Below are 115,343 nucleotides of genomic sequence, written 5' to 3' on the forward strand. Positions count from 1 at the left end.
CGGTAAAGTAGAGCGCTTCTGGCGTACGCTTAAGGAAGACCTGATCGAGGACACTGATTTCGACAGCCTCGAAGAACTTGAAGACGAACTCCTGCAATACCTGGTCTACTATAACTGGGAAAGACCTCACCAAGGTATTGGTGGAAAAAGACCTATTGATATGATCACCTTAAACAACACAAAATAAACCTGCTACCTTGTCATCGAATTACTAAACCCTTACAATTGCGAGCGTAGCGAAGGACCTATTCTATTTTCAAGGTGTAAAGGCCTGTCAGTCTGAGCTTGTCGAAGACTTGTGCGGAGAGGCCTTTGCCCGCTATGCTTCGACAAGCTCAGCATGACAGCCTTTTTTAACAACGTCATTTCCCCTTCAGAATCCCCGGATTTTATTACTCAGGGTGACAAATCAGGGTTTATGCTACTGCAGCAGCTTATCCATTTTAGGATACAGGGTGCCATCGCCCGGTCCGGGGCTATTATTATCAGCAATTTTACCGGCCGGATCAACGAGGTAATAATGAGGTATACCGTTTACACCGTAAGCGGCAACCATCGGGTTTTTTACCCATCCTTCAGCAATCAGATTAACACCATGAAGGTTTAATTCCTTGAGCTTTGCTTTCCATCCCTTTTCATCACTATCCACACAAATGTTTATAAATACAATGTTTTTGTCTTTATATTTTTCATGCAGTGCTGGTACATTATTTTTAATATCATAAATACATGGTCCGCAGCCCACACCCCAAAAATCAATATATAGGGTTTTGCCTTTAAAACTGGTCAGCGAAACCATTTGCCCCGCCTCGTTCTTCAGCTTAAATGCCGGCGCCGGCGATCCCGGCTTTAGGCGCTGCACATTTGCATAAAACTTTTTTAAAGTATCAGCATAATAAGGCGTTTCTACTTTGGTGATAAAATCTTTATATACAGCGCTGGTTTCATCAAATGAGTAATGGGCAAAACTAAACATGATTGATTTGGTAATAAACCAATCCCTGATTTCTGTAATATGAAAATTGATTAATCCGATATAATAATCCTGCCAGCTGTATGAAGAGTTTAAGATTTTAGTATTGTTATTCATTGGGCTCCAGGAAGATATAGGGTTTGCAAACCTCACGTAATCAAAAATAAATTCCCGGTATACAGAGCTTGATCTGTAATTAAGCTCCGATTCTGTTTGATAAGCCTTTTTATCTTTCAAAATGGAAATCATATCACTGTTTGCTGACGGATGCAGCAATGCTAATTCATAAGCCGGCAATAAGCGGCGAGCTCTTAATAGCCCGGTATACTTAAAATATATATCCACAGCCATCTTTTCTGTGTTGATATAAACACCCTCTTTCAGCAGCGTTTCAATTTCCTGGTTATACAGGGCATTAATTTTCGAAAATATTTCTGCATCAGCCATCCTGGGGACGCTATACAACGATTGATTTAATTTAGAAAACTCATCGATGTAAAGTTTGGAGAGCATGATCTGGGTTTGAATGTCATGGTTCCTGTCGCCTTTTGAAGCTTTAATGGTTAATGACTTTTCTACATCGTTTGCATCCCAGTTAATGTCGAGGGTGTCATTGTTTTTAAAAAAGAGCGGTATCCCCCAATTTCCAATTCTCAAAAAGGCATCTTCGTAGTACCCCGTAATAGGGAGCTTTTTTGAAAAATCTCCATTTTTATCAACCAATACCGAAATGGTTGAAAACTTCAGATACTCTTCTGTTGAAAGGTCCCAGGTGCTAATATTGTTGTTTTTAATGTGACCCTTAAGCACAACAAAGCCGCCGTCGGTATTTACGTTAGCATTTTGTGCGGCCAGATTTAGTGAAATTGATGTAAAGAGCAGAATTAGTAAGTATTTCATGATAAGGCAGGTTATTGAATAATACATCGGAATAAACAGTTTTATAAATTTAATTTTACAAAACCACAACGCTAATTATTTTATTAACGTAATGATGATGTATCCATTAATTCCAAAAACTAAAGTTAAAAAAATCAACCATGAAAAAACTTATTCTTTTCACACTATTTATCTGTCTTAGTGCTTTTGCTTTTGGTCAGCGCAAGGTAGTTTGCTGCAGTAAACCGTCGGCAACAAGGCAATTTGCCATGCTGGCATCCAGTCCTACATTTCGTATGGCGCATAAAAATCCGCTGCCTGTACGTTTTCAAAGTGCCGTTGGTACTTCTATAACCTATAAAACTGCCGATGGCAAGGAGTCAACAGCCTGGCTGCTTAAAGCTAAAAAAGCAACCAATAACTACATCCTGGTCATACATGAATGGTGGGGACTAAATGATTTTGTAAAGCGGGAATCAGAAAAAATATATAACGATCTGGGCAATGTAAATATAATTGACCTTGACCTTTATGATGGTAAAGTAGCTACTACCCGTGAGGATGCCGGCAAATTTATGCAGGCAGTAAGTGAAGACCGAGCAAAAGCCATTATAAACGGTGCAATTGCTTATACCGGCGCTAATGCACATATTGCCACTATTGGCTGGTGCTTTGGTGGTGGCTGGAGTTTGCAAACCAGCATACTGGCCGGTAAAAAAGCGGTTGGCTGCGTAATGTATTATGGCATGCCCGAGCAGGATGTTAACCGCTTAAAAACATTAAATGCTGATGTGTTAGGAAATTTTGCCAATAAAGATCAGTGGATAAACCCAAAGGTTGTTGCCAAGTTTGATGCTGATATGAAAAAGGCCGGTAAAAAAGTTTACCTGCATCAATATGATGCAGATCACGGTTTTGCCAACCCAAGCAACCCTATTTATGACAGCAATGCAACCAAAGATGCTTACGCCAACACAATTACTTTTTTAAAAGCACGTTTAAAATAAACAAAACGCATTTATGTTATGTTATACCGGGCAGATTAATCCCTGCCCGGTTTTTTTGTAACATTGCATAAAATTTACTTTGACTACTTCTACCAAAAAAATAATCTCTGTATCGCTCAAAGCCGCCGTATTGGTAATGGCTGCATGGTATATATATCACCAGTTCTACAAAAAAAACAACGATTTTAAGCAGTTTGAAGCTTTAACAAGCAAAATAAATACCACACATGTGTTAATAACCATGGGTATCGTAGTGTTATTGATGGTAGTTAACTGGTTGTTGGAGGCATTTAAATGGCGTTATCTGACCAAAACGCTGGTTAATATTACCTTGTGGGAATCTATCGAGGCTGTTTTTTGCGGTCTTACCTGGGCTATTTCAACGCCCAACCGGGTTGGGGAATATGGCGGGCGGGTAATGTTTTTGCCAAACCGAAAGCGCATTCATGGGGTGTTTGCTATGGCAGTAGGTGCCTTTGGCCAAATCATTATGACAAATCTTTTAGGGTTAATTGCTATAATTTGGTTTGTTGATGTCTACATTCCGGTAAGTACATGGTTGTTTGGTCTCATCATCCTGATATGTGCCCTTACTTTAGCCGTATTGCTGATATTTTTCTTCCATATTAAATGGCTGGTGAATTTGCTCGACAGGATTGGTTTCCTGAAAAAATATCACAAGTTTTTTGAAATTATGGGCCGCTATAAAACCAATGAACTGATGCGCGTGCTTGGTTTTAGCATGGCCCGCTATGTTACATTTACGGTTCAGTATTGCATTGTATTCCACCTGCTTATCCCGCAGTTCGCATTTTTTCCGATGGTGATGATGTTGTTTGTGTATTTCTTTATTACATCGGCAGTGCCTTCACTTGATCTGCTTGATGTGGGTGTACGCAGTTTTACCGCCTCACATTTATTCGCTTATGTAACCGATCAAAAAATAGCTGTTATAGCCGGTGTGTCATCAATATGGCTCATTAATTTAATTATTCCAGCTATTTTAGGATCTTTATTCGTTTTTAAACTCAAATTCTTTGATCGCACTGCATAGTTTTATTTCGCTATTTTTAACAGGTATTTATCTACTATTATTAATTTACCTGATACGCGGATGGGCCAACGTAAAAGTTACCACCCCTAAAATTACCTCCTTCCAAACAAAGGTTACCGTATTGATAGCCGCCCGCAATGAGGAAGAAAGGATCAGTTTAACCATTGATGATGTTTTGGCACAGGATTACCCCAAACACCTGCTGGAAGTGATCATTGTTGACGATCATTCTACCGATAATACCGCTGCCATCATTAGCAGTTATGCAAACCAGGGGATAAAGCTGCTACAACTGAATGAAGCGCGAGCGCTAAACTCCTATAAGAAAAAGGCCATTGCCGAAGCAATTAAGTTATCAACCGGCGAACTGATGGTAGCTACTGATGCTGATTGCCGTATGGGGCCGGCATGGTTATCATCTATTGTGGGGTATTATGAAACAAATAACCTGGTTATGATATCATCGCCGGTAACTTATTTTGAAGAGCGGTCAATATTTGAGCTGATGCAAACCCTGGAGTTTGGTTATTTGATAGGCATTGGGGCGGCATTTATTGGTAACGGCAGGGCATCAACCTGCAACGGGGCAAATTTTGCTTATCGTAAAGATGTATTTTATGAGGTTGGGGGCTTTAAGGGTATTGATGATCTGGCATCGGGCGATGATGAATTGTTGTTGCAAAAGGTTGCGGAGCGCTATCCGGGTAAAATTGGCTTTTTAAAGCAAACCGAAGCTATAGTTTATACCCATGCCAAGCACACGTTGCGGGAGTTTATGCAGCAAAGGAGGCGCTGGGCATCAAAATCAACAAAATATAAAGATAAAAAAGTAGTGGCCTTTGGAATATGCATCTGGCTGTTTAATATTTCGTTACTGGTAAATGCCACTTTGGGCTTTTATGACTTTTACTTTTTTAAACTTTTTTTGGTTCAGTTTTTATTGAAATACTTGTTCGAGATCATTTATTTGCTACCCATAACCGCGTTTTTTAAACGTACCTACCTGGTTAGCCTGCTCATTTTGCTTATACCTCTGCACATTGTATATTTTGTAGTAATTGGCGTAATGGGCAATAATCACAAATACTTGTGGAAGGGCAGGGTGGTGAAATAACAAGTGTTTGTAAAAGATTACCTAACGCCCTTGTAAATTGTGCCTATTTAAGCGATATTTAGCCAAAAAGAACTATTAACTCTTGGCAGAACTCACCCCATCAAAACGCACCTGGTATGCTTTTAAGCGCAATAAAATTGCCATTGGCGGACTTGTTTTCATTATACTTACCCTGCTTATAGCTATATTGGGTTATTTAATAATGCCCGACCAATCTCCTCATGCCAATAACATGACCATACAGCTGAGCATTAAAAAGCCCGGGACCTCATTTATGATGCTGCACATTAGGAAAAGTGAACCGGTTGATACGGTCGGATTTTTCGAAAAAATGCTTTTTGGCCAACCTTCCTTTTACCGCGACATCCCCATCACAGGGTATCATTTTGCACAGGACTCTATTTATGTGAATGAATATATTGGCGACGAAGACAAGCCCGAAAAAAAAGGCTATAATATTTTTGAAGTGGTGAACGGGGTTAAGCCACGCTATCATTACGGTTCAGTTTTATTAAACCCCGGAATTTCGATCAATAAAAGCAACGAAATATACCAGCGCTTTACCAATAAAATTAAAGCTGACCAAATAAGTACCCGAACTTTTTGGCTGGGTACTGATATTTATGGGCGGGATATGCTGAGCCGTTTACTGTTAGGTACCCGGATATCGCTGGCTGTTGGGCTCATGTCGGTTATGATTAGTATGTTGCTTGGGGTAAGCATTGGTGCCATTGCCGGATACTTTGGCGGCTGGATTGATGCCTGTTTAAGCTGGTTAATGAACATATTATGGTCATTGCCCGCACTGTTGCTGGTTATAGCCATATCATTTGCATTGGGTAAGGGTTTATGGCAAATATTTATTGCCGTGGGCTTATCCATGTGGGTTGAGGTGGCGCGTTTGGTACGCGGACAGGTAATGAGTCTGAAGCAGGTTGAATATATTGAAGCCGCCAGGGCGCTGGGCTTCAATAATACGCGCATCATCACCCGGCATATTTTACCTAATATTACAGGACCTATATTGGTACTGGCATCCTCCAATTTTGCATCGGCGATATTGCTGGAAGCGGGGCTTAGCTTTTTAGGGTTTGGGGCGCAGCCGCCCATGCCAACCTGGGGCGGTATGATCAAAGAACATTATGGTTATATTGTCATGAACTCGGCGTACCTTGCCATTATTCCGGGATTGGCCATTATGTTACTGGTTTATGCTTTTAACCTGGTTACTGTTGGCCTGCGCGATGCCTTCGATATAAAATCACAAAGTACACGCATTTGAAAATATTTTTTTTACTTTAGTCAGACCACAATAACAAATGCAGTATATAGACGATAGTTCTGGCGAAGACGAATTAATCAGGCTGTTGCTCAAAAGACAGTCGGAATTAAATTCTCTATTGGAGATTACCAGGGCCATTAATAAAAACACCGCCACTCCTATACTGATACAAATGCTCGAAGTGATTCTGCAAAGTTACCTTCAGGTGGGCAAGCTTCGGTTTTTAATTGAAAAAGAAAATAAGTTTGTTTGTATATCTAAATATGGCGGCGATATCGAGTCGGCTGTTTTACTGAACAGGGCCTGTAACAAACTAAATAAGATCAAGTCGCCCATCTCTATATCAGATCATCAGGATCCTTTACTCTCCAAATACAATTATTTTATCCCCATATATCATAAAAGCAAAGCCTTAGCCTACGCCCTCATCGGTGATTTTAATACATCGGGCGAAATGCTTAACAACGATCTGAACTTTATACAAACGCTGATGAATGTGATCATTGTGGCGTTGGAGAATAAAAAGCTATTTCGCGAACGCTTACAATCAGAACGTTTTCAACGCGAAATGGAGCTGGCCGTTGAGGTGCAAAATATGCTGATCCCCTTAAGAATGCATAAGGATGACAGTGTAGAGATAGGGGCAAAATATCTGCCGCATCAAAATATTGGCGGTGATTATTTTGATTTTATACGGCTTAATGAAAATGAGTTTTTATGGTGTATTGCCGATGTATCGGGCAAAGGGATATCGGCCGCTTTACTCATGGCAAACTTTCAGGCCAGCTTGCATGCCTGGGCCGCGGTTGAGGATGACCTGACCAACATTATTGACCGTTTGAATAAAATAGTACTGAGCAATACCAAAGGCGAAAGATTTATAACCTTGTTCCTGGCCCGTTATAACGAAAAGAAACGCAAGCTTAATTATATTAATGCGGGGCATAACCCTACCATTTTGTATGCCAACGGCGAAGCTATCCCGCTTAAACTGGGCACCACCATGATAGGTGTTTTTGAAGATCTGCCATTTTTAAACGAGGGCGAAATAGATATGGAACCAGGAAGCCTGATACTTAATTATACCGATGGGCTGATGGACTTTGAATCGACAAGTACAAAGGTGTGGAACGAAGATAAGTTGCTTGATTTTGTAAAAGCAAATGGCCACCTATCGCCAGATAACTTTAATGAAGCGCTTTTAGAGCATTTGAACCACGTGTTTAAAAGCAAACCCATTGACGATATTACCCTGCTCACTTTAAGGATATTTTAATATAGTATCAAGTAGCGAGTATCAAGTATCAAGACGGTTTCATTTTTTTATCCCCCTTTAAAAATCTTGATACTTGATACTCGCTACTTGATACTTTCCTGTATTTCTTATATTTGMCCATATGTTATCAGCGAGGTATCAGCATGAATTTATTGAGGCGGGATGTGATGAAGCCGGACGCGGTTGCCTTGCCGGACCTGTTTTTGCAGCTGCAGTAATACTCCCTCATGATTTTGACCACCATTTGCTTAATGACTCTAAACAGGTAACCGAAGAACTACGGTATCAGTTGCGTATCGAGATAGAACAAAAGGCTGTTGCCTATGCCGTAGCATCTGTTGATAATCTGGAGATTGATGAGATCAATATTTTGAATGCCTCGTTCCTGGCCATGCACCGGGCTATAGCAAAGCTTAACCTAACACCGCAGTTTTTAATTATTGATGGTAACCGCTTTAATAAGTACCCCAATATTCCGCATGAATGTATTATTCAGGGCGATGGCAAATATTTCAGCATAGCAGCAGCATCTATACTGGCCAAAACCTATCGGGATGATTACATGCTGCAGATTGCAGCCGAGCACCCGGAGTATGACTGGCATACCAATAAAGGCTATCCAACTATTAAACACCGTGAAACGGTTTTAAAAATGGGTTTTACGCCATATCACCGTAAAACTTTCAGAGTAACAGACCCTCAGCTAAGTATTTTTTAAAGATACTTTGATTACGGCTTTCTGGTTGGTATTTTTGCACCCAAACCAAGCAACCATTGAAAATTCTTATTTTAACCCACCGAGTGCCATTTCCGCAGAATGGAGGCTACGCCATTGTGGTATATAATACCATAAAAGGATTGGTTGCGCTTGGACATGAGGTATCATTGGCGGCACTTAATGCCAAAAAATATAATGGCAGCATACAGGAAACCACTGATGATCTGATTGCCAAAATAAATTATACATCTTATAATATTGATATCAGCATATCGATGTTTGATGCACTGGCAAACCTGTTCAACAAAAAAACAAATGATATTGACCGGTATTATGACGCGGAGTTTGAAAAACTACTGATACGCGAATTACGGCAAACCACTTATGATGTTATCCAGTTTGAGGGTTTGTTTGTAACGCCTTATTTAACAGCTATACGCAAACATTCAAAAGCCAAGCTGGTTTATCGCTCCCATAATATTGAGCACCAGGTATGGCAAAGGCTGGCACAACAAAAAAGTGATTTGTTTAAAAAATGGTACCTGCGCTTGCTGGCCAGGCGTGTAAAGGATTATGAACTGCAGCAGCTCAATAAGGTTGATGCTATAGCGGCTTTTACTATTGAAGATAAAAACACGATCCTGTCATACGGTACCAGCATCCCTGTAGAAATATTTCCGGTAGGTATTGATCTTACTCAGTATAAACCAGATTTTAGTAAAACAGAGTTTCCGAGCTTGTTTTTCCTGGGTTCGCTGGATTGGCTGCCCAATCGTGAGGGCATTGAGTGGTTTATTGATAATTTTCATAAAGACCTTACCGATGGAGACCTACGGGTAAAGTTTTACGTTGCCGGCCATAACATTCCCGAGCGGTTTGATGATTACGAGGTGATGGGCAAAATATTTATTCAGGGCGAGGTTGATGATGCTTTTGAATTTGTAAACAGCAAGGCCATCATGATCGTTCCGCTTTTATCGGGCGGTGGTATGCGTGTAAAAATAGTTGAAGGTATGGCCATGCAAAAATGTATCATATCAACATCGCTTGGGGCCGAGGGTATAAATTTTGAAAACGGTACTAATATCATCATCGCCAATAACCAGGAAGAGTTTTATGATGCCATTGTGCGCTGTATTACTGATGAAGAGCATTGCAGGAATATTGGTTTAAATGCACGAAAACTGGTTGAGAAACACCACGATGTAAATAATGTAGCCCTTAGCCTGGTGGAGTTTTATACCAGACTTACATAACCGGCTCACCAGTTTTGTTAATCCCTCAAAATTCCGGTCAGAATAATTACTTTTGCGCCAATATAAGTTGATGATGAAACCATCATGAGCTACCGCTTATGATAGCTTCATCTCCGTTAAAAAACAAATTATTTTGATGAAAAACACGGCCTTAACCGATATACATATTAAAACAGGCGCCAAAATGGTGCCGTTTGCCGGCTATAATATGCCCGTACAATACGCAGGGATAAATGCAGAACACGAAACCGTACGTAAAGCAGTTGGTGTTTTTGATGTAAGCCACATGGGCGAATTTATTTTAAAAGGCGACCATGCCCTTGACCTGATCCAAAAGGTTACCAGCAATGATGCTTCAAAGCTGTATGATGGTAAGGTGCAATACTCCTGCCTGCCAAATGAGGATGGCGGTATTGTTGACGATCTGTTGGTTTATCGTATTGACGAAAAAACCTATATGCTGGTGGTTAACGCATCAAATATTGATAAAGACTGGAACTGGATAGCAAAATACAATACCTGGGGTGTTGATATGAAAAACATATCAGACCGTACCTCGTTACTGGCCATACAGGGGCCAAAGGCGGCCGAAGCTCTGCAAAGCTTAACCGATGTTGACCTGGTATCAATGGAATATTACACGTTCAATAAAGGGAAATTTGCCGGTGTTGATAATGTGCTGATCTCGGCAACAGGTTATACCGGTGCCGGTGGTTTCGAGATATATTTTGAAAACCAACATGCCGAACACATTTGGGATGCCATTTTTAAAGCCGGTGAATCGTTTGGCATAAAACCAATTGGCTTAGGCGCCCGCGATACCCTACGCCTTGAAATGGGTTTTTGCCTGTACGGTAACGATATAGACGACACTACTTCGCCGCTGGAGGCTGGTTTAGGCTGGGTAACCAAATTCAACAAGGACTTTACCAATTCTGACGCTTTGCAGGCCCAGAAACAAGTTGGTGTAAACCGCAAGCTGGTAGGTTTTGAAATGATTGATCGCGGCATTCCGCGTCATGATTACCCCATTGTTGATGCAGATGGTAATGATATTGGAAAAGTAACTTCAGGAACACAGTCATACTCTTTACAAAAGGCCATTGGCCTGGGTTATGTAAAAAATGAGTTTGCCAAAGAAGGCGCCGAAATTTACATCAGCATTAGGGATAATAAAGTAAAGGCCAGGGTTGTGAAGCCACCTTTTTATAAAGTCTAAGCCCCCCTAACCCCCTGAAGGGGGAACTATAAACAATAGTTTATTCTTCTTTTTGTTATTTAAAAATATGTCTAAAAATATCGAACAACAAGTCGGCCGGGCGGCTCATGTTTGCCTAACCCCTGCGTTGATACCACTGTACAAGGTGGAAGAATACATTGTAGTGATCATTGATATTTTCAGGGCAACATCATCTATATGTTATGGTATTGAAAACGGTGCGGAGGCTATTATCCCGGTATCACAGGTTGAGGAGTGTTCCGCGTATAGAGAGAAAGGGCTGGATTACCTTTTGGCAGCGGAGCGCGACGGAAAAGTAGTGGATGGGTTTGATTTTGGCAATTCGCCATTTTCATACACTGCCGAAAAAGTTGCCGGCAAAACCGTGGTGCTTACTACCACCAACGGCACTCACGCGCTGCATTTATCGCGCAGCGCAAAAAAAATTGTTATCGGATCGTTTTTAAACCTTACAGCTTTGAGTGCCTGGTTAAAAACACAGCATGAAAACATACTGCTGGTATGCGCCGGCTGGAAAAACAACTTTAATCTGGAAGATACTCTGTTTGCTGGCGCCGTTATTGAGCAGCTAAAAGCAGAAGGTTTTGAGTTGGATGATGCCGCCATTGCTGCCAATGATCTTTTTCAGCTGGGTAAAGGTGATATTGATGAGTACCTCAAAAAAACATCGCACGGCGAGCGAATGAAAAAATTAGGTATTGAGAAAGATATAACTTTTTGTCTGCAGGTTGATATCACAACCGCAATCCCCGTTTTACAGGGAGAGCGGCTGGTGAAGCTGGTTTAGGTAAGGTTCTTTAAAGAATAATCACATTATTGTGAGGAACGAAGCAATCTCTAAACAGGCAAGTCGGGTATGCAGGGTCTAAACTGTTCTATTCGCCCTGTATAGCATAGAGATTGCTTCGTACCTCGCAATGACGTACTGAAGTAATGGACGTAATTACTCCACCTTTTTCACTCTTCTTGTTCTTCTCCACTTTTTAAACAGCCAATAGGCTACCAGCATCATAATAATAACCGGCCATATCGTGATCACACCAAAAAACAAGCTTTGTAAAATGTTCCAGCCATTGGCCAGGGCGGTTTTAAGTTTATAACCCAAGCCGGTACCCTTATCTGCTTTTTCTACATGTTGGGTGTAAAAAGTAATCTCCAGCGAACTGTAGGCAACTTGTTTGTTCAGGTAATTTAATTGTCCCTGTGTCGATTCAATATCACTGCGGATCTCGGTAAGTTTATTTTCAATTTCCAGCAGGTCCGAGATCTTTGTCCCTCTTTTCAGCAATTCGAGATACCGGTTTTCCAGGATCTTTTTATTATCAAGCCTTGTTTTTATGTCGATATACCGGGTGGTAACATCTGTGACAGATATGTTTTTGCTATCAATCTTATCTGCTGATGCTGAAACAGAATCAACCAAAAAATCAAAGTATTTAGCCGGGATGCTTATTTTTAAATTATACTCTTTTCGGTTAGCATCGCTATTGGTCGATTGGTTATCCTCGTCAACATAACCGCCATATTTTTTGAGCGATTGCAGGATCCTTTTGCGGGTGGCATTAATGTTAGCGGTTTCAAACTCAATAGAGCCGTTTTTGATGATCTTTTTTGTCGTGTCACGTACCTGGTTAGCATTATTAGTATAACCATTTCCCTCCGCCTTATCAGCTACAGCATAACTCTGCGATGGAGGTGCTTCTATTACCTCATTATCTGGCTTTACAATAGGTGGTGAGAACTTGACCTGTTCAACTTTGTTATTATTTTGTTCAGTGTTTTTGTTTCCGCAAGCCGAAAAGGTCAGCAACAAAGTAAAGGGGATAAGATAAGCTTTCATAATAAGGCATATTAGTTATACTGTATAAACGAATGTTGCCTTATTAAATTGTGTTTATTTTAAATTGTACAGAATTATATTTTGTTAAATTGTTTTATTTAAAATATAATTTCAATAAAGCATCATTTCAGTTTCTCATTATTCCGGTGCCGGTCGGCATCACGGATGCTTTTCTTTTCCATATTTTTCTCCAGCGCATCTGTAAGGTCAATTCCGGTTTGGTTAGCCAGGCATATCAGTACAAACAATACATCCGCCATTTCATCGGCCAGGTTAACCTCGGTATCTGATTTTTTAAATGATTGCTCGCCATATTGCCTCGCCATTATGCGGGCCACCTCACCCACCTCTTCCATCAAAATGGCCGTATTGGTGAGTTCGTTAAAATACCTGATACCCATGGTTTTTATCCACTTATCTACAAGATGCTGCGCTTCTTTAATTTCCATAATTATTTAAAAGAATTTGCACTAATTACACGAATTTTATCGAATTACACTAATTAATGCCGTGTAACTAATAGCTGATTGTTTAAAAGATTACTCTTTGGTGGTTTAGTGATGGGGCTCCAAAGTTTATTACCATCCCCAAACGTAAGCCCGATGCTTTCAGATAATTTAAAGTTTGTTTGATATAAGGTTCACCAATATAACTGCCAATTTTTATTTCGAGTATAATAGTATCATATATTACAAAGTCGGCTATGAAAAAATGCTTTAATTTCTGGTCTTTGTAAATAATGGAGAAAGGCTTTTCCCTAACAAAGGGAATTTCTAACTTGATAAACTCAAGCTCCAATGCATCTTTATAAACGGCTTCCTTGAACCCGTGCCCTAATATATTATGCACTTCAAAGCAAGCCCCGATTATTTTATAAGACTCCTCTTTAAATAATATATTAGCCATAGGAATTAAATTGATTGGTGTGTATTTTTCGTGAAATTCGATATCATTCGCGAGACTTCGTGTCTATTATTATGGTTACTGGCCCATCATTTACCAGACTGATCTTCATATCGGCTCCAAATATTCCGGTAGCCACTTTTTTGTTTGTTAGGCCTTCTAATACTTTTATCATTTGCTCATACATCGGTATGGCCTTATCAGGCTTTGCCGCACGAATGAACGACGGACGGTTACCCTTTTTGGTTTGGGCAAACAGGGTGAACTGTGATATCAGCAGGATATTGCCGTCAACATCGGCCAGTGCTTTGTTCATCAGGTCATTTTCATCGCCAAAAACACGCATGTTAACCATTTTATTGGCCAGCCAGTTTAGGTCGTCATCGGTATCGTCATTTTCAATACCCAATAAAACCAGGAAACCAGTCTTGATTTCGCCGGTTATTTTGCCATCAACCGTGCAGCTTGCTTCCGAAACGCGTTGTAATACAGCCCTCATAAATAATTATTTAAGCACTAATTAACAGGAATAAGGTCGAATTTCACGAATAAAACATGAAATCATTCAGATTCGTGTCAATTCCATCGCATTAGTGAAATTCGTGGCTAAAATTTGTGCCTATTTCATTAAGTTCGCAACCGCTATTATGCTTTTTAATTAATAGGGATAAAATGACAACTAAAAAAGGCTTTACTACCACCATTTTACACTCCGACCGTTTAGGTAAACCAGAACATGGTTCATTACATAAACCCATACATACTTCGGTAACCTATGGGCATGAGGATGTACAGGACCTGGTTGATATTTTTCAGAATAAGAAAAAAGGCTACGCCTACTCACGCCAGGGCAATCCAACCATTACCGCTTTAGAGCAAAAGGTAACGCAGATGGAGAAGGGATTAGCGTCCATTGCTTTTTCAACAGGCATGGCTGCAATTTCGGCTACGGTAATGGCTCTTATAAAGCAAGCTGATCATGTTGTTGCCAGCTCATTTTTATTTGGCAACACCCGCAGTATATTTCAAACTTATATTGACATGGGCTTAAATATCACTTTTGTTGATGCTACCGATGTTGAAAACGTACGTAACGAAATTAAAGAAAATACCAGGATGGTTTTTGTGGAAACCATTGCCAACCCAGCAACCCAGATTGCCGATCTGGAAGCCATAGGCGAGCTTTGCGCGCAAAAGGGCATTATATATATGGTTGATAATACCATGACATCACCCTACCTGTTTAACCCGGTTGATGTAAAGGCAGGCTTGGTAATTAACTCATTAACCAAATATATTGGCGGCCACGGCAATGCGCTGGGCGGCAGCGTTACCGATACCGGCTTAATTAACTGGACGGTATACCCTAACATATTTGAAACCTTTAAAAAACAGGTAAAGCCCGAAACGCTGGGTCTTACTCAAATTCGTAAAAAAGGACTGAGGGATTCAGGTGGTACTTTATCGCCCGAGGCAGCTCATTCTATAGCGGTAGGTGCCGAAACGCTGGCCCTGCGTTTGGAACGCTCTTGCGACAATGCTTTGGCTTTAGCACAGTATTTTGAAGCTCATCCACTCATAAAAAATGTATTTTATCCCGGCGTTAAGAGTCATCCGCAGCATGACAGGGCGGCTAAACTGTTTAAGAAATTTGGCGGATTAATGAGCATCGAGCTTGATGAAAGTGTTGATTGCCTCACTTTTTTAAACAAGCTTAAACTGGTTGTAAAATCAAGTAACCTGGGCGATACCCGTACGCTGGCTATCCCGGTAGCACAAACTATATTTTTTGAGCTGGGTGCCGAAAAGCGCGCCGAAATGGGCATCCCCGAAACCATGATCCGCCTGTCAATAGGTATCGAAGATTTGGATGATCTGATGGAGGATTTTAAGACAGCTTTAGGCGAATAACTGCTATAGGATTTGTAATCCCGGAGGTAAAAAATATTTCTGATCGGGATAGGGGTTGTCACGCATATTATTGTAATATAGTATATGAAAACCAGCAAACCTATCTTGTGCACCATTTTGATTTGCCTTACATGTGCTTTGGCTTTAAATAAGGCCAAAGCACAGGCTAAACCCGATTCCCTTACCAACAAACTGCAACAGGCATTTGCGCAGGATAGCCTCCCCGGCATGTATGTGACCATGACCGATGCCAATAAAGCAACCTACCAGCATGGTTTTGGTTATGCCGATATTGCCAATCATATTCCCTATTCTGCCGGGACCATTCAAAACATTGGCTCAGTAAGTAAAACTTTTATAGCGGTTGCGCTGATGAAGGCTATTGAGTTGAAGTATTTTACTTTAGAAACCGACATTAACGAGATACTGCCTTTTAAAGTAGCTAACCCTAATGACCCGGATGGTAAAATAACTATAAGACAATTAACCGATCACACATCAGGCATTATTGATAACCCGGAGATTTATCATTACAGCTATCGTTTTTACCCGAAGCTACGGGCGTATGACAGCACCTCAGTAATGGTCCTGAATAAGATGGGCTTTGGCGAAAAATTAAAAGACACTACTTTAACTCAATTCTTTTACAATTATTTATCGCCACAAGGCAAATATTACAGTAAAGCTAACTTTGGCCAAGGTCCGGCAGGGGGCATATCATCGTACAGCAATATCGGTTCGGCGCTGGTTGCCTATCTCATCGAGATCAAATCGCACCTCTCCTACGCCAATTTTACAAGAAAATATATCCTGAAGCCATTAAGGATGGATCACTCCAGCTGGCATATTCCTGATATAAATTTAAAAGATCACGCCAAACTGTATCTCGATCAAAAAAGCTGGTTCCCGTTATATGATCTTACTACCTATCCCGATGGCGGATTGAAAACCTCAGCTGCGGATTTAAGCCGGTATCTGATGGCCATTAGCAGTCATGACAAAAAGCTCCTGACCGAAGCATCATACCAGGCTATGTTTACCCCGCAGTTCAGCAAAGAGCATCCGCCGAAAGACATCAACTTAACCTATCGTAACAAAGGAATTTTCTGGAACCTGTACACTAACGGCACCATTGGCCATGACGGCGATGACCCGGGTGTGGGCGCCTATTTGTTTTTTAACAAGGCTACAGGTAAGGGCGGGTTGTTTCTTTGCAATAAATATTTGCCCAATAAACAGGCTATAGTTGATGTACTGGTGCAAGAAGCGGCAAAGTAGAAGCCCTACAGCAACATAAAAAACACCTGTCATGCTGAACGCAGTGAAGCGCCTATTCTGCGATATGCCTACTCAATAATAGATCCTTCGTTCCTCAGGATGACAACTAAAAAAGGGGGAGATGCTGCTACGCTCTCGTATCATTCCCATTATAAATGCTCAAATAGCTTTCATAGCGCGATAGCTCTATTTCACCTTCTTCCAGTGCTTCTAACACGGCGCAGCCAGGTTCGTTAATATGGCGGCAGTTGTTAAAGCGGCACTGGTTCATGCGTGAGCGCATCTCAGGGAAAAAGTGGCTGAGTTCCTGTTTTTCTATATCGATAACACCTAATTCACGGATACCGGGGGTGTCAATAATAAACCCACCTTGTGGCAGTTCAAACATTTCGGCAAAGGTAGTGGTGTGCATACCCTTATCGCTCCACTCAGATACCATGTGTGTGCGCAGATCCAGACTGGGCAACAGGGAATTGATCAGGCTTGATTTACCTACCCCGGAATGGCCCGAGAACAGTGTCACCTTATCTTTCAATAATTCCTGCACCTGATCAATATTAGTTCCCTCCAATGCCGAAACCTCAAAACATGGATAACCAATTTTTTCATATATGGCTTTATAATCGGCCAGTATCTCCAGGCCTTCATCGCTAAACAAATCGAGCTTGTTAAAAATAAGGCGGGCCGGTATATCATAGGCTTCGGCGGTAACCAAAAAGCGGTCGATGAAACCTAAAGAAGTGCGTGGCGAGGCCAAAGTGACTACCAGTAATGCTTGGTCAAGGTTTGCGGCAATGATCTGGGCCTGTTTGCTCAGGTTAATAGCCTTGCGGATAATATAATTTTTACGCTGACGTAAATTGGTGATCACACCATTTTCACTATCCGGCTCCATTTCAAAATCAACCACGTCGCCAACGGCAACAGGGTTGGTGGTGGTGATACCCTTCATCCTAAACTTCCCTTTAATGCGGCAATCTATCCGTTGCCCATCGGGGGTTTGTATCTGGTACCAGCTTCCGGTTGATTTGGTAATGAGTCCGTGCATAAGGAGTGCAATTTAGGAAAGTTAACAGGTATTGAAAAAATAAAACATTTTTAGCTTGCTTATTAGAAAAATATCTATTTACTTTGTCGACATTAAAATATGATACTTAACAACACCATTATTACATCAATTATTACCATCGGCAAAGTTACCGGAGGAAGATAATCGTATGGTGTAAAACATAAAAAGAAACCAAATGAAAGCCTTCCTCCGCAAAGAGGAAGGCTTTTTTGTTTAAATAGCCTCACCCTGCCCTCTCCGAAGGAGAGGGCCCTGGGAATAAATAGTGAAGTCCTCTCCTTTGGAGAGGATTTAGGTGAGGCCAACCGGGGAATATTTAAAATATTGATACTAAACTATAAATGAAAGTTCTAAAATTTGGCGGTACATCGGTAGGATCAGTTGCCAGCATCCAAACCCTTTTAAACATCCTGAGTGATGAGGTTAAAAACGAAGAAAAACCGGTAGTTATACTATCAGCAATGGGTGGAGTAACCAACTTGCTGGCATCAATGGCCGAGGATGCCGCTAACGGCAGTGATTTTACCGCAGCGTTAGCTGAGCTGGAAAAACGCCATTTTGATGTGGTGAAAAACCTGCTCACGGTACAAAATCAAAACCCCGCCTTTACCCGTTTAAAAATTCACTTTAACCAGTTAGAAGAATTATTGCAGGGCGTATTAACCCTAAGGGAACTTACGCCAAAAACACGCGACCAGGTTTTAAGCTACGGCGAGCGCTGCTCAACTATTATGGTGAGCAAAATTGCGGCACAGCATTTTAAAGAGGTGCTTTTTGTTGATGCATCAGAAGTAATAAAAACCGACAGTGCCTTTGGCCAGGCAAAGGTAAATACCGAGTTGTCTGAGCTGTTGATCCGCAACCTTTACGAAGCAAATAAAGGCAAAATGCTGTTTGTAACCGGGTTTATTGCAGGTAACGATGTTGGCCAAACCACTACCCTGGGCCGTGGCGGCAGCGATTATACCGCTGCTATATTTGGTGCTGCGCTTAACGCCAAAGAGATCCAGATATGGACAGATGTTAATGGCATGATGACCGCCGACCCGCGTATGGTGAAAAAGGCATTCTCACTAACTGAGCTTACTTATACCGAAGCTATGGAGCTTTCCTACTTTGGCGCCAAGGTGATCTATCCGCCAACCATGATCCCGGCTTTTCTGAAAAAGATYCCTATCGTGATCAAAAATACTTTTGAGCCGGAGTTTGAGGGCACCGTGATCCGTCACGATTGCAAGGCATCGGCACTGCCTATTAAAGGAATTTCCTCTATCAATAATATCAGCATCCTCAATTTAGAGGGTAGTGGCATGGTGGGTAAATCGGGCTTTAGTGGCCGGTTGTTCTCATTACTGGCCCGTGAGCAGATCAACATCATCCTCATCACACAGTCGTCATCAGAGCACAGCATCACCTTCGCGGTACAGCCACAGGATACTGAAAGAGCTAAGCTGGTGATTGAACAGGAATTTGAACTGGAGCTGCTGGCCAAAAAGCTGGAGCATTTAGTGATCGAAAAAAATCTGGCCATATTAGCCGTTGTAGGCGAAAATATGAAACAAACCCCGGGCATGTCGGGCAAGTTGTTCCATGCACTGGGCCGTAACGGGGTTAATGTGAGGGCTATCGCGCAAGGCTCGTCTGAGTATAATATATCGGTTATTATATCGGCAAATGATCTTTCAAAAGCGTTGAATGCCGTACATGATGCCTTTTTTGTGCAGCTTACCAAAACCCTGCACGCCTTTTGCCTGGGTACCGGCAACATCGGTAAAACATTGTTTAACCAGTTGAAGGCTCACAGCGAATATTTAAAGGATAATAATGGCATACAGGTTAAAATTGCCGGTGTGAGTAATACCCGCAAAATGACTTTTAACAGTGATGGTATTTCTTTAGATACCTGGCAGGATGATCTGCAGGCCTCACCTTATGTGGCCGATCTGCAGGGGTTCATTAACCGGATGAAAGAAATGAACCTGCCTAATTGTGTGTTCATTGATAATACCGCCAGTCCGGTTCCGGTAGGCTTTTATGAGGAAGTTTTTAAAGCCAATATCTCCGTGATCACCTGTAATAAAATTGGTAACTCGGGCAGTTATAAACAGTATAAAACTTTTAGGGATACTGCGCGCAGCCACGGGGTTGATTTCTTTTACGAAACCAACGTAGGTGCCGGTCTGCCGATCATCAATACATTGAAAAACCTGATGAACAGTGGCGACAGGGTGCAACGCATCGAGGCCATTCTGTCGGGAACCATATCGTTCATCTTTAATAACTTTAAAGGCGATGCTAATTTCCATGATGTGGTAAAAGAGGCACAGGAAAAGGGTTATACCGAGCCCGATCCGCGGGATGATTTGAGCGGTAAAGACTTTATGCGTAAAATGCTGATCCTGGCCCGCGATGCAGGTTACCAAATGGAAGAGGCCGACGTGGAGATTGAAAGCGTATTACCCAAAGCCAGTTTAGAAGCTAAATCTGTAGAAGATTTTTATGCAACGCTTAAAACCGAAGATGCTCACTTTGCTAAGCTAAAAGAGCAAGCTGAAAAGGATGGAAAAGTGTTACGCTATATTGGCAAGCTGGAAAATGGAAAAGTGACCATCACACTGCAAATGGTTGATGAAAATCACCCGTTCTACATGCTGTCGGGCAGCGATAACATTATATCGTTCACCACCGACAGGTATAGGGAACGTCCGCTGGTTGTAAAAGGCCCCGGTGCAGGCGCCGAAGTAACCGCCGCCGGTGTATTTGCAGATTTGATAAATTTGGGAGCGAATTAAACCAGGCCCATAAGCCCCCTAACCCCCTAAAGGGGGAACTATAGTTTGATAACCCCCTGACCCCCCAGAAGGGGGAGGAATAATTTGATATTAAAAAAATGGAAGATAATAAAATACAAGAAGTAAAAGCCGCTCCACAGATAGCACCCCCTTTAGGGGGCGGGGGGGGCGTCGGCGCAGGTATTCACGTTTTTGCTCCGGCCACCGTTGCCAATGTGGTTTGCGGTTTTGATGTGCTGGGTTTCGCTGTTAATGAACCGGGCGATGAGGTAATCATGCGCGTTACCAATAAACCAGGCATCACCATCAGTAAAATTACCGGCGATGACGGACGTTTGCCGCTTGACCCTGCAAAAAATACCGTGAGCGTGAGCGTACAGCATTACCTGCAAAGCGTTGGCCGTGCAGATATAGGACTGGATATTGAGCTGCACAAAAAAATGCCTATAGGCAGTGGACTGGGTTCCAGCTCGGCCAGTACAGTTGCGGGCTTGTTCGCCATAAAAACCTTATTGGGCGATGATGCTGACCCTGCCAAACTGTTGCCATTTGCCATGAAAGGCGAGGAAATGGCCTGCGGGCATGGTCATGCGGATAACGTGGCTCCTGCCCTTTTAGGGGGCTTTGTGCTGATACGCAGTTATGAACCACTTGATGTGGTACGCCTGCCGCATCCGGCCGGATTGTATTGCGCCATCGTTTTCCCTGATGTGGATGTGCCAACACGTGAGGCCCGCCAGATCATCCGGAAAAACATACAGATGAAGGATGCCGTGACCCAATGGGGTAATATTGCGGGCTTAGTGAGCGGTTTGTTTATGCAGGATATTGACCTGATAGGCCGCAGCATGAAAGATGTACTGGTTGAGCCGGTGCGCTCCATGTTGATCCCTGATTTTTATAAAATGCGCGAAATGGCCATGAGTATGGGTGCGGTAAGTTTTGGCATATCAGGCTCTGGTCCGTCGGTTTTTGCGTTTACTAAAGACGAAGAAACAGCAAGGCTCATTACTCAAAAACTACAGCAGCATTTAACCGGTCTTAACATTGGTTCAAACACCTATGTGTCTACCATCAATGATGCAGGGCCTAAGGTGATAGGGTAAGTAGCCCAACCCAACCCTCCCCTAAAGGGAGGGGGCTTTAAAAATAAAAAGTAAAAGAAGAGGAGTGTCACCCTGAGCTTGTCGAAGGGCGCGTGTAGAAGCCTGCCCACCGTGCTTCGACAGGCTTAGCATGACAGCCAATTTTGTCATCCTGAGGAACGAAGGATCTAATCGCCGAATAGATGCTTCAATACGTTCGGCATGACAAGTTAAAAAAGTAAAAATTAAATAAATCCGAAATCGAAAATCCGATATCCGAAATCAAAATGAAACTTTACAGTACCAACAATACCTCATTACAAGTATCCTTTAAAGACGCGGTTTTTAACAGTATGCCGCAGGATAAAGGGTTATATATGCCCATCAGCATCCCTCGTTTAGATGCGGATTTTATCAGCAATTTAGATAAATACACCTTGCCCGAGATCGCTTTCCACGTAGCTAAAAACCTATTGGGTGATGCCATGCCCGAAGCTGATCTGAAAGCCTTGATCGATGATGCTATCAACTTCCCGGCTCCTGTTGTAAAATTGGATGAGAACGTTCATGTACTGGAACTTTTCCACGGACCGTCATTGGCATTTAAAGATTTTGGCGCCCGTTTCATGAGCCGGGTAATGAGCTATTTTTTAGAGGATGGCGAAAAACAACTGGACGTGCTGGTAGCCACAAGTGGTGATACTGGCGGCGCGGTGGCCCTGGGCTTTTTAGGTGTACCTAATACCAGGGTAACCATATTATATCCTAAAGGCAAGGTAAGCGGTGTGCAGGAGCAACAGCTCACCACCAACGGACAAAATATCCGCGCGCTGGAAATTGACGGTACTTTTGACGATTGCCAGGCGCTGGTTAAGCAAGCCTTCACCGATGCGGAGCTAAATGAGAAATTCCGTTTAACATCGGCCAACTCTATTAACATTGCGCGTTTGGTGCCGCAAACCTTTTACTATTTTAATGCCTATGCGCAGTTGTTAAGGCAAGGTGTTAAAAAAGTGATCTTCTCGGTTCCGAGTGGAAACTTTGGTAACATTGGTGCTGGTTTACTGGCCTGGAAAATGGGCTTGCCTGTTGAAAAATTTATAGCGGCAACCAATGCTAATGATACTGTTCCTGAGTTTTTAAAAACCGGCGTTTATCAGCCTAAGCCATCTGTGGCCACCCTGTCAAATGCGATGGATGTAGGCAATCCAAGCAACTGGGTGCGCATTGCCGACCTGTTTAAGGAAGATATGGCTAAGCTTAAAGAGCTGGTGGTTGGTTTTAAATACAACGACGAAGAAACTGTAAAAGCCATTAACTGGGTTTTTGATACCTATGGTTATGTAGTTTGCCCGCATACCGCCATAGCCTGGCAAGCCTTAACTGATTATCAGCATGATCATAGCAGTGCAGATACTGCAGGTGTATTTTTATCAACCGCCCATCCATGCAAATTCCCGGATGTTTTTAGTGAGGAGATCAGCGCTAAAATTGAAATACCAGAGGAGGTTAATGCACTGCAGTCAAAAACAAAGCTTTCTGTTCCATTAAGTAAGGATTTTGATACGTTTAAAGATTATTTATTGAATGCTAAATAAGGGTGGTTATATTTATATTTGGTCGGCGAAACCTGTCATACCATGTTTAACAAAAATATAATCATCCTGTTCAGCCTGCTTATTGTTGTTTCCACCTCATGTAGCCGCGAAATGAAATTTGACCGGGATAAATGGGATTACGGCGACGGCTTAATCTTTCCTAACCGGGATAAGATGCTGAACGACCTGCTTCAGAACCAGAAATTGAAGGGCCTGAAATATCAGCAGGTAATTAGCCTGCTCCACAGGCCTCAGAGGGCCGATTCAACCATGATGTATTATGAAATTGTGAGCCAGCTTGACCTTGGCAGCAAAAAGCCTAATAAAAACCTTATTCTTTACCTGAACAAAGATTCGGTGGTAACCGATATCAAAGTTGTAGAAAGCAGTAATAAGAAATGATCAACACAATAATTTTTGACCTGGGTGCAGTTTTGATCGATTGGAACCCGCATTACATGTACCGAACTATATTTGATGACGAGCAGGAAATGAAAAACTTCCTGGCCAGTGTTTGCACTTCAGACTGGAACGAGGAACAGGATGCCGGTCGCTCATTGCAGGAAGGCACAGAAATACTGGTAACACAATTCCCGGAACATGAAACCAATATTCGTGCATTTTATGGCCGCTGGGAAGAAATGCTGGGCGAACCTTTTCACGGCACTGTTGATATCCTGCGTCGTTTAAAAGCCGGCAACCAATATAAAATATATGCCCTTACCAATTGGTCGGCCGAAACTTTTCCGGTGGCTTTGCAGCGGTATGATTTTCTGAGCTGGTTTGATGGTATTGTAGTTTCAGGAGCCGAAAAGATGCGTAAGCCCGCTCCTGAGTTTTACCAGATCCTGCTTGATCGTTACCAGGTAAACCCACAGGAAGCCCTGTTTATTGATGATAACTACCGCAACGTGCTGGCGGCCGAAAAGGCCGGCATTAAAACCATCCATTTTTCATCGTCAGAACAGTTGGAAAAGGAATTGGCAGAACTTCATGTTTTGTAAAACAAGTCTAAAAAGTGTATAATTCATAATGCATGGTGCTATGTCCCATACTTTTTGCTGTACACCATATTTTGTATATTGACCAGGATTTAACTGACTTTACCTATTAACCATTATGAGATCTTATCACAAAATACTTTTCGTTGCAGGCGCTATGTGCCTGGGCGTATTTCAGGGATTTTCACAATCAGTAAACAGTACCGAAAATTTGCCAAAAGATTATTTGAGCAAAGAGTTTCACGCCGGCCGGCGGCAGGCGCTGCGCAACCTGATGCCGGCTAACTCGGTTACGGTGATCTTTTCGTACCCCGACCAGGTTTTTTCAAATGATGTAAATTACGTTTATCACCCCAACCCCGATCTTTATTATTTTTCGGGCTATAAAGAACCCAATGCGGTGCTGCTTATTTTTAAAGATGTGCAGGCCGATGGCGATAGTAGTTACAACGAACTGTTTTTTGTACGCCACCGGGACCCACAACGCGAGCAGTGGACCGGCAGAAGGCTTGGGATTGATGGTGTTAAAGCCCAGTTAGGTTTTAAGCGCGTTTATAACAGCGAAGCTTTCGTGAATTTTCCGATTGATTTTAAAAAGTTCAGCGCTGTATTTTATGACGAAATGCCCGAGGATGTTACCGGTGATGGCTCGGCAGGTGAATTAAAGAACCTGGTAAATGCCTTTAAAAGTAAAGCCAATATCCCTAATATAGATAGGCAGTTAATGGGCGATCTGAGCCTGATCAATAAACGTGCTATGCCCGGTAACCTGGCACGCATCATCAATTATTTAAAACCAAAACTTGATAAAGAAGCCTATAAAAACAGCGCCATTATACAGGAGTTGGTAAATAAGCCTGATTCTGCAACCCTGGTTGATGTAAAGGCAAAGATCAATGCAAGTTTTTCGGGCATATCAAATTATAATAACTATACCAATACTTTACGGGGCATAAAAACACCGGAAGAACTGGTGCTGCTAAAAAAATCTGTAGAGATATCAAGCATCGCTCATGCCGAAATAATGCGGTCTATTAAACCCCAGATGTCTGAAAGGGAACTGGAGGGCATTTTCATGTATGTGCATAAAAAATATGGTGCCGAGGATGAAGGATATCCACCAATAGTTGGCGCGGGTGCCAATGGATGTATTTTACATTATGAAGAAAACAGCGCGACCAAACTGGATAACCAACTTACCCTGATGGATGTTGGCGCCGAATATCATGGCTACTCGGCGGATGTAACCCGTACGGTGCCCGCCAACGGAAAGTTTACTGACGATCAGCGTGCTATTTACCAGCTGGTATATGATGCACAGGAAGAGGTTTTTAAATTATGTAAAGAAGGAACTCTTTATGCCGAACTGGAAAAGAAATCAGAACAGGTGCTGGCCGCCGGCCTGATCAAATTAGGTATTATAAAGGATGCATCAGAAGTTAGAAAATATTACCCGCATGGATGCTCACACCATTTAGGGCTTGATGTACATGATAAGGGCGGTTACGATGGTAAGCTGAGCGCCAATATGGTAATTACCGTTGAGCCTGGTATTTATATTCCGGCCGGCAGCCCCTGCGACAAAAAATGGTGGAATATTGGTGTCCGTATTGAAGATGATGTACAGATAGGTAAAAACGGCGGCACAATTTTATCAATAGATGCACCACGCAAATGGCAGGATGTAGAGAAAATGGCAGCTGATAAAAGTATTTTTGATAATGCCCGTTTTCCGGAGTTGAAGTAAAAACAAAAACAATTTGTCATCCTGAACTTGTTTCATGATCTCTCTGGACAAGCCAGCTGCAATGTTGTACAACGCTGCATATGGGGTGCCGAAACAAGTTCGGCATGACAAAAGGGTAACAACAAAGCCTTCCTGATATATCATCAGGAAGGCTTTGTTACAAATAATCCGGAATTTAAACCCCTATTTAATCCGGCCGTTCAATTCCGAAAGCGGCATGGTAACCATGCGGCCAATTGGCTTTTTGCCCCTGTAAGTTATTACCCTAAGTGTGGTAGCATCTTTTGGCGCATCAATTGGTTCGGTATATTTTGGATAAAACCTGTCAGGGAACGAATTGTCAAAGCTGTAATAAACGTCCAGCCCCTCTACCTCATTGGTCAGGGTGATCTTCAGGGTTTTATCCGCGTTGCGGATAGCATCGAAAGATGGGTCATAAACGCTTGGTGCATATTTTGTCTCGGCCACATCAAAACGGTTAAACTGTTTTTCTACCTTACCAAAAAAGTAGTTCCAGTTCTTCTTCTCCTTCGGCGACCATACCGACTCGGCAATGGCCATACCCCTTGGCCAGGTCATATATTCAGCCTGGCGAATGTTGTAAACCTGCTCCGTCCATAAATTAGCCTGGCCGCCTTTAATCAGTTTGGCGTCAACACTGTCGGGTACCGGCTCAAACTCGTAGGTTTTATTTAAACGTAATGTAGCATAAATGTGGGTTTCATTCACGCGGTCGCTTTGCATATAATCAAGGTAAGCAAAAGTTGTAGGGCTCATTATCACCTCGTGGCCCATTTTGGCAGCTTGAATGCCACCTTTAATGCCTCTCCAGCTCATAACCGCGGCATTAGGACCTAAACCACCTTCAAGAATTTCGTCCCAGCCCATGAATTTTTTGCCTTTTGATTCCACTATCTTTTCCAGGCGTTTCTCAAAATAACTTTGTACTTCCTGTTGATCTTTCAGGTTTTCCTTGGTCATGAGGGCTTTAATTGCATCACTTTGTTCCCAAAAGTTTTTGGCACACTCATCGCCGCCCATGTGGATGTATGGGAAAGGGAATAACTGGGCCACTTCGGTTACTACCTTATCTAAAAACGCATATACATTCTCGTTGGCCGGGCATAAGGTATTATCAACAATGGCCTTATTATGCGGGCCGCTCCAGTCCATAAATGGCTCACCAGAGTTAACTACATATTTATCGGCCCCCGGAGTACAGGAAAGTTCCGGATAGGCTACAACCGCGGCAAGGCTATGTCCCGGTACATCAATCTCGGGCAATATATCTACAAATCTGTCTTTGGCATATTGAACCAATTCTTTAATGTCATCCTGGGTATAAAAACCGCCGTAGTTACGCGGTTCATCAGCAGCAGGCGGGGTAAATGTACCAAACTGGCCTATCTTTTTAACATTAAGGGCTCCTACGGTGGTTAGCCTCGGCAGGCTTTTGATCTCCACACGCCAGCCTTCATCGTCGGTTAAATGCAAGTGCAGCAGGTTAAGTTTATACTTCACCATAGCATCTATATATTGTTTTACTTCGGCCTTGGTAAAAAAGTGGCGGGCTACATCAAACATTAACCCTCTCCAAGCAAATCTGGGATAATCAGTAATTTCCACACAAGGCACTGCCCATTTTACATTTTTAACCGGTTCTATGCTTTCAATCTCTGTAGGCAGTAACTGCATCAGGGTTTGCACCCCATAAAACAAGCCGGCCGCTTCATTAGCTCTTATCACTACTTTTTTTGCTTTTACCGATAATTTGTACCCCTCCTTACCGATCAGGGTGTCCACCGTTTTATTCAGGATCAAACGGATAGATGCGGTTGGAGCAACACTTTTTATGGTAACCAATGAACCAGGCGCTGTAGACAGTTTCTTTTTAAGATAAGCCGTTACCGGGGTAAGTTCAGGCAGTGCACAGGCCTCCACAATAACATTTTTAGGTAGCACAAACTGGCCCGCAAACCGGGCAGCTTTTACCGGTTCAGGAATAATGGATAAGCCGCTTTGGGCAACCTGGCCAAATGATAAAAAGTGCACAAGGCAGCAACATAGCAATAAGGATAATTTTTTCATAAAGAGGGTTATAGTTTATTGGAAACGTTATGCAAATTAAACTTTTTAAATAATATTAAAAAGTTGCAGACTAAATTTTGTTCTTTTATATTGCATATAAATACATCCCGTATTTGCGCCCCTGCAAAATATACCTGATCGTATTAACCAATTATTCATTTACCAAACCTTGATGCATAAACCTATGGCAACAGACAGAAGAAAATTTTTAAAGCAATTTGGCACCTCAGTTATTCTTACTTCGGCATCGCTTACCAGCCTGGCCGCAAAGGAAGAACATGAAAAACGGATACTACAGGCCGAAAAACGGATCAGCTCTAATGATAAGATCAGAATAGCCACCATAGGCATGGGCATTATGGGTTTTAATGATACACGGGCGGCCCTAAGCGTTCCGGGTGTTGAACTGGTGGCTTGTGCCGATCTGTATAAAGGCAGGCTTGACCGGGTTAAAGAACTTTATGGTAACAATATTTTTACCACTGCTGATTATAGGGAGATATTAAACCGCAAGGATATTGATGCCGTAATAGTAGCCACCAGCGATAACTGGCATACGCCTATATCTATTGAGGCCATGCGCAAGGGCAAAGCGGTTTACAGCGAAAAGCCCATGGTGCATCACATCAGTGAAGGACTTAAAGAAATAAAGGCGCAGCAGGAAACCCAGGCTGTTTTTCAGGTAGGCAGTCAGCGGGTAAGCAGCATTGCCTTTAAAAAAGCGCAGGAACTGTACCAGGCCGGCGCTATAGGAAAGATCAACTCGATCGAGGCATCGTTCAGCAGGCAAAGCGCATTAGGGGCGTGGCAGTATACTATACCGCTTGACGCCTCTGCACAAACGGTAGACTGGGATCAGTTTCAGGCCAATAGTAAAGAGAAGCATGCTTATGACAGCAACCGTTTTTTCAGATGGCGCAATTATCGCGAATATGGTACAGGTGTAGCCGGCGATCTTTTTGTACACCTGCTTACAGGCATCCACTTTATAACCGGCTCCAAAGGACCCAACAAAATATTTTCGATTGGCGACCTTGACTACTGGAAGGATGGGCGCAATGTGCCTGATGTAATGAGCGCGGTAATCTCCTACCCTGAATCACCTGAGCATCCGGCTTTCCAAACCACCTTGCGGGTTAATTTTGTAAGCGGCGAGGGTGAGCGCTCCACAACCAAAATAGTAGGCTCTGAAGGTGTTATTGATATGAGCGATGGCGGAGGCTTTACCATACGTAAACGTAAAATGCCGGTAGCCCCGGGTTATGGTGGATGGGATTCATTCGAAACTTATCCCGAAGCCATGCAGAAAGCCATTGTGGAGGATTATAATAAAAAATATTCTGCAGCCGACCGGCAGGCGCCCAAAATGGATGATGTTATTTATCGCGAACCTGAAGGCTACAATGATTCCAACGAACATTTTGCCAATTTTTTTGATTCCATGAAAACTGGAAAACCCGTGGTTGAGGATGCTGTATTCGGTTTCCGTGCCGCCGCACCTTGCCTGGCCTGTAACGATAGTTACTTTGAAAACAAGGTTATTAAATGGGATCCGGTAAATATGAAGTTGGGGTAAAAGGATAAAGGTCAAAGGCGAAAGGTAGTTTGTCACTAACAACTATTTTATCAAAGCATGTTGTTGGTGACAACACTATAGGTGTTGGGAAGAAATAAAAAGAAAGCTTGGGCCTAGTGCGATTCCTTCCTTGGGGAAGGGGGAGGTAGGGGTTTATTGAACATTACAGGTTTAATCGCACGTATAAACCCCTCCCTGCCATTTCACAATCCACGGCACCCCTCCCAAGGGAGGGAATATATACTGCAATTACAATCTTCCGAACACCTATRGTGACAACACCAACAACGGCGGAAATAATCAATTGGCTTTAAACTCGGCTGATTGGGCGATATAATCGCCCATCCATATTAAACACTCGTCATAGACGAGCGCAAGTTGGTCACAAATTGGTAAATGTGGGGACAGTGCGATTCCCTCCCCTGGGAGGGGCAGGGAGGGGTTTAACCAGCGATGAAACCCCTCCCTGCCATCACACCAGCCGCAGCACCCCTCCCGAGGGAGGGAATAAAAGAACGCTCAACAAAAAAGGCTTTGGAAAATCTCCAAAGCCTTTTTATTATATAGACGATCAATCTTGATTAAGCACCATGTTGTTCTTCGTGAATTTCTTCTTCGCGGAATAATTTAGCGCTGAAGTAATCATTATTCATACGGGCAATGTTGGTCAGCTTAATTTCTTTAGGGCATTCTGCTTCGCAGGCGCCGGTATTGGTACAGTTACCAAATCCTTCTTCGTCCATTTGAGCTACCATAGATTGTGCACGACGATAACGCTCAGGCTGACCTTGTGGTAACAGGCCTAATTGAGTAACCTTAGCCGAAACAAATAGCATAGCCGATGCATTTTTACATGCTGCAACACAAGCGCCGCAACCAATGCAAGTAGCAGAGTTAAACGCCTCATCGGCTATTACTTTAGGGATAGGGATAGCATTACCATCAGGTACACCACCGGTATTTACCGATACGTAACCACCAGCCTGCTGTATCCTGTCGAACGCAGAACGATCAACTGCCAGGTCCTTTATTACCGGGAATGCTGATGCACGCCAAGGCTCGATGGTAATGGTTTCGCCATCGTGAAAGGTACGCATGTGTAACTGACAAGTAGTAACCGCGCGTTTTGGCCCATGGGGGTGCCCGTTAATATATAAAGAACACATACCGCAAATACCTTCGCGGCAATCGTGGTCAAAGTGTATAGGCTCATCACCCTTAAGGGTAAGGCCTTCGTTAACAACGTCAAGCATTTCCAGGAATGACATATCGGGCGAAATGCTTTCGGCCTTGTAAGTCACAAATTTGCCCGCTGTTTGAGCGTTTTTCTGGCGCCATACTTTAAGCGTCAGGTTCATATTTCCGTTACTCATCTTTTTTGAGATTTAGTATCAAGTATATAGTATATATGGTATCAGGTAGTTAGTATCAAGTATCAAGACTTTTCTGGCAAGTATCTTAAAACAAATGCAGCTGTCTTGATACCTGATACTATGTACTTGATACTACTTAAGCATAATTACGTTGTGATAAATGTACCGATTCAAATACCAATTGCTCTTTGTGCAATACTTCGGGTTGGTTTTCACCTTTAAACTCCCATGCTGCAACAAATGCAAAATTCTCGTCATCGCGTTTTGCCTCACCGCCTTCTGTTTGTGATTCTACCCTGAAGTGGCCACCACATGATTCACGGCGCATTAAAGCGTCATCAACCATCAGTTCGCCCAATTCAATAAAATCGGCAACACGGCCGGCTCTTTCAAGCGAGGCATTCACCTCTTCATTTTCACCAACTACTTTGGCGTTCTTCCAGAAGTCTGCTTTAAGGGCTTGTATCAGTCCTTTGGCTTTTGTCAAGCCCTCTTCGGTACGGGCCATGCCGCAATATTCCCACATGATGTGGCCAAGGTCGCGGTGGTAAGCTTCGGCCGTTTTGGTGCCGTTTAATGCCAGTAATTTATTTACGTGGTCAATTACTTCCTTCCTGGTTTGTTCAAAAGCAGGGTGGCTGGTATCAACCTTTTTAGGGCCGATGGTAGCCAGGTAATCGCCAAGGGTATAAGGGATCACAAAGTAACCATCAGATAAGCCCTGCATTAAGGCAGAAGCACCTAAACGGTTAGCACCGTGGTCACTGAAATTACACTCGCCCAAAGCATAAAGGCCTGGTACGTTGGTGCTCAGGTTATAATCAACCCAAAGGCCGCCCATGGTATAGTGTACGGCAGGGTAAATACGCATAGGTTGTTTGTATGGGTTTTCGTCGGTGATCTGGATGTACATATCAAACAGGTTACCATACTTGGCTTTAACGGTTTCTTCGCCAAGGCGCTTAATGGCGTCGGCAAAGTCAAGAAATACAGCAAAACCCGATGCGCCTACACCACGGCCATCCTCAACCATTTCCTTAGCGTTACGTGAAGCCACATCGCGCGGAACAAGGTTACCAAAGGCAGGATATTTACGTTCCAGGAAGTAATCCCGGTCGTCTTCTTTAACCTGATCAGCCTTCAGTGTGCCTTTGCGTAATTGCTCGGCAATTGCAGCTGTTTTAGGTGCCCAAACACGTCCGTCGTTACGTAACGACTCAGACATCAGCGTAAGCTTGCTCTGGTGATCGCCGCTTACCGGGATACAGGTTGGGTGAATTTGGGTATAGCAAGGGTTGCCAAAGAATGCACCACGTTTATGGGCTCTCCAGGCAGCAGTAACGTTTGACCCAATGGCATTGGTTGACAGGTAGAAAACGTTGCTGTAACCACCGGTACATAATAACACCGCGTGGCCCGCATGTGTTTCGATGGCACCGGTGATCATATTACGGGTAACAATACCCTTGGCATGACCATCAATGGTAACCACATCAAGCATTTCGGTACGGGTGTACATCTTTACTTTGCCGGCATGTATCTGGCGGTTTAACGCAGAGTAAGCACCTAAAAGTAATTGTTGTCCGGTTTGACCGCGGGCGTAAAACGTACGGGATACCTGCGAACCACCAAATGAGCGGTTATCTAACAAGCCGCCATACTCGCGTGCAAAGGGAACACCTTGTGCTACACACTGGTCAATTATATTTACCGATACCTCGGCAAGGCGGTACACATTGCCTTCGCGGGCACGGTAGTCACCACCTTTAATAGTATCATAAAACAAACGGTAAACGCTATCGCCATCGTTCTGATAATTTTTTGCCGCGTTGATACCTCCCTGCGCGGCAATAGAGTGCGCACGGCGGGGACTATCCTGGAAACAAAAAGATTTTACGTTGTAACCCAACTCGGCCAGTGAAGCCGCGGCCGAAGCTCCTGCCAAGCCCGTACCTACAATAATGATATCGTATTTACGCTTGTTGGCCGGGTTAACCAGCTTCAGGTTAAATTTATGCTTGCTCCATTTTTCGGCTAATGGGCCTTGAGGAATTTTAGCATCTAAACTCATTTCTTATCTAATTTTATATTTAGTGAGTAGTTTAGCCCCCTAACCCCCTAAAGGGGGAACTCTGAAAGCTCCCCCTTTAGGGGGCTGGGGGGCTTATTTGTGTGCAAAAAAGTAGTATACCGGCATAAGGGCAAAAAGAAACGGAATAATTACCGCGAAAAACCAGGTGCCAATAGCATATACTACAGGCGTATACTTACGGTGTACCCAGCCCAGTGTGCGGAAAGCACTCTGAAAGCCATGCAGCAGGTGGAACGATAACGCGCCCATTGCTATTACATATAAAATTACATACCAGATATTACCAAAGGTGTGTGACACACGTGCGTGCAGGTCTTTCACCCTTACTATTTCCACATTGTTTTCGGTAGAAACGGAGTGGTTGAAATCGGCAGATACAGGAGTGTAGGCCGACTCCGTAGTTTGACCCGTAGCCAGGTCTGTACGGTACTCCTTAAAGCCAACCTCATTGGTGTATTTGTATTTAAACCAGAAGTCGCCCATGTGGATAACTATAAACAGGAACAGGATAGAGCCTAACAAGCCCATGTTTTTTGATGACCAGCTGGCATCTGACTTGGGTTGCACTGCGTAACCTACCGGGCGCGCTTTGCGGTTTTTAACGGTTAAGATAAGTCCGTATAACGCATGTACCGCGATACACAGGTACAAAATCCACGCAACAACCTCAATAGGCGGAAAATGTGTTAAAAAATTGGCATATACATTAAAGCCAAAACCATTGTCGTTGCTAAACAGCAACAGGTTACCTCCTACGTGTACGATAATAAAAGTACACAAAAACAAGCCTGTTAAAGCCATGATCAGCTTTTTTCCCAGCGATGAGTTAAAGGTTTGTTTAAATTCGCTCATTATGAAATAGATTTATTTTAGGCAAAAGTATTTATTAAATGCCAAAAGATAGAAATGCAATTGGCTTATTGACCGTGAAAAGGCTATTTAGAATCAATCTAAGAAATTGCATTCAAATTACACAGTATTTACAGTGTAATACCTTATATATTAAAGGTGTAATTAATCAATAGCGATCACTTTATCCTTTAAAACAGCGAATATTTTGTCGGTTAACCGGCTGCGGATAGCAACCTTGCCGGTGAATTTACCAAAAGACGGCAGTACGGCCTGCTTGCTGCTAAAAGCAAAACAAGGCAGTGTAATTGACTGCCTGCCCCGGCCGCTTAAACTAACCCCCGGATGGATGTGCCCGCAAAAAACGTAACCAGCGGCATGTTGTAACTGTATATCGGGTAGTGGATGGTGCAGCATGAGGAAAGGGCCAATTAACAATTCATCATACAGTTCGATATTTAGTTTTTGATAATGGCTGTCGGCAATAATATCATGGTTGCCCCTGATCAGGATGATCTGCAGGCTGGGGAACTGACTGCGCCAAAGGATGAACCAATCCCAATCATTATTCATATCGCTATGGAACAGGTCGCCAAGGAACAATAGTTTTTCGGGGCGGTATTCACTGATCAGGTCCGACAGGGTTGCCAGGTCACTTTGTTCCATATCCCGGGGTACTGCGATGCCTGCTTTGCGAAAGTGCCCTACTTTGCCAAAATGAACATCGGCAATAATTAATGCCTTTTGCTGTTCCCAGAAAATTGCTTTTTGAGGGAGTAATAAAAGGTTTTGCCCGAGTAAAGTGAATGGAGTTGCCGCACTGATCATCATAAGCGGTAAAGTTAAAAATTTATTTTTTGGAGATGTATGTCCCTGCCTTAACGGGATGTTTACACCAGTGTTTTAACAGACTGTAGCATTGGCTTTAAATTCTTCGTAATATTATAAACACCAAACTCATGAAATCACAAAGCCTTATTATTATGCTATTTGCCGTGGCGACTTTAGCGGCCTGCAATAAAGATAATGCCACCCCTGTAAAATTAGAAGGTACCTATACAGGTACATTTACCTCTTCAAGTGTTAATGCAGCCAACGGCACCGTTAAAGTTGTAATTTCAGGTAAAACATATCAGGCTACATTAAATACCTTTATGACAATTGGGAGCCACGGCAGCTATACCGTAAATAACAACCAGCTAACTTTTCAGGATAGTTTAGTTCATACAGCTAATTTTGACTGGGGACTTTTATTGAATGGGACCTATACACAAATTACCAAAGGCGATAGTTTGATCCTGGAAAAAAAAGGCGAGAGCTATAGTTATATGTACCGGCTGAAAAAGCAATAGACCGTTTCAGGTATATTTCCGGGATATTGAACATCATAAATTTCTTCTTACTTTTACGGCAACCAATATGGTTTTACATGAGTAATACCTTTAACAGACCCATCCGTGTATTAGTTGCCAAAGTAGGGCTTGACGGGCACGACCGCGGCGCACGCATTATTGCTACCTCCCTGCGCGATGCCGGGATGGAAGTGATTTATACAGGCCTGCGCCAAACGCCCGAAATGGTAGTGAACACCGCCTTACAGGAAGACGTGGATGCCATAGGCATATCCATATTATCGGGAGCCCACATGACCGTTTTCCCCAAGATCATTAAACTAATTAAAGAAAAGCAAATGGATGATGTACTGCTTACCGGTGGCGGCATTATCCCTAATGATGATATGCTGTCGCTAAAACAATTAGGTGTTGGCGAGCTTTTTCCGCCCGGAACCAATACGCAGGATATTGTTGCTTATATTACAGGCTGGGTGCACGAACACCGTAACTTTTAATAGCTAACCCCATGGAATTTCAAAATTTACTGATAGAAAACAAAGAGCGCATACAGTATATTATTATAAACCGCGAAAGCAAACTTAACGCGCTGAACAAAGACACGCTTGCCGAACTGCATACCGCTTTTTTTGAAGCTTTTAATAATCCTGATGTTGGTGGTATCATTATTACAGGTGCAGGTACCAAAGCCTTTGTTGCCGGTGCCGATATTAGTGAATTTGCCAGTCTTGATGTTGCTGCCGGCACTGCCCTGGCACGTGAAGGACAAACAAAAGTGTTTGACCTGATTGCTAATGGTAATAAGCCTGTAATTGCTGCCATAAATGGCTTTGCCCTTGGCGGCGGTCTTGAATTGGCTATGGCCTGCCATATACGCATAGCATCAGAAACGGCTAAGATGGGCCTGCCCGAAGTAACGCTGGGTTTAATACCCGGCTATGGCGGTACACAACGTTTGGCCCAACTGATAGGTAAAGGTAAAGCTTTACAAATGATACTTACCGCCGATATGATAACTGCTGTTGAGGCTCAGCAATTTGGGCTGGTTACGCATGTAGCTTGTCCGGAGGATTTGTTGACAGAGGCCGAAGTGTTGTTGCAAAAGATATTATTAAGGGCACCATTAGCATTGGCTGCTGCTATACGTGCTGTAAATGCAGGTTTTACGGATGGTGTAAATGGTTATGAAGCCGAGATAACGGAGTTTGGAAAATGCTTTGGAACGCAGGATTTTCAGGAAGGTGTTGCGGCATTTTTAGCCAAGCGAAAAGCGGATTTTAAAGGCGAATGATCTGCTAAAGCAATAATTATCGGGCATATTCAAGCTTCTTTGTGCTTCTATTTCTATATTTTTCCATTAAATAAGCTTAAAACGGAGTAAAATTGCGCTGATAACGTGCAGAAACCAGCCCGTTATCAACGCAGATCCAATGTTAAGCCAATGTTAATTTGACAATTCTAAGGGATATATTCGCCTATTTTACAATGGGCTGACCAAAATACCAATCGGGTCAAAAAATAAATTATTGTTAATCAAGCGATTAAATATTCGTGACTTTTGGATGAAAAATCATATCTGATTCTGTGCTTTACTTTGCATTGTGTTTATAAAACATATATCAAAAACACACAATTGTTATGAAAAATACATTTAAAATTTCAGCCCTTGTTTTAGCATTTGCAGGATTTGCATTAGGCGCTAAAGCACAAACAACTACCCCTACAACTACATCAACTACAACTAAAGACGGTATCCGTTACAGCATTGGTGTTGATGCGGGTATCCCAACAGGTAACTTTAAAGATAGCTACAAATGGAACTTAGGTGGTTCGGTACAAGCAGATATCCCGGTTCTTTCAAACAAATTATTTGTTACTGTTAACGCAGGTTACAATAATATTTTTGGTAAGAATGATATCACTACACCAAACGGAGTAATAAACCCGACTGACATTCATTTAATACCAGTTAAAGCAGGTTTAAAATTCTTCCCTATCGAGAACTTTTATGTACAAGGCGAAGCTGGCGCAGCTTTCTTGTTAAACAAATCTGATGTTGGTGCTGATAAATCAACTGCATTTGTTTACGCTCCTCAAATAGGTGTTCAGTTCCCGGTAAGTGCAAACGGAAACTTTATTGATGCAGGTGTTCGTTACGAAGCAACTACCAAATACACTAGTGGTGTTGATAACAGCAAAGTAAATTTTGTGGGTATCCGTGTAGCGTACGGGTTTTAATATGGCCCTACTTATACCTATAAACAAAATGGGCGGTCAATTGACCGCCCATTTTGTTTATGCTTTTTTTGAGTTTAAAGGCTGTATTTAAAAAAAGCTCCATAAATTAGCAACATTGTTAGTAACTTAACACGTTTAAATACATTTACCGTTACCAGTATTGCTCTTATGAAGAAAATCCTCATCATTGATGATGAAGTTAATGTGGCTTTATTGCTATCAAAGTTTTTAACCCGCAATGGCTTTGATGTAAGTACAGCCTCAAGTGGAACAAGTGGCATGGAGGCCCTAAAAAACGATGAATTTAACCTCGTTCTGTGCGATTTCAGGTTGGAAGATACCGACGGTCGCGAAATGCTCAGAAACATAAAAAATCAATACCCTAAAACCGGGGTGATCATCATTACGGGTTACTCTGATATTAAAATGGCAGTTGAGCTTATTAAAATGGGCGCATACGACTATATTACCAAGCCATTGTATCCCGATGAAATATTAAATACTATTAATAAAGCCGTTGAAACTCACTATGCCCTGGTTGAAGAAGCGGTGAGCGATAATACGGTTAATGATAAATCAAAAGGCCGGGATAATAAAAAACAGACTTTCGCCAATGAATTTGTTGCCGGCACCAGCAGGGCTTCAAAAGAGTTGTTGCGGCAGATAGAGTTGGTGGCTCCTACCAATTACAGCGTAATTATACTGGGCGAAAGTGGTACCGGCAAAGAGTCGGTGGCTCAAAGTATACACCTTAACAGCCTGCGCCACAACCAACCTTTTGTTGCTATGGATTGTGGCTCATTAACCAAAGAACTGGCAGCCAGCGAGTTTTTTGGCCACGAAAAAGGGTCATTCACCGGGGCGCTTTACACTAAGATCGGGCATTTTGAAATGGCAAACGGAGGCACCCTGTTTTTGGATGAAGTGGGTAATCTTTCCTATGAGATCCAGGCGGCCTTACTGCGTACCGTTCAGGAACGCAAAGTTAAAAGGATAGGCAGCACCAAAGAAATTGACCTTGATGTACGCATTATTATAGCTACTAACGAAAACCTGCAGGAAGGAATTCAAAAGGGGAGGTTCAGGGAAGACCTGTACCATCGCTTTAATGAGTTTACCATATATATGCCGCCATTGCGTGAGCGCGGCAATGATATTATGTTACTGGCCGAGCATTTTTTAAAGATCGCTAATAATGAACTGGGGCGCAGTGTAACCGCGTTTTCGGCCGAGGTTGTTGATTGCTTTATGAACTACAGATGGCCGGGTAATATCCGTGAACTAAAAAATGTGATCAGGCGGGCAGCTTTATTAGCCGAAGAAAGTGAGATCACCATGAAGGCGCTGCCTCTTGAAATATCTAATTTTAAAACACATTCGTTTGAGCACTCCCATGCCCATACCAACACCTATGAGGTGCCGGAGATAAAAGAAATACGCCACGATCTTAAAAACGCGGCACTCGAAGCCGAATATGAAACTATTATTAAAGTTTTAAGAGAGGTTAATTTTAATAAGACAAAAGCCGCTGAGATATTAAATATCGACCGTAAAACACTGTATAATAAAATGAAGGCCATAAACCTTAAATAAAATGGAAGAGGAGCAGCAAGGGCGAAGCGAGGAAAGCCTGCGTAAACTAAAGCACGATATTAAAAATCAGCTTTCTAATATTTATTTGGCGCTTGAACAGCTGAAGTACGAAATGCCCGATGCCTCTGCCGATTGCCTGTTTTATCTGGATACAATTTCAAGAAGTTCAACCCAGATAAATATACTTCTTGATGATACGAAATAGCCTTTTTTATCGCATATAATACTTTAAAAACGCTAAACCTTTTTGGCGTTTTTTTGTTTAACATAACAATGAGAATCAAGAGATGAGAGTCAGGAATCAAGACGATAATTTTGATCATTAGTCTTAACCCTTGACTCTTTTTTTATGGATTTCTAAAAGCCAAGCCTTAATGTCAATTTTTAACTATAAGCAGCGTAATAACATCATCCTGGTAAGCATTGTTGTGCTTGGTTGTTTTTTGCTGTACGCACTGAGTGGTTTATTTAGCTCCATATTAGGTGCCATTGTGTTGTTCACCATTTTCAGACCCTTGTATATTAACCTGGTCGAAAAAAAAGGCTGGAACAAAGTGTTGGTCGCTCTGCTTATCATTTTTTCTTCTCTTATCGTTATTGTGATCCCGTTTTTGTCATTGAGTATTATGGTGGTAGGTAAAATATCCAGTATCAACCTAAAATCGCTGCCAATTGAACAATGGACTACAAAAATTGATGCCTTTGCCGCCGCTAACCTTAATCAACCTCATTTTGCCGAAAATACACTGCAAAAATTAGGAACGTTTGTTACTGAACTTTTTCCTTCCATATTAAGCAGCGCGGCAAGCATTATCATAACCTTGCTGGTACTTTATTTTTTGTTGTACTTTATGCTTACGCAGATTGGGGAGTTTGAGGCCGGTTTATTAAAATATGCCCCCTTCCGCGAGCAACATGCATTAAAATTTGCAGCAGCCCTGCGCGATTCTACCTATTCAAACGTTTTAGGACAAGGAATAATAGCTATTACGCAAGGTGTACTATTAGCCAATGGTTTTTGGATATTTGGCATCGGCGATCCGGTGTTTTGGGGGGTTATTGCTGTATTTATTTCATTTTTGCCGGTGGTAGGTGCACCAACGCTATGCATACCGGCAAGTATCATATTATTTGCACAAGGGCATACTTTAAATGGAATTTTACTGTTAGCTTACGGGTTGTTATTTATAGGCAACGTTGATAACGTTTTACGAATGATCATCAACAAGCGTATAGCCAATACCCATCCCATTATATCGGTTATAGGGGTGTTTATAGGTTTGCCGCTTTTTGGAATTTTGGGCCTGGTTTTTGGGCCGGTATTATTATCGTATTTTTTACTGTTGATAGAGATATATGAAACAAACAGGATGGCCGCCGACCGTTTGGAACGCATACGCACTCCTGAAAACTGACCGGGCATATTGAATACTTTTGTGAACACAGTTGCAGAATCCAATAGGTCCAAAAAAACAATTTATACAGAAATTACCGACAAATTAGCTGATTTATGATATTTGGCAAGGTATTTAATCATATTAAAACAAATGTTCAACTTAAAATTATATTACAATGAATGATAACACAAAAGTAGTTGTTGCATTGCTTGCAGGCTTGGCGGCAGGGGCAGCGTTAGGAATTTTATTTGCACCGGATAAAGGTAACGAAACACGCGACAAACTTACCGAATCATTAAAAAACCTTGGTGATTCTATTAAAGAAACCGCAGCAGCCGAGATCGATAACCTGGTGGGTTTAAAGGATAAGGTGGTTGAAAATATAAAATCAAAGATCAGGGGCGCCGAAGAAGAGTATCAGGACGATCTGGAACACGCATAATTTACCTCCATCCCGGATTGTTCATGGAAATGAATTATCCGGGATATATAAATTAAATATATATGGAAGCCAAAAAAGAAACACCACCACCATTACCGCCAATTGTTGATCAGCTGAAAGAATATGCTGAAACGCGTTTTAAGCTTTTAAAATATGAGGCTATTGAAGGTGGAACTTCAATTTTAGCAAGTGTGATCACAGATGCCATTACCGCCATAAGCATGGTATTGGCCTTTATATTTGCCAGCTTTACTTTAGCTTATTATTTATCTGATGTATTGCAATCATTTTGGGAAGGTTTTGGGTGTGTTGCCCTTATTTATTTAATTATTGCAGTTGTTATAAAACTCAATAAGGAGCGTATTGAAAAGCCGCTTGCTAATCTCTTTGTCCAAAAATTATTTAAAAAGTAAAAGCAATGGACTTCCAAATAAAAAATATTGACGATCTGCGGGAAGAAATTGCCAGGATGCGTGTTATTGAAAACCAGCAAGGCACTGCATTAGCTGCGCGCTTTAGTAGCCCATCTGCTATATTTTCAAGTATAATGTCCCTGATAAATTCAGGCAGCAGCCATGATGGGGCTAAACAGCCAGGTATTTTTAGCCAGGATTTTTTAGGCCTGTTATCAAGAATTGTATTACCCGTTACGTTAAATAAAACTCTGTTCAAACACTCTAACTTTTTAGTTAAAGCATTGGTGGGCCTGGTATCGCAAAAGGCATCGCACTATATTAGCGAAGATGCGGTGAGCGGAATTTGGGGTAAAGTAAAATCGCTTTTTAGTAAGGCAACCAAAAAGCCCGGAGAACCCTTTAAGCCGATGCCGTCTGTGCCGCCGCCGGTAGTTCTTTAATCCACTTAAACAAAGGTTTCACAATTTAAAGAAAAGGCTATTTTTGCACTTTATTTAAAAAAGTGGGAAAAGATAAATTAAAGCGCTTTGCTGAGATTGATACCTTTAGCAATGTATTACAGTTAGATGCCGGCAAGCCTTTTAGAGGCGAATGGAGCAAAAGTTTTTTTAAAAACAACAATCCGGTAGTTTTGGAGCTGGCCTGCGGTAAAGGCGAATACACCGTAAACCTGGCCAACCTGTTTCCCGATAAAAATTTTATTGGTATTGATTATAAAGGCAACCGCATTTGGCGTGGCGCTAAAACCGCTATTGAAGAAAACGTGCCTAACGTAGCCTTTTTGCGCATACAGATAGAAAACCTGCTTGATTATTTTGCCGATGGCGAGATTGACGAGATCTGGATAACTTTCCCTGATCCGCAGCCGCAGTTGAGCCGCGAAAAAAAACGCCTCACCTCGCCCCGGTTTTTGGATAAGTACACCGAAATTTTAAAACCCGGCGGCTATATCAATTTAAAAACGGATAATGATGGCCTGCACGCTTACACTGCCGAAAAGATAGAAGAGTTAAAACTCAGGCTATACGTTAAAACCGAGGACCTTTACCACTCGCCCCATGCCGATGAAGTGTTATCGATAAAAACATATTACGAGAAAAAATATTTAAAAGATAATAAGAACATTAACTACCTTAAGTTTTCTTTTGCTTAAAGCCACTTAGCTTATGGTGGAGCTTTAAGCTTTATGTATTCAGCTTTAAGCTTTAATAATGGACGATATTAATTTTTTTGATAAAGTGTACCAGGTAGCCCGGCTTATCCCTCCGGGCAGGATAACCTCGTATGGGGCAATTGCCGCCTATTTAGGTACTAAAGGCTCATCGCGGATGGTGGGTTATGCCATGCAGGCGGCCGGCAAAGTAGTGCCCAAAGTACCTGCGCACCGGGTTGTAAACCGGCATGGCTTGCTTACCGCAAAATTCCATTTCGGCGGCGACCTGATGCAGGAGTTGCTGGAAAGCGAGGGTGTAAAAGTAAAAGACGATCAGGTACAGGATTTTAAAACCCTGTTTTGGGATCCATCAATCGAGCTGGCTTTATAGCATTTGCAACAACTCCATCCGGTTGCCAAACGGGTCAATAAAAGCAAAACGCGTACGACCGGCAATTACGGGTTCTTCCACAATTTCAACATCATTATTTTTAAGGTGCTTGCGGGCGGCTGCAATATCGCTAACTTCCATAGCTGTATGCCTTATGGAACGCGGCATACTATCTTCAACCCCTATATGTAACTCAATATCGGCTACCTTAAACCAATAACCGGTTGATGAAAATACATCAGGCCTTTCCATTAGCTGCAGGCCAATGACGTTGGTATAAAATAATCTTGCCTCTTCCAGTCTATCATGCGGAACGCAGATGTGTATATGGTCGGCCCGTTTAAAGTTGATCATGAGTTACATTAAAAAAGACTATTCGTCCTCCGCAAAGGTCAATACATAATTATTAATATCCTTTATAGAAAACTCGGTAGCGCCATAAAAAGTTTTCTGCAGGCCATGCAGTATGGTAACCTTATCCTTTATCTCCTCAAAAAAAGCCCTGATGTTTTTTAGTTTAATGTACAGTAGTAATGAACCACCGTCCTGCCGGCTAATATCCGGCAGGTCGTTACCCAGGCTGGTATAGGTCTGAAACATGATGATAACGCCGCCATTCACCATCATAGCCCAAACCAGGTCGGTGCCGGTTTCGGGTACGGTAACTATCAATTTAAAACCTAATTGCTGATAAAAGGATATAGTTGCATTAATATCATTAACAAAAATATTGGGTGATAGACTATCCATAACTTTTTTGATTATCCTGTAAAAATTGGTTTAAAACTCTTGGGATAAAAATAAATATTTATACCTTTAAATGCTAATTAAATTAGTAATAAATAATTCACTGATCCGGTAACTCAATAATTAATAACCCGTGGGAAAACTAATAGAAGAATTTGACGCCTATCGTACCAAAATGAACGACAGGATAATGGAAACGGCTAATACCAATATAAAACGCTTTTTCGCGCTGGATACCACCTCCTACGCCGAAGGCGCATTAGATGTTAAAACAAAAGAGATGCTGGGCCTGGTAGCCAGCATGGTTTTGCGCTGCGACGATTGTATTAAATATCACCTGGGCAAATGCCACGAGGCTGGTGTAAAGCACGACGAAATGAACGAGGTATTTATGATAGCCAATCTGGTAGGCGGTTCCATCGTGATCCCTCATTACCGCCGGGCCGTGGAGTATTGGGATGAGTTGAATGAAGCTTAGCAAGTTATGGGTTGCGGAATTGCCGGTAGAAATTAGTTTTGACACAATCTATATAACCATCACGTCATTGCGAGGTACGAAGCAATCTCTATGCTATACAGAGCGGACTTGCTTATCGGGGATTGCTTCGTGCCTCGCAATGACGCATTTTATAATTTTTTAACAAATAAATTATGTCAACCAAAGAAACAACCCGCTGCTCCTGGGCCGGTACCGATCCGTTGTACATGGAATACCATGATAAGGAATGGGGAAAAACCACCCATGACGATAAGATATTGTTTGAGTTCCTGGTACTCGAATCGGCACAGGCTGGTTTAAGCTGGATCACTATTTTGCGCCGCCGCGAAGGATACCGGAAAGCCTTTGCCAATTTTGATGTTAAAAAGGTAGCTGCTTTTACTGATGAAGATGTAGAGCGGCTGATGCAGGATACCGGCATTATTCGTAACCGCTTAAAAATTTTAGCAGCTATCAACAATGCTAAATTGTTTATTGAAGTACAAAAGGAGTTTGGCTCGTTTGATAAGTACCTGTACAGTTTTATGCCCGATGGCAAGCCGCTCACCAATCATCCCGAAAAAAGCATACCGGCCAGTACGCCAATATCTGATGCTATAAGCAAGGACATGAAAAAGCGTGGTTTTAAATTTTTTGGTACTACTATTTGCTATGCCCACATGCAAGCTACCGGTATGGTGAACGACCACCTGGCGAACTGCGATTTTAGGTAGCCATTACACCGATTATTTGATGATTTGACTGATTTTTGAAGATGATGTCTGGATTTGATTTTTAGGAAGTGGATAAGCATTATTCATCAACATAAATTGTATTTTTGAAAAGATACAAATCAATTTAATCTTTAATTTATATCAACTGATAATCAGTGTTGTCGCCATTTATCGGTGCAATCATAACAATATCAGTGTAATCATAAATAATGAAAAAACTATTTCTTTTGGATGGCATGGCCCTTATTTACCGGGCGCATTTTGCTTTAAGTAAAAGTCCGCGGTTTACGTCGAACGGATTAAATACATCGGCGGTAATGGGTTTTACCAATACCCTGCTTGATGTTTTGAAGAAAGAAAAGCCAACACACATGGCCGTGGTGTTTGACACCGAAGCACCAACCGAGCGCCATACCGAATATGAGGCCTACAAAGCCCACCGTGAAGCCATGCCCGAGGACCTTGCCAAAGCCCTGCCTTATGTAATTAAGGTGATACTGGGTTTCAATATCCCCGTTATTACTTCTGACGGTTATGAGGCTGATGATATTATAGGTACCCTGGCCAAAAAGGCCGAACAAAAGGGCTACCAGGTATACTGTATGACTCCTGATAAGGATTTTGCACAACTGGTATCTGATAACATCCGCATTTACAAACCAGCCCGCATGGGTAACGAAATGGAGATCCTGGGTGTTAAGGAAGTGCTGGAGAAATGGGAAATAGAGCGCGTAGAGCAAGTTATTGATATTTTAGGTTTATGGGGCGATGCTGTTGATAACATCCCCGGCATTCCCGGCATTGGCGAAAAAACAGCTAAGGCGCTCATTAAACAGTATGGATCTATGGAAGAGATCATCAGCCATAGCCATGAGTTAAAAGGCAAGCAACGCGAAAATATAGAGCAATTTGCAGAACAGGGTTTGCTATCAAAAAAACTGGCTACCATATTATTAAATGTTCCGGTTGAGTTGGACGAGGAAGGCCTGGAGATGTGCGCGCCAAGCAAAGATCTGCTGGAACCGCTTTTTGCCGAGCTGGAGTTCCGTACCCTGGGCAGGCGTGTTTTTGGCGACGATTTCAGCATTACCGAAATGAAAGCGGTTTCGGTACAAACCGACCTGTTTGGCGATCCTGTTGCCACCGCCCGCACCACCATGACGGTTGATGTGGAAGACATTTATGAAGATGCTACCAGCGCCGCTAAAAATATTAATAATGTACCGCACGAATATCACTTGGCCGATACGCTTGAAAAACGCGTAGAGCTGATAGCCTTGCTATTGCAGCAGCAAACTATTTGCTTTGATACCGAAACCACAGGTACCGATGCCAACTTTTGCGAGCTGGTGGGCCTGTCATTCGCGGTGAAGCCGGGCGAGGCTTGGTATGTGCCTGTTCCGGCTAATCAGGATGATGCAAAAAGTATAGTAACCGAATTTAAGCCGGTACTTGAACATGAACAAATAGGCAAAATAGGACAAAACATTAAGTTTGATATCCTGATACTGAAATGGTATGGCGTTCAGGTAAAGGGCAGCCTGTTTGATACCATGATGGCGCACTATGTGATTGACCCGGATACCCGCCACGGTATGGACGTATTGTCTGAAAACTACCTGGGCTACAAACCGGTTTCTATCACTTCGCTTATTGGTCCCAAAGGTAAAAATCAGGGCAATATGCGCGATGTGGAAATTGAAAAGATAAAAGAATACGCCGCCGAGGATGCCGACATCACCCTACAGCTTAAAACCATTTTTGAACCTAAACTAAAGCAGGTCGAGAGCGAAAAGCTGATCAACGAAATTGAGCACCCCCTGATATATGTACTGGCCGATATGGAGTACGAGGGTGTAAAAATAGATCATGATACACTGCGCGAGTTCTCCAAACAACTGGAAACCGATATAGCCGGGTTCGAAAAAACTGTATATGAAAAAGCGGGTGTACGGTTCAACATCGCATCGCCAAAACAACTGGGCGAAGTATTGTTTGAAAAACTAATGCTTGACCCTAAGGCCAAAAAAACCAAAACCGGCCAGTATCAAACTGGTGAGGATGTGTTACTTTCCCTTGCTGCCAAAAGCGATATAGTAAGGGATATACTGGATTTTCGCCAGCTGCAAAAATTAAAATCAACTTATGTTGATGCGCTTCCAACAATGGTGAACTCCAAGACCGGTCGCGTGCATACCTCTTACAACCAGGCAGTTGCAGCAACCGGGCGTTTAAGCAGTGTTAACCCCAACCTGCAAAATATACCTATCCGTACCGAACGCGGCCGCGAGGTACGCAAGGCTTTTATCCCGCGCGATAGTGGTCACAGCATTGTATCGGCAGATTATTCGCAAATAGAACTGCGCATTATTGCCGAGATCAGCAAGGACCCTAACATGATGCAGGCTTTTGTTGATAACCTGGATATTCACACAGCGACAGCCGCCAATGTTTATGGTATCGCGCTTGATGAAGTAACCAGCGACCAGCGTCGCAATGCCAAAGCGGTTAACTTCGGTATCATCTATGGGCAGTCGGCTTTTGGGTTATCACAAAACCTGGGCATACCGCGTAAGGAAGCCGCTGATATTATTGAACAATACTTTGCACAGTTCCCCGGTATAAAACAATACATGAGCGATACCATGAACTTTGCCCGTGAAAATGGCTATGTATGTACCCTGATGGGCAGGCGTAGGTACCTGCGCGATATTAATTCGGCCAACGCGACCGTGCGTGGTTTTGCAGAGCGAAACGCTATTAACGCCCCGATACAAGGCTCGGCGGCCGATATGATCAAGATTGCCATGATCAATATTCACCGCGAGTTTAAAGCGCAAAAACTGGATGCCCGCATGACCATGCAGGTACATGATGAGTTGGTGTTTGATGTGCCAAACGATGAAATTGAAATTGTGAAACCCATTATTATGCACAACATGAAAACCGCCATTAAAACTACGGTTCCTATTATGGTAGAGATTGGTACTGGATTGAACTGGCTGGAAGCGCATTGATAAACTGATGCAGTTGTGAAATGGTATATCGCCTTTATTGYGGTTTTGTTATTTGGCTGCCGACAGCCAAATAACAAAACAATTGCTATAAAAGCACAGACGCATCCTGATTCAATAAAAATTGAACGGATAGATTCTATAAGACAAAAGCAACAAGAAGAAGGAATAGCCGATAGTATCGCACAAAAAAGAATTATTGATACTGCTTTGAAATATGCGCTTCAACATAAGGGCCGGTCATCTTATAAAAAAAAGTTAATCATCTATAGTGATACCTCGTTGTATGCAAAACTCGTTTTTGGGCATTTATTTTCAAACGACAAAAAGCATCTGATCGTTGTTAACAAGAACAACGATATTGATGTACATATCAATGTTTTTTTGCTTGATGGTAATCAGTTCCATTTATTAATAAGCTGGGATGAAGGCTATTTAAACTATCTGGGCTTTGAAGTAAGAGATGTTAATGGCGACCATTTCAAAGACTTTTTATATAACTGGTATGCCACATCGGGCTGCTGTGCCCGTAATGCTTATAATGTTTATTTATACCGGCCGCACGCTGGTAATTTTACTTCAGCATATCGGTTCATTAACCCAACATTTTCACCATCTGAAAAACTGATACGCGGTGTTGAATATGGACATCCCGGAGAGGTGCCGCTTTATAAATATAAGTGGAACGGATTGAACATTGATACCGTTGAATACATTTATCCCGCAGATACACTAAAGAAAAAGTTTTACCTGGTGCATCGTTACAATGATCCTAAAAATAAAAAAACATTATCAGCAGTTCCCCGCGACTATCAGAATATAATGGGTTATGATTGGTTTATGGATTATTAATACACAGAAATAACTACATACTTGTATTAACCAAAACCCATCTAAGCATAAATCAGACGTTTTTATGCCACAAACTCAGCTTAGTGTACCTAAGGCCCAAAACATTCTTCCATCATTTCGCCGCTTTTAGTGCAAATACTTCAAATTAAGGCGTAAAACTTTAAAAAGTTTTTTACAATAATCCCGCTAAATTTTAAAAACTATATTAATCATTATAGGTTTCTCTTTTAGTAATCTTTGCTTAAATTGAGCTAATAAAACCTGAATGAAAATATACCATCTGAGTGCTGAATGTTACCCTGTTGCTAAGGTTGGCGGGCTTGCTGATGTTGTTGGCGCACTGCCCAAATACCAAAATATGTTGGGGTTGCAGGCGGCAGTTGTAATGCCTTATTACGACCGTAAGTTTACCCGCGAAAATGAATTTGACATTGTTTTCAGTGCGGCCACGCTATTGGGCACCCGTAGGCTTTACTTCGAGATATTAAAGGAAAAAACCAATAAACTTGGTTTTGAGCTTTTTTTAGTGAGGATTCCGGGTTTGCTTGATCGCGAAAATGTATATAGTTACCCCGACGAAAGAGAACAGTTTATTGCTTTTCAGCTGGCGTTTTTAGATTGGATAAGCTATACCTACCAAACGCCCGATATTATCCATTGCCATGACCATCATTCGGGTTTGGTGCCGTTCTTAATGTATCATTCTAAATTATACCGGCGACTGGCTAATATACCAACTGTATTTACTATTCATAACGGGCAATACCACGGCGCTTTTGGTTGGGAAAACCTGTCGTACCTGCCCGAGATCGACCTTACAAAAACCGGTTTGCTTGATTGGGCCGGAGGCATTAACCCACTGGCAGCCGCGGTAAAATGCTGCTGGCGTTATACAACCGTATCTCCAACCTATCTGCGTGAGCTTACTATTAACTCAAACGGGCTGGAGTATTTGTTTTGGATTGAAAGTGCTAAGGGATACGGTATTATCAACGGTATTGACACCGAAGTATGGAATCCCAAAACCGATGCCATGATAGCCGCGAATTTCACTGTAAAGCAATTGGCAAAAGGTAAGCAGGCCAATAAAGAGGCACTCTGCGAAAGGTTTGCTTTAAACCCCAACAAGCCCTTGTTTACATTTATAGGCCGCCTGGTAATTGAGAAAGGCGCCGACCTGCTGCCTGAGGCTATTGAACGCAGCCTTACGGAAAACCCGGGCGAGGCTAACTTTTTAATACTAGGCTCGGGCGAGGAGGAAATGGAAACTCCCTTGCTGGAGCTTAAAGACAAATACCCCGGCCAGTGTAATGTGTTTATTGGTTATGATGAAGCCCTGGCGCACCTTATTTATGCCGGGGCCGATTTTTTACTCATGCCTTCGCGGGTGGAGCCATGTGGCCTTAACCAACTATACTCGCTAAGATATGGTACGATGCCATTGGTACGCAGCACCGGTGGATTAATTGACTCGGTTATTGATTTTGGCGATGAGGACGGTTATGGTATCCGTTTTAACCAGGCCTCTGTTGATGATATATGCCTGGCAATTTCGCGGGCCATTGTACTTTATCAAAACACAGCCCAGCTACAGTTATTACGCAAACGCATGATGGCGCTCGATTTTTCATGGGATCGTTCGGCAAAAGAATATAATGACCTATATGAAAGTTTAAACCCTACGATATGACATCTAAAGTAATTTCAATTGTGCTTGGCGGTGGCCAGGGCAGTCGTTTATCCCCCCTTACGGCAACACGCTCCAAGCCGGCCGTTCCTATTGCCGGTAAGTACCGCCTGGTTGACATTCCAATTTCTAATTGCCTCCATGCAGGTATTACCCGTATTTATGTGCTAACGCAGTTCAACTCGGCATCGTTAAATAAGCATATCAAAAACACGTATCACTTCAGCAGCTTTAGTGATGCTTTTGTTGATATTTTAGCGGCAGAGCAAACACCATCAAATGTAACCTGGTACCAGGGGACGGCCGATGCGGTGAGGCAAAGCTTGCACCACCTCGCGGTGCATGATTTTGACTATGTGCTCATCCTGTCGGGCGATCAATTATACCAGATGGACTTTGAGGAAATGATCGGTCAGCATATTGATACAGGTGCCGAAATTTCTATAGCTACTATCCCTGTTGATGCCGCTGATGTTCCGGGATTCGGTATATTAAAAACCGATGAAAATAACATGGTTACAGCTTTTATTGAAAAGCCTAAAAAAGATTTTGAAAGCTGGGCCTCAGAGGTAAGCGATGAAATGAAAGCCGAAGGCAGGGTTTACCTGGCCTCGATGGGTATTTATATCTTTAACCGTAAGCTTTTATATGAGTTGCTGGAAGGCAATGACCGTACCGACTTCGGTAAGGAGATTATCCCGCAATCAATTTCGGAGCATAAGGTAGCAAGTTACCAGTACGAAGGTTACTGGACAGATATTGGTACTATTCCATCGTTTTTTGAAGCCAATCTTGGTTTAACTGATGACATTCCGAAATTCAACCTTTTCGGCGAAAATCATATATATACCAGGGCCCGCATGCTGCCGCCATCAAAAATATCTGGCACATTGCTTGAGCACTCCATTATTGCCGATGGTTGTATTATCAATGCAAAACAAATTACACGCTCTTTAATTGGTATACGCACCCGTATTGGTGTTGATACAGTTATTGAGAACTGTTATGTAATGGGTAGTGATAATTATCAAACGCTGGAGCAAATTGCCGAATTGAAACTGAGCAGTTCGCCAATAATGGGTATAGGCGATAGGTGCAAGATCAAAAACGCCATTATTGATAAGAACACCTATATTGGTAACGATGTGCAAATAAACGTTGGTGCAGCACTACCTGACGGGGATTTTGGAACACATACCGTACAGGATGGCATTGTGGTTGTAAAAAAACGGGCTATCATACCTAACGGTACAATTATTTAATTGAAAATTAACGCAAACAATCCATAGTTAATTTGTTATAAGTAAATAAAACTATTTAAAAAGATAAAACTATTTAAATTAAAACTTAAAAACTATGAAAAAGGCTCTTTGTATGATTGCTTTAGTAGCGATCTCTTTTGGAAGCGTTTTTGCGTATGGTCCGGTAGTAAAAACAACAAATGGTACAATGCAAACCGATACTACCAAGAAAAAAATGAAACACAAAAAAATGAAGAAGGATACTACCATGAAAAAAGACACCACGAAGATGAAACGGTAATCCTGATCAACAACAAAAAAGCCTCCCGATGTATTTCGGGAGGCTTTTTTGTTGATAATAAGCGGGTTTAGAGATTTGTCATCCTGAACTTGTTTTAGGATCTCTCAGGACAAGCTCTACTTGTGGGGTGCCCAAACAAGTTCGGCATGACTTATCATTAATTTCCTACAACTCAATAGTTTCGCCTATTGCGGGAAGCTTTAAATTAAGGCCTGCTTTGATAAACTTTTCGGCCACGTCATCCTTATCAATTACTATAACCGGGAAGGAATCGTAATGCATACCAATAATATTTTTGCAGTTTATAAACCCAGCGGCCTTTATGGCATCATCGGCACCCATGGTATAGTTATCGCCAATGGGTAAATACGCCCATTCAAGATTCTCATCTTCCAGCAGTTTCATATCATAGGTAAGGGCGGTATCGCCGGCAAAATATACGTTTTTACCTTCTGTGGCATATATCACAAACCCAGCTGGGTTACCACCCGGTGCGCCATCGGGCATGGTGCTGGAATGTATGGCATTAACCATTTTAACCCGTCCGAAATCAAAATTAAAGCCTCCGCCAATATTCAATCCGTGTACATTATCAACTCCTTTGCTGTTAAGCCAGTCGGCTATTTCGGCAATACAGATAACCTTGGCCCCGCTGTTCTTTTGTACCTCAATTAAGTCGGCCACATGATCGCCATGCCCGTGCGATACCAGAATATAATCAGGTTTAATGCTCTTGATGTCAATATGCTTAGCCAGTGGGTTATGCGTAATAAAAGGATCAAACAGCAACTTTTTGCCGCCGGTTTCTATTTCAATAGTTGATTGACCGTAATAAGTAGTTTTCATAGTTGATATTTATTAAAGTAGATCAAAATTAAATACTTATAACTAAGTGTTGCAACACATAACCCTATCGTGGCAAAAAAGTTACAAAGTGATGCTTCTAAAGTTTCCCTTTCAGAGAGTTAAAGGGCAGTCTATTTTCCAAACATGCCGCCTAAGCCGCCAAGCATATCTTTGGTCATGGCAGCCATTTCACTTTGGCTTATGTTTTCGGCCTGTTCCATAGCCTTGTTAATGGCCACTACTAATAATTCTTCAACCTCTTCCTTATCCGCGCCGGCTAAAAAATCACTATCGATATGTACAGACTGTACAACTTTATTGCCATTGGCTGTTACCGTAATTTTTCCACCCTCGGCCGCTCCGGATACCGTGATGGCATCCAATCTTTTTTTTATTTCGCCCGCCTTTTGTTGGGCCTCCATTAATTTATCAAACATGATATTTAAAATTTTATTTGTGAAAATTATCTGAACCAGGATTTATGGGATTTTTCACGATTTAATTTTTTATTGGTGTTCAAGAGGGCTGCGCCGTTAATGGATTTCCCCGATTTTTTTAATCCTATAAATCTAAAAAATCTGTTTAATCGTGGTTCAGACAGAATTACAGATTTGCAAATTACCTTGATTTTAAATTAGCCATTCACTTAGTCAACTACTCACCAAAAATTAATCATCACTGGTATCGCCATTGCCCTTGTATGCGCTTTTACGTACTACAGGCATACCCGCGGCTTTAAACAGGTCATCAAGCTTCAGTAAGCTGCCATTGGCTAAATTAGATAACAGCACAATCGTGATATCGTTTTTCATATCGCGCAAATAAATGTGCCTGAAACCATGCCACCAGCCGGTGTGGTAAATAACCTCCTGACCGGGCGCGGTAAATGTACGCCAGCCATAGCCATAGCTAAAGTGCCCATGCAGCATAGGGTTACGAGGCACGTAGGCGGAATCAAGCGTGGCCTGTTTCAGCAACCTGCCGGCACGTAATGCACGGTCGAACAAAAAAAGATCAGCAATAGTACTGTAAACACCTTTGTCGCCTACCGGGCCATCCAAAAAGTTCTGTGCTACCGAATAACGCCACTGCCCCCTGTCGTGCCCAACCACGTCAACCGGTATTTTATCGTACACGGCTTTTGAATAAACGTTGGTGTGCATCATGCTGGCCGGGATAAATACGTTCTGTTTCATGAACTGGGCATATGACATACCGCTCACCTTTTCGATAATGGCGCCAAGCACCATAAAGTTGGAGTTGTTATATAAAAATCTTTTGTTGGGCACATTAAACGGACGCGGCTTGTATTCGGCTATCATTTTCATGGCATCCGCGTTGGTAAGGCCTTTGCGTTGGTTCAGGTGCTGGCTGCGGTATATATCATCAATAAAATATACATAGTTCATCATGCCCGATCGGTGCGTAAGTAACAGGCGTATGGTGATGCCATCATAGGGGAAATCGGGAAAGAATTTTTTTACGTTATCATCAAGCGTTAGCTTGCCCCGCTCCATCAGCATTAAAATACCGGTGGAGGTCATGGTTTTGGTAACCGAAGCCAGTTCAAACTGCGAACCTAATTTCAGGCTGTCGCGATGCAGGTAATCGGCCCAGCCAATGGCGTTCTCATATATGATCTTGCCTTTTTTTGCAACCAGCACATTGCCGTTAAAGCCACGGGTGCGATGCAGTTCCTTCATCACTTCGTCGATCCTTTTATCGGCATTTTTGGGGTTATAGGCCAGCAGTGCCACAGTATCTAATGGCTTGCTTTTAGCAGGGTCTACACTTTTATTTTTATCATTGTTTTTTGACGAACAGGACGTTAATATCAATAGGGAGGCGGCAAATGTTAGAACGCTTTGGTACACTAATCTCATAATAAATTTCTCACTCTTAAACGGATGCGAAAATTAGAAATTATACCTCATGAATGAATTAAAGTTTTAATTTTTTTCGTTTAATTGTTACTCTTTGTATGTTTAAGTATGAATATTGTGAAAAAGATCTGTCTTATTATATCCATTTTATTCCCTGGAGTTTTAGCTTACGCCCAGGATACTGATGTTAATGCCCTAATAAAACAGGGCGTTCAGCTTAACAACGAACGGAATTATGCCGGCGCCATCGAAAAATATAAACAAGCATTAAGTGCCGACCCCGAAAATACGCAGGCTAATTACCAGCTGGCTTACTCGCTTTTTGCGTCAGGCAAAGGGGCCGATGGTATTCCTTATTTGAATAAAGTGATTAAAACAAACAACAATTTTACCGGCCCGGCTTATGAGCTTTTAGGCAGTATTTATGATGCCGCACATCAACCTCAACAAGCCATTGATGCTTACAAAGCAGGGATAGCGTTAAAGCCCGACTATCAGCCGCTCTTTTTTAATATCGGGCTGGCCTACTTCAGGGCTGGAAAATATGCCGATGCAGAATTGGCTGCCATCAATGCCATTAAGCTCGACCCCAAACACGCCAACAGCCAGCGTTTGTATGGCTTGGTTACTTTTCATCAAAACAAAAGGGCGGCTGCTTTACTGGGGCTTTGCAGCTTTTTATTGCTGGAGCCCGATGGTCCACGCTCGGTCGAGGCGTATATCAATATGCAGAGCATTTTAAAGGGCGGCACCCTCAAGACCGAAAAAACGGATGCCTCGAACATTGCCTTAAATAAAGCGCTTTCGGCGGCGGTAGCGACGACTGCATTGAGGAGATACGCATCGCCGGCCGATCTGCTGGCGGCTCAGCTTAAAGCTATATTTGTGGCTGTTGATCAACTGGCCGAAAAACAAACAGGGAATGACTTTTTTAGAAATTATTACGCCTCGTTTTTTTACAAGCTGGCCCAAACAGAGCACATGCCAGCATTTGCCCGGTTAATGGATCTGAGCGCCAATAAAGCCGCCGATAATCAATGGCTGCAGCAAAATGATGATAAGCGTAAGACATTGGAGGCTTGGGTTACAGCAACGGAAAGAAAGTTTTAAAGCACTTTCTTTTTCGGATTTCAGTGTTTAAATTTAAGCATGAAAACCTATCACCAATTTTTGCTGCTATTTATATTTTCTGCTTTTTCATCACATGTTTTTTCACAAAACAAGGATGATGCGGTTGCACTGGTTAAACAGGGGATTGCCCTGCATGATGAGGGTAAATACCCGGAAGCCATTGCCAAATACCAGGAAGCATTAAAAATTGACCCGGATAATATCAATACCCAGTATGAATTGTCGTATACCCTGTGTAGCTCGGGTAAGGCGAAAGAGGCTATCCCTTATCTGGAGAAACTGGTAGCATCTAATAAGATGGCCCAGGCTTATGACCTGCTTGGAAGCACCTATGACGACGAAAATCAGTTTGATAAGGCCGAAGCCTGTTACAAAGCGGGGATAAAGGCATTTCCGGATTTTCAGCGGCTGCGCTTTAATTTGGCTTTAGCTTATTTACGTCAAAAAAGATATCCCGAAGCCGAAACCTATGCTATTGAAGCCATAAAGCTGGAGCCCAAACATGCCAGTAGTCAAAGAACGTATGCACTGGCTGCCCTTGGTCAAAATAAAAGGTTATGTGCCATGATGGCCTTTTGTAACTTTCTGTTGCTTGAACCCCAAACCAAACGGTCGACAGAGGCCTATGAGTACATTGATAAAATATTTAAGGCCGGTGCAGAGCAAAAGAATATTTTAATAACTACCGATAAGGATAAAATTTCGCCCATGTCAATGGCCGAAGCTTCCATTGCAATAGCTGCTTTGGCAACAAAGGCAATGGAAACCCAGAATATCGGTTCGCCGCAGGAACGCCTGAGCAATGAATTAAAAATGGTGTTCGAAACAACAGCTAAAGAGGGGGAGAAACAAACCAACAAGGATTTTTTCTGGAAATACTATGCCGATTATTTTGGCAAACTGGCCCAAACCGATAATATGCCTGCATTTACCCGCCTCATTAGCCTGAGCGCTTACCGGGAGGATAATCTGAAATGGTTTAATGAAAACGATAAACAGCTATCGGCTCTGGACGCCTGGGTATCGGGTACTAAGAGGGAGTTTTAGCCCTGCTGTTTAATTGCCTAAAAGTATCCTGGTCATTTCCTGATGGTTGTTTAAAAAATATTTGGTAACCATATAGTGTTCGGTTTCTTCGTAATTAACCTGTTTAATGCCTGCATCATCAAGCTGATAAATAATAGCATTGGGATATGCCAGTAATATAGGCGAATGAGTAGCTATAATAAATTGAGAGTTTTCCTTAACCAGTCTATCTATTAACGATAGTGCAGCCAATTGCCTTGCGGGAGATAACGCGGCTTCGGGCTCATCAAAAATATAGAGGCCGTTTCCTTTAAGCTTATTGGTTAACGTTGTCATAAAGGCCTCGCCATGTGAATATTGATGCAAGGGTTTGCCATTGTTACCATAACTTCCCAGATACTCCGGTGTTTCCGTTTCCATATAAGTAGCTACATTGTAAAAGCTTTCGGCACGCAAAAAATAATAGTCGGATGGTTTGCGGAAGCTTTTAACCCCGGTTAGGTATTTAAAAAGAGGAGAGGCATTATTATGGGTTTGAAACTGCACATTTTTAGTGCCGCCTTCAATTGCAAAACCCAGGTTTAGTGCTATCGCTTCTATCAGTGTTGATTTTCCGGAACCGTTTTCACCAACAATAAAAGTTACGTCTGGGTGAAATGCTAATGACGAGAGACTTTTTATGGCCGGGATATGAAAGGGGTATTCCTCAAAAGATGAGATGAGATCGCGTTTAAGAATTATTTCTTTTAAATATGGCCTGGCTTCCATACAAGGTTTTAAGCGTTTCCGTCTAAGTTATTTATTATTTAATAAAGAGTGAAATAAAGCCAGCCTGAAGAGAGATAGACTGAGGAAAGAAAATTTTGAACTTGTATAAGTTTTTTAAGTTTACCTCGTTAAAATGACTAAACCTTTAGTTGAAGCACAATTTATGAAACCAGTAATTTTTATCCTATGCCTTTTTATTTCGCACGCGACCTTTAGCCAGCAGAAACTGAATCTTCCTTTGAAAAAACAAATGGACAGTGTTATGGTCCTTGATCAAAAATACCGTGAAGCATTAACCTTATTAATGGAGCCTTCTAAAAAAGATTCGGTTGCCAAAAGTGTATCTCTTTCCGTTGCGAATGCCATGAACTACTATTGGAAGTTACAACATCACCTTGACTCGATGAATATCGTTTTTGTGGAGCAGATGTTTGAAAAATATAGTTATCCGGGCAAAACGTTAGTAGGCGAGCCAACCAATGAGGCCGCCTGGAATGTAATTCAACATTCATCTAAAATTGACAAGTATTTACCAATAATTAAAAAAGCAGCAAATAGAGGAGAATTACCTTACAGATTGTATGCTATGATGCTTGACAGGCAACTATCTAATCATGGTAAGGAACAAATATATGGCACCCAAGCCCATTGGGGTAAACTTAAAAATGGAAAAGATATTGGTGGTTTTATCTGGCCAATTAAAGACCCTGCCAGGGTAAATGCCCTCCGCAAAAAAGCAGGCTTTGACCAAACGGTTGAACAAAATGCAGCCAGACTGGCGATCAAATACAAGGTGATCAAAATAGATGAGGTTAAATAGTCAATGCTTTCAGACTTACGAAGTTTTAAAAACTAAGTCTTCGGGTAAAAAGAAGATCTCTCCAATTCGTATTAAAAAGATTACGCTTAGCCATTCCCTTACATCATATAAAACCATAACTTTGCCCTGCTAAAATTTTAATACTACCATGAGTTTCAGAACCGAACACGATACCATGGGCGAGGTACAGGTACCTGCCGATAAATACTGGGGAGCACAAACAGAACGTTCACGCAATAATTTTAAAATTGGTCCCGAGGCATCTATGCCAAAGGAGATCATTGACGCGTTTGCCTATCTGAAAAAAGCCGCCGCTTATACCAATACCGACTTAGGCGTACTGCCTGTCGAAAAACGCGACCTGATAGCACAGGTTTGTGATGAAATATTAACAGGTGCATTAGTATCAGAATTTCCGCTGGTGATATGGCAAACCGGCTCGGGCACGCAATCAAACATGAACGTGAACGAAGTGGTAGCCAACCGTGCCCACGTATTACAAGGCTATAAACTGGGCGAAGGCAAAACCTTTATCCACCCAAATGATGATGTAAATAAATCGCAATCATCAAACGATACTTACCCAACAGCTATGCACATAGCGGCATATAAAATACTGATCGATGTAACCATCCCCGGTATTGAAAAACTGCGCGATACCCTGCAAGCTAAAGTTGAAGCGTTTAAAAGCGTAGTAAAAATTGGTCGTACGCACCTAATGGATGCTACCCCATTAACTTTGGGTCAGGAATTTTCGGGCTATGTATCACAGCTGAACCACGGCTTAAAAGCCCTGCGCAACACGCTTGATCATCTTTCTGAGCTTGCTTTGGGTGGTACCGCGGTAGGTACAGGTATCAACACGCCCAAAGGGTATGATGTAAAAGTGGCCGAATACATTGCCAAATTCACCGGCTTACCATTTATCACTGCCGAAAATAAATTTGAAGCCCTTGCCGCTCACGATGCCATTGTAGAAAGCCATGGCGCGCTGAAACAGATAGCGGTTTCCTTAATGAAAATAGCTAATGATATCAGGATGCTGGCTTCGGGTCCGCGTTCAGGTATCGGCGAGATCCACATTCCTGATAACGAACCGGGATCATCTATTATGCCGGGCAAGGTTAATCCAACCCAAAACGAAGCGGTTACCATGGTAGCGGCTCAGGTTATGGGTAACGATGTAACCATATCCATTGGCGGATCGAACGGTCATTATGAACTGAACGTATTTAAACCGGTTATGGCTGCCAATTTCCTGCAGTCGGCCCGTTTAATTGGCGATGCCTGTGTTTCTTTTAATGACCATTGCGCTGTTGGCATTGAGCCAAACTATGAAGGCATTAAAAAGCATTTGGAGAACTCGCTAATGCTGGTTACCGCGCTTAACCCGCACATTGGTTATGAAAATGCAGCCAAAATAGCCAAAACCGCGTTAAAAGAAAACAAATCATTACGCGAAGCCGCTATAGCCCTGGGCCTGTTAACCAGCGAGCAGTTTGACCAATGGGTTAAACCCGAAGAAATGATAGGTAGTTTAAAATAAAAGCCTCACCCCCAACCCCTCTCCTTTAGGAGAGGGGCTTTTAGTTTATAGCGAACAGTATTTATGTCAAAGCCCTTTAGCTTTTGTTTTTTATCTTTTATTGCAAAACAACCTTTTGCCTTTTACCTTTTACCTTTCGCCTTTCTAATAGCCTCTTGCTCCTTAAATCCCGACGTACAAAAACCCGGCGAAAAGTATGTACAGGGCGAGTGGCGGCAGGATTCGGTACCGGCGCAAAAGCGGTTGGTTGCTTATTCGCTGTATGATCTTAAATTTAGCTGTGATTCTTTTTTTATGAAGGTTAGCTCATACAGCAAAGTAAATTACGGTTCGGATACTTGTATGAACAAAGGCCATTGGGCCGAATATATAAAAGGAACCTACTCGCAAAGGCTGGATACGCTACACCTCAAAGGCGAGTTTTGTAACGCCGATGGCAGCTATAAGGATGAAAAAGGCTGTTTTCGTTCGGGCGATTATGAGGAGTATTTTAAGGTTAAACAAAAAACCGATTCGCTTATTCAATTTGCAAGTACATCCAATGTTATACCCATCAACGCGCATTTAATAAAAAGAACAAGCTGTACACCAAAACCATTATAACAATGAAAAAAAACTTCTTCAAAAAGATCATCCTGTTTATTGCCATATGTTATACTCCCTTACAAAGCATGGCCTGGGGAACAAACGGCCACCGTATTTGCGGACAAATAGCCGACAGCTATTTAACCCCTAAAGCCCGTGCGGCCATACAGGCTATTTTAGGTAATGAATCAATCGCTATCACCAGTAACTGGGCCGACTTTATTAAATCTGACCCGACTTACAACTATATGTACAACTGGCATTTTATTGATCTGGATAAGGCTTATACCTATCCCGAACTGCAGGCCTATTTAAAGGCCGACACCGTAACCGATGCCTACACCAAAATGAATTTTTTAATTACTGAATTAAAAAAGAAGGATCTTGCTAAAACCAACAAGCTGCTTTACCTGCGTATGCTGATCCATATTGTAGAGGATGTACATCAGCCATTGCACACCGGCCACACCCAGGATAAAGGCGGTAATGATGTTAAAGTACAATGGTTTGGTAAGGAAAGTAACCTGCACTCAGTTTGGGATAGTGGGCTGATAGATGCGCAGCAACTGAGCTATACCGAATATGCGGCAATGATAAACCATTCCACCGCTGCTGAACGAGCTAAACTGCAAAAAGATCCGATAAGTGAGTGGTTGTTTGAAAGCAACCAGCTTGCCGAAAAAATATATGCCGGTGTTACTCCGCTGGAGAACCTGAGCTACAAATACAATTTTAAATACATAGAGATACTTAATCACCAGATGCTAAAAGCCGGTGTACGGCTGGCTGGCGTGCTTAATCAAATTTTTGGATAATTTTGAGGTGAAAGGGTAAAGGCGAAAGGTAAAAGGTTTCGAGCGGTTTGTTAAAAAGACCCTCTGCATTTTACTTTTTGCCTTTCAAATAAAAACCTTTGGCCTTTTACCTTTCAGCTTTAACCTTAAAAAATGAAAATACTAATGGTTTGCCTGGGCAATATATGCCGTTCGCCATTGGCCGAGGGGATTATGCAGCATTTGGCAACTGCAAATGGCTTAAACTGGGAAGTTGATTCGGCAGGTACGGGCAACTGGCACGTTGGCGAGGGTCCCGACCGGCGGTCAACCCGTGCGGCACGCAATCATGGCATCGACATCAGCAAACAGGTATGCCGCCTGTTCAGGGAAAGTGATTTCGATGAGTTCGATCATATTTTTGTGATGGATAAAAACAACCTGCGCGATGTTTTAACTCTGGCCCGCAACGATGAGAATGCCCAAAAAGTAAAGCTATTGCTTGGCGATAAGGTAGTCCCCGACCCCTACTATGATGATACCCAGTTTGAACCCGTTTTTATGCTGATTGAAGGTGGGTGTAAGGATATTATAAAGGAGCTGACGAATAGCTAACAGCTGATTTCATCCACGCGTCATTGCGAGGTACGAAGCAATCTCTACACAGGCAGGTCAATCATAAAGGTTTTTACTTTTCTATTTTCTCTGTATTGCATAGAGATTGCTTCGTACCTCGCAATGACGTGGTGGGAAAGCATAAAGGTTTATTTACCCTTAATCTACTCTCACCACCTTAAACAAAGGCAAATCCTCCCCATACCAAAAGGCACGACCGTGTGGTTCGAAACCGGCTTTGGATAAAACCCGTTGTGATGCGGCATTGTCTGGATGGGTAACGGCACAAATTTCCTTTAGCCCTACTTCATTAAGGCCATAGTACACCAGGGTTTTTGCAAGTTCGGTCGCGATGCCCGCTCCCCAGTATTTGAGGTGCAAGCGGTAGCCCAGTTCGATACTGTTTTTATCAGATTCGCTGTAATTTAATATACATACCCCTATAAAATCGTTATCGGCGATGTTAAAAATTCCCCACCGCCCCAGGCCCGATTGAATTTTATATTCTTTCAGTGTATCCTTAAAAACCTGTTTGCTTTCCTGTGGCGTGCGTTTTTTTACATACCGGGTAAGACGTTCGTCTTCATCCAATGCAAGTAAAAGTGTTTCGTCTTCGGGTGTAAACTCACGGATCAGCAGGCGCGATGTTTTTGCGATAATGTTCATGGTTTTCAAAAATATATTATTCCACATGTTTTTTGCAGTGGCTTAGGTAAAAACTGTGTCATTTAGTGGGATATAGATGTCGCAAAATGGGTGTTTGGGGCGTTCGGGCCAGTTTAGGAAAAGCGAACACCCGAATGCAAGCCACTATTTGGCATAATTTGCTTTTTTGTACATTTGCCGCATGGCATCCATCAAACCATCCGTACCCAAAGGAACCCGCGATTTTTCACCAACAGAAATGGTGAAACGTAACTATATATTTGATACCATTAAAGGCGTTTTCCGTAAATACGGCTACCAGCAGATTGAAACTCCAACAATGGAGAAACTTGAAACTTTGACTGGCAAATACGGTGATGAGGGAGATAAGCTAATATTCAAGTTATTGAACAGCGGCGACTTTCTTACTGATGCAAAAATAGATAGCACTAATTTTATTGCAGATTATAAAAAGCTAACCCCTAAGATATCGGGCAAAGCCCTCCGCTACGATCTTACAGTTCCTTTTGCCCGTTACGTAGTGCAACACCAAAACGAGATCACCTTCCCGTTCAAGCGTTTCCAGGTGCAACCGGTTTGGCGTGCCGACAGGCCGCAGCGTGGCCGCTACCGGGAGTTTTACCAATGCGATGCCGACGTGGTTGGTTCTGATTCATTACTGAATGAGGCCGAGTTTGTGATGATCTATGATGAGGCTTTAAGCAAGCTTGGACTAAAGGATTTCAGCATAAAAATCAATAATAGAAAAATTCTATCAGGTATTGCTCAAATTATAGATAAAGCTGATAATATCATTGATTTGACCGTAGCCATTGATAAATTAGATAAGATTGGTCTTGATGGTGTGATCAAAGAACTGCTGGAACGTGGTTTTACCGAGGCTGATATTGAAAAAATTAAACCGGTTATTTTACTGGAAGGTTCCAATACCGAAAAGCTACAAAGCCTGCGCGAAGCCCTTGCCACTTCAGAGATTGGCCTGAAAGGATGCGATGAAATTGAAACCGTGTTCAACTATATAAAAAGCTGTCCGCTGCAAACCGGCAAATTAGAACTCGACATTACCCTTGCCCGCGGACTAAACTATTACACCGGCGCCATCTTCGAGGTTAAAACCAACGAGGTTAATATGGGCAGCATCGGCGGCGGCGGTCGTTATGATGATCTTACTGGCATGTTCGGTTTAAAAGGGCTTACCGGTGTAGGCATATCCTTTGGCGCCGATCGTATTTATGATGTACTGGAAGAACTCAACCTGTTCCCCGCTGCAGCCAACCAAAGTACGCAGGTATTGATCTGCAACTTTGATAAAGAGGGTGAGCTGTATGGTCTGCCCCTGTTGCAACAACTACGCCGCCAAAATATCAATGCGGAACTATACCCTGCTGGTGCCAAGATCAAAAAGCAAATGGAATATGCCAACAATAAAAATATTCCCTACACTGTAGTGATCGGCAGCGACGAAATGCAAAGCGGCCTGCTCTCGTTCAAAAACATGACCACCGGCGAGCAGGAAAAACTTACCGCTGATGAGATCGTGAAGCGGTTGGTTGTCTGAATCAGGATTCTCAGAATTTAAGAATTAACAAAATAAAAGATATGTCATTGTCCGCTACCGCGGGCTTTCAGCCCGTGGTTAACATGACTCAGCTTTCAGCTGTAGTTTTAAGTCGGAGGCTTACCCCATACAATACCATGAGATACGCTACGCTAATCTCGCGGCAGCGAAAATTGGCAAAATAAAAGATATGTTATTGCGAGCGCAGCGCGGCGAGAAACCTCACCCAACCCTCCCCAAAGGAGAGGGCTTTAAAATGCTTTTTAAAGTCTCCCCTACCGGGGGAGATTTAGAGGGGGCTTCTTGCTTCGTCGTTCCTCCTCACAATGACATGGTTTATAATGTATAAACAAAAAGGCCATGCTTTTCTGAAAAGCATGGCCTTTAATATATCAAAAGCTCCCATTCAGGGGGCTGTCTATTTAGGACCGTAAGTAACTATCGGTATGATCATTTCTTCTAACGAGATACCACCGTGCTGGAAGGTTTCATTATAGAAATTAACAAAGTGGTTATAGTTGTTCGGGTACACAAAGTAGCTGTCTTCCTTGGCAAACACAAAACTCGAGCTCAGGTGCAGTTTGGGCAGCATTGCATCGTGCGGATTGCGGATGTGAAATACTTCCTTGGCGTTATAGTTAAGGTTTTTACCTTGTTTGTAGCGCAGGTTGGTATTGGTATTCCTGTCGCCCACAATTTTGCTTGGGTTTTTAACGCGGATGGTACCATGATCTGTGGTAATAATTACTCTTACCTGTTTCTGGGCTAAAAATTTAAGCAAATCAAACAGTGGCGAGTGCTCAAACCAGGATAGCGTTAAGGAACGGTATGCCGCGTCGTCGCTGGCCAGCTCACGGATCATCTGCATATCGGTACGGGCGTGCGAAAGCATATCAACGAAGTTGTACACCACCACATTAAGCTCGTTGTTCATCAGGTTATTTACCGACTCATTAAGGGCGCGGCCCTCGTCAATATTCAATATTTTATGGTACGAATATTTGCACTCCTTACGCAGTACGCGTTTTAAATGATCGGCAATAAATTCAGATTCATATAGGTTCTTACCGCCCTCGTCTTCATCATTTTGCCACATGTTGGGGTAGCGTTTTTCCATATCCAGGGGCATTAATCCCGAGAATATAGAGTTACGCGCATATTGGGTGGCGGTAGGTAAAATACTATAATAAGTATCTTCTTCCTCCAGCCTGAAATATTCAGATATAATAGGGTTGATCACCTTAAACTGGTCATACCTCAGGTTATCAATCAGTATAAAAAACAGGGGCCCTTTACCATCGAGTTTGGGGAATACCTTCTTTTTAAATAATTGAGGCGAGCTGGTTGGTGCAAAATCGGGGTTCTTGATCCAGTTTAAATAATTGCGTTCAATAAACTTGCAGAACTGAACATTGGCTTCGGCTTTTTGCAGGGTTAGTATTTCGTGCATTCCGGCATCTTCCAGTTGCTCCAGCTCCAGCTCCCAGTATATGAGCTTTTTATATACGTCAACCCATTCCTGGTGGCTCAGGTTGTCGTTAAGCGTCATACCCAGGGTACGGAAATCCATTTGGTAGGCCATGGTTGTTTTTTCGGTAACCAGGCGTTTGTTTTCTGTAAGCTTTTTTATGGTGAGCAATATTTGTTTAGGGTGCACCGGCTTGATCAGGTAATCGTCGATCTTTGACCCAATGGCATCTTCCATCAAATACTCTTCCTCGTTTTTGGTGATCAGCACAATAGGAACATCATTATTAATGTTTTTTATTTGCTGCAGGGTTTCCAGTCCGGTTAATCCGGGCATGTTTTCATCCAGGAATACGAGGTCGAAATAATTCTGTTTAAACGCGTCAACCGCGTCGTTACCATTGGTAACGGTAGTAACTTTGTATCCTTTTTCGCTTAAGAAAAGTATATGTGGCTTTAAAAGGTCAATTTCGTCATCGGCCCATAAAATGGTGGTATCTTGCATAGTATCTGTATATTAAAGTAAATCTGAACCCGAATTTATAGAATAAGGAATTAACAGAATAAAAAAGGGTTAGTAACCTGACTATTGAATTAGCAAAATTCAACAAATCCCCGAATTCTATAAATTCAGGTTCAGAGATTAAACCCCAAGCAATGGTTTTTGTTGTTGACAGGTAAAGGTATTAACAAAATTTAACAAACATCGTGCGCTTATTTTACCTTTGTTTTACATTTTTGCAACGTAATCATCCACATTGAACAAAAAGAAGATAATAAACGACCCTGTTTATGGCTTTATCAGTATCCCAACCGAACTGGTATTTGACCTGATCGAACATCCGTACTTTCAGCGGTTAAGGTATATCAAGCAATTAGGCATGACGCACCTGGTGTATCCGGGGGCGTTGCACACCCGTTTCCATCATGCACTGGGAGCCATGCACCTGATGGATATGGCCATTGAAACTTTATGTAATAAAGGGCATCATATAAGTGCCGAGGAAGAGGAAGCCCTAACCATAGCCATATTGCTGCATGATATTGGCCATGGCCCATTCTCGCACGCGCTGGAGCGTACTATTATAGAGGGCATAGCACATGAAGATATATCGGCTATGCTCATGAACAAGTTAAACGAGCAGTTTGAAGGCCGCTTAACCATGGCTATCAATATTTTTAATGATACTTACCCGCGCAGGTTTTTGCACCAGCTGGTATCAAGTCAGCTGGATATGGACAGGTTGGATTACCTGAACCGGGATAGTTTTTTTACCGGCGTATCTGAAGGAGTGATCAGTTCTGACCGTATCATCAAAATGCTGAACGTAAAGGATGATCATATTGTGGTAGAAGAAAAGGGCATTTATTCGATAGAAAAATTTTTAATAGCCCGCAGGTTGATGTACTGGCAGGTTTATCTGCATAAAACGGTAATAGCAGCCGAGGAACTGTTGGGTAAAGTTTTTAAACGCTGCCGTGAACTATCCTTAAAGGGTGAAGACCTGTTTGCAACCCCGGCATTAAAGCATTTTATTAAAAGCCACATCAGTCGTGATGCTTTTATGAATGAGGATCATCACCTCGAAATTTTTGCAAGTTTGGACGATGCTGATATTATGTCGGCAGTAAAGGTTTGGGCCGGGCATGATGATTTTGTACTTTCAACCCTGTCAAAAAACCTGGTACAGCGTAATCTTTATCATGTAGATATTACCAGCAAACAGCCCGAGAAGGAGTTTGTTAATAGCCTGATACAAAAAGCGGTAAAAAAATATGGCATAAGCGAGCATGAGGCTTCGTATTTTGTTTTTACAACATCCATACGTAACAATGCCTACACCGCCGGCGATGGTAATATAGGTATATTGATGAAAGATGGGAATGTACATGATATTACAACAGCCAGCGACAATTCAAATTTGGAGGCCCTGGCTAAAACTGTTAAGAAATATATACTTTGTTATAGTAAGGAATTTTTATGAGGCTCGGGGAACGAGGATCGTGGTTCGGGTATTGAACGGAGAATACAAAAGAACACGAACCAGGATCCCCGCAACCGGCAACCCAACCCGCAACTAATTAATAATTTGCTGCTTTAATTTTAACATTTAAATTTGTCGATGCAATTTACTGCTCAGGAAATAAGTTTACTGCTTAACGGAACTGTTGAAGGTGATCCTTCTGTACAAGTTCATCAGCTGGCTAAGATAGAAGATGGTACCCCAGGAAGCCTTTCTTTTTTGGCCAACCCTAAGTATGAGCAGTATTTATATACCACCAATGCTTCGATAGTTATTGTTAATAATGACTTGCAGCTTACGGGGCCTGTAAAAGCTACACTGATTAGGGTTGAGAATGCTTACAGTTCATTTTCGGTTCTGCTTGAACAATACAATACCATTAAACTCAATAAAAAGGGTATTGAAGAGCCTAACTTTATACACCCAACCGCTCAAATAGGTACCGATCTTTATATCGGTGCGTTTGCCTACATTGGGCTTAATGCCAAAATTGGTAACAACTGTAAAATTTATCCTAATGTTAACATTGCCGACAATGTTACTATCGGTGATAACGTTACCTTGTTTTCGGGTGTTACCGTTTATTTTGATTGTGTAATTGGTAATAATGTTATAGTGCATTCGGGCGCGGTGATTGGCAGTGATGGTTTTGGTTTTGCACCCAACCCCGATGGTACCTACACAAAAATTGCACAAATTGGCAATGTTATTTTGGAAGACGATGTTGAGGTGGGATCAAATACCACTATTGACAGGGCCACTATGGGTTCAACAGTGATACGTAAAGGCGTTAAACTGGATAATCTGATACAGATAGCACATAATGTGGAGATAGGTGCCAATACGGTAATTGCTGCACAGTCTGGCATATCGGGCAGTACAAAGATTGGCGAAAATGTGATCATGGGCGGACAGGTTGGTTTAGTAGGACATATTAGCATTGCAAACCGTACGCAGTTTCAGGCTCAATCGGGTGTAAGCCGCTCCATTACCGAAGAAGGTAAGAAATGGGCCGGTACGCCTGCAGCCCCCTATAATGCCAATATGCGCTCAAACGTGGTGATAAGCCGCTTACCCGAGCTGGAAAAAAGAATAAACGAATTAGAAAAAATAATTATAGAACTACGTAACGCTAAGGGCGACGGAAATTAATACGGCCGACATTAATATTATGAATGTAAAACAAAGAACCATTAAATCACCTGTTTCAGTTTCGGGCACGGGCTTACATACTGGCCAAAGGGTAACCATGACCTTTAACCCGGCACCAGAAAACCACGGTTATAAATTCAGGAGGGTTGATATGCCTGGTTCGCCTATAATTGATGCTGATGTTGATAACGTGACCGATACTTCAAGAGGTACTACCATTTCACAAAACGGCGCAACGGTAAATACGGTTGAGCACGTACTGGCTGCACTGGTGGGTTTGGAGATTGATAATGTTTTGATAGATATGGACGGCCCCGAAACACCTATTATGGATGGTAGTTCGATACAGTTTGTTGATGTGATGATGGAGACCGGTTTGATTGAACAGGAAGCCGACAGGGAATATTATCATATACCTTATAACATTCACTACTCTGAGCCCGATCGTAAGGTGGAAATGGTAGCTATGCCTTTGGATGATTACCGTTTTACCTGCATGGTTGATTATAATTCACAGGTACTGGGCAGTCAGCATGCCAGTATATCAACCATAAGCGAATTTAAAAAGGAAATTGCCTCATGCCGTACTTTTTGCTTTTTGCATGAACTTGAAATGCTGTTAAAGCACGACCTGATAAAGGGCGGTGATCTTAACAACGCCATTGTAGTGGTTGATAAGGATGTTGACGAAGATGAACTGGCCCACTTAGCAAAACTTTTTAACCGTAAGGATATAAATGTTGCGCCTCAGGGTATATTAAATAATATTGAGCTGCGCCATCAGAACGAACCAGCAAGGCATAAATTGCTGGACATGATTGGCGATCTGGCATTGGTTGGTGTTCCGTTAAAGGGGCATATTATGGCAGCCAGGCCTGGCCATGCAGCCAATGTGGCCTTCGCAAAAAAAATAAAAGCGTTAATTAAAAAGGAAAAAAGCCGTAAGCAGGTTAAGGTTTATGACCCCAATGCCAAGCCTGTATTTGATACTGTTGAGATCATGGGCATGTTGCCGCACAGGCAGCCTTTTTTAATGATAGATAAGATTCTGGAATTGACCAAAAGCCACGTGGTGGGCATGAAGAATGTGACCATAAATGAGGAGTTTTTTAAAGGCCATTTCCCGGGCGCTCCTATATTTCCGGGTGTGCTTCAAATTGAAGGTATGGTGCAAACCGGGGGTATCCTGGTTTTAAATACTGTGCCCGATCCGGAAAATTATCTTACCTTGTTTTTGAAGATCGAAAACGCTCGCTTTAAAAGTAAAGTAGTGCCCGGCGATACCATTATTTATATTTGCGATCTGCTGGCCCCAATCAGGCGTGGCATAGCAACCATGAAAGGTGTTGGTATGGTGGGCGACAGGGTTGTTGTGGAAGCCGAATTAATGGCTCAAATAGTAAAAGTAAAAGGAACAGAAGCATGATCCAGCCTTTAGCATATATACACCCACAGGCTAAAATAGCCGACAATGTGGTGATCGAGCCTTTTGTAACCATCCACAAGGATGTTGAAATTGGCGAAGGTACCTGGATTGGCTCCAACTCCGTTATCATGGATGGTGCCCGTATAGGCAAAAACTGCCGTATATTTCCCGGTGCCGTAGTATCGGCCCCACCGCAGGACCTGAAATATAAGGGCGAGCAAAGTACCGTATCCATTGGCGATAATACTACCATACGCGAGTGTGTAACCCTTAACCGCGGTACCGCGCTTGATAAAAATACAACTACCATTGGCAGTAATTGCCTGTTAATGGCTTACGTGCACGTAGCTCATGACTGTGTTATTGGCGATAATGTAATTATTGCCAACTCGGTACAACTGGCGGGACACATCAATATTTATGATTATGCTTTTGTTGGTGGTTCATCTGCCGTACACCAGTTTGTTGAAATTGGCGCACACAGCATGATATCCGGCGGGTCATTGGTGCGCAAGGATGTTCCTCCGTTCACTAAGGCGGGTCGGGAGCCATTATCATATGTGGGTATTAACTCTGTCGGTTTACGCCGCAGGGGCTTTTCGGCCGCTACCATTAATGAGATCCAGGAGATCTACCGTATTTTATTCCTTAAAAAATATAATGTAAGCAAGGCACTTGATATTATCGAGGCCGAATTTACCCCAAGTGTTGAGCGCGATGAGATTATTAACTTTTTGCAAAACTCGCAAAGGGGTATCATGAAGGGATTTGGGAATACTTAAATTGGTTCGGGTTATGAGGTTCGGGGGGCGAGTTATCAGATTGGAGTTAAGCATTGAACTACACTTTTACTATAAACAATCACAACCAACACGAACCACGACCCCGGCAACACGAAACATGAACCATAGGCTAATATGAACATCTCCCTCAACAACATCGGCCGTAGATTTAACCGCGACTGGATTTTCAGGGGTATTGATTATACTTTTACCAGCGGCGATTCTTATGCCATCCTGGGGCCAAACGGTTCGGGGAAGTCTACTTTGTTACAGGTTTTAAATGCAAGCCTGTCGCCCTCTGCAGGAACAATCAATTTTACGTTTCAGGATAAACCGGTTGAACCAGAGCAGGTATTTAATTACTTAAGTTTGGCCGCACCCTACCTGGAACTGATAGAGGAGTTTACGCTGAATGAGATGGTTGATTTTCATTTCCGGTTTAAAAAATATAAGGATGGGATGGATAAAAGGGGATTGATCACGCTCCTTAATCTGGCTCACAGTGAAAACAAGCTGATCCGGTATTTTTCATCAGGCATGAAACAGCGCCTTAAGCTTATACTTGCTTTTTGTGCCGATACCCCTATGCTGATGCTTGATGAACCCACATCAAATTTAGATACCCAGGGTGTGGATTGGTACCTGAGCCTTGTTGAGCAGTTTGCCCATAACCGCCTTACCATCATCTGCTCAAACCAGGAGCATGAATATGGCTTTTGCAAGCATCAGTTAAGTATTTCTGATTATAAGAGTTAGTGAGTGTTTAATGAGGTTGGATTAAGTGAATAGTGGATTGAGTTCAGGAAAATAATCAACTATTCAGTATTTTATCCAATCGCTTTATTATCAACAGTATCCAGCCACTTAATTTGATCAGGTACTCACCCAATCAACCAAAACACCTCTTGTTTCTTTGCCTATAAGTAGCTAAGTTTGCGCCTCAATATTTTTTTATGGCTAAAGCATCAGATGTTAAAAATGGAAATGTGCTTCGCTTTAATGGCGAATTAGTGCAGGTAGAGGAATTTTTACACCGTACACCAGGTAACTTGCGTGCATTTTATCAGGCCCGTATGCGTAACGTAAAATCAGGGAAACTGGTTGAGTACCGTTTCCGTACCGACGAAGAAGTAGATATTGCCCGTGTTGAAACCAATGATTACCAATATTTATATGAGGATGGCGATGCCCTTGTAGTGATGGATAACACCACCTATGATCAGCATAACATACCAAAAACGTTATTTGGTCCGGCGGTGAAGTTTTTAAAAGAAGGCATGAACGTAATAGTCGCTTTTGAAAGCGATGAGCCGATCATGGGTTCGATCCCAGGTTCTGCCGAACTGGAAGTTACCTACACCGAGCCTGCTGTTAAAGGCGATACCTCAAGTGGTGCCTTAAAAAACGCAACCGTTGAAACCGGTGCAGAGATCCGCGTGCCATTGTTCATCAACATTGGTGACAAGGTAAAGGTTGATACCACTACCGGCACTTATGTGGAAAGAGTAAAGGCGTAAGCCCCCTAACCCCCTGAAGGGGGAACTTTTGATTAACTACTTTCTGCTTTGCAGAAATAAAGAAAGAGGTGCCGTTTTCGGCACCTCTTTCTTTATTTTGTCATCCTGAACTTGTTTCAGGATCCCTCAGGACAAATTAGCCTTCATGCTTTACACTTTGCAAGTGGGATGCCGAAACAAGTTCGGCATGACTTCAATCCTATCAGTACTTTACACATTAAAAACCACCCGCACATAGCTCCCCCTTTAGGGGGCTAGCGGGGCCTAAAACTCAAGCTCCAGCAAAACCGGGCAATGATCAGAGTGACGGGCTTCGGGTAATATGGCCACTCTTTTAATATTTGCTTCCAATTCGGTACTGGCCATGGTATAATCAATACGCCAGCCTAAGTTTTTGGCCCTTGAATTAGCTCTGAAACTCCACCAGGTATAATTGTGCGGTTCTTTATTTAAATGGCGGAAAGTATCAATAAAACCACTCTCCACAAATTTTTCCATCCACTCACGTTCTTCTGGTAAAAAGCCGGATGAGTTGGCGTTTGATTTTGGGTTGTGGATATCAATAGGCCGGTGGCAAATATTATAGTCGCCGCATACTACCAGCTTGGGATAAGTGGCTTTTAACAAGGTAAGGTATTTGCCAAACTCGTCTAAAAAGCGATACTTAAATATCTGCCGCTCATCGCCGCTTGAACCAGATGGAAAGTAAACACTCATGACCGATACTTCGTCAAAATCAACCCTGATGTTACGGCCTTCGCGGTCAAAATCGGCAATGCCACAACCGTATTCTATGTGTTTTGGAGTTTGTTTGCAAAAAATAGCAGTACCGCTGTATCCTTTCTTTTCGGCCGGGAACCAGTAGTGTTTGTACCCAAGCTGATCTACCAATCCCAGGTCGCTAAGTACATCAGGGGTGGCTTTAATTTCCTGGAGGCAAACTACATCGGCATCGGTAGCCTGCAGCCAGGCCAACCAGTTTTTGTTGATAGCCGAACGAATACCATTAACGTTATAAGTGATGATCTTCATACCCCCTAACCCCCTAAAGGGGGAATTTTGTTTTAAGTTTTAATTGTAATTATCTATATGCAATATTAAATATATAAGGTGTAACTTTTTCACTCTGATCCAATTTTACGCTGCCATTACATCACTTATTCTTGTTGTAGATAACTCCCCCTTCAGGGGCCGGGGGGCTAAATATTTTATCCAGTTGTCTGCATTCTTTTTTGCTGAGCACCACTACGGTCATAGGTACATCAGCCAGCGGGCGGTCACACTCATCCTTTTTTACAGCGGCAATACGGTCAACCATATCAATTCCCGAAATTACTTCGCCATAAACGGTATAGTTTTGGTCAAGGTGCGGCACACCGCCAACTGATTTATACCATTCCCTTTGCCAGGCAGGTATTTTGCGGCCTTTGAGACGGGTTTTTTCCAGGGTATCCAGTTTGCCATCGGTAAAGCGTTTGCCTTCGGTAATATAAAACTGGCATCCGCTTGATGCTTTATTAGGGTTATCTTCCCGGGCTGCCGCGAGTACGCCACGCTTATGGAAAAGGCTGTCCCTGAACTCAGCAGGTACGGTATATCCCACATCGCCATTTCCAAGCTCGGCGTCAAACCTTGTTTTTTCAGGGTCTTTTGAATCAGGGTCGCCACCCTGTATCATAAAGTTTTGTATCACCCTGTGAAATAAGGTGCCGTTATAAAAACCCTTTTTAGCCAGTTTAATAAAGTTATCCCGGTGCAGTGGTGTTTCATTATATAAGCGGATAATACAATCGCCATAAGTGGTTTTGATGCGCACATATTGGTTTTTTGGCGGCTTGGCAAACGCGGTAATAATAGTTAGCAATAATAAACTTAGGGTAATGAGTTTTTTCATATATCGTGGTCTGAATCAGAATTTGCTGAATTTAAGAATTTCCAGAATTAATCTTTTAATTAATCAGCCAGGTAAACCCAAACTACGCTCCCTCCAGCTCCTCAAAGTAATTGATGATCAATGATTTCATGAGCATTTCCTGTTCAAGCAGGGTATAGTTAGGTATAACTTTTATCCTTTTCCAGTGCGGCCAGCCATCCTGGTCCAATCCTTCCAGTTCATAAAAGCCCATCATGCTTAATAATTTACAATTGGCAATGTGCATCAGCTCCTCTTTTTGGCGTTTGCTAAACTTGCGTGGCCCCTGACCAAGTTCCTGTACACCAATTAAAAACAGCATTACTTTAATATCCGGTTTCTCATTATCAAAATCCTCTGCAATACGTTGCTGCAGGGCGTTCCACTTTAAATTAATTTCGGCAGGTGTCATAGCGGCAAAGATATGGAATAGTTGTATGAACTATAATTCATGGATTTAAAGATGCCCGGGATTACTTTAGAATATCAAATAAGATCCCTCAATCCCTTAACCTGATAAATCAAGGTTCAGGCAAATAACCCAATAAAGGATGATTTATACCGGCGATTAACAGTAATGTTACAATGTTGCATTAGTTTTAACGTTTTATTAACTATTTTTGCATGATCTTTGTAAAAAGGTGTTAAGGGTGAAAAAAATTAAATCACATATCATATACTCATGGTTGTTGCTCATCTGCTTCGCTGCCGGGCAATACATGGTTTATGCACACCAGCACCAGTTTACAAAGGGGGCGATCAAAACGGCATACGCCACTAACGATCCTCATCAGCAAATTGTTAAAGAAAAATGTAACATGTGCGATGCGATGCATCACCAGGCTGCTATAATTGATAATCCTTTTCATTTTGAACCGCAGGTAGCCACAATACATTTTTTTAAAGCCTCTGATTATAATTTTGTAAGCATTGCGCTTGTACTGGCCGCAGGTCGTGCTCCTCCTGCAATTTCATAGTAATAATTTTTCTTAAAAGTGCTCCACCATTTGCGTGGTATTTATTGATCCAAAATTTATTTTATTATGAAATTAAAGCTAATTAGTAGCTTATTAATGCTGTTTATAGGTTTTTCCGCATTTGCCGATACCCACTTTATTACTGTTAAAAACACTGCTGTTGAAGATGCAATCGGTAGTTTATCAGGTATTATTACTGATAAAGCAGATGGCAAACCCATTATTGGGGCCACTGTGAGTATTCCTGATTTAAGAATGGGCGCTATTACCGATGTAAATGGGAAATATGCTTTCAACAAAGTGCCTAAAGGGATTTACCTGGTACAGGTAACCTATATAGGTTATTCTACCTTCAATCAAAGAGTTGACTTTTCAAAAACTGCCACATTTAATGTACAGATGCAAACCTCATCGCTGGAAGCTGGCGAGGTAGTTATAACCGGTGTAAGTAAGGCCACTGAAATAAAACGAAGCCCCGTTCCAATGGTGGCCGTGGGTAAAACCTATTTAGATCAGCGTGCAGCCTCTGGTAACATTATTGATCAGATAGCCAACTTGCCGGGTGTAAGCGCGGTTACAACCGGGCCAAACGTATCAAAACCATTTATACACGGTTTAGGGTATAACCGGGTGATCACCTTACAGGATGGTATACGCCAGGAAGGTCAGCAATGGGGCGATGAGCATGGAATTGAGGTAGATCAAAATTCTATTGACCGCGTTGAGGTGATAAAAGGGCCAGCCAGTTTAACTTATGGCTCTGATGCCATTGGCGGTGTGGTTAACCTGATCACGCCTGCCCCGGTACCCGAAGGTAAAATTTTAGGGTCGGTACAGGGTATTTATGGTACCAACCAGGGATTGCTTAATGGCTCGTTCAGGTTGCAGGGTAATCAAAATGGTTTTGTTTGGGGAACAGTAGTATCTGCCAAGGAGGCCAAAAACTATCAGAACCAGCATGACGGCCGGGTGTATGCTACCGGATATAAAGAAAAAGATGCACGGGTAATGGTTGGTTTAAACAAATCGTGGGGTTATTCCTATTTACATGCTTCAATTTTTGATGATGAGCAGGATATTCCTGATGGCAGCCGCGATTCGCTAACCCGTAAATTTACCAAGCAAATAACCGAGGATGATGCCTTTCGCCCTATTGTTCCCGAATCTGAATTAAATTCATACCGCATCCCAACGTTGCATCAGCATGTGCAACTTTACCGCATCTATAATAACAGTAACTTTGTTTTAGGCAACGGGAACCTCATCGTGAACCTGGGTTACCAATTTAGCCACAGGCGCGAGTATACACACCCGGAAGCGGGTGATATTGCTGGCTTAAACCTACACCTGAGTACTTACACCTATGACGTTAAATATGACTTTAACATGGGTAATGGTTACGAAACTACCTTTGGTGTTAATGGCCAGTACCAGAACAATACCATTGGTGATGCTACCGATTTTCCAATACCGGCTTACCACCAGTTTGATATAGGGCCGTTTTTTGTGATAAAGAAAAGCTATGGCAAGTTAGATCTTTCTGCAGGTGCGCGTTTTGATACCCGGTCGTTTAAAAACAACGCTGCCTATGTTGATACCCTGGGATCTAATGGTTTCCCGCAGTTATATACCGGCAGCAACCCAGCTACTGCCCCAAATGTTGTCCCGCAGTTTGAGGCATTCAGCAAAACATTCTCGGGCTTTTCGGGCAGCTTTGGTGCTACTTACAACGTGTCAGACGCTTTCCTGATCAAGGGCAATATTGCACGTGGTTTCAGGGCGCCAAGTATTGCAGAAATATCGGCAAACGGGCCTGATCCAGGTTCGCAGATCTACCACATAGGCGACAAAAACTTTAAGCCTGAGTTTAGCTTGCAGGAAGACATCGGTACTTTTTTAACCCTGCCCAATATTTCGGCAAGTGTGGAGCTGTTTAATAATGATATCTCCAATTATATTTACCAGCAACAGGTTTTGGCGGCAGATGGCAGCCCGGTTTTCACACAAGGATATACCACATTTACGTATGTACAAAGTAAGGCCAGAATCTACGGTGGCGAGGTTAATGTTGATCTTCATCCAATACCATGGCTGCATTTTGAAAACGCGCTTAGCCTCACTTATGGCGAAAATAAAGGTAATGGCGGCCCGGTGGCAGATAGCTTGAAATACCTGCCCTTTATACCTCCGTTGCATACCCACTCCGAACTTCGCGGAACCTTTAATAAAGGGTTTGGCAGCTTTAAAAGCGTGTATGCTTTTGTAGGCTTTGATCATTACAGTGCGCAAGATCGCTTTTTTGCGGCTTATGGCACAGAAACAGCAACGCCAGGCTATAACCTGTTAAGCGCAGGTTTTGGTGGCAACATTGTAAACAAGGCCGGTCAACCGGTTTTAAAACTGTTTATTGAGGGTACCAACCTTGCTAATGTAAACTATCAATCAAACATGAGCCGGCTTAAGTATTTTGATAATCCAACGGTGCCTGATGGCGTTCGTCCGGGTATTTTTAATATGGGCCGCAATATTAGCTTTAAAGTGGTTGTGCCGTTTGGTTTCAACAGCGGAAAGAAATCTTAATATACCTATGCTAATGTAAAAGTCCCGCCTTAAAAAGCGGGACTTTTTTGGTTGCTATCAACCCATTTGCAGGTCATTTTTTATTCCGCATAAACATTTATACTTCATCCCTGTATTAATACTTATGTACCGAAAAATAATATTACTATTTACCATACTGATCATATCAATTGCTGCCAATGCTCAATCAGATACGCTATCTGTCACCCTCGAAAATGTTAAATATCCTTATCCGGTAAGCTTTTTACCCATCAAAGTTGAGGGCCAGGATGTACGCATGGCCTATATGGATATTAAACCCGCCAATGCCAATGGCAAAGCCGTAATATTATTTCATGGCAAAAACTTTGGTGGTTATTACTGGACAAGCGTTATCCGGGCCCTAAGTGAAAAAGGTTACCGTGTGATTGTACCCGATCAGATTGGTTTCGGCAAATCATCAAAAGCGTTTATACATTATAGCTTTCACCTGTTGGCTCGCTTTAATAAAAACCTGCTCGACACTTTGGGCATTAAAAAAGTAACCATACTGGGCCACTCCATGGGCGGTATGCTGGCTACACGTTTTACGCTGATGTATCCTGAACGGGTTGAAAAACTGCTGCTGGAAGACCCCATAGGTTTGGAAGATTACCGAACCTTTGTCCCCTATCAAAGTGCCGAAGACGATTATAAAGCCGAACTAAAAACAAGCTATGAAAGCGTAAAAAAATATTATCAAACCTCCTACTTTACCTCCTGGAAACCCGAATATGACTATCTGGTTAAGATAGGTGCCGGAGTAAATAAAAGTGCTGATTTTCCACGATACGCCAAGGTTGCCGCGCTTACTTTCGAAATGATATATGAGCAACCGGTATGTTATGAATTTAGCTTGATCAAAGTGCCAACCGTATTATTTATTGGTAAGGAAGATAAAACCATTGTGGGCAAGGCGTTGTTAAGCGACGAGGAAAAGGCCAAACACGGACAATATAAAATATTGGGCCCCGAAACAGCTAAAAAAATTCCCGGCTGCAAGCTCATAGAGTTTGATAACTGCGGCCACATACCACACATTGAAGTACCCGAAAAGTTTTTAAAGGCACTTATCAATAATATTTGATGATCCAATGATTTATCCCGTTAAGTATTTGATTATTTTTGAAGGGAGAATATTTTTGTCATGCTGAACGTAGTGAAGCATCTATTCTGTGCAGGAAAACTCACGAATAGATCCTTCGTTCCTCAGGATGACAAAACAAAAAATAATTAATTACAAAAGTGTTACTAACTGTTCAAACCATATCAGAATTACCAGCCGCTGCTGAAGCCATCATTGAGCATGCGGCCAATAACAGGATATTTCTTTTTTACGGCGATATGGGGGCCGGTAAAACTACACTCATTAAAACCCTCTGCAGGCTTTTGGGCACAACTGATGCTGTTACAAGCCCCACCTTTGCCATTGTGAATGAATATCAGGCTGCAAAAGATAAGATCTATCACTTTGATTTTTATCGGCTTAAAGACCAAACAGAAGCCCTGGACATGGGTTATGAAGAATATTTTTACGGGGGCGCTTATTGCTTTGTTGAATGGCCCGAAAAGATACCAGACCTGCTGCCGCCGCATTATACCAGCATCAGCATAAAGGCTTTGAGTGATGGTTCACGACAGATCAATATTGAAAATTTTTTAGTTTAATGATAAGCCCTTTTTTCTTATCTTCATCAGCCACAAAATAATACATCATGAGTTCAGGGATATACAGTGGGTTTTCGGACGTTGCCAAGCAGGCAATGATGCAGCCTCAGGAGTCAATGCTGGAGGTTAAAAACAAAAAAGATAAGCTATACATCGGCATTCCTAAAGAGATATCCTTCCAGGAGAACAGGATCCCGTTAACCCCGTTATCAGTAGCGTTATTGGTTAATAACGGGCACGCGGTTATTTTAGAAAGTAATGCCGGGCAGGCGGCCAATTTTTCTGACAAGGATTACAGCGATCAGGGCGCCCGCGTTGTTTATGATACAAAATCGGTTTACGAGGCTGATATCATTATAAAAATAGCGCCCCCTATGCTGCAGGAAATTGAGCTGATGAAACCCGGACAGATATTGATATCGGCCCTGCAGCTATCAACCCTGAAAGCCGAATGCCTTCATGCCCTGATGAATAAAAAAATCACAGCGCTGTGCTTTGAGCATTTACGGGATGAGGGTAATTCGCTTAGCGTAGTAAGGGCTATGAGTGAGATAGTGGGTGCCACATCTATACTTATAGCGGCCGAGTATTTAAGTAATGTATTTGAAGGTAAGGGTTTAATGCTGGGTGGTATTACCGGTGTGCCCCCTACAGAAATTGTGATATTAGGCGCCGGTACTGTTGGCGAATATGCCGCCCGCACTGCCATATCATTAGGTGCCGAAGTAAAAGTTTTTGATCCATCAATATATAAACTTCGCCGTTTGCAAAACAACATCGGCAGCCGGGTATTCACTTCGGTTGTACAGCCCATTGTGCTTGAAAAAGCCATAACCACCTGCGATGTAGCTATAGGCGCCATACGTGCCGAAGATGGTCGCAGTTCCTGCATTATTTCAGAAGCCACCGTAAGCCGCATGAAACGCGATTCGGTAATTATAGATGTAAGCATTGACCAGGGCGGTTGTTTTGAAACATCAGAAGTTACCAATCATACGCACCCGGTTTTTCGCAAGTATGATGTAATTCATTATTGTGTGCCCAATATAGCCTCGCGCGTGGCCCGTACCGCCACTTATGCGCTCACCAATATATTCACCCCTATATTGTTAGATATTGGCGAACAGGGCGGTATAAAGAATGTGATCTGGCAAAAGTCGGGCGTGCGCAATGCGGTGTATATTTACCACGGACATTTGACCAATAAGCATATTGGTGAGCGGTTTTATATCCCCTGTAAAGATCTTGATCTGCTTATTGTATCGCACCGCTAAAAGTTGTAAATATGCGTCGTTGCCTCATTGCATTAGTGTTTATTATTGCAGGGATCAGCGCTCAGGCGCAGCATTATAAATATATCGACAGTACAAAAATAAGTGGAACTGCCCGTTATAAAAGACAGGTAAAGACCAATCCGGATAAGCAACTGGTTGAAATTAAGCAATACATTCCAACCATAGTTTTGGATATCAGGTATGCCACCACCAATAATTTTATGCACCGGCGCATGTATCAGCAGCCTAAAGCATATGCGCGTTTACCCGTGGTAAAAGCTTTACAACAGGTGGAGGCCGATCTGAAAACCCGGGGCCTTGGCCTTAAAATTTATGATGCCTATCGTCCTTACTCGGTTACGGTTAAGTTTTACGAAATGGCGAGCGATACCAACTTTGTTGCCGACCCCAGAAAAGGCTCTAAACATAATCGTGGCTGCGCTATCGACCTTAGTCTTATCAACCTAAAGACCGGTAAAGAACTGGATATGCCCACCGGCTTTGATAGTTTTAGCAAAAAGGCAGCAGCAAATTATCAGGCTATTACAAAACCACAATTGGATAACCGTGAATTGCTTAAAACAATCATGCAGGCCCACGGGTTTACCGTACTAACCACCGAGTGGTGGCACTATGATTTTAATGGATGGGCTAATTATGAACTGCTTGATATTCCGTTTTCGGCGCTTTAATTCACATGTTCGAGGTATAAAGGCACTAAAATTGCTAAGCATTGTTTTGATAAATAACCGGGGATGAAATTATTTAGTAAAGAGTATCTTAAACATTTGTGGAAAATACTGGTAGCCACGTTTAGCGGATTTTCAAGCGATAACGGGTTAAAGCTAAGCGCGTCATTGGCTTATTACACTATTTTTTCTATAGCTCCGCTGCTATTCTTGCTAATTGCTGTAGTAGGTTTGATTCCTTTAGCTAAAACCGACACATTATACCAGCAATTAGCAGTATACGTAGGTGTAGATGCCTCCAATCAAATACACAGCACGGTTGCAAGCCTAAAACTTAGCGGTAAAAGTGGATTTGGTTTTGCCATAGGCGTTATAACTTTATTAATAGGAGCAAGCAGTATATTTATTGAGATACAGGATTCATTAAACCATATATGGCGTGTTAAGGCCAAACCTAAAAGTGGCTGGATAAAATTGCTCCAAAACCGTTTCCTGTCATTTTCACTGATTGTTAGTTTAGGTTTTCTGCTTTTAGCATCCCTATTGGTAAATCTTATTATTGAAGCATTAGGTAAAAAAATAGAACACTTTTTGCCCGCGGTAACAGGCCTGCTTTTAAAAGCGGTTAACCTGGGTATTACACTGGTAGTGATCACCGTTTTATTTGGCATTATATTTAAATTTTTGCCCGATGTGAAGATCAAATGGAAAGATGTACGTACCGGCGCGTTTTTTACCGCGTTGTTGTTTATGCTTGGCCAGTACCTCATAGGGTTATATATTCAATATACAGCTCAGGGATCTGTGTATGGGGCCGCAGGATCTATCATTGTTATTTTAGTTTGGATATATTATACCGCGGCTATACTGTACATAGGCGCGGAGTTTACGCAGGTTTATGCCGAAGCCATAGGCAGTCACATTGAGCCGGCAGAGTATGCCGTGTACATGCGGCATACCGAAGTTGAACAAGCTGTAAAAGACCTGCCGCTACAACACCCGGAAGTTAAAAGCAACCTTAAACGTGTTGATTAATAATTAGTTCGGTACGTGTTTACTCATGCCCTGTTTTTTGATTCTACCCCTTGTTTCTCTTCACGCTATATTCACATTTTATTCGTAAATTCGTATATTAATTTATTTTAATAAAATGGAAATTAAAGATTCTGAATACGTTTATAAAAACGTAATACAATTAAATGAGGTTGATGCATCCCGCAGATTTATAGCCAATGTGTTTGTGTGGATGTTTGTTGCCCTTGGTCTTTCTGCCTTTTGTGCGTTTGCCTTCTCGCAGGACCAGACATTAATTAATATGCTTAGAGACCCGGAAACAGGTCGTAATACTGGCTTGGGTACTATAACCATGTTTGCCCCACTTGCATTTGTATTAATAATATCGTTTGGTTTTAATCGCCTATCGTACGGTGTATTAGCATTTCTCTTTGTTGCGTTTTCGGCAATAATGGGTGTGAGTTTAAGCTACATACTTTTGGTTTTTACCGCAGGCTCGGTTTTAGGCGTGTTTATAACTACCTCAGCCGTTTTTGGTATCATGGCCGTTGCAGGTTATACTACAAAAACTGATCTTACCAAATTTGGTTCTATCATGATGATGGGCCTGTTCGGCATTATCATAGCATCGGTTGTTAATATGTTTATGCGCAGCAGCCAGTTAGATTATATCATCAGCTATATTGGTATTGCTGTATTCGTGGGTTTAACCGCTTATGATGTACAAAAACTTAAACGCATTGGTGCCGGTTTAGAATATGGCGATGCCACGGCTAAAAAAATGGCGCTTATGGGTGGCTTAACGCTTTACCTTGATTTTATCAATCTTTTTCTGATGATACTGCGCTTATTTGGCAGAAGAAGATAATACGAATAAAAACTATTATTAAAAGCTGCCCTCAAAGGCAGCTTTTTTTGTTTACATAATTTTACTTAATGTACACATATTGTAAAGGGTGTAACTATTGCATATTAAAGCTTTATTATGCACCTTTGCATTGCTTATGGAGAAAGACGGAGGGATTAGACCCTGCGATGTCTTAGCAACCTGTGCTTCACAAGGTGCTACATTCTACTCAATCACTACAAAGTGTTGGGAAAGATAAGCGAAAGTCAATATAACACCCGACTTTTCGATGTAAGCTGTATTTTTTTAGTTACGTGTTGCCAGGCTTCTGTTGCCAGTGATTTGCATATTTTGTAATTCACCCAACTACAAGTCGCACGCCACACGCCACCGAAAACAGGCAACCGATAAAATGGATATTAGAAAAGAATTAGAGAAACGCATACTGGTAATTGACGGGGCAATGGGTACCATGATACAACGGTACCAATTAACCGAACGGGATTTTCGTGGGGAGCGTTTTAAAGATCACCACTCCGATCTGCAGGGAAATAACGACCTGCTGAACATCACACGCCCTGATATTATTAAGGCCATACATACAGAATATTTGGATGCCGGTGCTGATATTATTGAAACCAATACTTTTAGCACCCAGGTAATTTCCCTTGCCGATTATAAGCTGGAGGAATTAGCCTACGAACTGAGCTTTGAGGGCGCGCGCCTGGCCCGCGAAGTGGCCGACGAATACAATAAAAAAACACCCAACAAGCCACGCTTTGTGGCCGGCGCGGTTGGTCCAACAAATCGTACAGCATCTTTATCGCCCGATGTTAATGACCCGGGTTACCGTGCTGTAACATTTGATGACCTGGCCGAGGCTTATTATGATCAGGTTCGTGGTTTGGTTGATGGCGGATCAGACATGTTATTGGTTGAGACCATATTTGATACATTGAACGCCAAAGCAGCATTGTTTGCGATCAATCGTTACGCCAATGAAACCGGCAAGCATTTGCCTATCATGATATCGGGTACTATTACTGATGCTTCAGGACGTACCCTATCCGGGCAAACTGTTGAGGCCTTCTGGAATTCTGTCCGTCATGCAAATCTGCTTTCGGTAGGTTTAAACTGTGCCCTGGGAGCCAAAGAAATGCGGCCTCACCTGGCCGAACTTTCTGAAAAGGCCAATGTATTTATATCGGCCTATCCAAACGCGGGTTTGCCAAATGAGTTTGGGCAGTACGACGAAACCGCGCATGAAACCGCGCACCAGGTTGATGATTTTATAAAAGCTGGCCTGGTTAACATTGTTGGTGGTTGTTGCGGCACTACACCTGAGCATATTAAATGTATTGCCGAAAAAGCAGCCAAATATCCTCCAAGACTATTGCCCGAAATTGAACCTGATCTGCGCCTGAGCGGCCTGGAAGCGGTTACTATTAAACCTGAAAGCATTTTTGTGAATGTGGGCGAGCGTACCAACATTACGGGATCACCAAAATTCTCCAAGCTGATATTGGCCGAAGATTACGAAGCCGCGTTAGCCGTTGCCCTGCAGCAGGTAGAAGGTGGTGCCCAGGTGATTGATATCAACATGGACGAAGGGATGATCGATTCGGAAGCGGTGATGGTAAAGTTCCTGAACCTGGTAGCTTCTGAACCCGATATTGCCAAACTTCCTATCATGATCGATTCATCAAAATGGACGGTGATTGAGGCTGGTTTAAAGTGTATACAGGGTAAGGGAATTGTGAACTCCATCTCCCTAAAAGAAGGCGAAGATAAATTTAAAGAGTACGCCCGTAAAATATTAAGCTACGGCGCTGCCACCGTAGTAATGGCCTTTGACGAAACCGGGCAGGCCGACTCATTGGAACGCCGTAAGGAAATCTGCCAACGCTCGTATGATATTTTGGTTAATGAGGTTGGTTTTCCGCCGCAGGATATCATTTTCGACCCTAATATTTTAACAGTAGCCACCGGACTTGAAGAACATAACAACTACGCGGTTGATTTTATTGAAGCAACCCGCTGGATAAAACAAAACCTGCCACATGCCAAAGTAAGCGGTGGGGTAAGTAATATTTCGTTCTCCTTTAGAGGGAACAACGTGGTACGCGAAGCCATGCACTCTGCCTTTTTATACCACGCCATTGGCGCAGGTATGGATATGGGTATTGTAAATGCCGGTATGCTGGAAGTATATGAACAGATTGACAAAACCTTGCTTGAACTGGTAGAAGACGTACTGCTTAATCGCCGCGATGACGCTACCGAACGCCTGGTTGAATATGCCGATACCATCAAAAGTAAAGGCAAAGAAATAGTGCGTGATGAGGAATGGCGCAAAGGAACAGTGCAGGAAAGATTATCACATGCCCTGGTAAAAGGTATTATTGAATATCTTGATGATGATGTGGAAGAAGCGCGTTTAGCCTATAGCAAACCGTTGGAAGTGATTGAGGGGCCGCTGATGGATGGTATGAACATCGTGGGCGATCTTTTTGGCGCGGGTAAAATGTTTTTGCCGCAGGTGGTAAAATCGGCCCGGGTAATGAAAAAGGCGGTGGCCTATCTGTTGCCGTTTATTGAGTTGGAAAAACAAAGGGTTATTGATGCCGGCGAAGACTCCAGTGGAAGCAGGGCCAATGCCGGTAAAATATTAATGGCCACCGTTAAAGGTGATGTGCATGATATTGGTAAAAATATAGTAGGTGTAGTACTGGCCTGTAATAATTTTGAAGTGATAGATCTGGGTGTGATGGTACCTGCCCAGCGCATTATTGAAGAAGCCAAAAAACAAAATGTGGATATTATAGGCTTAAGCGGATTGATCACGCCGTCGCTTGATGAGATGGTGCATTTTGCCAAAGAAATGGAACGCGAAGGATTTACCATTCCGCTTATTATTGGCGGGGCCACTACATCACGTATACATGCCGCGGTAAAAGTAGCACCCCATTATTCGGGTGCTGCCATCCACGTACTTGATGCATCGCGCAGCGTTACGGTTTGCAGCAGTTTAATGAACCGCGACAATCGGGATGGTTATATACAGGGCATAAAAGATGAATATGCAAAAGCCCGTGAAGCACATTTAAATAAAAAATCAGACAAACGTTTCGCGACCATTGAAGAAGCAAGGAAAGCAAAATTCCAGATAAGTTTGGATGGCGATATTGCACCTAAACCTGCTTTTACCGGTACAAAAGTATTTGAATCGTACCCGCTGGAAGAACTGGTTCCCTACATTGACTGGACACCGTTCTTTCATACCTGGGAACTGCGTGGCAGCTACCCTAAAATATTTGCGGATAAGTTTGTAGGCGACGAAGCCAAAAAGTTATTTGACGATGCGCAGGAACTGTTAAAGAAAATTGTAGATAAAAAACTGTTAAAAGCAAATGGCGTTATCGGTTTTTGGCCGGCTAATAGTGTGGGCGATGATATTGAATTGTATACCGATGAAAGCCGTACGAAGATGCTAACCCGCATTCATACGTTGCGCCAGCAAGGCGAAAAAGTAAAGGGTGACCCGTATTATGCCTTGTCGGATTTTATCGCGCCAAAAGAAAGTGGTGTGCCTGATTACTTTGGAGGTTTTGCTGTAACAACCGGTATTGGTTGCGACGAGATGGTAGCAGAATTTGAGCGCGACCATGACGACTATAACAGCATTATGGCCAAAGCCCTTGCCGACCGCCTGGCCGAGGCATTTGCCGAAAAAATGCACGAACTGGTACGTAAGGAACACTGGGGGTATTCAAAAGGTGAGCAACTGAATACAGATGAATTGATCAAGGAAGAATACCAGGGTATCCGTCCGGCACCTGGCTATCCTGCTTGTCCTGACCATACCGAGAAAACCACGCTGTTTGAGCTTTTAAAGGCCGAAGACAATGCCCATATGCATTTGACCGAAAGCCTGGCCATGACGCCAGCGGCATCAGTAAGTGGTTTCTATTTCGCACACCCGCAAGCAAGGTATTTTGGTCTGGGTAAGATCAGTAAAGATCAGGTAGAGGATTATGCTATCCGCAAAAACATGCCGCTGGAAGATGTAGAAAGATGGTTAGGGCCTAATATTAATTATTAATTTGTTGCGAGGCTCCTGTTTCGAGGTTCGTGGAAAAAAGAAAGAATGGTATACACAGACTTAGATGTTTGGAAAGAAGCAAGAGCTTTAGTTAAGCTTGTTTATACAAGCTTAGTTAATTTCCCAAAAGATGAAATATTTGCTTTACAATCGCAAATCAAACGCGCTGCCATATCTATTCCATCTAACATCGCAGAAGGATCTGGAAGAAATCATGGTAAGGATTCTTTACAGTTTTTCTATATAGCGAGAGGTTCAGCTTATGAATTAGAAACACAATTTTATCTTTCTTTTGATCTTAACTTTATACAAAAAGAATTATTAGATACATTACTGAATCAACTTGAAAAAGTAAGAAAATTACTATCAGGGCTGATCAATTATTATAAATCAAACTTAGCGAAATAAGGTCGCTTCTGGCAACCCGAACCACGCAACCCGAACCAAAATGAAGATCACCGAGCACATTAAGAACGCCAACGGCAAAACACTTTTTTCTTTTGAACTGATACCGCCATTAAAGGGACAGAGCATACAGGGTATTTATGATGCTATTGATCCTTTGATGGAGTTTAAGCCGCCGTTTATTGATGTAACCTCCCTGCGCGAGGATTATATTTATAAAGAGCACTCCAATGGTTTGCTGGAGAAACTGAGCTATCGTAAACGCCCGGGTACTATTGCTATTTGTGCGGCTATCATGAATAAGTATAAGGTTGATACGGTTCCGCATTTGTTGTGCGGAGGTTTTACCAAAGATGAAACCGAGAATGGGCTGGTTGATCTGCAGTTTTTGGGTATCGAGAATGTGTTGGTGTTGCGTGGTGATGCCAGGCGCGGTGATGCCTCATTTGTGCCTACACCCAATGGGCATAATTACGCTACCGATCTGCTGCAGCAGGTGGTAGATATGAACAACGGCATATACCTGCATGAGCATAATGACTCAAGCCTTAAAACAGATTTCTGTATTGGTATTGCCGGTTATCCTGAAAAACACTTTGAGGCGCCAAACCTTAAAACCGACTTTAAATACCTGAAGCAAAAGATAGATATGGGTGCTGATTTTATTGTTACCCAGATGTTTTTCGACAATCAAAAATACTTTGACTTTGTGAATTGCTGCAGGGCAAATGGTATTACGGTACCTATTATACCAGGGTTAAAGCCCGTTACTTCGTCAAAGCAATTGGTTAACCTTTCCAAAACCTTTCATATTGACATGCCCGAAGACTTGTGCGATGCTATAAATGGCTGCAAATCTGAAAAAGATGTAAGGGACATGGGCGTGGAGTGGATGATAAACCAATGTAAAGAGCTTATAAAGTTTGGCGTACCGGTATTGCATTTTTATACCATGAGCAACGCTGGTCCAACAAGGCGCATTGCCGAGGCTATATTTTAGTGCAATATGCATAGTAAGGGTTTATGGAAGTAAAATGCTGATTAAAAATTTATATTTTTAGTTTTTATTATCCTCCATAACATTTACCTATGGATACTTTTAGCCACATTAAAGCTGTTATTGGTATAATATTGGGCCTGAGCATAACCCATTTGTTAAGGGGTGCCGCAAAGCAAATACAACATCCCGGCCGCAGTAAACCTTATTGGGTACATTCCCTGTGGTCATTTTACCTGTTTATTTTACTGCTTCATTTTTGGTGGTGGGAGTATAACCTGCACGATATTAAGCACTGGTTATTTGCAGAGTACCTTTTTGTAATTATTTACATTGTTATATACTATAGTGTTTGTGCCCTGTTGTATCCCGACGACCTGAAGGATTACAAAGATTATGAAGATTACTTTTACTCGCGCCGAAAATGGGTGTTCGGTATATTGGGTTTTAGCTATTTGTTGGATCTGGTAGATACCTTGATAAAAGGCGAGGCCTATGTGCATCATTACGGTATTGAATACCCTATCCGTAATATCAGTCACTTTTTGTTGTGTATGATAGCCATGAAGGTAAACAACAGGACATTCCACGCCATACTGGTGATCGTTTTTATAGTGTACGAGTTTTCGTACATATTACGATTGTTTTAAAAGGGGGCCACAATACTGCGGCTCCCCTTGGTTTTTATATGATCAGTTAATAGTGCTATTGGTATAAATATGTTTTAGTAAGATGCTCAAGGGCTTCCTGAAACAGGGTATAAGCTGTTTCTTCGTCATTGTTTGTTAACGAATTAAGCGAGGTTTTGATGTATTTATCATACAGGTCTTTAAAAACAACCTGTTGGTTTTGTTCTTTATCAATAGCCTCCAGCAACGACGCCGAAATGGTATAGTACTTCTCAATCTCCACACCGCTAAATTTTTCCTGCAATAGTTTATCCCTAAAAGCTCTTAAAACATTTAATTGTCCTTCAGCCTCACCTCCTGCAAGATTGGTGGTGATACGGGTAAGGGCGCACATCTCTTCCATTGTTCCTTTGGGGCAACCTTCTGAACCCGGACAAGGATATGAATCATCACCAATTAAAGATCCATTAATGCCCGATTGTATAAGCGCCTTATATGGGTAATTATTCTCAACATCATAACCAAAGTGATAAACAAGGTTGTCGCTTTCGGCTTGGTTTACCAGTTCGGTTAAAATTTCCCTGCCCATGAACGATCCGCGGTTAATTCTGGTGTAGTTGGCGCCGACATCCATCCTTTTAAAGTTGAGTACATGATTAAACAATACCTGCCAGGTTTTCTCTAACGAAATATTATTTCCTTCATTAGTCAAAAAGCCATCGGTTTTAATGATAGAATTAGGAAGGCTTCCGCCGCCGGTGTAGTTACCCGGAATTAAAACAAGCATCCTTGATGACGGATCATTTGCGTTTTCAAGGCCGTTCATGAACTTGATGCCCGATACGGTAGCATCATAAAGTACGGTTTTTAGGGCTGATTTAGAAAGTGTTACCCGGTTAACTTCGCCCGGAAAACTGTTCCTGAAGTTTTGAGCAAGTTCATGATAGCGATCCTGGCTGATAAAAGCTCCGATGCATTGAGGTTCAATTTTGAAAATAGATGCTGTTGTGATCATGGTTTGTGATTAAGTTTTGGTTAAATGGATTACTTATTATAAATATAATAATAAATTTAATATTAACAATATAGGGCATGTTAAATGTTTATTGGTAATTATTTACAACTGTTAACAAGTATTGTGTATCGGATGTCGTATTTTACTAATATTAGCATAATAAGTGCTCATATTAGTATGCGTAGTACTACAGTTTTTGATACGTAAAACTACGTATTATGATTAGGGTAGGTTATTCATGTGTATATGTAACTATCTGTTTATGATAGTGTTATGTGGTTAATTTTAGAAAAATAGGGTTTGGGGTGGCTTGTTGGCTTGTTGAAATAATAGCTTATTAGTGTTAGTTTTATGAACTAAATCCCTAACCTATATTAATTAAATCATGGAAACAAAAGAAACAGAATTACAAACAAAACAAAAAAGAGGAGTAATTACAGGCGAAGAAGGTGGCCCTATTGAACTGGAAAAAGCGGCCAGCTGGACAGCAAATCATCGTAACCGGCATTCTAAAGATGCTACCATCTCCCAATTTTTTGGGCAGGTAATACTAAACAGGATATTACAACAGGACGGCTGCCTGGGCATCCGTATTTATTATGCCAATAGCCAACATCTGAGCGGATGGCAAAAGTTTTTTGTAGCTGTTGGCAATTTCTTTATTAAAGTTGTTGCGAATGCCGAAGGAGAACAACGCTTTGTAATAACCGGTGTTACTGAAACTGGAGAGGATATTTTACCAGGGGGTAACGATAAAGCCGCGGTTTCATCAGAAGTGCATACATACAAACTCGTGCAAAGTGTAGTTGGAGATCAATCTATGCCTTGCCCAGGCGCTGCTGGATGTCCTTCAAATGTTTTGTCGGGTACAACAGTGTAAAGTTAATAAGCCTGTGAATTATACATTACAAATACTTTCGATAATATCTGGTGTAATTCCGGTAATTACCGCAATGTTTAATTATGGGCAAATTGATAAAACGTTAAAAATATTTACTGCTTATTTATTGGTTTCCTTTATTTTTGATGTTAGCTTTTGGCTTGCCCCACTCAATGGGACTCAAAATGACATGCCAATGGTACACTTATATTTAGTTATCAGCCTTGGATTTTTTTCTACCATATATTATCAGCTGTTTTTTAAAGCAGTTTTAAAAAAATTAACATTGGCGCTTAGTGCAATAGCTTTACTCATCATTTTGTATAATGCAATTAAAATATGGGACTATCCATCTGTATCAAATACTGCATTAAGTATTTTTCTTATTGTTTTGTCATTGGTATATTTTTATCAATTACTTAACCGGCAAGAATTTGTGTATATTGAAAAACAAGGACTGTTTTGGATGAATGCGGGGGTATTGTTTTATTCTTCTGTAAATATCTTTTTCTTTATGCTTTTATTTCAGCTTCCAAAAGAAGTGCGGTCAGATGTTTATATGATACACAGTTCAACTAACATAATTGCTAACTTGCTATACTCAACAGGATTACTTTGCAAACCACAGAAAACAACCTGATCCCGGTATTAATTATCGGGACTTTGGTAGTTGTTGTATTAATTACTTGTTTGTTTTTCTTCGTGATCATTTATCAGCGTAAAATGATAAAAAGTCAGGTAGAATTACGCGCTATGCATGATCGGCGGCAAAGCGATTTGATGAACGCTGTTTTTGAAACACAGGAGAGCGAACGCAAACGCCTTGCCGAAGATCTGCATGACAGTGTTGGGCAGGTACTATCGACCATAAAACTTAATTTGCACCGGCTCGATAAAAATTGTGTGAGCGAAACTACCCAGCCCCTGCTTGTTGATACCCGCAAACTTACTGATGAGTGTATACAAGAAATACGGAATATTATACACAACGTTTTGCCACCTATACTTACCGATTATGGCTTTTTAGTGGCGCTTGAAGCCCTGAGTACTAAAGTTGAACAGTCCACGCATATCACGGTAAAGTTTGATAAAAATATTACGCCCCAACGGTTTCCTACCGAAATTGAGCTGGCACTTTACCGTATAGCCCAGGAGCTTTTTGGTAACGCCATAAAACATTCGGAAGCTACTATTATTCACCTGTCGGTAAGCAAGGAAGCTGGTTATATGATCATGGAGTTTAAGGATAATGGTGTGGGCTTTAAGCTTGACGAGGTTAAACAGGGCTTTGGTATTAAAAACCTGGAGAGCCGTGTGCAGCTTATAAATGGCGAAATTAACATTTACAGCAAGCCCCTGAGCGGCACGCTAACAACCATAAAATTAAAAATAGCATAGTTTGTATCTTTAAACTATATTTAGCCAACTATTTGTTATACAATGGGTACAATTAAATTAGGCATCATAGACGATCATAAAATTTTCAGGAACGGGTTAAAGGCGACGTTAGAAGATTGTGAGGATTTTGACCTGGTACTTGAAGCATCAAATGGCAAAGAGCTGATGGGGCTGCTGGCCACCAAAACTCCTGATGTGTTATTAATGGATATAAAAATGCCGGAGATGGACGGCATTCAAACAGCCACCTATGTGCACCAGCATTACAGGGACATTAAAATACTGGCACTATCCATGTTTAATGAGGATAAGTATATTGTTGATATGATGAAGGCCGGGGCATCGGGCTATTTACTTAAAAATGCCGAACCCGAGGAAATCATTGAAGCTATATCAACCGTTTATCATAAAGGGTTTTATTTTAATGAACACCTGTCCATAACCCTTATTAAACAATTGGTGGTTAATGACCATGCCGAAAGTATAAACCATAACAAAGCCGATCTTAACGAGCGTGAAATAGAAGTACTGAAGCTGGTGTGCCAGGAATGTTCAAACCAGGAAATAGCCGATAAGATTTTTCTGAGTGTGCGTACCGTTGAGGGTTACCGGGCCCGTTTGTTTGAAAAAACATGTTCAAAAAACCTGGTGGGTTTGGTTATATACGCTATAAAGCGTGGTATCATTAATGTTTCCTGAACGCCACTATTGCTCCTCAGGCAGATTGTTTTTTATCTCCGGATAGCAGGTTACGCATAAATCTTTTACGGTAATTGAGCGGACTCAGGTTCATTTTAGTTTTAAACATTTTGTAAAAGTGCGATACATCGCCAAAGCCGCTTTCAAATGCTATTTCTGATATTGGTTTATCGGTTTGTACCAGTTGCTGTATGGCATAGTTTAACCGGTATTCAATTATGGTTTCCATAAACGTTTTGCGGGTTACCTTTTTAAAGTATTTACAAAACGCATTGGTGGTCATGTTGGCTATACTTGCAGCCGCATCCAGCGATACCTGTTTTCTGAAATTTTCAACCAGGTAAGCCAATACCGGATTTATACGTTCGCGTTCGGCCAGGGAGCGTTCAGCAATTACCCGGTGCTGATCAAGCAATATATACTCGTCTGACGAGGCCATGCGCTGCAATACCTCCAGCAGGTTGATGAGGATCCTGAAATTGCTTTTTTCATCAATCAGGTTTAATAAAAGATTTTTTACATCTTCCTGGGTATCTGAGTGGAACAAAATGCCGCTACCGCTTTTTTGAAAAAGCTTTTTAATATGTTGTAACTCAAACTTGTTGAAAAAATCATCCCCTAAAAAAGCGTCGTTAAATTGAATAACAATGGCGCTGGCTTCTTCGGGGAGTATTTCGCCTGCTTCCAGTTTCCAGCAGTGGGGCAGGTTTGGGCCAAGCAGCACCAGATCGCCCGAAACAAAATCGTCCATATGGCTGCCAACATATCGTTTGCCGCTACCTTTTATAACGCATGTTAGCTCATACTCTTCATGAAAATGATATGGGGCATCAAATGCCAGTTTATCAAATTTCCTGACCAGGAATGATTGACTATTTGCGGGTTGAAGAACTTCGTAAGAGGCCTTGATCATTGCATATTTTGGCGTAAAAATTAAATTTGCGTAAGTTAAGGATAAAATACCCCACAATTACGCCATTTGTTTCATTTTTCTTAACATAAAGATAAACTTACTTTGAGAAATAAACTAAAAAAATTATGAATACACAGGTTTCTTATTTACCGGGGTTGGATGATTTTAAAAAATTGCCGGATGAACGCGTTCAGGAGTTCCGGAAAAAGGGGCATACTTTGATTCAAAATGTGCTTTCGGCAGACGAGATAGCGGCTTACAGACCGGTAATTGTTGGCGCTGCCGACAGGTATAATACCGAAAAACGTAAACTGGAAGAACGCGATACTTATGGAAAAGCCTTTTTACAGATCATGAACTTATGGCAGGTTGATAAGGATACTAAAAAATTTGTAATAGCCAAACGCCTGGCAAAAATGGCGGCCGATTTAATGGGAGTTGAAAATGTAAGGATATACCACGATCAGGCTTTATTTAAGGAGCCGGGTGGCGGCCCCACCCCATGGCACCAGGATCAATACTATTGGCCAATTGATACCAATAATACGGTTACCATGTGGATGCCCCTGGTTGATATAGATGTAGAGATGGGCATGCTAACTTTTGCATCAGGATCATATGTTAACGGGGCTGTGTTTAATCATGAAATATCAGATGAGTCAGAAACGTTATTTGATGATTATGTACGAGATAAACAATTTGATATTAGTCGGGCTAAAACCATGAAAGCCGGTGATGCCACCTGGCACCGTGGTTTTACCATACATAATGCGCCAGGTAATAACTCTGATAAAATGCGCGAGATAATGACCATCATTTATGTAGCCGATGGTGCGCGTATTACCCCATACAAAAATGAATGGCAAAAAAATGATCACGAAAAATGGTTAATGGGTAAGCCCATTGGCGGTTTAATTGATTCAGAGCTGAACCCGAAATTGCTTTGAGTTTTTTTGCCTGAACCGTTATTTTTTTGATGTTATTGATTTCGCTGACGAAAGTGGTGACAGTATTTTGTCAATAATGTTGTATGTGTAAACGCTTTATTATCAGGCGTTAATTGGTGTTCACCAGCGTTCGCGGGTGTACATATGAACGCTTTCGGGAAAGTTTATTACACAAAAAAGCCCTTGATCCGTCAATTGACGAATCAAGGGCTTTGATTTAAGATTGGGCACCGGCCTGCTCTCCCACGCTTTACCGCGATCTTTTATTATTTAGGAAAATCATGTCAATCCTTAAATCCTAAAAATCCTGGTTCAGACAATTATGCAGCTATCCAAATAGCATCAATGAACCATTTTTTGGTATCAAAAAATTGACCTACCGGGGCAAAGCCTGTGTTGATAGCTATTTGGTCGGTTTGCATGATGGTGAATTTTTGAGATATTTCCATGTAAATGTACTCGTCTTTTAAAAAAGCAATAGTTTCTTTACCGTTGATAGTTACCTGCTGATCTTCAAGGCTGATAAGGTAGCTTTTACAAGCACCTGATTCGGGATCATAGGTGGGGTAATGGTCAAACTTTGTAACATCAAAATTAGCATTCAGTTCGCGGTTTATGCGCTCCAAAAGGTTTAAATTAAATCTTTTAGTGATACCTTCTTTATCGTTATAGGCGGCCAGTACAACTTTGGGATCCTTTTTTAGATCCATGCCAATCAGCGCCATATCGCCTTGAGATAAGTGCTTGCGTAGCTCGCGGCAAAACTCAATAGCATCACTTATAGGCATATTACCGATATTTGAACCTAAAAATAAAACCACCTTACGTCTTGACGAAATAGACGCGGCCTTTTCCAGCATATCAAAATACTCGCCGTTAAGCCCTGTAATTTTTAAGCCTGGTAACGTAACAGGTAATGTTATATTCAGGTACGATATTACATTCTCAGAAATATCAATTGGCAAATAAGTAAAATCGGCTTTTTTTGATACCAGATATTTAAGCAGGTAGGTTGATTTCATGGCATCACCGGCACCTAACTCTATCAGGTCAAAGGCATCGCCATCAGCAATTATAGCCTCGCCTATCTCAGCGGTTTTTTCTGAAAATATTTCCAGTTCGCAATCGGTTGGATAATATTCAGGACTGTTCATCAGCTCCTGAAAAAGCTTATCGCCATTGGCATCATAAAAATACTTTGAATTTAACCGCTTGGGCGTTGATTTTAACCCGGCTATCACATCATTATAAAACAAGTCGGTTTTTGTTTTTAATGAGTCGTTCAGTTCTGTTTGTACTAAGGTTGAGTCCATATCTCCTTATTTTGAGCAATTTACCTTGCAAGCCTTATGCCAGTAAATTGCCAGCGTAAATGTGTTTGAAAAAAATTACGGTAAGTGATGCGGCTATGTCCCGGTGATGTAGCCTCTGACGCACCACGTAATACTTTCTGGTTCACCATAAATTTACCATTATACTCCCCAATGGCACCAGGGGCTTTTGCAAAGCCTGGGTATGGTAAGTATGAACTTTCTGTCCACTCCCAGCTTTTGCCCCAGCTAAATTGGGTTGCAGCAGCTTCCCACTCAAATTCAGTTGGTAACCTGAGGCCTTTCCATGCAGCGTAAGCATAAGCCTCAAAATAACTGATATGGCAAACCGGATCTTTTAAATTAACCGGCTCCAGGCCATGAAAGGTATAGTTGCACCATTCACCATCTATAAAATGCCAGTAAAGCGGCGATTCAATTTTATTGGTTTTAACCCAATCCCATCCCTCAGCGTGCCAGTGGCGAAAATCGTGATAACCGCCGCTGTTAATAAACTCCAGGTATTCGGCATTGGTTACCAGGTTGGGGCTAATTTCGTAAGCGTTTAAATAAACCTTATGGCGGTTCAGTTCATTATCAAAGCAAAAACCTTCGCCAGTGAAGCCTATATCATATACCCTCTCGGTCATCTTAACAAATTCAGCACGATCAACTTCATCAACCTTTGGCGATACATAGGTTGTTGAATAAGCTGGGAATAGCGGGTTATGGCCTAAAATATATTTGATATCGGTTAATAATAGCTCCTGATGCTGCTCTTCGTGATTAAAACCCAAAACAATAAGTTCTTTAACATCATCGGCGGGTTCGGCAGTCAGGAATTTTTCCATGGCCTCATCTACATAGGCCCGGTACTGGTAAATATCGTTAACAGTTGGCCGGCTTAAATTACCCCTGTCTGTACGGATAATCCGGTTGCCAACGGTTTCATAATAACTGTTAAATACATAATTGTAGTTGAGATTAAACTCCTGATAGCCCATAAAATAAGGTTTCAGGATAAAAGTTTCAAAAAACCAGGTAGTGTGCCCTATATGCCATTTAGGCGGACTAACATCAACTACGGGCTGTACCACATAGTCTTCTGTTTGCAATGGGCTGCAAATATACTCTGTTCGCTGGCGCACTTTTTTATAACAATCGGCTAAATTCATTGAACTACTTACTATTCAAATATCGTTTGAGGTTAGAAATTGTTTTAATATTTAAACTTTTTGCCTGCTGTTTTCTCATCATTAAAGCATAGGCATTATTAAAGCCGATAGGCTTTAGCCATTTTACCTGATACTTTGTTTTAAATTCCTGTTGCACATAATTGTAAGTGCTATCCTTGTTTTTTGTTACCTCGGTAATAATTTGGGGCGGTGCCTGCAGTATAGCCAGCAAGCCTGTCCCAGTGTATTCGGGGTAAAAATCTATTTGGTCATTAGTTAAAGCATCAAAGCAAATTTTGGTACCGCCAAGGCCTGTTTTTGTTGATACATCATAATTGGTATAACCCTTTATTAACATACTGTACATGTTGGCCAGTATATACTGCTCGCCAAATATTTTTGAGCCGATACGTACTACGCCATCATTGCCCTCGCGTGACGGCTTCCAGAGCTGATGAGCCACTAAAAAATCCTTGGCCACCCGCTCCGGGGTTTGGTGAAGATAGTCAGTCCGGTAATTTAAATCGGTCATAACTGCATCATTTATTTTGCCAGATAGCAGATTTAAGGTTTTTTCGAGGTCGGGGAATTTTCTGAGCGCATCCTCACGCGCAATAGGCGCGGCATAATACGGCGGGAATATGCCCTTGTCGTCATTTAAAACTACCAGGCCATAAGCCTTTAAGCGCCCATCGGTTGAGTAGCCGCTGATCACGTCCAGTTGTTTTTCATAGGCGGCCTTGTACATCACCGCGTCGCTGATCACAATGGTATGGATCTTTAAACCATATTTGCTCTCGAGGCCCAGATTGCCATCCTGCCTACCCATAAATTCGGGAGTAAAACCAGCCGTAAGTTTTCCCCCATAGGCTGTCGGAATAAAATAAAAGGATGATAGCAATACCAATAGAACGGGTAATGCATAAGTGCTTGCTTTTATTTTTTTAAAGTTGAGCTTTTGCACCCTTGATAATAGGAAATCGAAAATAATGGCTAATAATGCAGCCGGAATAGCCCCTGCCAGTATCATATTGGTATTGTTAAGGGATATGCCGCCGAAAATAAACTCACCTAAGCCACCTGCAGCAATATACGAGGCCAGTGTTGCCACGCCAACATTAATAACCGTGGCGGTACGAATACCGGCCAAAATAACCGGCATGGCCAGGGGTAGATCTACCTTAAACAGTATTTGCCGCTTGCTCATGCCCATGGCCACCGCCGCTTCTTTTACCGATGCATCAACCCCGGTAATGCCTGTGTAAGTATTACGGATAATGGGTAGCAACGCATACAACAGTAAAGCCACAATAGCGGGTTTGGCGCCGATGCCTAATAACGGTATCATAAAACCCAGCAGGGCAATGCTCGGAATAGTTTGCAGGATACCCGCGATACCTAAAACCGACCCTGATAGTTGCCTTTTACGGGCGATGAAAATTCCAAGAGGCAGCCCAATAAGTACGGCAATGAAAAGCGATATAAAGGTTAGCCCTATATGCTGCAGGGTTTGTACGGCAAGCTTATCAGCTTGCTGCTGCATAAACTCAAACAGGGTTTGCTGCTGCTCATTCATGCGCTTGTTTATTTTTGTATTGATTAAAAGCCGACATCAATTGCTCAAAAACAATGGTTTTTATTTCATTTTGATTTTTGCTGATGGTGATAGTTTCGGCACCTGCAAACCTGAACGTTTCAAGGGTTGCCCACAGATCTGTACTGGCGGGTAATGTTGATACATTTATTTGTTTATGCCCGTCAGGTAGCAGATCCCAAAGATCAGTTAACCTGATGGCTTTAAACTCCAGTTGCAGGCGCTGATCTTTTAAAAAATCTTTTATAAACTTATTGGCTGGTTTAAACAACAGATCGGCAGGGGTGCCTGATTGAATGATCTTGCCCTTATCCATAAGGCATATACGATCGCCCAGTTCAAAGGCTTCCTGTACATCATGGGTAACCATGATAATGGTTTTTCTTTTGAGTTCATCAAGCGCTTTAAATTCTTTATGGATATTTGCCCGGGTAACATTGTCTAATGCGCCAAAAGGTTCATCCATCAACAAAACCGGTGGATCAGAGACCAGGGCTCTGGCCAGGCCAACGCGCTGCTGTTGCCCGCCGCTTAATTCATTAGGATAAACGTTACGATAATCGGCAGACAGGTGCAGCTTTTCCATCAGTTCGGCTAAGCGTTTTTCTGTCTTCTTTTTATCCCAATTTAGCAGTTGCGGTACAATAGCTATGTTTTCGGCTACAGTATAATGCGGAAACAGGCCATTGTTCTGCAAAACATAGCCAATGCTGCGCCGTAATGTTTCAGGATGCTCATCGGCTATGTTTTTACCATTAATAAAAATGTTGCCGCTGGTTGGTTCAATAAGCCGGTTGATCATTTTTAACGTGGTGGTTTTGCCGCAACCACTGGTACCCAACAGGATCAGGTTTTCCTGATCCTGAACCTCAAACGTGATGTCGTCTACCGCATTAACCTTGCCAAAATGTTTGCTTACACCATCAACCTTTATCATAAGCGCTAAACTAATCTTCCAGGGTCATAAACAGGTTATTCAATGATTCGGAATAAAGTGGATGGGCAAATACACAATAGCGTATCCTGTCGTAGGTAATGCCGCCTTCCATGGCCATTTGCAATACAGTCATGATTTCGCCGCCTTCGGGGCCCAAAACAGTAACCCCTAATATTTCTTTGGTTTCTGCATCAACTACAGCCTTCATAAAACCACGGGTATCGCCGGTTTCAATGGCACGGGCAACGTGGCTCATGGGCAGTTTGGCAACTTTATAATTAAGCCCTTGTTTTTTAGCTTCCGTTTCGCTGATGCCTATGCGGCCCAGTTGCGGATCGGTAAACATGCAGTAAGGTACTGGTCTGTCGTTAATGTTCAGATCCTGTTTTTCAACCAGGTTGCGATAAACTATGGTAAAATCGTTATAGGAGATGTGGGTAAATGCCGGACCGCCATTAGCATCGCCCAGACCATAAATACCCGGAGCTGAAGTTTCCAGTTTATTGTTTACCTTAATGTTCCCTTTTTCGTCGGTAACAACGCCTGTGTTTTGCAGATTGAGCGCTTCTGTTTGGGCTGTACGGCCAACCGCAATTAGTACGTGGCTGCACTTGATTTTTTGCTCCACGCCATTTGTTACTATGGTAGCCGTTATTTTACCGCCTGCTTTTTGTTTAAATCGGATAGCCTGTGTATTGTTATGTATAACTATCGATTCGGCCTCCAGTATTTTTTGCATTTCAACAGAGATATCCTCATCTTCATGTGCTACTATTCTTGCCGACTTTTCCAGAATGGTAACCTTGCTACCAAACCTGCGAAACATCTGCCCAAACTCCAAACCAATATAGTTGCCTCCCAATACCAATAAATGTTCCGGAACATAGTCCAGATCAAGAATGGTGGTTGAAGTAAGGTATTCAATATCGTTTATCCCTTCAATTTCGGGAATAAGGGGCTTGGCACCGGGGTTTAAAAAGATAAGATCGGCCTGCAGGGTTTGTTTTTTGCCATTATTGAGGTTTACCGAAACTGTTTTATCACCTGTAAAAGTAGCTTCGCCAAATAAAACGTCAAGATTTTTTGTTTTTTCGGCAGCACGCAAGCCCCCATTTCTTGACCTAAGCACAATATCATCCTTACGCTTTTTTATTTGTGGCATATCAACCGAAAACTTTTTCACAGGTACGCCCAGATCCGCGCTTTTACCCGCCATATACGCCGCCTTTGCCGATGCCACCCAGGTTTTGGTAGGCGTACAACCATCATTTACACAGGTACCCCCGTAAAACCGTTTTTCAATGAGCACGGTTTTTTTACCTGCGTGGGCCAGTTTTTTTGCTAAGGGCCCCCCAGCCTGGCCGGCACCTATGACAATGGCATCGTACTTTTTCATATTATTCAGTTATTTTAACACCTTTCCAAAAGGCAACATAATTGGTTATATGGGTTGCAGCTTCTTTAGGCTGTGGATAATACCAGGCCGCATCCGGGTTTTGTTTGCCGTTAACATTAAGCGTATAATATGAGGCCAGGCCCTTCCAGGGGCAGGTTGTATGGGTATCAGTATTCTCCAGGTATTCAGCCTTTACGCTTTCCAAAGGGAAGTAGTGGTTGTTTTCAACCACTATGGTATCATTACTTTCGGCTATAACCTGATCGTTCCAAATTGCTTTCATAGGGAGATGTTTATTTATTTATAAAGATAGCTTTAACATGGCCAGAATTACAATGACGAAGGCACGATTTTGTTAAAAGAACTCTAAAATAACGCATGTTTAAGGGCGTAGATATTTTTTTTAAAATTTATTTTTAATTTATCGGTAAAGCTATATCTTTGCAATCCCAAAACAAGGGAAACAAAATAAAAAAAGGCCCGTTCGTCTAGGGGTTAGGACGTTAGATTTTCATTCTAGAAACAGGGGTTCGATTCCCCTACGGGCTACAAAGCCGCTTTACGAAAGTAGAGCGGCTTTTTTATTACTGTGCAGCTGCAATTCACAGTAATATTTTGATGACAGACAACCTTATTCTGTAGACTATCGTAGCTTTGATAAACACTCATTATAAGTTTAAATCAATCAGCCATGATCAAAAAATATTATTGCCTGTCTTTTTTAGTTTTCAGCTTTTCGCTCCTAACAACCCTGTCTGGCCTTGCCCAATCGAAGATGCTATCAAAAGGAGATGCAGCGCCAGTATTTACTGCTCAAGCCAGCCTGGGGGGCAGTGAATTTAATTTTTCGTTGAAAAAATCCCTTGCTAAAGGACCTGTTGTGGTTTATTTCTACCCTTCTGCCTATACCGGTGGCTGTGATGCAGAAGCACATGCTTTTGCTGAACTTAAAGATAAATTTACAACGGCAGGAGCTACCATTATCGGTGTATCTGGAGACGATATTAAGCGACTGAATACATTTTCTTCTGATCCGAATTACTGTGCAGGCAAGTTCGCGGTTGCCTCAGATGCCGGAGGTAAAATTGCAAAAACCTATGGCCTTGTCATGACACCACCAAAGCTTGGGATGAAAGACGTGCGTGGTATAGAGGTTAACCACGGTTTCATCCCACGAACTACTTATGTCATTGGTAAAGACGGTAAAATTGCGGCTGTCTTTTCATCAGAAACTGATCACATTTCAGCTACTGACCATGTTGAAAAATCGTTAGCGATTGTAAAAGGGATGTAATTCACGGGTCCCGGATTCAATATTTGTCCTGCTCTCATTAGCGAATAGGACGAGCATTAAGACGCTAAACGTTTTAAATCAGCAAGAAAACGGTTCGATATCTTTCCCGTACGGGCTACTAAGCCGCTTTACGAAAGTGAGCGGCTTTTTTTATTTTATATATTTATACTTCTATAAGATTAAATCTATTAAGATGCTAAGAAGTGAATTAAGATATGCCATATGGGTGGCTCATGGGAAAAGAGATGCATATAGTGGTGATAGGATAGAGAATTTTGAGGACTTGGAGATAGATCATATTATCCCAAAATCGACAGACAAAATATTACTCCAGGAAAAAATTTCTAAATATGATTTAGGCACTGATTTTAACCTGAATTCATTAGCCAATTTATTGCCAACTTCTAAGTTACTAAACCGGCAGAAATCACATTCCGCCTTTAATGAATCTTCTGAAAGATTTTACTTAGCTTATGCCAAGGAAAAAAAAGCAAAAATTGAAGACGAATGTAAAAAAGCAATCAAAAATCGTAAACTGAAGGAGAAAGTACAATTTGGGAAAAGCTATTCAATTGTTGACCATAACGAACCGACATTCAATCCATCGTATTTCAACTCTGATACATTGATTGTTCTAAATGCTCTTTTGCCATCGAAATTTATTGAGTTGGGCAGTTGTGCAATTGAGTTTTATGAGGTCAGTAACATGATCACATTAAATCATGACCAGATTGTGCATTTAATTGAGCGGAGCAAAGAATATACTCTAGAAGAAGTATTATTACATTATTATAATGAGAAAAGCGAAACAGCATTTGTAATAATTGGCACAAGTTCGCTTCACTTAAAAAAAGAAGCATACAATCAATTAGTAACCATTCTGAAGGATTTTTTAAGAGTATATGTGGAATTTTCACCACGGTTTAAAACGTTTATGGGTATTGGTAACCTTGAATTGTACCAATCGAGAGAATGCTATAAAATGACGACAATAACATCTGTAGAATGGGACTTCATAATTTCTTACGCTGCTCAAAATGATCATGATAGCTCAAATAATAATTCGTTCTATTTTAGTTCAAACTCCAACTGCTTAATTGCCGTTAATTCTGATGACCCAATTATCGTCTTTACACTATCACCGGTGTTTGAACGTGATAGGGTAACCTTAATATGGCACTTGCCGCACAAATATGACCGAAAATTTATTGAAGATGACAAAGTGTGGACTGCGCAGAGAACACTTAATTGGCTTTTGCAATTGCTTAAAAATAATAAAAACCTAAATGCACGGATAGAAACAAAACAATCAAAAACAATAAGAGGGTCAATATTTTCCAGAATAAGAAATAGTTTTAGGTAAAATGTACAGACTTTAGCCCAAGCCATTCCTCAACTTGCTGAGCTTTTTAAATCATCAAGAAAGCGGTTCGATATCTTTCCCCTACGGGCTACAAAGCCTCCAGCGAAAGTTGGAGGCTTTTCTGTTTTAATCTGCTTATTTGCGACAACGCCAACAAGGCTGGGGAAGCCAATGGCCTTATGTGCAATTCAAAACCGAATGTCCAATGTTCGCTTCCGTAACAGCAAATATTTCAATCGCCGTATAATTTTCTATATGCCAATATGTTGTAAATTTGGAACAGCCTTTGGGTTATCTAAATTACTTGAATCCCTATATACTCCATATTAACCTGTATGACCTGGCCTCCATGGGAACCCTGTTCTCGGGGCTTACACTTGCGCTGCTTTTAGCGTTAGCAAAAAGGGAAGGCCAAACAGCCAACCTGTTTTTAAGTGCAGCCTTAGCCATAGTGGCACTGAAGACTGGCGGGCTTTCACTGATTTTTTTACCTGCGCTGGGGCCGCTGTTGTACTTTTATGTGCGACAGCTAACAAACCCGCATCGGCATTTCCGCCGGAAAGATATGCTGCATTTTTGCCCTTTGCTGGTAGGGTATTGGATGCCGGACTGGCTGATTTTAATTTCGGTCATGATCTATTTGTACCTGTCGCACCGGCTGATACAGGATTTCTATAGCCGCTTGCGGCCGATGCTGATGGACAGGCCCCGTTTTGCTTTCAGGCGGCTGAATAGGGCGCTGCTCCTGCTTGGTTCGTTTTGCGTGTTATCGCTGTTTAGCGATATTTTCTATTTGGCTGTTGCCCTGGTGCTGATTGGAATGGCCGCGGACGCAATACTGAAACCGGATAGTAGTGTCCAGCTGGCAATGCCAATAACTGATAGATCAGATGCTAAGGAGAAAAGCCGGAGGCTAAAGGAAGCCGTGGCTGCAAATCGGCTCTACGAAGACGCCGAACTGACGCTGACCACATTGGCGGTTAAACTGGTAATCCATCCGCATGACTTATCCCGGATCATTAACCTGGGACTGGATAAGAACTTCAGCGATTTTATAAATGAATTTCGTGTGCGTGAAGTTGTCGGGAAAATGCAGGACCCGGCTTACGACCGGCTCACGCTGCTGGGTATCGCCTATGAATCGGGGTTTAATTCCAAAACGACTTTCAACCGGGTTTTCAAAGAGATGACCGGCAAAACCCCGGTGGAATATAAAAACGGCTTGAAAAAAGAGGTGCCAATTGATAAGTTGGCACCCCGGTCACCAACAAGGCTGGTAATATTGCGTTCAGAAAGCCCGCCAAATTGGGCTTATGAAAAATTAAACCGCAATTATATGTTTAGAAATTATTTAAAAGTTGCTTTAAGGAACATTTGGAGGAACAAGGCCTTTTCTGCTATAAACATAATCGGATTAGCATTGGGTTTGGCGATCTGTTTCCTTATTTCACTATTTGTAATTGATGAATTAAGCTATGATAAGTTTAATTTAAAGGCAGACAGAATTTTCCGTGTTAATGCTGACTTCAAAGTGAACGGAACTCAATTTAATGCCCGCGAGACCCCCCCTTCGATGGCTTCCATATTGGTTAACGAGTACCCACAAATTGAAAATGCGGTCCGCATTAAAAGTAATGGGAGAATTTTAGTTAAAAAGGGGAATGAGACCTTAAGCGAGGATAATTGTTTTTATGCAGATAATGCATTATTTGATGTGTTTACAGTACCTATGATTGCGGGAGATGCTAAAAGTGCTTTATCACAGAGTCATTCATTGGTAATTTCAGAGAATATTGCGAGAAAATATTTTAACCGTACAGATGTAATAGGTAAAACTATGCATTTGGATAATGCAACTGACTATAAAATCACTGGGGTAATAGAAAATACACCAGTACAGTCCCATTTGCATTTTGATTTTATTAAATCAATAAATGAATTACCCGATAGAAATTTCCCTGATTGGAGTAATATAAGTTACATTACTTACGTGTTGGCACGACCTGGTGTCACTCAAAACGAATTAGACAATTACCTCAAAGAAGCCACAAAGAAACATGCGGAACCTATTTTGTTGAGAGATCTTCATAGTTCATTGTCGGATATTGAAAAAAACAGCGGTCATTTTAGGTTTGTGACTATTCCCCTGACAAAAATTCATTTATACTCCACATTAACGGATGAACAGGAACCATCTGGCAATGCGGAATACGTTTATATATTTACTGTAATTGCCATTTTTATATTATTGATCGCTTGTATAAATTTCATGAACCTTTCAACAGCCCGGTCTGCTGGCCGTGCAAGAGAAGTAGGGGTTAGAAAGGTTCTTGGATCTAACAAAGCCCAATTAATTCGACAGTTTTTAATTGAATCAATCATAACAAGTTGCTTTGCAGTAGCTATTGCTTTTGTTATCGCTATTTTGCTGCTTCCATATTTTAATGATTTATATGGCAAGCAAATCACTTTTAGCTGGCTTACTAATATATGGTTTATACCTGTACTAATAACAATTACATTAGTGATTGGTGTTATTGCTGGCTTATATCCCGCATTTTTCTTGTCCGCCTTTCAACCTATAAAAGTGTTAAAGGKTAAACTGGCGGTTGGGTTTAAAGGCAGTATGCTTCGTAACGGTTTGGTTGTTTTTCAGTTTGCAACCGTAATAATTCTAATTGTTGGTACGCTCGTCATATACAAACAATTAAAATATATTAGCAATAAAAAGTTAGGCTATAACCGCGATCAGGTTTTGATATTAAAAAACACAAGCGCATTATTCCCGCATGCAAAATCTTTTTTAAACGATGTGATAAAAATGACGGGTATTAGATCAGGTACAATGACGTCTTGTCTTCCTACATCTATTAATAATTACACCCAAGTTTACGGAAAGGATGCGTCTTTAAGTAAAGACCAGACCATGGCATTGGCCACTTGGTCTGTTGATGAGGACTATATCCCGACATTAGGGATGCAAATGGCTGATGGCAGAAACTTTTCCAAACAGATGTTAACAGATTCCTCAGCTGTTATTGTCAATGAAACGGCTGCAAAAATGCTTGGGTACCAACAACCGGTAAATAAGTTTATTTATGGACCGGGTGGAGTTCCTTTCCATATTATTGGTGTAGTAAAGGATTTTAATGCGGGCTCATTACATAGTAAAATATCCCCCCTGGTATTTAGAAATGCATTAGATAACGGGGCTATGGCTTTTCGGGTCGAAACTAAAAACCTGTCAACGCTTATTTCTGAAATAAGAACGTTATATCATACAAAATACGCAAATATGGCCGGCCAGCCATTTTCTTATTCCTTCATGGATGAAGAATTTAATCATCTCTATCAGTCTGAGCAAAATATTGGAAGAATATTTATTTCATTTTCTTTTTTTTCAATACTGATCGCATGTCTTGGCCTATTTGGTTTAGTTACCTACGCTGCAGAACAACGCATAAAGGAAATTGGCATTCGAAAGGTGCTCGGTGCCAGTATAACTAACTTAATAATGATGCTTTCCAATGATTTTTTGAAGTTAATCGGTATCGCTGCCCTTATTTCTTTTCCGATTGCTTGGTGGGGAGTGAGCCTATGGCTTCAAGGCTTTGCATATAGGACAAGTATTAGCTGGTGGATATTTGCGGCAGCCGGGCTCGGCGCTATTTTGATTGCACTCATAACGGTGAGTTTCCAGTCGGTTAAGGCCGCGCTGGCCAACCCGGTCAAGAGTCTTCGGTCGGAGTAGCTATAAAATTCCACTTAAAAAATAGCACATAAAGTGCCCTCTCAACTACTCTTGTTGTAAGGATAACGTTCATATTTTCACCTTATTGCGCGAAAAAAAATATAGTTGAAAAACGTTATTTTAATACATCATACCTTATATTTTTGGTTTTGCAATCTCTAAAAAAGCCATCATTATGATACCGGAAAACAAAAAAGCAGAAGAAAATATGAAGACCCATATACTTGGTTTTCAGGAAATCGACAGATCAAAGTTTATGGTTGCAGGAGGCAAAGGCGCTAATCTGGGCGAACTATCCGGAATCAAGGGGATACGGGTACCGGAGGGTTTTTGTGTTACCACTGAAGCCTATAAAAAAATAACCGAAGATAACCAGGAGCTTAACAGCTTGCTGGATGAATTAACGTATTTTAAGGCAGAAGAGCGGGAAAGTATCAGCGAGATCAGCGCAAAGATCCGTATGGCTATAGAAAGAACCCTCATTTCTGAAGATATAGCAGAAGAGATTGCGGGTTATCTCACCAAATTCGATGAAAAAGATGCCTTTGCTGTGCGCTCCAGTGCCACGGCGGAAGACCTGCCGGCAGCATCCTTTGCAGGCCAACAGGATACCTATTTGAACATTATTGGAAAAGAGGCCATCCTAAAGCATATCAGCAAGTGTTGGGCATCGTTATTTACCGATAGAGCGGTAATTTACCGCCTTCAAAACGGCTTCGACCATCGTAAAGTGCACCTGTCTGTGGTTGTTCAAAAGATGGTGTTCCCGCAGGTGGCAGGAATTTTATTTACTTCCGATCCTATAACGGGTAACAGGAAAGTATTATCCATTGATGCCAGCTTCGGACTTGGTGAGGCTATGGTATCTGGCCTGGTGAATGCTGATAACTATAAAGTGTGTAACGGTAAGGTTATCGATAAAAAGATATCCACCAAGAAACTGGCTATTTATGCCTTACAAGATGGCGGTACGAAGGAACAGGAGATTGAGTCGGAACAGCAGAACAGGCAGGCGCTTACGGAGGAGCAGATCTTACAGCTGGAACGCATAGGGAGAAAGATCGAAGAACATTTCGGCAGCCCTCAGGACATCGAATGGTGTTTGGCAGATGATACGTTTTATATTGTACAGAGCCGGCCCATCACTACTTTATACCCGATCCCCGAAGCGAATGATCAGGAGAATCATGTTTATATATCTGTTGGCCACCAGCAAATGATGACTGACCCCATGAAACCGCTGGGATTGTCTTTATGGCAGTTAAGAGCCGGTAGGCCCATGTATAAGGCTGGCGGAAGGTTGTTTGTTGATGTTGCGGATAGCCTGGCTACACCTGCCGGCAGAGAAAATTTATTAGAGGCCATGGGACAACATGATCCGCTCATAAAAGACGCATTGCTGACCATAGTAGAGCGGGGAGGTTTTATAAAGTCGTTGCCAAATGATGAAAAAGGACCGGTGCTTGTTAAAAGCAATAAGGGTATGTCGTCCGCAGATATTTTGGCGCAAGTGGGAAACGACCCGGCAATCGTTTCTGATCTTATTAAGGATAGTGAGACATCGGTAGAAGCGCTAAAACAAAGCATCCAAACGAAATCGGGACCAGATCTGTTTGATTTTATTCTGGACGACATCCAGCAATCAAAGAATATGATATTTCATGCACAACATATGGGTGTGATCATGGCTGCAATGAATGCTTCAGCGTGGATCAATGAAAAGATGAACGAATGGTTAGGTGAAAAAAACGTAGCAGACATACTTTCTCAATCTGCCCCCAACAATGTCACTTCGGAGATGGGCCTGGAACTATTGGATGTGGCAGATGTGATTCGCCCTTATCCAAAAGTAATTGAGTATTTACAACAGGTAAAAGATGATAACTTTTTGGATGAACTGGTTAAGTTTGATGGTGGACAGGAAACCCGCGACGCTATTTATGCTTATCTCCACAAATACGGCATGCGATGTGCCGGTGAGATCGATATTACGAAAACCCGCTGGAGTGAAAAACCATTAATACTTGTCCATATGATTCTTGGTAACATCAAAAACTTTGAACCTGGGGCCGGCAAGCGAAAATTTGAACAGGGGCGACAGGAGGCTCTGAAGAAAGAACAAACGTTGTTGGATCGATTGAAGCAATTACGGGATGGTGAACAAAAAGCAAAAGAAACAAAAACAATGATCGACCTGATCCGGAATTTCGTCGGTTATCGTGAATATCCAAAATACGGTATAGTTAACCGCTTCTTCGTTTATAAGCAGGCTTTGCTGAAAGAAGTCGAACAACTCATACAAGCCAACGTTATTCGCGATAAAGAAGATACCTATTATCTTACTTTTGAAGAATTGCGCGAAGTTGTACGCACCAATAAATTGGATCAGCAGCTCATCAGCAAACGAAAAGACGAGCACAAATTATTTGAAAAACTAACTCCGCCACGTGTTATTACGTCTGATGGTGAGATCGTTACAGGTAAGTATAAACACGATGATCTCCCGGCCGGGGCTATTGCAGGGTTGGCTGTTTCATCCGGAGTGATAGAGGGACGGGCACGTGTAATCTTAAACATGGAAGATGCTGATCTGGAAGATGGAGATATATTAGTAACCTCATTTACCGACCCCAGCTGGACCCCGCTGTTTGTATCCATAAAAGGCCTGGTAACTGAAGTTGGTGGATTGATGACCCATGGAGCAGTTATAGCACGTGAATATGGCTTGCCGGCAGTTGTTGGAGTGGAGAATGCTACCAAACTGATCAAAGACGGACAACGGATCCGGGTGAATGGAACGAACGGATATGTAGAAATACTATAAATTAAGCTGCTTTTTGTTAGTGAAGGAAAAAGAAGGGAGCGTGGACTTGAGGACCGTGTTAGCAAACAAGACAATGAAATAACTTGGAAGATTTATGCAGATTATCAAGCATATTTAAAGACGCACAGTGTCGGTTTTATGCTGTTAATGAAGGCCAAAAGTGGTAAGATACCCGGATTTTTCGGCAGAGTTTATTACTTTTAACTTGTAAAAGAGGAGTTCACACAAAGCAAACGATGAATAAAGATAGTTTAATTCAGTTTATTCAACAGGTATTGCCAATGAGCCCGGCCAGGGCAGAGCAGGTGGTGGCCAAGTTTAAGCCGATGCAAATTGAAAGAAATGAGTATATTTTGGAGGCAGGCAAAGTTTGCAGCGAATCTCATTTTATTGAGAAGGGCGTTATCAGATCCTATACGTATGACCTCGAAGGCAATGAGGTAACAACTGCGTTTTATTCAAAAGATACTTTTACGAGCGACTTGCTCTCATTCTTCAAGAGAAGTCCTGCAAAAGAATATATCCAAACAATCACCGATTGTGAAACCTGGTATATAACTTACGATGATATGCAGGCAAGTTTCCATACCATCCCGGAGTTTCGTGAATTTGGACGGCTGAACATAGTGAATAACTATAGCACGTTGAAGGAAAGAATGTTGTCGATGTTGCAGGAAACGGCGGAACAGCGATACAACGATTTAATCAATTCGAGTCCGGAAATCTCTCAAAACGTGCCTTTAAAGTATATCGCCTCCTACCTTGGTATTACCGACACTTCGTTAAGTAGAATAAGAAAGGAGTTTACGAAAAAATAGCCTACTGCTGATTTCTTGCCATATGCTAAGTGTAAGCTGAGGCATTTGATTTTCCTTTGTCTTATTAATTAAAACAATATATCAAATGGCAAATCACGTATCAGGCATGCCTCTCTGGGCCGTCATATTATTTATTGCAAGTTTTCTTTATTCAATCGCTTTCATTACCAAACCGGCAAAACAGGCAGCGCTCGACGCTGGCATGACGCCGCGCAAATCAAGAAATATTCAGATCGGTATTTTTGACTTTTACTTTGTTTATCTCGTTTATGTTTCGGTGTTCGCCTTAAAAGGTGTGTTTGACGTCAATTCCTTACCGCCTAAAGTAATGGTTTGGGCTGGTATGCCGTTAATGGTCATCTTATTTGGATTTATTGGCAATACTGGATTATTTAAGACATTACTACGGTCAATTACACTCGAATCGCTAATCGCCGTACATGTATTCCGGGTTGTTGGCGTATTTTTTATTATTCTTTATTGCTATCACCTTCTGCCTGCAAAATTTGCTTTTTCGGCCGGCCTGGGAGATATCATTACCGCAATTTTGGCATTGCCAGTAGCAAAGATGGTTTCAAGGGGAAATCCATGGCGAATAACTGCTGTTTATGCCTGGAACATTTTCGGCATACTTGACGTCATTGATCTGCTTGTGATTGCGGTTATTATCGGTGCTAATGGTAATCTCCGGGAAATGACTGTATTTCCGTTTGTTTGGTTCCCCGCTTTTGCGCCCGCCACCATCTTATTTTTACACACCGCGGTTTTCAGAAAATTGCATCAGCTGAAAAATCCACAAACTATTCATAACGGTTAATAGTTGATTTTCTAAAACCGTTAAAATCGAATTCAGGTGTTCAAAGAATCTTTCATCGCTACAAAGCCTTCAACGAAAGTTGGAGGCTTTTTTTGTTATGGATAGTCTGAAGACTTCGGACAGCGAGTTACTTGGAAACCTGGTGAAGCGCATCCCGAACCTTATATAGCATTTTTTTTCATCGCTAAATTGTGATATAAAGTATCAATGTTTTTTTAAATTTATACTCAATAATCTATAAACCAACAAAATAACGCAGGCGCCCAAATGTTATATACTGCTTTATACAAATGAATATGCCCGGAACAGTAATGAATAACTTTTGTGTGCAGGTTTGAAACAATTATCTATAAACAAATAAAAATTCGTTATGTCAACAGTAAAAGCATGGGCGGCCCTTGAACCAGGCGCCAAACTAAAACCCTTTAATTACGAAATGGCTACCTTAACCACTGAAGAGGTGGAAATAGAGGTTGAATATTGCGGGTTATGCCATACGGACTTATCCTTTATTAAGAACGAATGGGGTACTATCCCATTTCCTTTGGTTCCGGGACATGAGATCACGGGAAAGGTTGTGGCTATGGGAGAAGTAGCCAAGCAAAAAGGACTAAAAATTGGCCAAAAAGTTGGTGTCGGGTGGAATAACGTAAGTTGCGGGCATTGTGCGCCATGCCTTGATGGAGACCAACATCTATGTTATGAAGTTAAAGCTACAATTTGGGGAAACCACGGTGGTTTTGCCAACCGGGTGAAAGCCCATTGGATTTGGACTGTACCGATTCCTGATGATTTGGATAGTGCGGATGCCGGGCCATTATTTTGCGCTGGTATTACCGTCTTTGCTCCGCTGATGGAATATGGGGTGAGGCCAACAGACAAGATCGGTGTTTTCGGTATAGGGGGATTAGGTCACCTGTCCGTCCAATTCTGCCACGCCTGGGGCGCGGAGGTTACTGCGTTCTCCTCAACGGAATCGAAGCGCGATGAGATCGTGAATCTTGGGGCTGATTATGTGGTTTCCAGCAGGAACACGGGTGACTGGGCATCGTTAAAGGGTAAATTTAACCTGATCATTATTACGGTGGCCGTGCCGTTGGACTGGGATAAAATCATTGAAATGCTTGCCCCGAAAGGCCGTTTACATTTCGTGGGTATCATATTCGAGCCGATACCTGTCTCCGTAGTCGCATTATTAGGAACACAGAAAGCAGTATCCGCCTCACCCGGAGGTTCAAGGGGCGTATTGGACAAAATGCTTCGTTTTGCAGCTCTGCACCATATTAAGCCAATGACAGAACATTTTCCGATGAGTAAAATCAATGAAGCCATTGAACACCTGGAATCTGGTAAGGCAAACTACAGGGTAGTGCTGGATGCCGATTTCGAATAGTAATAATTAATCGTTTTAGGTCTCTGAGAAAAAAGTTCGAGATTATACCACTAAAGGCTACAAAGCCGCTTTACGAAAGTAGAGCGACTTTTTTTTATAGGATCATGTAGTTATGGCCTGCTTAGAGCGGTAATTCTATTTTGCACTAATATTATTTATAGGTATTTACCGTTAACCCAGTTTTTCCATATTTTTTCTGGTATTCCTTTGGGTTTATGGCAACATGCCTTTTAAATATTTTTCTGAAAAAACCAATGTCATCATAACCACATTTCATCGCTATCTGCTCAATATTATCATTGCTGTTTTCAAGTAACTTTTTTGCTGCTTCTATACGTACACGCTGCAAATATTCAAGAGGTGTATTACTGGTAGCCCCCTCAAAACGGCGAATAAAATTCCGGATACTCATGTAGTATTCTCTGGCTAATTTTTCGATTGATAAAGTATGCTGATAATTTTTTTCAATAAAGATCTGTGCTTCCATAATCTTTTCATCGGAGTGAGTCCGTTGAAGCTGAAAAACCGAGAATGTATGCTGGGGTTGCTGATGGGTATTGATCATTAAGATTTTCGACACCGTGATAGCTTCCTCATGTCCAAAAAATTTTTCAATAAGGTATATCATAAAAGTGGTAAAAACAAAAGCCCCACCACAGGTATAAATATTGCCCTGATCAACAATAATTTTATCGTCCTCTACCTGTACTTCCGGATATTTTTGTCGAAACATATCAGCAAACCTTAAATTTGTTGTCACTTTTTTACCTTTAAGTAATCCGGTTTCAGCAAGTAAAAAAGCTCCTATGCAAATACTGGCTAAATCAGCATTTTTTGTGTGCTGTTGCTTTAACCAGTCAATAAGCATGCGCTCGTGATTTACAACATGATCAATTTTTGCAGAACGCATAGCAGGAATGATCACCAGATCATATACCTGTTCAATTGCCAGTTGCTCTTCTTTACCTGTATCTAATGCTTTGCGCCATAACTTTTTTTTATACGCTCTTATATAATCAATCCCTATATTATGTTTTAAAGAGCTGTCTGCGAGCAAAGGCTGCACATGATTTAATGTGCTCCAT

Annotated in this window: 107 protein-coding genes, 1 tRNA gene and 1 riboswitch (1 of these 109 running past the window's edge); of the genes, 77 read left to right on the top strand and 31 right to left on the bottom strand. The window is 42.0% G+C overall.

The features are described 5' to 3' along the window. On the top strand, positions 1–187 hold a 187-nt coding region (locus tag AC1DRQ_RS05680), incomplete at its 5' end, for an integrase core domain-containing protein (protein ID WP_477422786.1). A 234-nt stretch (positions 188–421) separates the two neighbouring features. Here the strand turns inward: AC1DRQ_RS05680 and AC1DRQ_RS05685 are convergent. Continuing rightward, positions 422–1,873 carry a TlpA family protein disulfide reductase gene (locus AC1DRQ_RS05685; RefSeq protein ID WP_477422788.1) on the bottom strand — a complete coding sequence of 484 codons (1,452 nt, stop codon included), beginning with the start codon at positions 1,871–1,873 and terminating at the stop codon, positions 422–424. Positions 1,874–2,013: 140 nt separating this feature from the next. On the opposite strand from AC1DRQ_RS05685, the gene AC1DRQ_RS05690 reads away from it, so the two are divergent. The 9 genes from AC1DRQ_RS05690 (at position 2,014) to AC1DRQ_RS05730 (ending at position 11,586) form a co-directional block, all read left to right on the top strand. Next, positions 2,014–2,859 carry a dienelactone hydrolase family protein gene (locus AC1DRQ_RS05690; protein WP_477422790.1) on the top strand — a complete coding sequence of 282 codons (846 nt, stop codon included), beginning with the start codon at positions 2,014–2,016 and terminating at the stop codon, positions 2,857–2,859. A gap of 79 nt (positions 2,860–2,938) precedes the next feature. Beyond that, on the top strand, positions 2,939–3,913 hold the full coding sequence (locus AC1DRQ_RS05695; protein ID WP_477422791.1) for a hypothetical protein: 975 nt from the start codon (positions 2,939–2,941) through the stop codon (positions 3,911–3,913). Further along, positions 3,897–5,027 (top strand): glycosyltransferase family 2 protein, encoded by a 1,131-nt coding sequence (locus tag AC1DRQ_RS05700; protein WP_477422793.1) that lies wholly within the window; start codon positions 3,897–3,899, stop codon positions 5,025–5,027. The genes AC1DRQ_RS05695 and AC1DRQ_RS05700 overlap by 17 nt, the downstream gene beginning before the upstream one ends. 82 nt (positions 5,028–5,109) lie before the next feature. Further along, positions 5,110–6,309: an ABC transporter permease gene (locus AC1DRQ_RS05705; RefSeq protein ID WP_477422794.1), complete on the top strand. Its 1,200-nt coding sequence runs from the start codon at positions 5,110–5,112 to the stop codon at positions 6,307–6,309. Between the two features lie 37 nt (positions 6,310–6,346). After that, positions 6,347–7,585, top strand: a complete 1,239-nt coding sequence (locus AC1DRQ_RS05710) for a PP2C family protein-serine/threonine phosphatase (RefSeq protein ID WP_429399129.1) — start codon at positions 6,347–6,349, stop codon at positions 7,583–7,585. Between the two features lie 121 nt (positions 7,586–7,706). Continuing rightward, a complete protein-coding gene (locus AC1DRQ_RS05715) occupies positions 7,707–8,303 on the top strand; it encodes a ribonuclease HII (protein WP_429399128.1) in 597 nt (198 codons plus the stop codon). Between the two features lie 56 nt (positions 8,304–8,359). Continuing rightward, positions 8,360–9,559 (top strand): glycosyltransferase family 4 protein, encoded by a 1,200-nt coding sequence (locus tag AC1DRQ_RS05720; RefSeq protein ID WP_477422797.1) that lies wholly within the window; start codon positions 8,360–8,362, stop codon positions 9,557–9,559. A 136-nt stretch (positions 9,560–9,695) separates the two neighbouring features. Continuing rightward, entirely contained in the window at positions 9,696–10,778 is a 1,083-nt protein-coding gene (gene gcvT / locus AC1DRQ_RS05725; RefSeq protein WP_477422798.1) for a glycine cleavage system aminomethyltransferase GcvT, read from the top strand. A 67-nt stretch (positions 10,779–10,845) separates the two neighbouring features. After that, entirely contained in the window at positions 10,846–11,586 is a 741-nt protein-coding gene (locus AC1DRQ_RS05730; RefSeq protein WP_477422799.1) for a 2-phosphosulfolactate phosphatase, read from the top strand. 156 nt (positions 11,587–11,742) lie between these two features. Here AC1DRQ_RS05730 and AC1DRQ_RS05735 read toward each other — a convergent pair whose 3' ends face one another. From AC1DRQ_RS05735 to dtd, 4 genes are all read right to left on the bottom strand, one after another. Further along, the gene (locus tag AC1DRQ_RS05735) at positions 11,743–12,639 is read right to left on the bottom strand and encodes a DUF4349 domain-containing protein (protein WP_477422801.1); all 897 of its coding nucleotides are present in this window, start codon (positions 12,637–12,639) and stop codon (positions 11,743–11,745) included. A gap of 122 nt (positions 12,640–12,761) precedes the next feature. Further along, entirely contained in the window at positions 12,762–13,088 is a 327-nt protein-coding gene (locus tag AC1DRQ_RS05740; RefSeq protein ID WP_076371234.1) for a nucleotide pyrophosphohydrolase, read from the bottom strand. A gap of 82 nt (positions 13,089–13,170) precedes the next feature. Beyond that, on the bottom strand, positions 13,171–13,545 hold the full coding sequence (locus AC1DRQ_RS05745) for a GxxExxY protein (protein ID WP_477422803.1): 375 nt from the start codon (positions 13,543–13,545) through the stop codon (positions 13,171–13,173). Positions 13,546–13,588: 43 nt separating this feature from the next. Beyond that, the gene (gene dtd / locus AC1DRQ_RS05750) at positions 13,589–14,041 is read right to left on the bottom strand and encodes a D-aminoacyl-tRNA deacylase (protein ID WP_477422804.1); all 453 of its coding nucleotides are present in this window, start codon (positions 14,039–14,041) and stop codon (positions 13,589–13,591) included. Positions 14,042–14,214: 173 nt separating this feature from the next. On the opposite strand from dtd, the gene AC1DRQ_RS05755 reads away from it, so the two are divergent. Together AC1DRQ_RS05755 and AC1DRQ_RS05760 are read left to right on the top strand one after the other, a co-directional pair. Further along, entirely contained in the window at positions 14,215–15,453 is a 1,239-nt protein-coding gene (locus AC1DRQ_RS05755; protein ID WP_429399121.1) for a cystathionine gamma-synthase family protein, read from the top strand. Positions 15,454–15,537: 84 nt separating this feature from the next. Then, positions 15,538–16,731: a serine hydrolase domain-containing protein gene (locus AC1DRQ_RS05760; protein ID WP_477422806.1), complete on the top strand. Its 1,194-nt coding sequence runs from the start codon at positions 15,538–15,540 to the stop codon at positions 16,729–16,731. A 127-nt stretch (positions 16,732–16,858) separates the two neighbouring features. Here AC1DRQ_RS05760 and rsgA read toward each other — a convergent pair whose 3' ends face one another. Continuing rightward, complete coding sequence (gene rsgA, locus AC1DRQ_RS05765; protein ID WP_477422807.1) at positions 16,859–17,779, bottom strand: ribosome small subunit-dependent GTPase A; 921 nt, start codon at positions 17,777–17,779, stop codon at positions 16,859–16,861. 362 nt (positions 17,780–18,141) lie between these two features. Between rsgA and thrA the strand changes: the two genes are divergently transcribed. The 6 genes from thrA to AC1DRQ_RS05795 all read left to right on the top strand — a co-directional run bounded on the left by thrA (position 18,142) and on the right by AC1DRQ_RS05795 (position 26,023). After that, complete coding sequence (gene thrA, locus AC1DRQ_RS05770) at positions 18,142–20,592, top strand: bifunctional aspartate kinase/homoserine dehydrogenase I (RefSeq protein ID WP_477422809.1); 2,451 nt, start codon at positions 18,142–18,144, stop codon at positions 20,590–20,592. Positions 20,593–20,690: 98 nt separating this feature from the next. After that, positions 20,691–21,698 carry a homoserine kinase gene (locus tag AC1DRQ_RS05775; protein WP_429399117.1) on the top strand — a complete coding sequence of 336 codons (1,008 nt, stop codon included), beginning with the start codon at positions 20,691–20,693 and terminating at the stop codon, positions 21,696–21,698. Positions 21,699–21,964: 266 nt separating this feature from the next. Further along, positions 21,965–23,275: a threonine synthase gene (gene thrC / locus AC1DRQ_RS05780; RefSeq protein WP_477422810.1), complete on the top strand. Its 1,311-nt coding sequence runs from the start codon at positions 21,965–21,967 to the stop codon at positions 23,273–23,275. A 42-nt stretch (positions 23,276–23,317) separates the two neighbouring features. After that, on the top strand, positions 23,318–23,677 hold the full coding sequence (locus AC1DRQ_RS05785) for a hypothetical protein (protein ID WP_477422811.1): 360 nt from the start codon (positions 23,318–23,320) through the stop codon (positions 23,675–23,677). Next, positions 23,674–24,279: an HAD family hydrolase gene (locus AC1DRQ_RS05790; RefSeq protein WP_477422812.1), complete on the top strand. Its 606-nt coding sequence runs from the start codon at positions 23,674–23,676 to the stop codon at positions 24,277–24,279. The genes AC1DRQ_RS05785 and AC1DRQ_RS05790 overlap by 4 nt, the downstream gene beginning before the upstream one ends. Positions 24,280–24,394: 115 nt before the next feature. Next, entirely contained in the window at positions 24,395–26,023 is a 1,629-nt protein-coding gene (locus tag AC1DRQ_RS05795) for an aminopeptidase P N-terminal domain-containing protein (protein ID WP_477422814.1), read from the top strand. A gap of 183 nt (positions 26,024–26,206) precedes the next feature. On the opposite strand, the gene AC1DRQ_RS05800 is transcribed toward AC1DRQ_RS05795, so the two are convergent. Then, positions 26,207–28,111 (bottom strand): beta-N-acetylhexosaminidase, encoded by a 1,905-nt coding sequence (locus AC1DRQ_RS05800; protein ID WP_477422815.1) that lies wholly within the window; start codon positions 28,109–28,111, stop codon positions 26,207–26,209. 184 nt (positions 28,112–28,295) lie between these two features. Between AC1DRQ_RS05800 and AC1DRQ_RS05805 the strand changes: the two genes are divergently transcribed. Beyond that, entirely contained in the window at positions 28,296–29,687 is a 1,392-nt protein-coding gene (locus AC1DRQ_RS05805; RefSeq protein ID WP_477422816.1) for a Gfo/Idh/MocA family protein, read from the top strand. 581 nt (positions 29,688–30,268) lie between these two features. Here the strand turns inward: AC1DRQ_RS05805 and AC1DRQ_RS05810 are convergent. The 4 genes from AC1DRQ_RS05810 to pdeM form a co-directional block, all read right to left on the bottom strand. Then, positions 30,269–31,060: a succinate dehydrogenase/fumarate reductase iron-sulfur subunit gene (locus AC1DRQ_RS05810; protein ID WP_477422817.1), complete on the bottom strand. Its 792-nt coding sequence runs from the start codon at positions 31,058–31,060 to the stop codon at positions 30,269–30,271. 136 nt (positions 31,061–31,196) lie between these two features. Continuing rightward, on the bottom strand, positions 31,197–33,131 hold the full coding sequence (locus AC1DRQ_RS05815) for a fumarate reductase/succinate dehydrogenase flavoprotein subunit (protein ID WP_429399109.1): 1,935 nt from the start codon (positions 33,129–33,131) through the stop codon (positions 31,197–31,199). Between the two features lie 93 nt (positions 33,132–33,224). Next, on the bottom strand, positions 33,225–34,004 hold the full coding sequence (locus AC1DRQ_RS05820; protein ID WP_477422820.1) for a succinate dehydrogenase cytochrome b subunit: 780 nt from the start codon (positions 34,002–34,004) through the stop codon (positions 33,225–33,227). 162 nt (positions 34,005–34,166) lie between these two features. Continuing rightward, positions 34,167–34,832: a ligase-associated DNA damage response endonuclease PdeM gene (gene pdeM / locus AC1DRQ_RS05825; protein ID WP_477422821.1), complete on the bottom strand. Its 666-nt coding sequence runs from the start codon at positions 34,830–34,832 to the stop codon at positions 34,167–34,169. 128 nt (positions 34,833–34,960) lie between these two features. Here pdeM and AC1DRQ_RS05830 point away from each other — a divergent pair, with 128 nt between their 5' ends. From AC1DRQ_RS05830 to AC1DRQ_RS05885, 12 genes are all read left to right on the top strand, one after another. After that, positions 34,961–35,353: a hypothetical protein gene (locus AC1DRQ_RS05830; RefSeq protein ID WP_477422822.1), complete on the top strand. Its 393-nt coding sequence runs from the start codon at positions 34,961–34,963 to the stop codon at positions 35,351–35,353. A gap of 77 nt (positions 35,354–35,430) precedes the next feature. After that, on the top strand, positions 35,431–35,850 hold the full coding sequence (locus tag AC1DRQ_RS05835) for a cobalamin B12-binding domain-containing protein (RefSeq protein WP_429399105.1): 420 nt from the start codon (positions 35,431–35,433) through the stop codon (positions 35,848–35,850). A gap of 11 nt (positions 35,851–35,861) precedes the next feature. Beyond that, the gene (locus AC1DRQ_RS05840; protein ID WP_477422823.1) at positions 35,862–36,644 is read left to right on the top strand and encodes an enoyl-CoA hydratase/isomerase family protein; all 783 of its coding nucleotides are present in this window, start codon (positions 35,862–35,864) and stop codon (positions 36,642–36,644) included. Between the two features lie 347 nt (positions 36,645–36,991). Further along, positions 36,992–37,591, top strand: a complete 600-nt coding sequence (locus tag AC1DRQ_RS05845; RefSeq protein ID WP_477422825.1) for a hypothetical protein — start codon at positions 36,992–36,994, stop codon at positions 37,589–37,591. A 168-nt stretch (positions 37,592–37,759) separates the two neighbouring features. After that, on the top strand, positions 37,760–39,184 hold the full coding sequence (locus AC1DRQ_RS05850; protein ID WP_429399102.1) for a sigma-54-dependent transcriptional regulator: 1,425 nt from the start codon (positions 37,760–37,762) through the stop codon (positions 39,182–39,184). Between the two features lies 1 nt (position 39,185). After that, the gene (locus tag AC1DRQ_RS05855; protein ID WP_477422827.1) at positions 39,186–39,389 is read left to right on the top strand and encodes a hypothetical protein; all 204 of its coding nucleotides are present in this window, start codon (positions 39,186–39,188) and stop codon (positions 39,387–39,389) included. A gap of 169 nt (positions 39,390–39,558) precedes the next feature. Further along, complete coding sequence (locus tag AC1DRQ_RS05860; RefSeq protein WP_477422829.1) at positions 39,559–40,599, top strand: AI-2E family transporter; 1,041 nt, start codon at positions 39,559–39,561, stop codon at positions 40,597–40,599. Positions 40,600–40,756: 157 nt separating this feature from the next. Then, positions 40,757–41,023, top strand: a complete 267-nt coding sequence (locus tag AC1DRQ_RS05865) for a YtxH domain-containing protein (protein ID WP_310094725.1) — start codon at positions 40,757–40,759, stop codon at positions 41,021–41,023. Between the two features lie 62 nt (positions 41,024–41,085). Continuing rightward, positions 41,086–41,436: a phage holin family protein gene (locus tag AC1DRQ_RS05870; protein WP_429399099.1), complete on the top strand. Its 351-nt coding sequence runs from the start codon at positions 41,086–41,088 to the stop codon at positions 41,434–41,436. Positions 41,437–41,441: 5 nt separating this feature from the next. Next, a complete protein-coding gene (locus AC1DRQ_RS05875) occupies positions 41,442–41,879 on the top strand; it encodes a hypothetical protein (protein ID WP_477422831.1) in 438 nt (145 codons plus the stop codon). A gap of 62 nt (positions 41,880–41,941) precedes the next feature. Beyond that, positions 41,942–42,592 (top strand): tRNA (guanosine(46)-N7)-methyltransferase TrmB, encoded by a 651-nt coding sequence (gene trmB / locus AC1DRQ_RS05880; RefSeq protein WP_477422833.1) that lies wholly within the window; start codon positions 41,942–41,944, stop codon positions 42,590–42,592. Between the two features lie 58 nt (positions 42,593–42,650). After that, the gene (locus AC1DRQ_RS05885) at positions 42,651–42,983 is read left to right on the top strand and encodes an MGMT family protein (RefSeq protein WP_477422835.1); all 333 of its coding nucleotides are present in this window, start codon (positions 42,651–42,653) and stop codon (positions 42,981–42,983) included. On the opposite strand, the gene AC1DRQ_RS05890 is transcribed toward AC1DRQ_RS05885, so the two are convergent. Further along, positions 42,978–43,337, bottom strand: coding sequence for a VOC family protein (locus AC1DRQ_RS05890; RefSeq protein ID WP_477422837.1), 360 nt, complete (start codon positions 43,335–43,337; stop codon positions 42,978–42,980). The two genes, AC1DRQ_RS05885 and AC1DRQ_RS05890, sit on opposite strands and share 6 nt — an antisense overlap. An 18-nt stretch (positions 43,338–43,355) precedes the next feature. Then, the gene (locus AC1DRQ_RS05895; RefSeq protein WP_477422839.1) at positions 43,356–43,733 is read right to left on the bottom strand and encodes a VOC family protein; all 378 of its coding nucleotides are present in this window, start codon (positions 43,731–43,733) and stop codon (positions 43,356–43,358) included. A 130-nt stretch (positions 43,734–43,863) separates the two neighbouring features. Between AC1DRQ_RS05895 and AC1DRQ_RS05900 the strand changes: the two genes are divergently transcribed. The 7 genes from AC1DRQ_RS05900 to AC1DRQ_RS05930 all read left to right on the top strand — a co-directional run bounded on the left by AC1DRQ_RS05900 (position 43,864) and on the right by AC1DRQ_RS05930 (position 52,037). Next, entirely contained in the window at positions 43,864–44,208 is a 345-nt protein-coding gene (locus tag AC1DRQ_RS05900) for a carboxymuconolactone decarboxylase family protein (RefSeq protein ID WP_477422841.1), read from the top strand. A gap of 173 nt (positions 44,209–44,381) precedes the next feature. After that, positions 44,382–44,942 carry a DNA-3-methyladenine glycosylase I gene (locus AC1DRQ_RS05905; RefSeq protein WP_477422843.1) on the top strand — a complete coding sequence of 187 codons (561 nt, stop codon included), beginning with the start codon at positions 44,382–44,384 and terminating at the stop codon, positions 44,940–44,942. 209 nt (positions 44,943–45,151) lie between these two features. Beyond that, the gene (gene polA / locus AC1DRQ_RS05910; protein ID WP_477422845.1) at positions 45,152–47,959 is read left to right on the top strand and encodes a DNA polymerase I; all 2,808 of its coding nucleotides are present in this window, start codon (positions 45,152–45,154) and stop codon (positions 47,957–47,959) included. A gap of 15 nt (positions 47,960–47,974) precedes the next feature. Further along, positions 47,975–48,808 (top strand): hypothetical protein, encoded by an 834-nt coding sequence (locus tag AC1DRQ_RS05915; RefSeq protein WP_477422847.1) that lies wholly within the window; start codon positions 47,975–47,977, stop codon positions 48,806–48,808. Between the two features lie 265 nt (positions 48,809–49,073). Then, positions 49,074–50,498: a glycogen synthase gene (locus tag AC1DRQ_RS05920; protein WP_429399088.1), complete on the top strand. Its 1,425-nt coding sequence runs from the start codon at positions 49,074–49,076 to the stop codon at positions 50,496–50,498. After that, positions 50,495–51,757 carry a glucose-1-phosphate adenylyltransferase gene (locus tag AC1DRQ_RS05925; protein WP_477422849.1) on the top strand — a complete coding sequence of 421 codons (1,263 nt, stop codon included), beginning with the start codon at positions 50,495–50,497 and terminating at the stop codon, positions 51,755–51,757. Before AC1DRQ_RS05920 ends, AC1DRQ_RS05925 begins: the two co-directional genes overlap by 4 nt. Positions 51,758–51,851: 94 nt before the next feature. Further along, positions 51,852–52,037, top strand: coding sequence for a hypothetical protein (locus AC1DRQ_RS05930; protein ID WP_429399086.1), 186 nt, complete (start codon positions 51,852–51,854; stop codon positions 52,035–52,037). A gap of 165 nt (positions 52,038–52,202) precedes the next feature. Here the strand turns inward: AC1DRQ_RS05930 and AC1DRQ_RS05935 are convergent, their stop codons facing one another. From AC1DRQ_RS05935 to AC1DRQ_RS05945, 3 genes are all read right to left on the bottom strand, one after another. Then, complete coding sequence (locus tag AC1DRQ_RS05935) at positions 52,203–52,883, bottom strand: metal-dependent hydrolase (protein WP_429399085.1); 681 nt, start codon at positions 52,881–52,883, stop codon at positions 52,203–52,205. Positions 52,884–53,014: 131 nt separating this feature from the next. Next, complete coding sequence (locus tag AC1DRQ_RS05940; protein ID WP_477422851.1) at positions 53,015–53,320, bottom strand: YbaB/EbfC family nucleoid-associated protein; 306 nt, start codon at positions 53,318–53,320, stop codon at positions 53,015–53,017. Positions 53,321–53,551: 231 nt separating this feature from the next. Then, positions 53,552–54,766 carry a serine hydrolase domain-containing protein gene (locus tag AC1DRQ_RS05945; RefSeq protein ID WP_477422853.1) on the bottom strand — a complete coding sequence of 405 codons (1,215 nt, stop codon included), beginning with the start codon at positions 54,764–54,766 and terminating at the stop codon, positions 53,552–53,554. Between the two features lie 117 nt (positions 54,767–54,883). Here AC1DRQ_RS05945 and AC1DRQ_RS05950 point away from each other — a divergent pair, with 117 nt between their 5' ends. Together AC1DRQ_RS05950 and AC1DRQ_RS05955 are read left to right on the top strand one after the other, a co-directional pair. Then, positions 54,884–55,876: a tetratricopeptide repeat protein gene (locus AC1DRQ_RS05950; RefSeq protein ID WP_477422855.1), complete on the top strand. Its 993-nt coding sequence runs from the start codon at positions 54,884–54,886 to the stop codon at positions 55,874–55,876. Between the two features lie 39 nt (positions 55,877–55,915). After that, positions 55,916–56,944: a tetratricopeptide repeat protein gene (locus tag AC1DRQ_RS05955; RefSeq protein WP_477422857.1), complete on the top strand. Its 1,029-nt coding sequence runs from the start codon at positions 55,916–55,918 to the stop codon at positions 56,942–56,944. Positions 56,945–56,953: 9 nt separating this feature from the next. Here the strand turns inward: AC1DRQ_RS05955 and AC1DRQ_RS05960 are convergent, their stop codons facing one another. Beyond that, complete coding sequence (locus tag AC1DRQ_RS05960) at positions 56,954–57,691, bottom strand: AAA family ATPase (protein WP_477422859.1); 738 nt, start codon at positions 57,689–57,691, stop codon at positions 56,954–56,956. Between the two features lie 163 nt (positions 57,692–57,854). Between AC1DRQ_RS05960 and AC1DRQ_RS05965 the strand changes: the two genes are divergently transcribed. From AC1DRQ_RS05965 to AC1DRQ_RS05985, 5 genes are all read left to right on the top strand, one after another. Continuing rightward, entirely contained in the window at positions 57,855–58,511 is a 657-nt protein-coding gene (locus AC1DRQ_RS05965) for a DUF6624 domain-containing protein (RefSeq protein ID WP_477422861.1), read from the top strand. A 148-nt stretch (positions 58,512–58,659) separates the two neighbouring features. Then, positions 58,660–60,057: a class II fumarate hydratase gene (gene fumC, locus AC1DRQ_RS05970; RefSeq protein ID WP_477422863.1), complete on the top strand. Its 1,398-nt coding sequence runs from the start codon at positions 58,660–58,662 to the stop codon at positions 60,055–60,057. A 63-nt stretch (positions 60,058–60,120) separates the two neighbouring features. Beyond that, positions 60,121–60,660, top strand: coding sequence for a fumarate hydratase (locus tag AC1DRQ_RS05975; RefSeq protein WP_477422865.1), 540 nt, complete (start codon positions 60,121–60,123; stop codon positions 60,658–60,660). 2 nt (positions 60,661–60,662) lie between these two features. Then, positions 60,663–61,457: a S1/P1 nuclease gene (locus tag AC1DRQ_RS05980; protein ID WP_477422867.1), complete on the top strand. Its 795-nt coding sequence runs from the start codon at positions 60,663–60,665 to the stop codon at positions 61,455–61,457. Between the two features lie 132 nt (positions 61,458–61,589). Further along, positions 61,590–62,030: a low molecular weight protein-tyrosine-phosphatase gene (locus AC1DRQ_RS05985; RefSeq protein ID WP_477422869.1), complete on the top strand. Its 441-nt coding sequence runs from the start codon at positions 61,590–61,592 to the stop codon at positions 62,028–62,030. A gap of 159 nt (positions 62,031–62,189) precedes the next feature. Here the strand turns inward: AC1DRQ_RS05985 and AC1DRQ_RS05990 are convergent, their stop codons facing one another. Further along, a complete protein-coding gene (locus AC1DRQ_RS05990; protein ID WP_477422871.1) occupies positions 62,190–62,696 on the bottom strand; it encodes a GNAT family N-acetyltransferase in 507 nt (168 codons plus the stop codon). A 181-nt stretch (positions 62,697–62,877) separates the two neighbouring features. Here AC1DRQ_RS05990 and hisS point away from each other — a divergent pair, with 181 nt between their 5' ends. Then, positions 62,878–64,254 (top strand): histidine--tRNA ligase, encoded by a 1,377-nt coding sequence (hisS, locus tag AC1DRQ_RS05995; protein ID WP_477422873.1) that lies wholly within the window; start codon positions 62,878–62,880, stop codon positions 64,252–64,254. Between the two features lie 418 nt (positions 64,255–64,672). On the opposite strand, the gene porX is transcribed toward hisS, so the two are convergent. Continuing rightward, the gene (gene porX, locus AC1DRQ_RS06000; protein WP_477422875.1) at positions 64,673–66,226 is read right to left on the bottom strand and encodes a T9SS response regulator signal transducer PorX; all 1,554 of its coding nucleotides are present in this window, start codon (positions 66,224–66,226) and stop codon (positions 64,673–64,675) included. 253 nt (positions 66,227–66,479) lie between these two features. Between porX and AC1DRQ_RS06005 the strand changes: the two genes are divergently transcribed. The 6 genes from AC1DRQ_RS06005 (at position 66,480) to efp (ending at position 72,622) form a co-directional block, all read left to right on the top strand. After that, the gene (locus AC1DRQ_RS06005; RefSeq protein WP_477422877.1) at positions 66,480–67,706 is read left to right on the top strand and encodes an HD domain-containing protein; all 1,227 of its coding nucleotides are present in this window, start codon (positions 66,480–66,482) and stop codon (positions 67,704–67,706) included. 138 nt (positions 67,707–67,844) lie between these two features. Further along, positions 67,845–68,897, top strand: a complete 1,053-nt coding sequence (gene lpxD, locus AC1DRQ_RS06010; protein ID WP_477422879.1) for a UDP-3-O-(3-hydroxymyristoyl)glucosamine N-acyltransferase — start codon at positions 67,845–67,847, stop codon at positions 68,895–68,897. 19 nt (positions 68,898–68,916) lie between these two features. Then, positions 68,917–70,323: a bifunctional UDP-3-O-[3-hydroxymyristoyl] N-acetylglucosamine deacetylase/3-hydroxyacyl-ACP dehydratase gene (locus AC1DRQ_RS06015; protein ID WP_429399070.1), complete on the top strand. Its 1,407-nt coding sequence runs from the start codon at positions 68,917–68,919 to the stop codon at positions 70,321–70,323. Further along, positions 70,320–71,105, top strand: coding sequence for an acyl-ACP--UDP-N-acetylglucosamine O-acyltransferase (gene lpxA / locus AC1DRQ_RS06020; RefSeq protein WP_429399069.1), 786 nt, complete (start codon positions 70,320–70,322; stop codon positions 71,103–71,105). Before AC1DRQ_RS06015 ends, lpxA begins: the two co-directional genes overlap by 4 nt. Positions 71,106–71,240: 135 nt before the next feature. After that, entirely contained in the window at positions 71,241–71,861 is a 621-nt protein-coding gene (locus AC1DRQ_RS06025) for an ABC transporter ATP-binding protein (protein ID WP_429399068.1), read from the top strand. 197 nt (positions 71,862–72,058) lie between these two features. After that, positions 72,059–72,622: an elongation factor P gene (gene efp / locus AC1DRQ_RS06030; RefSeq protein ID WP_429399067.1), complete on the top strand. Its 564-nt coding sequence runs from the start codon at positions 72,059–72,061 to the stop codon at positions 72,620–72,622. Positions 72,623–72,886: 264 nt separating this feature from the next. On the opposite strand, the gene AC1DRQ_RS06035 is transcribed toward efp, so the two are convergent. The 3 genes from AC1DRQ_RS06035 to AC1DRQ_RS06045 all read right to left on the bottom strand — a co-directional run bounded on the left by AC1DRQ_RS06035 (position 72,887) and on the right by AC1DRQ_RS06045 (position 74,946). After that, positions 72,887–73,654, bottom strand: coding sequence for an exodeoxyribonuclease III (locus AC1DRQ_RS06035; RefSeq protein WP_477422881.1), 768 nt, complete (start codon positions 73,652–73,654; stop codon positions 72,887–72,889). Positions 73,655–73,775: 121 nt separating this feature from the next. Next, a complete protein-coding gene (locus AC1DRQ_RS06040; RefSeq protein WP_477422883.1) occupies positions 73,776–74,516 on the bottom strand; it encodes a peptidylprolyl isomerase in 741 nt (246 codons plus the stop codon). Between the two features lie 82 nt (positions 74,517–74,598). Next, complete coding sequence (locus tag AC1DRQ_RS06045; RefSeq protein WP_429399064.1) at positions 74,599–74,946, bottom strand: hypothetical protein; 348 nt, start codon at positions 74,944–74,946, stop codon at positions 74,599–74,601. Positions 74,947–75,184: 238 nt separating this feature from the next. Between AC1DRQ_RS06045 and AC1DRQ_RS06050 the strand changes: the two genes are divergently transcribed. From AC1DRQ_RS06050 to AC1DRQ_RS06105, 12 genes are all read left to right on the top strand, one after another. Next, the gene (locus AC1DRQ_RS06050; protein WP_477422885.1) at positions 75,185–75,511 is read left to right on the top strand and encodes a hypothetical protein; all 327 of its coding nucleotides are present in this window, start codon (positions 75,185–75,187) and stop codon (positions 75,509–75,511) included. A gap of 66 nt (positions 75,512–75,577) precedes the next feature. After that, positions 75,578–78,091: a TonB-dependent receptor gene (locus AC1DRQ_RS06055; protein ID WP_477422887.1), complete on the top strand. Its 2,514-nt coding sequence runs from the start codon at positions 75,578–75,580 to the stop codon at positions 78,089–78,091. A gap of 124 nt (positions 78,092–78,215) precedes the next feature. Beyond that, positions 78,216–79,196, top strand: coding sequence for an alpha/beta fold hydrolase (locus AC1DRQ_RS06060; protein ID WP_477422888.1), 981 nt, complete (start codon positions 78,216–78,218; stop codon positions 79,194–79,196). A gap of 158 nt (positions 79,197–79,354) precedes the next feature. Next, complete coding sequence (tsaE, locus tag AC1DRQ_RS06065) at positions 79,355–79,777, top strand: tRNA (adenosine(37)-N6)-threonylcarbamoyltransferase complex ATPase subunit type 1 TsaE (protein WP_477422890.1); 423 nt, start codon at positions 79,355–79,357, stop codon at positions 79,775–79,777. 47 nt (positions 79,778–79,824) lie between these two features. Beyond that, a complete protein-coding gene (locus tag AC1DRQ_RS06070) occupies positions 79,825–81,051 on the top strand; it encodes an alanine dehydrogenase (protein WP_477422892.1) in 1,227 nt (408 codons plus the stop codon). An 11-nt stretch (positions 81,052–81,062) separates the two neighbouring features. Then, positions 81,063–81,743 (top strand): M15 family metallopeptidase, encoded by a 681-nt coding sequence (locus AC1DRQ_RS06075; protein WP_477422893.1) that lies wholly within the window; start codon positions 81,063–81,065, stop codon positions 81,741–81,743. Positions 81,744–81,806: 63 nt separating this feature from the next. Continuing rightward, a complete protein-coding gene (locus AC1DRQ_RS06080) occupies positions 81,807–82,775 on the top strand; it encodes a YihY/virulence factor BrkB family protein (RefSeq protein ID WP_477422895.1) in 969 nt (322 codons plus the stop codon). A 115-nt stretch (positions 82,776–82,890) separates the two neighbouring features. Further along, positions 82,891–83,622 (top strand): Bax inhibitor-1/YccA family protein, encoded by a 732-nt coding sequence (locus AC1DRQ_RS06085; RefSeq protein WP_429399056.1) that lies wholly within the window; start codon positions 82,891–82,893, stop codon positions 83,620–83,622. 131 nt (positions 83,623–83,753) lie between these two features. Further along, positions 83,754–83,863, top strand: a riboswitch (SAM riboswitch). Between the two features lie 150 nt (positions 83,864–84,013). Further along, entirely contained in the window at positions 84,014–87,703 is a 3,690-nt protein-coding gene (gene metH, locus AC1DRQ_RS06090) for a methionine synthase (protein ID WP_477422897.1), read from the top strand. 45 nt (positions 87,704–87,748) lie between these two features. Then, on the top strand, positions 87,749–88,111 hold the full coding sequence (locus AC1DRQ_RS06095) for a four helix bundle protein (protein ID WP_477422899.1): 363 nt from the start codon (positions 87,749–87,751) through the stop codon (positions 88,109–88,111). A 40-nt stretch (positions 88,112–88,151) separates the two neighbouring features. Then, entirely contained in the window at positions 88,152–89,108 is a 957-nt protein-coding gene (gene metF / locus AC1DRQ_RS06100; RefSeq protein WP_429399054.1) for a methylenetetrahydrofolate reductase [NAD(P)H], read from the top strand. 89 nt (positions 89,109–89,197) lie between these two features. After that, positions 89,198–89,755: a hypothetical protein gene (locus AC1DRQ_RS06105; protein WP_429399053.1), complete on the top strand. Its 558-nt coding sequence runs from the start codon at positions 89,198–89,200 to the stop codon at positions 89,753–89,755. A gap of 55 nt (positions 89,756–89,810) precedes the next feature. On the opposite strand, the gene AC1DRQ_RS06110 is transcribed toward AC1DRQ_RS06105, so the two are convergent. After that, positions 89,811–90,749 (bottom strand): hypothetical protein, encoded by a 939-nt coding sequence (locus tag AC1DRQ_RS06110; RefSeq protein ID WP_477422901.1) that lies wholly within the window; start codon positions 90,747–90,749, stop codon positions 89,811–89,813. A 385-nt stretch (positions 90,750–91,134) separates the two neighbouring features. Between AC1DRQ_RS06110 and AC1DRQ_RS06115 the strand changes: the two genes are divergently transcribed. Genes AC1DRQ_RS06115 through AC1DRQ_RS06130 form a run of 4 tightly spaced genes read left to right on the top strand, consistent with a single transcriptional unit; the run spans position 91,135 to position 93,726 of the window. Continuing rightward, positions 91,135–91,629 carry a hypothetical protein gene (locus AC1DRQ_RS06115; RefSeq protein ID WP_477422903.1) on the top strand — a complete coding sequence of 165 codons (495 nt, stop codon included), beginning with the start codon at positions 91,135–91,137 and terminating at the stop codon, positions 91,627–91,629. 13 nt (positions 91,630–91,642) lie between these two features. Continuing rightward, on the top strand, positions 91,643–92,269 hold the full coding sequence (locus AC1DRQ_RS06120; protein ID WP_477422904.1) for a hypothetical protein: 627 nt from the start codon (positions 91,643–91,645) through the stop codon (positions 92,267–92,269). Next, positions 92,245–93,027 (top strand): sensor histidine kinase, encoded by a 783-nt coding sequence (locus AC1DRQ_RS06125; RefSeq protein ID WP_477422906.1) that lies wholly within the window; start codon positions 92,245–92,247, stop codon positions 93,025–93,027. Before AC1DRQ_RS06120 ends, AC1DRQ_RS06125 begins: the two co-directional genes overlap by 25 nt. A gap of 42 nt (positions 93,028–93,069) precedes the next feature. Beyond that, positions 93,070–93,726 (top strand): response regulator transcription factor, encoded by a 657-nt coding sequence (locus AC1DRQ_RS06130; protein ID WP_429399049.1) that lies wholly within the window; start codon positions 93,070–93,072, stop codon positions 93,724–93,726. Between the two features lie 16 nt (positions 93,727–93,742). Here AC1DRQ_RS06130 and AC1DRQ_RS06135 read toward each other — a convergent pair whose 3' ends face one another. Then, a complete protein-coding gene (locus AC1DRQ_RS06135) occupies positions 93,743–94,639 on the bottom strand; it encodes an AraC family transcriptional regulator (RefSeq protein ID WP_477422908.1) in 897 nt (298 codons plus the stop codon). A 125-nt stretch (positions 94,640–94,764) separates the two neighbouring features. Here AC1DRQ_RS06135 and AC1DRQ_RS06140 point away from each other — a divergent pair, with 125 nt between their 5' ends. Further along, the gene (locus AC1DRQ_RS06140; RefSeq protein WP_477422909.1) at positions 94,765–95,586 is read left to right on the top strand and encodes a phytanoyl-CoA dioxygenase family protein; all 822 of its coding nucleotides are present in this window, start codon (positions 94,765–94,767) and stop codon (positions 95,584–95,586) included. A gap of 320 nt (positions 95,587–95,906) precedes the next feature. Here AC1DRQ_RS06140 and AC1DRQ_RS06145 read toward each other — a convergent pair whose 3' ends face one another. The 6 genes from AC1DRQ_RS06145 to AC1DRQ_RS06170 are packed head-to-tail and all read right to left on the bottom strand — an operon-like array spanning position 95,907 to position 102,281. Continuing rightward, on the bottom strand, positions 95,907–96,899 hold the full coding sequence (locus AC1DRQ_RS06145; protein ID WP_477422910.1) for an L-histidine N(alpha)-methyltransferase: 993 nt from the start codon (positions 96,897–96,899) through the stop codon (positions 95,907–95,909). Positions 96,900–96,919: 20 nt separating this feature from the next. Next, on the bottom strand, positions 96,920–98,071 hold the full coding sequence (gene egtB, locus AC1DRQ_RS06150; protein ID WP_477422912.1) for an ergothioneine biosynthesis protein EgtB: 1,152 nt from the start codon (positions 98,069–98,071) through the stop codon (positions 96,920–96,922). A gap of 4 nt (positions 98,072–98,075) precedes the next feature. Further along, positions 98,076–99,647 (bottom strand): ABC transporter permease/substrate-binding protein, encoded by a 1,572-nt coding sequence (locus AC1DRQ_RS06155; RefSeq protein ID WP_477422914.1) that lies wholly within the window; start codon positions 99,645–99,647, stop codon positions 98,076–98,078. After that, on the bottom strand, positions 99,640–100,602 hold the full coding sequence (locus AC1DRQ_RS06160) for an ABC transporter ATP-binding protein (protein WP_477422916.1): 963 nt from the start codon (positions 100,600–100,602) through the stop codon (positions 99,640–99,642). The genes AC1DRQ_RS06155 and AC1DRQ_RS06160 overlap by 8 nt, the downstream gene beginning before the upstream one ends. A gap of 10 nt (positions 100,603–100,612) precedes the next feature. Beyond that, positions 100,613–101,998, bottom strand: a complete 1,386-nt coding sequence (locus AC1DRQ_RS06165) for a mercuric reductase (protein ID WP_477422917.1) — start codon at positions 101,996–101,998, stop codon at positions 100,613–100,615. Position 101,999: 1 nt separating this feature from the next. Further along, positions 102,000–102,281 carry a DUF427 domain-containing protein gene (locus AC1DRQ_RS06170; RefSeq protein ID WP_429399041.1) on the bottom strand — a complete coding sequence of 94 codons (282 nt, stop codon included), beginning with the start codon at positions 102,279–102,281 and terminating at the stop codon, positions 102,000–102,002. A 194-nt stretch (positions 102,282–102,475) separates the two neighbouring features. On the opposite strand from AC1DRQ_RS06170, the gene AC1DRQ_RS06175 reads away from it, so the two are divergent. From AC1DRQ_RS06175 to ahr, 8 genes are all read left to right on the top strand, one after another. Further along, positions 102,476–102,547: transfer RNA gene (locus AC1DRQ_RS06175), tRNA-Glu, on the top strand. A 142-nt stretch (positions 102,548–102,689) separates the two neighbouring features. Next, the gene (locus AC1DRQ_RS06180) at positions 102,690–103,292 is read left to right on the top strand and encodes a peroxiredoxin (protein WP_477422919.1); all 603 of its coding nucleotides are present in this window, start codon (positions 102,690–102,692) and stop codon (positions 103,290–103,292) included. Between the two features lie 193 nt (positions 103,293–103,485). Beyond that, entirely contained in the window at positions 103,486–104,655 is a 1,170-nt protein-coding gene (locus tag AC1DRQ_RS06185) for a GmrSD restriction endonuclease domain-containing protein (RefSeq protein ID WP_477422921.1), read from the top strand. A 697-nt stretch (positions 104,656–105,352) separates the two neighbouring features. Then, positions 105,353–108,406 (top strand): ABC transporter permease, encoded by a 3,054-nt coding sequence (locus AC1DRQ_RS06190; protein WP_477422923.1) that lies wholly within the window; start codon positions 105,353–105,355, stop codon positions 108,404–108,406. 175 nt (positions 108,407–108,581) lie between these two features. Beyond that, complete coding sequence (gene ppsA / locus AC1DRQ_RS06195) at positions 108,582–111,230, top strand: phosphoenolpyruvate synthase (RefSeq protein ID WP_477422925.1); 2,649 nt, start codon at positions 108,582–108,584, stop codon at positions 111,228–111,230. A gap of 236 nt (positions 111,231–111,466) precedes the next feature. Next, complete coding sequence (locus AC1DRQ_RS06200) at positions 111,467–112,048, top strand: Crp/Fnr family transcriptional regulator (RefSeq protein ID WP_429398994.1); 582 nt, start codon at positions 111,467–111,469, stop codon at positions 112,046–112,048. A gap of 85 nt (positions 112,049–112,133) precedes the next feature. Beyond that, positions 112,134–112,865, top strand: coding sequence for a hypothetical protein (locus AC1DRQ_RS06205; protein ID WP_477422927.1), 732 nt, complete (start codon positions 112,134–112,136; stop codon positions 112,863–112,865). 370 nt (positions 112,866–113,235) lie between these two features. Next, positions 113,236–114,258 (top strand): NADPH-dependent aldehyde reductase Ahr, encoded by a 1,023-nt coding sequence (ahr, locus tag AC1DRQ_RS06210; protein WP_477422929.1) that lies wholly within the window; start codon positions 113,236–113,238, stop codon positions 114,256–114,258. A gap of 151 nt (positions 114,259–114,409) precedes the next feature. Here ahr and AC1DRQ_RS06215 read toward each other — a convergent pair whose 3' ends face one another. After that, on the bottom strand, positions 114,410–115,343 hold the 3' portion of the coding sequence (locus AC1DRQ_RS06215; protein WP_477422931.1) for a GlxA family transcriptional regulator. 65 nt of this gene lie beyond the right edge of the window; the window shows 934 of its 999 coding nt (coding positions 66–999); the start codon falls outside the window, past its right edge — the gene reads right to left on this strand; its stop codon occupies positions 114,410–114,412.

The organism is Mucilaginibacter sp. P4_E8, assembly GCF_056401495.1.

What these genes read in the sequence shown, in the direction of transcription:
- AC1DRQ_RS05930 (WP_429399086.1), top strand. Translation starts at nt 51,852, where the DNA reads ATGAAAAAGGCTCTTTGTATGATTGCTTTAGTAGCGATCTCTTTTGGA.
- AC1DRQ_RS05740 (WP_076371234.1), bottom strand. Translation starts at nt 13,088, where the DNA reads ATGGAAATTAAAGAAGCGCAGCATCTTGTAGATAAGTGGATAAAAACC.
- AC1DRQ_RS05845 (WP_477422825.1), top strand. Translation starts at nt 36,992, where the DNA reads ATGAAAAATACATTTAAAATTTCAGCCCTTGTTTTAGCATTTGCAGGA.
- AC1DRQ_RS05795 (WP_477422814.1), top strand. Translation starts at nt 24,395, where the DNA reads ATGAGATCTTATCACAAAATACTTTTCGTTGCAGGCGCTATGTGCCTG.
- AC1DRQ_RS05990 (WP_477422871.1), bottom strand. Translation starts at nt 62,696, where the DNA reads ATGAACATTATCGCAAAAACATCGCGCCTGCTGATCCGTGAGTTTACA.
- AC1DRQ_RS06080 (WP_477422895.1), top strand. Translation starts at nt 81,807, where the DNA reads ATGAAATTATTTAGTAAAGAGTATCTTAAACATTTGTGGAAAATACTG.
- AC1DRQ_RS06045 (WP_429399064.1), bottom strand. Translation starts at nt 74,946, where the DNA reads ATGACACCTGCCGAAATTAATTTAAAGTGGAACGCCCTGCAGCAACGT.
- AC1DRQ_RS05840 (WP_477422823.1), top strand. Translation starts at nt 35,862, where the DNA reads ATGGAATTTCAAAATTTACTGATAGAAAACAAAGAGCGCATACAGTAT.
- AC1DRQ_RS05935 (WP_429399085.1), bottom strand. Translation starts at nt 52,883, where the DNA reads ATGAAAACTACTTATTACGGTCAATCAACTATTGAAATAGAAACCGGC.
- AC1DRQ_RS06070 (WP_477422892.1), top strand. Translation starts at nt 79,825, where the DNA reads ATGAGTTCAGGGATATACAGTGGGTTTTCGGACGTTGCCAAGCAGGCA.
- AC1DRQ_RS06145 (WP_477422910.1), bottom strand. Translation starts at nt 96,899, where the DNA reads ATGGACTCAACCTTAGTACAAACAGAACTGAACGACTCATTAAAAACA.
- AC1DRQ_RS06035 (WP_477422881.1), bottom strand. Translation starts at nt 73,654, where the DNA reads ATGAAGATCATCACTTATAACGTTAATGGTATTCGTTCGGCTATCAAC.
- AC1DRQ_RS05965 (WP_477422861.1), top strand. Translation starts at nt 57,855, where the DNA reads ATGAAACCAGTAATTTTTATCCTATGCCTTTTTATTTCGCACGCGACC.
- AC1DRQ_RS05940 (WP_477422851.1), bottom strand. Translation starts at nt 53,320, where the DNA reads ATGTTTGATAAATTAATGGAGGCCCAACAAAAGGCGGGCGAAATAAAA.
- egtB (WP_477422912.1), bottom strand. Translation starts at nt 98,071, where the DNA reads ATGAATTTAGCCGATTGTTATAAAAAAGTGCGCCAGCGAACAGAGTAT.
- AC1DRQ_RS06115 (WP_477422903.1), top strand. Translation starts at nt 91,135, where the DNA reads ATGGAAACAAAAGAAACAGAATTACAAACAAAACAAAAAAGAGGAGTA.
- dtd (WP_477422804.1), bottom strand. Translation starts at nt 14,041, where the DNA reads ATGAGGGCTGTATTACAACGCGTTTCGGAAGCAAGCTGCACGGTTGAT.
- AC1DRQ_RS05870 (WP_429399099.1), top strand. Translation starts at nt 41,086, where the DNA reads ATGGAAGCCAAAAAAGAAACACCACCACCATTACCGCCAATTGTTGAT.
- efp (WP_429399067.1), top strand. Translation starts at nt 72,059, where the DNA reads ATGGCTAAAGCATCAGATGTTAAAAATGGAAATGTGCTTCGCTTTAAT.
- metH (WP_477422897.1), top strand. Translation starts at nt 84,014, where the DNA reads ATGGATATTAGAAAAGAATTAGAGAAACGCATACTGGTAATTGACGGG.
- AC1DRQ_RS05975 (WP_477422865.1), top strand. Translation starts at nt 60,121, where the DNA reads ATGTCAAAGCCCTTTAGCTTTTGTTTTTTATCTTTTATTGCAAAACAA.
- AC1DRQ_RS05805 (WP_477422816.1), top strand. Translation starts at nt 28,296, where the DNA reads ATGGCAACAGACAGAAGAAAATTTTTAAAGCAATTTGGCACCTCAGTT.
- AC1DRQ_RS06105 (WP_429399053.1), top strand. Translation starts at nt 89,198, where the DNA reads ATGGATACTTTTAGCCACATTAAAGCTGTTATTGGTATAATATTGGGC.
- AC1DRQ_RS06085 (WP_429399056.1), top strand. Translation starts at nt 82,891, where the DNA reads ATGGAAATTAAAGATTCTGAATACGTTTATAAAAACGTAATACAATTA.
- AC1DRQ_RS05760 (WP_477422806.1), top strand. Translation starts at nt 15,538, where the DNA reads ATGAAAACCAGCAAACCTATCTTGTGCACCATTTTGATTTGCCTTACA.
- AC1DRQ_RS06130 (WP_429399049.1), top strand. Translation starts at nt 93,070, where the DNA reads ATGGGTACAATTAAATTAGGCATCATAGACGATCATAAAATTTTCAGG.
- AC1DRQ_RS05890 (WP_477422837.1), bottom strand. Translation starts at nt 43,337, where the DNA reads ATGATCAACTTTAAACGGGCCGACCATATACACATCTGCGTTCCGCAT.
- hisS (WP_477422873.1), top strand. Translation starts at nt 62,878, where the DNA reads ATGGCATCCATCAAACCATCCGTACCCAAAGGAACCCGCGATTTTTCA.
- AC1DRQ_RS05755 (WP_429399121.1), top strand. Translation starts at nt 14,215, where the DNA reads ATGACAACTAAAAAAGGCTTTACTACCACCATTTTACACTCCGACCGT.
- AC1DRQ_RS05875 (WP_477422831.1), top strand. Translation starts at nt 41,442, where the DNA reads ATGGACTTCCAAATAAAAAATATTGACGATCTGCGGGAAGAAATTGCC.
- pdeM (WP_477422821.1), bottom strand. Translation starts at nt 34,832, where the DNA reads ATGATGATCAGTGCGGCAACTCCATTCACTTTACTCGGGCAAAACCTT.
- AC1DRQ_RS05850 (WP_429399102.1), top strand. Translation starts at nt 37,760, where the DNA reads ATGAAGAAAATCCTCATCATTGATGATGAAGTTAATGTGGCTTTATTG.
- AC1DRQ_RS05735 (WP_477422801.1), bottom strand. Translation starts at nt 12,639, where the DNA reads ATGAAAGCTTATCTTATCCCCTTTACTTTGTTGCTGACCTTTTCGGCT.
- AC1DRQ_RS06165 (WP_477422917.1), bottom strand. Translation starts at nt 101,998, where the DNA reads ATGAAAAAGTACGATGCCATTGTCATAGGTGCCGGCCAGGCTGGGGGG.
- AC1DRQ_RS06055 (WP_477422887.1), top strand. Translation starts at nt 75,578, where the DNA reads ATGAAATTAAAGCTAATTAGTAGCTTATTAATGCTGTTTATAGGTTTT.
- AC1DRQ_RS05920 (WP_429399088.1), top strand. Translation starts at nt 49,074, where the DNA reads ATGAAAATATACCATCTGAGTGCTGAATGTTACCCTGTTGCTAAGGTT.
- AC1DRQ_RS06075 (WP_477422893.1), top strand. Translation starts at nt 81,063, where the DNA reads ATGCGTCGTTGCCTCATTGCATTAGTGTTTATTATTGCAGGGATCAGC.
- AC1DRQ_RS05860 (WP_477422829.1), top strand. Translation starts at nt 39,559, where the DNA reads ATGTCAATTTTTAACTATAAGCAGCGTAATAACATCATCCTGGTAAGC.
- AC1DRQ_RS05895 (WP_477422839.1), bottom strand. Translation starts at nt 43,733, where the DNA reads ATGGATAGTCTATCACCCAATATTTTTGTTAATGATATTAATGCAACT.
- AC1DRQ_RS05790 (WP_477422812.1), top strand. Translation starts at nt 23,674, where the DNA reads ATGATCAACACAATAATTTTTGACCTGGGTGCAGTTTTGATCGATTGG.
- AC1DRQ_RS05800 (WP_477422815.1), bottom strand. Translation starts at nt 28,111, where the DNA reads ATGAAAAAATTATCCTTATTGCTATGTTGCTGCCTTGTGCACTTTTTA.
- ppsA (WP_477422925.1), top strand. Translation starts at nt 108,582, where the DNA reads ATGATACCGGAAAACAAAAAAGCAGAAGAAAATATGAAGACCCATATA.
- AC1DRQ_RS06040 (WP_477422883.1), bottom strand. Translation starts at nt 74,516, where the DNA reads ATGAAAAAACTCATTACCCTAAGTTTATTATTGCTAACTATTATTACC.
- AC1DRQ_RS05925 (WP_477422849.1), top strand. Translation starts at nt 50,495, where the DNA reads ATGACATCTAAAGTAATTTCAATTGTGCTTGGCGGTGGCCAGGGCAGT.
- AC1DRQ_RS05945 (WP_477422853.1), bottom strand. Translation starts at nt 54,766, where the DNA reads ATGAGATTAGTGTACCAAAGCGTTCTAACATTTGCCGCCTCCCTATTG.
- AC1DRQ_RS06200 (WP_429398994.1), top strand. Translation starts at nt 111,467, where the DNA reads ATGAATAAAGATAGTTTAATTCAGTTTATTCAACAGGTATTGCCAATG.
- AC1DRQ_RS06155 (WP_477422914.1), bottom strand. Translation starts at nt 99,647, where the DNA reads ATGAATGAGCAGCAGCAAACCCTGTTTGAGTTTATGCAGCAGCAAGCT.
- AC1DRQ_RS06135 (WP_477422908.1), bottom strand. Translation starts at nt 94,639, where the DNA reads ATGATCAAGGCCTCTTACGAAGTTCTTCAACCCGCAAATAGTCAATCA.
- metF (WP_429399054.1), top strand. Translation starts at nt 88,152, where the DNA reads ATGAAGATCACCGAGCACATTAAGAACGCCAACGGCAAAACACTTTTT.
- AC1DRQ_RS05745 (WP_477422803.1), bottom strand. Translation starts at nt 13,545, where the DNA reads ATGGCTAATATATTATTTAAAGAGGAGTCTTATAAAATAATCGGGGCT.
- AC1DRQ_RS06180 (WP_477422919.1), top strand. Translation starts at nt 102,690, where the DNA reads ATGATCAAAAAATATTATTGCCTGTCTTTTTTAGTTTTCAGCTTTTCG.
- AC1DRQ_RS05820 (WP_477422820.1), bottom strand. Translation starts at nt 34,004, where the DNA reads ATGAGCGAATTTAAACAAACCTTTAACTCATCGCTGGGAAAAAAGCTG.
- AC1DRQ_RS05815 (WP_429399109.1), bottom strand. Translation starts at nt 33,131, where the DNA reads ATGAGTTTAGATGCTAAAATTCCTCAAGGCCCATTAGCCGAAAAATGG.
- AC1DRQ_RS05885 (WP_477422835.1), top strand. Translation starts at nt 42,651, where the DNA reads ATGGACGATATTAATTTTTTTGATAAAGTGTACCAGGTAGCCCGGCTT.
- AC1DRQ_RS05775 (WP_429399117.1), top strand. Translation starts at nt 20,691, where the DNA reads ATGGAAGATAATAAAATACAAGAAGTAAAAGCCGCTCCACAGATAGCA.
- AC1DRQ_RS05905 (WP_477422843.1), top strand. Translation starts at nt 44,382, where the DNA reads ATGTCAACCAAAGAAACAACCCGCTGCTCCTGGGCCGGTACCGATCCG.
- ahr (WP_477422929.1), top strand. Translation starts at nt 113,236, where the DNA reads ATGTCAACAGTAAAAGCATGGGCGGCCCTTGAACCAGGCGCCAAACTA.
- AC1DRQ_RS05835 (WP_429399105.1), top strand. Translation starts at nt 35,431, where the DNA reads ATGAGTAATACCTTTAACAGACCCATCCGTGTATTAGTTGCCAAAGTA.
- AC1DRQ_RS05855 (WP_477422827.1), top strand. Translation starts at nt 39,186, where the DNA reads ATGGAAGAGGAGCAGCAAGGGCGAAGCGAGGAAAGCCTGCGTAAACTA.
- AC1DRQ_RS05685 (WP_477422788.1), bottom strand. Translation starts at nt 1,873, where the DNA reads ATGAAATACTTACTAATTCTGCTCTTTACATCAATTTCACTAAATCTG.
- gcvT (WP_477422798.1), top strand. Translation starts at nt 9,696, where the DNA reads ATGAAAAACACGGCCTTAACCGATATACATATTAAAACAGGCGCCAAA.
- lpxD (WP_477422879.1), top strand. Translation starts at nt 67,845, where the DNA reads ATGCAATTTACTGCTCAGGAAATAAGTTTACTGCTTAACGGAACTGTT.
- AC1DRQ_RS06015 (WP_429399070.1), top strand. Translation starts at nt 68,917, where the DNA reads ATGAATGTAAAACAAAGAACCATTAAATCACCTGTTTCAGTTTCGGGC.
- AC1DRQ_RS06160 (WP_477422916.1), bottom strand. Translation starts at nt 100,602, where the DNA reads ATGATAAAGGTTGATGGTGTAAGCAAACATTTTGGCAAGGTTAATGCG.
- AC1DRQ_RS05785 (WP_477422811.1), top strand. Translation starts at nt 23,318, where the DNA reads ATGTTTAACAAAAATATAATCATCCTGTTCAGCCTGCTTATTGTTGTT.
- AC1DRQ_RS06060 (WP_477422888.1), top strand. Translation starts at nt 78,216, where the DNA reads ATGTACCGAAAAATAATATTACTATTTACCATACTGATCATATCAATT.
- AC1DRQ_RS06025 (WP_429399068.1), top strand. Translation starts at nt 71,241, where the DNA reads ATGAACATCTCCCTCAACAACATCGGCCGTAGATTTAACCGCGACTGG.
- AC1DRQ_RS05690 (WP_477422790.1), top strand. Translation starts at nt 2,014, where the DNA reads ATGAAAAAACTTATTCTTTTCACACTATTTATCTGTCTTAGTGCTTTT.
- AC1DRQ_RS06170 (WP_429399041.1), bottom strand. Translation starts at nt 102,281, where the DNA reads ATGAAAGCAATTTGGAACGATCAGGTTATAGCCGAAAGTAATGATACC.
- porX (WP_477422875.1), bottom strand. Translation starts at nt 66,226, where the DNA reads ATGCAAGATACCACCATTTTATGGGCCGATGACGAAATTGACCTTTTA.
- thrC (WP_477422810.1), top strand. Translation starts at nt 21,965, where the DNA reads ATGAAACTTTACAGTACCAACAATACCTCATTACAAGTATCCTTTAAA.
- AC1DRQ_RS05830 (WP_477422822.1), top strand. Translation starts at nt 34,961, where the DNA reads ATGAAATCACAAAGCCTTATTATTATGCTATTTGCCGTGGCGACTTTA.
- AC1DRQ_RS05710 (WP_429399129.1), top strand. Translation starts at nt 6,347, where the DNA reads ATGCAGTATATAGACGATAGTTCTGGCGAAGACGAATTAATCAGGCTG.
- AC1DRQ_RS05865 (WP_310094725.1), top strand. Translation starts at nt 40,757, where the DNA reads ATGAATGATAACACAAAAGTAGTTGTTGCATTGCTTGCAGGCTTGGCG.
- AC1DRQ_RS05985 (WP_477422869.1), top strand. Translation starts at nt 61,590, where the DNA reads ATGAAAATACTAATGGTTTGCCTGGGCAATATATGCCGTTCGCCATTG.
- AC1DRQ_RS06110 (WP_477422901.1), bottom strand. Translation starts at nt 90,749, where the DNA reads ATGATCACAACAGCATCTATTTTCAAAATTGAACCTCAATGCATCGGA.
- lpxA (WP_429399069.1), top strand. Translation starts at nt 70,320, where the DNA reads ATGATCCAGCCTTTAGCATATATACACCCACAGGCTAAAATAGCCGAC.
- AC1DRQ_RS06095 (WP_477422899.1), top strand. Translation starts at nt 87,749, where the DNA reads ATGGTATACACAGACTTAGATGTTTGGAAAGAAGCAAGAGCTTTAGTT.
- AC1DRQ_RS05955 (WP_477422857.1), top strand. Translation starts at nt 55,916, where the DNA reads ATGAAAACCTATCACCAATTTTTGCTGCTATTTATATTTTCTGCTTTT.
- AC1DRQ_RS05960 (WP_477422859.1), bottom strand. Translation starts at nt 57,691, where the DNA reads ATGGAAGCCAGGCCATATTTAAAAGAAATAATTCTTAAACGCGATCTC.
- AC1DRQ_RS05715 (WP_429399128.1), top strand. Translation starts at nt 7,707, where the DNA reads ATGTTATCAGCGAGGTATCAGCATGAATTTATTGAGGCGGGATGTGAT.
- AC1DRQ_RS06205 (WP_477422927.1), top strand. Translation starts at nt 112,134, where the DNA reads ATGGCAAATCACGTATCAGGCATGCCTCTCTGGGCCGTCATATTATTT.
- AC1DRQ_RS05980 (WP_477422867.1), top strand. Translation starts at nt 60,663, where the DNA reads ATGAAAAAAAACTTCTTCAAAAAGATCATCCTGTTTATTGCCATATGT.
- polA (WP_477422845.1), top strand. Translation starts at nt 45,152, where the DNA reads ATGAAAAAACTATTTCTTTTGGATGGCATGGCCCTTATTTACCGGGCG.
- AC1DRQ_RS05730 (WP_477422799.1), top strand. Translation starts at nt 10,846, where the DNA reads ATGTCTAAAAATATCGAACAACAAGTCGGCCGGGCGGCTCATGTTTGC.
- AC1DRQ_RS05810 (WP_477422817.1), bottom strand. Translation starts at nt 31,060, where the DNA reads ATGAGTAACGGAAATATGAACCTGACGCTTAAAGTATGGCGCCAGAAA.
- AC1DRQ_RS06140 (WP_477422909.1), top strand. Translation starts at nt 94,765, where the DNA reads ATGAATACACAGGTTTCTTATTTACCGGGGTTGGATGATTTTAAAAAA.
- AC1DRQ_RS06185 (WP_477422921.1), top strand. Translation starts at nt 103,486, where the DNA reads ATGCTAAGAAGTGAATTAAGATATGCCATATGGGTGGCTCATGGGAAA.
- fumC (WP_477422863.1), top strand. Translation starts at nt 58,660, where the DNA reads ATGAGTTTCAGAACCGAACACGATACCATGGGCGAGGTACAGGTACCT.
- rsgA (WP_477422807.1), bottom strand. Translation starts at nt 17,779, where the DNA reads ATGCACGGACTCATTACCAAATCAACCGGAAGCTGGTACCAGATACAA.